The organism is Streptococcus sp. 23.2, from assembly GCF_016648665.1.
In the GTDB taxonomy this organism is placed as follows: Bacteria; Bacillota; Bacilli; order Lactobacillales; family Streptococcaceae; genus Streptococcus; species Streptococcus salivarius_E.
Window position 1 is genome coordinate 1 of the sequence record NZ_JACLQJ010000007.1, and the last position, 108,720, is coordinate 108,720.

Sequence of the window (108,720 nt, forward strand, 5' to 3'; positions counted from 1 at the left end):
TTTAGGAGATTATGAAAAAGAAAAGTTTTAGGATGGTTTTAGTATATAAAGCAAAGCCTAAAGTTTTCTTAAAGTGGAAGATGGAATTACTTTTTCATAATGCTTACTGCTCACTTACACTAATTGAGGAGTTTTCCATTTCCCTCAGCATCAAAATGGTAGGTCTTACCTTCGATAGTGAGGGTAGTGTTCTCAGTACGTGCACCACTGTTAGGATCATAATAATGAAGTTTATCATTTACAGTGACTAGTTCCCCTTTAGCTTGTTTGCCATCTCTATGGAAATAGACATGAGCCCCATCAATAGTTTGTTCACCGGTTAGTGCATACCAATTAGGTCCAAAGTAATACCAGTTACCATTAACCTCTTTATATTGATTTTTTATAGCAGTAGCTGTTTCCTTATCAAAGTAATAGATATGGCTACCATTAGGAATAAGTGATGGGAAATAGTCTTTAGTCAAGCCATTCGCACTAACCCTACCATCAGCATATTTATTTGTCGGAGCATCAAACATATAAAGTTCTCCGTTGATAATGTGAAGCCCTAATGGGACGTGACCAGAAGCGGTAATGTAATATCTATTACCGCTTCTGGCCTTAACGAATTGAGGCCCTTTGACTTCTTTGTTATTCAAATCGTAGAATGAAGAGTAGCCGTAAGGATATAGAAATTCTTCTCTAGCAAGGTGGGGATCTGCACCGCCCGTAAAGGTATACTCTTTACCATTGATAGTTCGAACTCCCCCTTCTCTAAGTCTTTTGCCTTTAGCATCAACATAATAAGTCTTTCCATTCAAATCGACAAATTGTTCCTTAAGGCGGGCACCACTATCTTTATCGTAAAATGAATCGTTTTCAGCAAAGTTTCCTTTAACCTGCTTACCAGTACTATCGAAGTAGACCTCGACACCATCAATGACTTGTTCACCAGTAAGGCGTTTGCCGTCATTACCAATATAATACCAATTATTGTTTATGTTTTGATAATGATTTTGTCCTAAGTCTACTCGGTCTCCTGAATTTTTACTGTAATAGTAGCCATCCGAAGCGAAGTCGCCCTTAATCTGTTTACCGTCTTGGTCAAAGAAAACATTATGACCATCAACGACATGGGCACCTTTAAGAGGAGTACCTTTAGCACCGATTCTATACCAATTGTTATTGAAGTTAACATAACGATTGGTTACTTGTACTCCTGAATTTTCATCATAGTACGCTCCATTTTCAGCAAAGTTCCCTTTAACTTGCTTGCCATCTTTATCAAAGTAAAAATTGTTGCCATTAATGACTTGTTCACCTTTTACAATTTTACCTTCGTTATTAAGATAGTACCAGTTACCGTTCACTTGAACAAACTGATTGTTGCCAAGATTAACGCGTGCTCCAGAATCTTTATCATAATAGAAACCGTCATCTGCGAAAATCCCTTTAGCTTGAACCCCATCTTTGTCAAAGAATACGGTTACGCCATTAATGACTTGCTCTCCTTTAAGAGCTTTAGAGTCTGAACCGATATAGAACCATTTATCTTTATTTTCAAGGGTATTATATGAGTTACTCTGGTCATTGATTTGAACATAACGATTAGTAACAGGTTCCCCTGTAATTGCATCATAAAAAAGTCCATTAGGTGCGAAATTTCCCTTAACTTGGATACCGTATTCACCGAAGTTGAGATGCTTACCATTAATAATTTGTTCTCCCTTAATTGTATTGCCTTCGTTATCGAGGTAATAAATAAGGGTTCCTGATGGTTGCTCTAAGGAGACAAAGCTATTTTTGACGAGTGCTCCAGTGTCTTTATCATAATAATAACCATCGTAGCCAAAGTCTCCTTTTGCTTGGTGTCCTCTATAGTTAAAGTAGACACGAACGCCGTCAATAACTTGTGGACCTGTTACCACTTTTCCGTCTGCCCCAAGATAATACCAATGGGTCTCTAGAGTTGGAGCCATAGAGCCGTTCGATTCGTAGCGTGTTAATTGAATATAACGGTTTGTCACGAGCTCGCCAGTATCCTTGTCATAGAATTGGCCGTCAGAATTAAAATCCCCTTTAATTTGATATCCGTAATAAGGGGTAAAGTAAACTTTCACACCATCAATGACTTGTTCACCTTTAAGTATCTTTCCATCTTCATCAACATAGAACCAATGGTTATCGATGAACACGTAGTGTTTTTTCCCTAGATCAACTAAATTACCATCTTGATCATAGAAACGCCCATTGTCAGCAACGCTATTACGCACCTGTGCTCCATCATACTTATCGAAATAGACAGATTTTCCATTGATGATTTGTTCACCTTTTAATTTGTCGCCATTTTTATCAACATAGAAAGGATAGATAGTGTTGTTATAGTTGTATTTAGTGCTAAAAACATAGCTATCTGTTACAAGGTTACCATCTTTATCGTAGAAGTGTTCATTGCTAGCAAATCCGTCTCGAACTTGAAGGCCGTTGTAATCATTGAAATAAACTTGTTTTCCTTGAATGGTTTGTGCGCCTTTTAATGGTTCACCATTTTTATCGACATAGTAAACACCACCAAGATGATTAATATAACAATCCGTTACAAGAGCACCAGAATCTGCATCATAGTATTGTTTATTTTTTGAAAAGTTTCCCTTGACTTGTATGCCATTTTCATCGAAATAAACGTTGATCCCATCGATTTTTTGTGCACCAGTTAGGTTCTTACCACTAGCATCCTTATAATACCAGTTACCAAGGCTATCACTATAATATTGACCACCGGTAACATTGGTTTCACTATTGGTATCTGCGGTTGCTGATGCAGCCTCACTGGCAGCCCGGTCTGTAGTTACAGCTTCGCGTGTTTGGCCTGAGACCGATTCTGCAGGTGCTTGACTTTCGCTTGTAGTTGTTGAAGCTGTTTCACTGGCAGTTTCAGAACTTGCTGTAGAAGTTGAGGCTTGTTCTGAGACATTTGTGGTGTTTTCTGTGCTAGCCACATTTTCAGTAGTAACAGGTGCTTCGACAACCTTTGTTTCGACGAGGTCTGCTGTAGTTTCTACATTCGCAGTGGTAGTAGCAGTCACATCAAGGTTTGATGCGTTATCAGCTTTAGCTTCCTCAGCGAAGGCAGGTCTTGCGATTAAAGTAAAACTTGCAAGAGCAGTTGCACATGAGAATGCAATCAGACGTTTTGTGGACTTTTGTCCAGTAAAATTAGAATGTACTTTCATAATTTTTCCTCCATTTCCTAAGTCCTATTATAGCGCTATTTTAGAGACTTTCAAGGAAATATAAGAAATTTTGATAAAAATAAGAAAACGATTACATTGTGATGCGAGTGAGAGAGGGAATGATTTTAGTTGCTACAGACTTTTCTAAAAACAAAAAAATCCAGGACCTATGCCCTGGATTTAGGAGATTATGAAAAAGAAAAGTTTTAGGATGGTTTTAGTATATAAAGCAAAGCCTAAAGTTTTCTTAAAGTGGTAGAAATATTATGTCTTTCCTTTTTAATTCACTTTCTCAGTAGCCACACCGTTTTCATCGATGATATAAGTTTTGCCGTCTTTTTCGAGAGTGGTATTCGTCCACATAGCCCCACTGTCTTTGTCAAAGTAGTAAGTTTTACCATCAATGTCTACTAGGCTACCTTTGACTTGCTTACCATTTTTATCAAAGTAGAGTTGAACACCATCAATGGTTTGACGGCCTGTTAGGAGTTTGCCCTCTTTGTCGTAGTAGTACCAGTTCCAGAAATCATCGCGAACAAATTGGTTTTTAGCCGTAAATTCAGTCACTACTCCCTCATTATCAATTGTGTAGGTCTTATCATCGACTTTCAAAGTGTCGTTAGTAAGGATAATAGTGGTGTACATACCAGCATATCTTTCTGTTCGATATGATTTTGTTAGACGATAGCGCTTGCCATCGATTTCTTTCCACGTAGGCTTGTTAATACTTTCCACCTTTGGTTGGAAGTAGTGAAGGTAACCATCGGAGCCTCGTTGGATGCCCTCTAGGAGGACGCCGTTTTTATCAGTTCCATAGATTCCAGAGAAACTAGGCCCGCCCCAAAATGTTTTTTTTGAAAAAAGGGCTCCAAAATAGTTTTTTTCTATTTTACTATCTGTGACTAGATAAAGTTTGCTGTCATAACCTATGATACCATCAAGAACTTGACCCTTTGAAGCAAAGATATATTCTTTTCCATCGATAATTTGTTTACCAGTTAAGACTTCGCCGTTAGCATTGGTACGGTAGGTAGAAGTGTTTGCATGGAACATTGAAGGAGTTTCAACAATGCCATATTTGTTCTTGACCAATTGTCCTTGGTAATCAAAAAGATAAATCTTCCCATCAATTGTGACAGTATCATTTTTAGCCAAAAGTCCGTCAGGTTTGAAATAATAACGTTTACTGTCAATGGTATGCCATCCAATAAATGCAGCACCATCTTCGCCTAAGTAATTAGTATAAGTTGTATATTGAGGTTCTGTCCTATAGCCATTGAAAATTGAAGTGTGATGCCACTGATTCGTTAATAGAGAACCATCATTCTCATCGAATCGATAGTATTTTCCACCAATCTCTCGTTCTTGTCCTTTGACTTGTTTCCCATCTTTATCAAAATAAAGGATGACACCATCAACATTTTGCCAACCAGTCAATTTTTCACCGTTGGCAGTGTAGTAATACCAATCTTTTTGGTTGTCAGATTGGAAATGACCACCAGTTACAACCTGGGTTGGTAGTTGCGTTTTTTCGGTAAGGATGCCATCAGCATCTGCTAAATAGGTTTTACCGTCTACTTCAATGCTTGTATCAGTTACTTTACGCCCATTATCTTTATCGTAGTAGTAATCCTTGCCATCAATGGTAATCTTTTCACCCTTTGCTTGGATTCCATTGTCATGGAAGTAGAGGTTAAAGTTATCGATGGTTTGTGGACCAGTCAGTTTGTGGCCGTCACTGTCTAGATAATACCAGTTGCCTTGATCATCAGAAGTGAACTTGCCACCTTGGGAAGGTGTTTCCTGTGAAGTAGTTGCGTTGTCGCTTGTCCCAGATGAGATTTCAACGCTCCTATCAGCAGTAGTTGTTTCATTAACTGGAGCTGCCCCACCCTTTTTATCAGTCTCGTTAGCAGGCTGTGTAGCAGTTGCTTCTGCAGGCTGACTAGCCACATTAGTAGATGTAGTGTCAGTAGAGACTGCTTCACTAGAAGTATTCCCGACAACAGTACTCGTTGGAGCCACTTCGGTTCTTGTAATGAGGCTAGCACTTGTCTCAAGATTGCTGTCAGAGACGACATTTTCAGGACTGTTAACGGCAGTTGTTTCAGGCTTGACTTCATCAGCTCCGACCTGTCCTAGTCCAATTAGTGAAGCCCCAATAGCCAAACTTGAGGCAGCGATTGTGATCCAATGTTTCTTAACTTTATGAAGTTTGAAACGAACTTTGTTTTCCATAATTTTCCCCCTTGTATGGTGACTTGGTAAATTCATGTTGTGACATTTAAAACAACATGAAAACCAAAATTAATTTACAGTTATATTTTAATCTTATTTTCTAATAAACTCAATAGAAAACGGATACAAAAACGCCATGATTTTATAAAAAGATTCTTATATTCGTGATAGTTGTAGCCTATAAAAGAGTTTTCCTAATTTATTTATTTTTTCGTCTATAGATATGCTTGAAAGGGTAATTGTCCCCATACAGTTTGAGAAAAAGACTCTTTTCTTCAAAAATCATCCTGTGTAAAATAGAGGGCATAAAAACATGAGAGGTGATTGCAATGACAAATCGTTACGACTTAAATAAAAATTTGGCACAGATGCTTAAGGGGGGCGTCATCATGGACGTTCAAAATCCTGAGCAGGCACGTATTGCTGAGGCGGCAGGAGCGGCTGCAGTCATGGCCTTGGAACGCATTCCGGCCGATATCCGTGCAGTGGGTGGTGTGTCACGTATGAGTGATCCTAAGATGATTAAGGAAATTCAGGACGCTGTTAGTATTCCAGTGATGGCTAAGGTGCGTATTGGTCATTTCGTGGAAGCACAGATTTTGCAGGCGATTGAGATTGATTATATCGACGAGAGTGAGGTTTTGACACCGGCCGATGACCTTATTCATGTGGACAAAACCAAATTTGATGTGCCTTTCGTCTGTGGAGCTAAGGACCTTGGTGAGGCTCTTCGCCGTATTTCAGAAGGGGCATCTATGATTCGTACCAAGGGTGAACCTGGTACTGGTGATATTGTTCAGGCTGTTCACCACTTGCGACTCATGAATCAAGAAATTCGCCGCATTCAAAATCTTAGAGATGATGAGCTTTATATTACCGCTAAAGACTTGCAGGTGCCAATTGATTTGGTTCGTTATGTCCATGAACATGGCAAGTTGCCTGTTGTCAATTTTGCGGCAGGTGGTGTAGCGACGCCAGCGGATGCTGCGCTTATGATGCAGTTGGGTGCTGAAGGTGTCTTTGTTGGTTCAGGGATTTTCAAATCAGGAGATCCGAAAAAACGTGCGGAAGCCATCGTCAAAGCAGTGACTAACTATAATCGTCCAGATATTTTGGCGCAAGTGTCAGAAGATTTGGGTGAAGCCATGGTTGGTATCAACAAGGATGAAATTGACATCCTAATGGCAGAGCGAGGAAAATAAATGACAAAAATCGGAATACTGGCTTTGCAAGGTGCTTTTGCAGAACATGAGCAGGTCTTGAAAGCACTTGGGGTTGAAACGGTTCAAATCAGAAATCGACAAGATTGGGAAGCCCACGCTGATTTGGACGGGCTCATTCTACCAGGGGGAGAGTCGACAGTCATGGGGAAACTCTTGCATGATTTAGACTTGTTTGACTTGATAAAGGCGAAAATTGATGCAGGACTACCTGTATTTGGAACTTGTGCGGGTCTGATTTTGTTGGCCAAAACCATAGTGGGGGACCAAACAAAACATTTGGCAAGTATGGACATCAATGTAGCCAGAAATGCCTATGGTCGCCAATTGGGCAGTTTTGTCACAGATGCTGAATTTAAGGGAATAGGGGAGATCCCAATGGTCTTTATTCGTGGGCCAATTATTGAAGCTGTTGGACCAGAAGTGGAGATTTTAGCTCAAGTCAATGGGGCTATCGTGGCAGCTAGAGAAAAGCAGATGTTAGTGACCTCTTTTCATCCAGAATTAACGGGTGACGAAAGGGTACATGCTTATTTCCTAGATATGATTAATCAGGCAAAATAAGAAAAGCAATTGCTAAAAACCTATGACATCGTTTGTTTCTTGACCACACAAAAAAATCCAGGACCTAGGCCCTGGATTTAGGAGATTATGAAAAAGAAAAGTTTTAGGATGGTTATAGTATATAAAGCAAATCCTAAAGTTTTCTTAAAGGGGAAGAAAAAGTTTACTTGTGATATAAAAAAGGAAGTTGACAGTTGGTCGACTTCCTTTTTAACGATTACTAAATCAAAGTAATTATGCGATATCAATAGTTGTTATTTGAATTATATTCCTATACTTCATCAGGTCCCATCAAATGTCCATTACCGTCAGCATCGAATTTGAAGGCACCAGTGTTTGTTCTAACAATGGTATTTTCAGCGCGTGCTCCATTCTTAGCATCGTAATAGTGGACAGTTCCGTCATCGTCAAATTTGAATTCGCCTCTAAGCTGTCTACCGTTTTGGTCGAAGTAAACATGGATGCCGTTTAAGGTTTGAGGTCCTGTCAGTTTATCCCCTTTAGCATTAACATAGTAGTAGAAATCTTCACGATCTAAATCTTTGCTTTCTCTTGGGTACTGTCCATCCTGATCTACGATATCATTTCCAGGAATGGTAATAGTGAAGTGGAAGATGCGATCACCATCGAGATTTCGGTAATTCCAGTTGTAGACATGAACAAAGCTATCAGTTACGAGAGCACCAGAGTCTTTATCATAATAGTGTCCATCAGGGGCGAAGCGTCCCTTGACTTGTGCCCCATTAGGAAGGAAGTAAAAGCGACTATTTCCAAAGGTTTGAGGTCCTGTTAATGGCTTACCATCAGCATCGACATAGTACCAGGCAGTAGTATAAACATTTTGATTGTTGATATCATCACGACCAATATAAGTCAAGATTTCTTTAAAAGCATTGGTTACGAGAGCACCAGAATCTTTGTCATAGTATTTACCATTTGGTGCAAAATGTCCCTTGACTTGTGTACCAGTGAAATCATCAAAGTAGACTTTAACACCATCGATAGTTTGTTCTCCCTTGAGTTTATCACCTTTATCATTGACGTAAACCCAGTTGCCATCTTCAGTTTCAAGATAGCGTTTTGTTACAAGTGCACCAGAGTTTTTATCGTAATAGCGACCATCCTCTGCAAAACGTCCTTTGACTTGTTTGCCATCCTTGTCAAAGTAGACTGGAATGTTGTCAACGAAGTTGAGACCGATGAGGTTTTTACCGTTTGTATCCTTGTAGTACCAGTTGCCTTCGTTATCACTATAATAGTGACCACCAAAAACTCGTGGTGCCTTGTCTAGGGAGACTGTAGGAGTAACAGGTGTATCCATTTCTTCGCCAGGTCCCATCAAATGTCCATTACCATTTGCATCGAATTTGAAAGCACCAGTATTTGTTCTAACAATGGTATTTTCAGCGCGGGCACCGTTTTTCGCATCATAGTAATGAACAGTACCATCTTCGTCAAATTCAAACTCACCTCTAAGTTGTCTACCATTTTGGTCGAAATAGACATGGACGCCGTTTAGGGTTTGAGGTCCTGTCAGTTTATCCCCCTTGTCATCTACGTAATAGTAGAAATCTTCGCGATTCAAATCATTGCTAGAAAGTGGGTAATGACTCATATCCAAAAATTGGTTTTCACCGTTAGGTCCAACGACTGAATTATTTGGAATAGTGATGACAAAGTGATTCACACGATTTCCGTCTTGATTTTGTAAATTCCAGTTGTAGACATGGACAGAGCTGTTAGTTACAAGCGCACCAGAGTCCTTATCATAGTAATGTCCGTCAGGTGCGAAACGTCCCTTAACTTGTGCTCCGTTAGGGAAGAAGTACATGTTTGTTCCACCAAGATTTTGAGGACCTTTAAGAGGTCTTCCATCGGCATCGAGGTAGTACCAATCAGTAGTATAAATGTTTTGACCGTTGATATCATCACGACCAATATAAGTTAAGAGTTCTTTAAAGGCCTTGGTTACAAGCGCACCAGAATCTTTGTCATAGTATCGGCCATCCTCTGCAAAACCACCTTTGATTTGAATACCATCTTGGCTAAAGTAAACAGGAACATTATCCACATAGTTCAGCCCAACAAGATTTTTGCCATTTGCATCCTTGTAATACCAGTTACCATTATCATCACTATAATAATGTCCACCAGAAATATGAGGTGCATTTTCAAGTGTTACAGAAGGTGAGACTGGCTTTTCATTGTCTTCGATTGGGACAGGTTGTTCACTGTTTTTTGTAGGTGTTTTTGTTTCTTCGACAGTAATAGGTTCATTGACTTTTTCTGACGAAGTCTTTGTGGCAGAGGCTTCTGAAGTTGCGGTTTTGATAGGTATAGTTTTATTGGCCTCATTATCTTGATTGCTATTACCTTGTTCAGAAGTAATTTCTACTGGTGATTCGCTTGCTAATTCAGATGATGCGACTTCACTGCTAGGAGCTTCACTAAGAACCGTACTTGTACTAGAAGGCAGCTCAGTATTAGTTGGGATAGGATTTGTAGTAGATGCTTTGACCTCAACATTAGTTACTGCAGTTTCTTGTGCAGGTGCAAGAATCTCAGTTGGTTGACCTGTAGCTTCAGGTATTTTTACTTCATCCGCAAATGTAGGGCGTGCGACTAAAGTAAAAGTAGCTAGAGCAGTTGCGCAGGAAAGTGCTACAAGGTGTTTCTTTGGGTTAGTCCTTTTCGTAATCATGATAAATTCCCCTTCATATTAAAATCTTTTCAGTTTAAAAACTGAAATAATGCAAAAATAACTTAATTACAATTGATTGATGACTTAAATCTCTGTAAGGTAGCCGTTTTCATCAATATGATAATTTTTTCCATCAATGTTGGCATTACGATTACGCCACATTTGACCATTGTTCGGATCGAAGTAAAGCTTATGTCCCTTGTAGTCTACAATTTCTCCCTGGACTCTTATTGGGAGACCAGCTGCATCACGGAAGTAGTAGTATTCACCCCAAACTTGTTGAAGTCCAGTTACTGCAATACCGTCTTTATCGAAATAGAGCCATCCAGGAATATAACCATGTGAATATTCAAAAAGCATATTCTTGTCGTTATAAATCATACGATTTTTGACAAGTTCACCAGTATAAGGTTCAAAGTAACGGATACCTTCTGGGAACCTAATAAATTGCCCCATAACATTGGTTTGGCTGTCATTGTTGTTGAATCCGATTCCTCTAGCTTGCCGTCCGTATTCAAAATAATAATATTCTTTTTCGCCTTTCTTTTGCCAGCCTGTAACGTATTGTCCGTCATCGCCGAGGTAAAATGTTCCGAAATCCATGCTCTTATAGCCACCAGGAATTCCCCCTAGAGATCGGACATAGCGGTTTCGCCAAAGTTCACCATCATGTCCAAAGTAGTATGGCTTGCTATCAATGTAAACTTTATGGAAGTCATCCCAATCTCCTTGGTACCAAGGAATGGAGACTCTATACGCAGTGTCAGGATAGAAATAGTAACGGTTTCCATTAATATCTTGCCAGCCTGTTACAGCCACACCATATTTACCAAAGTAACGGTATTCATCGTGAGGAAAATCAGCTACCTTGACAAACTGTTCAGTTATCCTATGCCCTAGATTCTGGTCGTAGAAATAATAATGGTTATTCCGTTGGACAGATTCACCTTTGGCTTGTTTACCATCTTCATGGAAATACACGTGCTGATTGTCAACAACGTGTGCACCTATAAGGTCTTTACCGTCTTTTTTGTAGTGCCAACTACCTTGTACGTCACTATACCATTGACCACCTGTAATATTTTCTTCAGGATCTTCGTCTTGAATTTCTGTGTTTTCATCGTTATTGAAGGAAGAAACATCAGTCTTAAGTCGATTTTCTGAGATGTCCTCATATCTAGCGTTTTCCATACTAGCAGTTTCACTTACTGTAGCTCCTGTTTTAGAAGTAGGTATTTCTGATTTTGTTGAAATTGTTTCAGAGATAACTGTGCTTGAAGCCTCTGAAGCGGGTTTAGCTGTTTCAGGAATAGCTGTAGTATCAGTGGTAACACTTGTAGCTTCGCTGGTGATAATGCTTGTGCCTGTTGGTGCATCTGTTATAGTTGCTGTTGGATTTTCATCAAGTGTCTTAGTCTCAACAGTAGCCACTACATTTTCTATAGCAGGTGCGACAACTTCGGTCTTAGCATTCGTATCAGATGCTTTTACTTCTTCCGCAAATGCAGGGCGAGCAACTAGGGAAAAAGCAGCTAGTGCGGTTACACAAGAAAGTGCCACAAGGTGCTTCTTGTACACGTGCCATGGATAATTCATTTCAGTATTCATGATAGACTCCTTTCATAAAATGAACACCGATGTTTTGGTGTGTAACATAAAGGAGCTGGGCCGTCAGAAAAGTGTTAAAAGTGAGCAAATCTATTAAAACGACTGAGCCCCATATCTAAATCTCTCAGGGCATGGCCATAAGACGATTTTATAGGCGAGCACGTCAAATGTGTGGCAAGGAGAATATGCTTAGGCTGTGTAGTTTATATCTAGAAACAAGTGATTTTATTTTTTTATCCTAATATTTTTATTTATCTCCTTTCGTTTAATTATTGAAACCAACCTATGGCATGTGTCTTCAAATACAAAAAACTAGAGCTCTTAGTTTGAAGCATTCTCTCTAAAGCTCTAGTTTTATATTATAGACAGATGTGTGTATGAAAAGAGCCTTAGATTATCATGCCAAAGTGCCTAAGGACCAGTTTTCATGCATAAAAAATTATTTTGACGTTAGAATTCTAAAGCCAAGTTCCTAATCCTAATCCCTCTGTAGTACACTTTCAACGTTTTAGTAAAACGCTTACATGCTCACCTACCTTTATTATAATACTTTTTTAATTACAAACAAGTTTTTTTACAAGATAATCGTAAATGTTAAAAAATGTCATAATTGGGTTCTGTTTGAATGACAGTGATTGATTATATGAAAAAGGAAGTTGACAGTTGGTCGACTTCCTTTTGTGTGAAATAATTGCAATCCATAGTCACTTGTAAATGACTATCGAAGGATATGTCCAACCCCGTCATTATCGAAGTAATAAGTAACGTGATTGATTGTCAAGGTTACATTATCAGCACGATTACCAGAGCCAGGAAGATAATAGTAAGTCTTACCACCTAAAATGATGAGTTTATCTTTAGCTTGTATACCCTTATATTGTCCGTAATCATCATCGTAGAAGTAGACATGCTTGCCATCGATAACTCTTCTACCAGTCAGAATATTTCCCTTACTATTTGCATAATACCAGTTATTCTTATGTTCGAAGTATTTTCCGGTTACAAGGGCACCAGTCTCTTTGTCATAATAATGATCACCACGGTATGGATAATTAAACTCACCTTTCACTTTTTCGCCGTATCTAAAGTAGTACTGAATTCCGTCCAAATACTTAGCACCGTGAAACTTATTTCCTTCTTTATCAACATAAAACTCTTTGCCACCATCCTCAACCAATCTATCTGTTACTAAAGCACCGTTATCTTTATCGTAATAGTGATTATCAGGAGCAAAATGACCTTTGTATTGAACACCATTGGTGCCGAAATAAACTTTGACGTTATCAATGGTATGAGCACCAAGGAGGAGGTAACCCTTGTCATTGACATAGTACCAATTACCTTCGGAATCACTGATATAGCGGTTTCGTTCAGTTGATTGACTTTTAATGGTGATGACACCAGATTGGTCTGCCACATAGGTCTTACCATCGAAATCAAAAGTTGTATCTTTGACTTTTCGACCGTTATCTTTATCAAAATAGTAAACCTTGCCCTCGATATCAACGAACTCTCCCTTAGCTTGGCGATGAGTTCCTAAATGGAAATACATGTCATAGCCATCAACAGTTTCAGAACCAATGGCAGGAAATCCATGTTCATTATAGTAACGCCAGTACCCATCTTTACCTTGGACAAAATAAGCGCTCTTAGGTCGAAGGTCCTTAAAATCATCAGAGATGTATTTACCAACCCCATCATTGTCAAATTCATAGATATTTGGAAATTCTCTCATAATATAGTGAGTCGGAATATTCAATCGTATATTTCTAGCGATGGTACCATCACTGTAGAAGTAATAGTTATTGAAAAATCTGTGCACGACCATATTTCCATCATCTTGGAAAAAGTACTTATTACCATTGATGGTTTGCCATCCTGTGACTGGTAGGCCATCGGCACCAAAATAATACCGTTCGAGTTCAGGATGTTCGTTGTTGTCATAATTGGCATAAGGAGCAGAGTCAAATCTTATTTCTTTAGCATAGTTTTCTTCAGGAATGAATCGTCCAGCTTTGAAGGTGACGAGGCGGTTCGTCACAAGGGCGCCGTTATCTGGGTCGTAAAAATAGGATTTACCATTGACCTTACGGCGTTCACCCTTGACCTGTCTACCATCTGAGTCAAAGTAATAGGTTAAGCCGTCAATAGTTTGTGGTCCAGTAACTAGCTTTCCATCTGTATTCATATAATACCAATGCCCAGCATTATCTTGTAGAAAAGCTGGATGGTTATTAGCTAATGTTACGATGCCACTAGCATCAATATTTAGTTGGAAGTCACCATTCTTGAGATGAGTGTCTTTAATTAATTGCCCCGGATTTTCTTTGCCAGCATCTCCAAAAAGATAGAGTTTGTCACCAACCACGTTCAATCCGTAGCTAAGTTGGTCGTTTCTATCAGGATTAAAGTAATAGGTTTGTCCTTTGATATCTTGTAAGCCAGAAACTCGCACACCATCGCTACCTAGATAGTAAGTTTGACCATTTTCTTCAACAAATTCATCATGGAGCATACGTGCACTATCTGTAAAGTAATAGAGTTTTCCATCAATGGTTTCGAAACCAGGATGTTCTCGCTCTTTTTTGAAATAATAGCGTTCTCCATTAATATCTTGCCATCCCATAAGCTTATTACCGTTATTATCGTAGTAATAAGTAACGTAATAAGGATGTCTTAAGGTAATAAGACTACCTACATAGTTAACTGTTTCGATGCGTTCTTCTTGTTCGGTGACAAATCCATTTCTTTTTTCAGTAAAGGCAGAACGGTCAGTTCCTCTCGTGGTATTTTCGTTTGGGATATCACCAACAGATGACACATTCTCAGCTGTAACACTCTCACTAGTCGTTGTACTTACCTCGGAATGTGCAGTTTCAGAACTAGCTCCTTCCGAACTAGCTGTGCTTGTGACTTCAGAGCTTGGTTTTTCAGAAACAGTTTCTGTTGAAGCAACTTCTGAGCTAGCTACTGTTGCCTCTGATACTGTAGCAGTTTCGCTTGAAGCGGTAGCAGGTGTGTTTTCTGTAGGTTTAGCTGTGGCTTCATTAGTTGCTGGAGCCTCGACGTCAATGGCGCCTTCTTTGATGATGGCTTCAACAGTCGCTTCATTAACAGGTGTAGGTTGTTCTTCAGCTGAAGCGTAGCTGAGTCCTGCAAAACTCAATCCCAAAGCAAGTCCTGTCACTGCAATAGTTACCCAATGTTTTTTAACTTTGTGAAGTTTAAAATGTACTTTCTTTTCCATGGTAATTCTCCTTTCATTTTAAACTTTTTACATACTGCAAAATAAGGGCTGTCATGAGAGTTTATGAAAAGTGAGCATTGGGGAGGAGTCCCTAACGATGTAAGTTAATCTTTTTGTGACAATCCTTATTTCTCCAAGCCTCCTCAATTTCTATATTACGAGACTGTTCGAGGCAAACATGAGTCCTGACGAAATGATTCTAGAAAAACGAGAGCCGTTCGGAATTTTCCTCCTTTCTAAGCATGGAAGATCTCGTTTATTTTGGGCTTCTAAGACACAAAAAACTAGAGCTTACTAGTATGAGGCGTCCCCTCTAGAGCTCTAGTTTGAAATGATGCTGTATTCTTTTTATGAGCCCTAGTTTGATGGTTCAAAGTGACTCAGGAATGGTTATCCTACTATAATCCTTATTTAGGCATTAGGTAACTAATGTCAATCTTTTAGATAATCCCCCAAGTGTCCTTTAAAGCAAAATTAAAACGCTTACATATTCACCTAGCTTCATTATAATCCTTTTTTAAGAATAAACAACAGAAACTAACGGAATTATCAAAAATGTTAAAGAACTGACATAAAAGATTCTATATTTAGTTTCGTTAGTCAAATAAGAATTCACCTGTGTAAATCATTTATATTTTTAATTTTTGTTCCTCATAGACAGACCACGATCTTAGTCAGATGAAAAAATAGAGTCTTTCTATCTAAAATTTTCTTTTCAGAATTGTCTTTTTAGGGGCTACTTCTCTCATAGTTTTGCTATCTCTTAAGGTTAATTGAAGCTTGCTTTAATCTTCAAAAGCCTTTGAAGATAAGCACTTGAAGGAGTTTGAGAAGCAAAAAAACTCTATTTAGGACCTTACATATGGTGTAAGGTCTCATTTTTACAAATCAAAGTTAATAATAGGAAGCGTCCGGCAGAGATTCATGAAAATAAGATGACTTTTTCCTATTTGTAATTTGTCTGAATATATCATAGAGTAGAGAAAACAATAGAAAAAAAGGATGATTGTTATAGATGGAAAATAAGGTACGTTTTAAACTACATAAGGTTAAGAAAAACTGGGTAACTATCGGGGTGACTACCCTCTCAATGGTTGCCTTGGCGGGTGGAAGCCTCCTAGCTCAAGGAAAAGTAGAGGCCGATGAGACGAGCGCACCTAATGGTGACGGCTTGCAGCAACTGAGTGAGGATGGTACTGCCAGTCTAGTGACGACAACAACTGTTACTGAGCAAGCTAGTGCTCAAGCAAGTGTGGCAGCAGTAGCAACAGCCAGCGTAAGTCACGAAACAAGCTCTCAGGCGACGACAAGTGCGGTCGCTCAAGAGGCAACTGCTCAAGCACAAAGCAGTCAAGTTATCGATCAAGAAGTGGCAGTTTCTTCGCAAACTCAAGCTAGTGCCCAAGAGACACTGACTACGGAACAGGCCTCACAAGGTCAGGCTACGACTCAAGTAGCTGGGCAAACAAGTGCTCAGTCTACTCCAAGTGTGACAGAACAAGCAAGACCTAGAGTCTTGACCAATGCTGCACCAGCAATCGCCACACGCGCTGCTGATAGCACTATTTGTATCAATGCCAACCGTAACACCAACATCACGATTACGGCCAGCGGTACGACACCAAATGTCACCATTATCACAGGGCCAAACACTCCTAAGCCAAACGTGACGGTGACAAGTCCAAATGGCACAAGACCAAATGTGACTATTGTAACGCAGCCAAATCAACCAAACAAACCTGTTCAACCAAGTCAACCGTCTCAACCTAACAAGCCAGTCCAACCAAGTCAGTCAAGTCTTGACTATAAACCAGTAGCTTCCAACTTGAAGACGATTGATGGCAAGCAGTATTATGTTGAAAATGGCGTTGTGAAAAAGAACACAGCGATTGAACTTGATGGTCGTCTTTATTATTTCGATGAGACTGGGGCGATGGTAGATCAAAGTAAACCTTTGTATCGTGCCGATGCCATTCCAAATAACTCTATCTATGCGGTTTATAACCAGGCCTATGATACGTCAAGCAAGAGTTTTGAACACTTGGACAATTTTTTGACGGCTGATAGCTGGTACCGTCCAAAACAGATTTTGAAGGATGGGAAAAATTGGACAGCTTCAACTGAGAAAGATTATCGTCCCCTTTTGATGACTTGGTGGCCAGACAAGGTGACACAGGTCAACTACCTCAACTATATGAGCCAACAAGGGTTTGGTAATAAGACCTATACGACAGATATGATGAGCTATGACTTGGCAGCTGCTGCCGAAACGGTTCAACGAGGAATCGAGGAACGTATTGGTCGTGAGGGCAATACCACTTGGCTTCGCCAGTTGATGTCAGACTTCATCAAAACACAGCCTGGCTGGAACTCTGAGAGTGAGGACAATCTCTTAGTTGGTAAAGACCACTTGCAAGGAGGCGCTCTGACCTTCCTAAATAATAGTGCGACAAGTCATGCCAATTCAGATTTCCGCCTCATGAACCGCACACCGACTAACCAAACGGGGACACGCAAATATCATATTGACCGTTCAAATGGTGGTTACGAGTTGCTCTTGGCTAACGATATCGACAACTCTAACCCAGCTGTTCAGGCAGAGCAACTAAACTGGCTCCACTACATCATGAACATTGGTTCTATCCTTGGCAATGATCCAAGTGCCAACTTTGACGGTGTTCGTATCGATGCGGTGGACAATGTGGATGCGGATCTCTTGCAGATTGCTTCTGATTACTTTAAGGGAAAATACCGTGTGGCTGATAATGAGGCCAACGCCATTGCTCACTTGTCAATCCTTGAAGCTTGGTCTTACAACGATCATCAATACAACAAGGATACCAAGGGTGCTCAGTTGTCTATCGACAATCCACTACGTGAAACGCTTTTGACAACTTTCTTGCGTAAGACCAATTACCGTGGCAGCTTGGAGCGCGTGATTACTAACTCTCTTAACAATCGTTCAAGTGAGCAGAAACACACGCTACGTGATGCCAATTATATTTTCGTGCGAGCCCATGATAGTGAAGTGCAAGCTGTTTTGGCTAATATCATCAGCAAGCAGATTAATCCAAAAACAGATGGTTTCACCTTCACTATGGATGAGCTCAAACAGGCTTTTGAAATCTACAATGCGGACATGCGCAAGGCTGATAAAAAGTACACCCAGTACAATATCCCAGCTGCCTATGCCACAATGTTGACCAACAAGGATAGTATCACTCGTGTTTACTACGGAGATCTCTTTACCGACGATGGCCAATACATGGCTGAAAAATCACCATACTATAATGCCATCGATGCCCTGCTTCGTGCTCGCATTAAATATGTAGCAGGTGGTCAAGACATGAAGGTCACTAAGCTTAATGGCTATGAAATCATGTCATCTGTGCGTTATGGTAAGGGGGCAGAAGAAGCCAACCAGTTTGGTACTGCCGAAACACGCAACCAAGGAATGCTCGTCCTTACAGCCAACCGTCCAGATATGAAGTTGGCAGCTAATGACCGTCTAGTGGTCAATATGGGAGCCGCCCACAAAAATCAGGCTTACCGCCCATTGCTTCTCAGCAAATCGACAGGTCTTGCGACCTACCTCAAGGATTCTGATGTGCCAGCTGGATTGGTTCGCTATACGGATAATCAAGGGAACTTGACCTTCACGGCAGACGATATTGCTGGTCATTCAACCGTTGAAGTTTCAGGTTATTTGGCAGTTTGGGTGCCAGTAGGTGCTTCTGAAAACCAAGATGCCCGCACCAAGGCTTCGACAACTAAGAAGGGTGAGCAGGTCTTTGAATCATCAGCAGCTCTTGATTCACAAGTCATTTACGAAGGTTTCTCAAACTTCCAAGATTTCGTTAAGACACCAAGTCAGTACACCAACCGTGTTATTGCTCAAAATGCCAAACGCTTCAAAGAGTGGGGAATCACTTCCTTTGAATTTGCGCCACAATATGTGTCTAGCCAAGACGGCACTTTCTTGGATTCTATCATTGAAAATGGCTATGCCTTCGAAGACCGTTACGATATTGCCATGAGTAAGAACAACAAATACGGTTCGCTCAAAGACCTCATGGATGCCCTTCGTGCCCTTCACGCAGAAGGTATCTCAGCCATTGCTGACTGGGTTCCAGACCAAATTTACAATCTTCCTGGAAAAGAAGTGGTAACAGCTTCTCGTACCAATAGCTACGGAACGCCACGTCCAAATGCTGAAATCTACAATAGCCTCTACGCAGCTAAAACACGTACCTTTGGAAATGACTTCCAAGGCAAGTACGGTGGTGCCTTCCTTGATGAATTGAAGGCAAAATATCCAGCAATCTTTGAGCGCGTGCAGATTTCAAACGGCCGTAAATTGACTACCAATGAGAAAATCACGCAATGGTCAGCCAAGTATTTCAATGGAAGCAATATCCAAGGTACTGGAGCTCGCTATGTTCTACAAGATAACGCTACAAACCAATACTTCAGCCTTAAGGCAGGTCAAACCTTCCTTCCTAAACAAATGACTGAAATCACAGCAACTGGTTTCCGTAGGGTTGGAGATAAGGTCCAATACTTCTCAACGAGTGGTTACCTTGCCAAGAACACCTTCATTCAAGTCGGTGCCAACCAGTGGTATTACTTTGATAAGAATGGCAACATGGTCACAGGTGAACAGGTCATTGATGGTAAGAAATACTTCTTCCTAGACAATGGTCTCCAGCTACGTCATGTCCTTCGCCAAGGCAGTGATGGTCACGTCTATTACTACGATCCTAAAGGAGCTCAGGCCTTTAACGGATTCTATGACTTTGCGGGTCCTCGCCAAGACGTTCGCTATTTCGATGGCAACGGTCAAATGTATCGTGGCCTCCACGACATGTATGGGACAACCTTCTATTTTGATGAAAAGACTGGTATTCAAGCCAAAGACAAGTTCATCCGTTTTGCGGACGGACGCACGCGTTACTTCATCCCAGATACAGGAAATCTCGCAGTCAACCGTTTTGCGCAAAATCCTGAGAACAAGGCTTGGTATTACCTCGATAGCAACGGTTATGCCGTGACAGGACTCCAAACCATTAACGGTAAGCAGTATTACTTTGACAATGAAGGCCGTCAGGTTAAAGGACACTTTGTCACTATCAATAACCAACGTTACTTCCTTGATGGCGATAGTGGTGAAATTGCCCGTTCACGCTTTGTGACGGAAAACAACAAGTGGTACTATGTCGATGGCAATGGTAAGTTGGTTAAAGGTGCTCAAGTCATTAATGGTAATCACTATTATTTCAACAATGATTATAGCCAAGTCAAGGGTGCCTGGGCCAACGGCCGTTACTATGATGGTGACTCGGGTCAGGCCGTAACCAACCGCTTTGTCCAAGTTGGTGCCAACAAATGGGCTTATCTCAACCAAAATGGTCAAAAGGTAGTTGGTCTCCAACATATCAATGGTAAACTTTACTACTTTGAAGGCAACGGTGTCCAAGCTAAAGGGAAACTTCTGACATACAGAGGCAAGAAATACTACTTTGATGCCAATAGTGGTGAAGCCGTAACCAATCGCTTTATCCAAGTTTCTCGTGGTGTTTGGTATTACTTTAACGCCTCAGGTCAAGCCGTAACGGGTGAGCAAGTCATCAACGGTCAACACCTCTACTTTGACGCTTCTGGCCGTCAGGTCAAAGGCCGTTACGTCTGGGTTAAAGGCCAACGCCGTTACTATGACGCCAATACTGGAGCTTGGGTCAGAAAACGATAAAGGGCAGAAGAAAATGTGATTTTGGGACTATCCTAGATGCTTTTAGATTAAAATTCAGTAGGTACCTTCCCAGTCTCACCGCTTTTAAGCACTTGAAACATTTTGTTTCAAGTGCTTTTCTTTTATTACTATCTCTTGATATGCCAAGCAGATTGTAAGCAAAAAATGAGTTTGATTAAGAGAATCGTCAATAGACTGCTTACTTTAGCTTTAAATTATGCTCAGTCATTCTAATGAAGAAGGTGGTGAAAGTGCTAAAAGTCGGAGTTTCTGTGTGAATTTAAGAAAATCTGAACGTTTTTTGGAAACGGTTTCTAACATATAAAAGCTATAGCTATATATCTTAGGCTTGTTTTTTCAAATAGATTATGGGTAGAAGGTTAGTCTTATGAGACTAGGGTTATGCATCTGTAATTGTATTCGTTTCCAAAATCCCTTAACATAGAATAGAGAAATAAAGTTATATTGAAAGGTGTATGTTATGGAAAAGAAAGTTGGATTTAAGTTGCACAAGGTCAAGAAAAACTGGGTAACCATTGGAGTTAGTACGCTGTCGATGGTTGCACTTGCGGGTGGAGCCTTTTTGTCAGACCAATCGGCACAAGCAGATGAAGTGTCACTACCTAATGGTGACGGTTTTGAACAAACAGATGCAGGTATTGAATCAAGTGCCTCAATGATTAATGAAAGCTATTCGCCAACCTTGACAGAAGATGCTGGCCATTTGTCAGCGGTGTCATCTAACTATGGCAGTCAAACAAGCTCAGGCTACGAGTCTTCATCATCTGCCTCAACAGGAGGCTCATCACAGACTGTGGTAGGTGGTGGAGCTGGTCAAGTCAGTTCGTCACAATCTTCTCAAGTAGTAGGAACACAAAACTCTAATTCATCACAAACGGGTTCTGCTTACCAATCAAGTAGCAGCTCGGCATCAGTAAGTGCTAGTGCGTCAAGTTCTTCAAGCTCATCAAGTTCAGCTTGGTATTCTTACTCGTCTTCATCATCATGGTCATCATCATCGTCAGCTAGCGGTTTTGCGACAATTACGACGAGTTCGTCTGACTCAAACGGCATTCATTGGAATGGTGGTCGAAACACGACTATCACCATCACGGCTTCAGGAACTACGCCGAATGTTACTATCATTTCGAATTCTAATAAACTGTTTCCAAACATATCAGTAGGGCATTCGAATGGTTCAAATGCTAATGTCACTATCATTTCACAAGGTAACCAGCAAAATAACTCAGGTTACCAAATCATCACAGGTGAGACTAAACCAAGTGTTGATTCAAACAATACCAAGTCTTCATTTGTCCGTGTAGGCGAAAATCAATGGTATTATTACGATCAATATGGTCAAAAGGTCAAAGGCGAAAAGGTTATCGACGGTAAGGCTTATTACTTCCTTGAAAATGGTCTTCAAGCTCGTGACTCACTTGTTAAAGGTAGCGATGGTTACACCTATTACTACGATAAAAATGGTGTGAAAGCTATCAACGGCTTCTACGATTTTGCAGGTTATCGTAAGGATGTACGCTATTTCGATTGTTATGGTCACATGGCTACTGGTCTCCTTGAAATGGGTAGCACAACCTTCTACTTTGATACACAAACAGGTATCCAAGCTAAAGACAAATTTATTCGCTTCTCAGATGGCCGTATCCGTTACTTCATCCCTGATACTGGTAATATGGCTGTAAATACCTTTGTTCAAAATAAAGAAAACCAAGCTTGGTACTACCTTGATGAACATGGTTACGCTGTGACAGGAAAACGTATCATCAATGGTAAAGAATATTGCTTTGACTCAGAAGGCCGTCAAATCAAAGGTCAGATGATGCAACAAGGCAACAAGCAATACTACATTTCTGCCCAAACAGGTGAAATGGCTGTGTCACGCTTTATCTTTGAAAACAACAACTGGTATTATGCGGATGCTTTTGGTTGCCTCGTTCAAGGTGCCAAAGTGATTGATGGTAAACTCTATTACTTCAACAAAGACCATAGCCAGCTAAAAGGTGGCTGGGCTGAAGGACGTTACTATGATGCCGTCACTGGTCAAGCAGTCATCAACCAATTCATTCAAATGGCGGCTAACCAATGGGCTTACCTTAACCAAGATGGTCACAAAGTGACAGGTCTTCAAAATATTAACAATAAAGTTTACTACTTTGGTAGCAATGGTGCTCAAGTCAAAGGTAAATTGCTTACTGTCCAAGGTAAGAAATGTTACTTTGATGCCCACACTGGTGAGCAAGTGGTAAACCGCTTTGTCGAAGCTGGACGTGGCTGCTGGTATTACTTCAACGCAGCAGGTCAAGCAGTGACTGGACAACAAGTCATCAATGGCAAACAGCTTTACTTTGACGGTTCAGGTCGTCAAGTGAAAGGACGTTATGTTTATGTTGGTGGCAAACGCCTCTTCTGCGATGCTAAAACTGGTGAATTGAGACAGCGTCGCTAATTACTATGTACTTTAAAAATCTAGAGCTAATTTTTCCTTTTCCTATCTAAATTATTATTATTTTCCTATCATAACTCTAGGTGATTAAATAGATGAAAAAACCAGCGTTTGCTGGTTTTTTTTGAGTTGTTTTAGAGAAACTGTCAGTGTACACCCAGATGCTTTTTCACACTTAAATCCTAATAATTTTGTCCCTCTCATATTCGCAAGGAGGAGCTATAGCCGTGTTATAATGGGTATTATATTTGCATGTAGGAAAAAAGAGTTAGAGGTAGTTATGGGGAACCATCTTCGTTAAGCTCTAGGTGTAACTAACTTCTTAAAGGAGAGAAATTATGGTTATTTTGGCTTGGATTATCATTGTCATATTATTTATCTTCATTTCGAATTACTACTTTTATAAAACAGACTTCAGAAAACGAAAATACCCATTACTCTATGCGATTATTGAAACCATAGCTGATTTGTTCACTAGGTAATATCTCTAACCCGAACCTTCTCTTTCATCTTAGAAAAAGAAGGTTTTTTTATTTAAAAATAAATTAATATTGTAGGATGATTCTATCGTCTAAAAAAGTCTAAATCCTAAGGATTTTAGCTGGTTTTATGTTATCCTTAGTGCATTTGTTCACAAGGGGCATTTATTAGGCAGATTATTAAAGGACGTTTTCTGAGAAAACGAAGGTAGATACATTAAGCTGACATTATAGTTGTGTAATTGTATTCCCTTGTCAAATAGCTTATGATAGAAGTAATATAAGGGAAAAAGGTAAATATTATGGAACAAAAAGTACGCTTTAAAATGCATAAAGTGAAGAAGAATTGGGTGACTATTGGGGTGACAGCACTCTCAATGGTTACTGTTGCTGGTGGAACTTTGTTGGCGGATCAACAGGTTCAGGCCGATGAGCAAAATCCTGCGAATCAGTCGGGTGATAGCAGTCAGAATCTGCTTCAAGAAACGCCAGCTACAACTAATGATGCAGCAACTACAGTAGCACCAACTATCTCAGCAGATGCTAATACTGCGAGCGTGGCTATTCCTGTCGCAGATGCGACTAGCACGACAACCGATGTTACAGATAGGGCAGCGGCACCTGCTGCAAACGCAGCGACAGTGGAAACTAACTCAGGTCAAGCATCACCAAGTACAAATGTGCAAGCAGCTGCAGCTGATACGAGTGCCACAACAACTGATACAAATACAAATACTAACGCTGCAGTAACTGGAACGGATCGTGCAACAGCTACTACAGACCGTGCAGCAACAACTGATACGGCAAATACAGAAGCTCGTACACGTAGCCGTCGTGCCTTGGCAGAAACTCGTGAAGCCAATACCAATACAGCGACTGGTATCCAATGGATTAACGGCAAACAATACTATGTCAATAGTGACGGTAGTGTGCGTAAGAACTTCGTCTTTGAGCAAGATGGTAAGTCATATTATTTTGATGCTGAAACAGGGGCTCTTGCGACTAAGTCACAGGATGAATTTTCAACTAAACCTATCAAGGCAACTGTGGATTTTTCATCTGGAAATCAGCTCTACAAAAACGATAACAAATCTTTGGACCAACTCGACACCTTCATCACAGCAGATGCTTGGTACCGTCCAAAGAGTATTCTTAAGGATGGTAAGACTTGGACAGCTTCAACTGAAGCGGACAAACGTCCACTCTTGATGGTTTGGTGGCCTGACAAATCAACTCAGGTTAACTACCTAAACTACATGCAAAATCAAGGTCTTGGTGCGGGATCATTTTCAACCAACTCTAGCCAGGAAAGTCTAAATCTAGCTGCTAAAGCTGTTCAGACTAAGATTGAAGAACGTATTGCGCGTGAAGGCAATACCAACTGGTTGCGTACAAGTATCGACCAGTTCATCAAGACTCAGCCAGGTTGGAATAGTAGCACTGAAAATAGTTCATACGACCACTTGCAAGGTGGACAGTTGCTCTTTAACAACAGTAAGGGTGATACTGGTAACCGTACTAGCTACGCCAACTCTGATTATCGTCTACTTAACCGCACACCGACTAATCAGACGGGTACACGTAAGTACTTCAAGGACAATTCTATCGGTGGTCTTGAGTTCTTGCTTGCCAACGATATTGATAACTCAAACCCAGCTGTTCAGGCGGAGCAACTTAACTGGCTCCACTTTATGATGAATATCGGAAGTATCATGGCCAATGACCCAACTGCTAACTTTGACGGTTTGCGTGTCGATGCTTTGGACAATGTGGATGCTGACCTTCTCCAAATCGCTTCAGATTACTTCAAAGCAGCCTATGGTGTTGACAAGTCCGAAGCTAATGCGATCAAACACTTGTCATACTTGGAAGCGTGGTCTGCTAACGACCCATATTACAACAAGGATACTAAAGGGGCACAACTGCCGATTGATAATGCCCTTCGTAATGCTCTTACCAACCTTTTGATGCGTGATAAAAATACACGTATGCAGCTTGGGGACATGACTGCTTTTATGAATAGTAGTTTGAATCCACGTGGTGCTAACGATAAAAACGGTGAGCGTATGGCCAACTATATTTTCACCCGTGCCCACGATACTGAAGCGCAAACCATTATCCAACGTATCATCCGTGATCGTATCAATCCAAATCTGTTTGGTTACAATTTCACCCGTGATGAAATCAAGAAGGCCTTCGAGATTTACAATGCGGATATCAATACAGCTCACAAGACTTATGCGTCTTACAACTTGCCATCTGTCTATGCCCTCATGTTGACCAACAAGGACTCTGTAACACGTGTTTATTATGGAGACCTCTACCGTGAGGATGGTCACTACATGGCCAAGAAGACGCCTTACTTTGATGCCATCGATACCCTTTTGCGTGCCCGTATCAAGTATGTAGCTGGTGGTCAAGACATGGAAGTGAAGAAAGTCGGAAATGACGGCCTCTTGACATCAGTTCGTTATGGTAAAGGTGCCAATAACAGAACTGATTGGGGAACTGCTGAAACCCGTACGCAAGGGATGGGTGTCATCATGACCAACAACTATGATTTCCGATTGGGTAGCAATGAAACTGTAACGATGAATATGGGTAGAGCCCACCGTAATCAGCTTTACCGTCCATTGCTTTTGACGACTAAGGATGGTCTAGCAACCTACCTCAACGATTCTGATGTACCTTCAAACCTTCTTAAACGTACCGACTGGAATGGGAACTTGACCTTCAATGCCAATGATATTTTTGGTGTGGAAAATGTGCAAGTATCAGGTTACCTCGGTGTCTGGGTACCAGTCGGGGCTAAGGCTAACCAAGACGCACGTACACAGCCAAGTAACCGTGCCAATAGCGATGGTCAAGTTTACAAGTCTTCAGCAGCCCTTGATTCGCAAGTCATGTATGAAGCCTTCTCAAACTTCCAAGCTTTTGCGGACGATCAGCCAGAACTTTACATGAACCGTGTCTTGGCTAAGAACACTAATTTGCTCAAAGCTTGGGGTGTTACGTCTGTTGGACTTCCACCACAGTACGTTTCAAGTAAGGATGGTACCTTCCTTGATTCAACAATTGACAATGGTTATGCCTTTGACGACCGTTATGATATGGCCTTGAGTCAAAATAACAAGTACGGCTCACTTGAGGACCTCCTTAATGTCCTTCGTGCCCTCCATAAAGACGGTATTCAAGCCATTGCTGACTGGGTGCCAGACCAAATCTATAACCTCCCAGGAAAAGAAGTGGTAAATGCGACACGTGTTAATGGTTATGGTAACCACCAAGTAGGCTACCAAATCATTGACCAAGCCTATGTGGCTAATACTCGTACAGATGGTACAGACTATCAAGGTAAATACGGTGGTGCCTTCCTTGATGAGCTTAAAGCTAAGTACCCATCTATTTTCAACCGTGTGCAAATCTCAAATGGAAAACAGTTGCCTACGAATGAAAAGATTACTAAATGGTCTGCTAAGTACTTCAACGGAACTAATATCCTTGGACGAGGTATCAACTTTGTCCTTCGTGATGACAAGACTAACCAGTACTTTAATACTTCAGCCAACAGCCAACTCTTGCCAACACCACTTCGCGATACAGTTGCCATCACAAGCACTCAAGTCTTCCAACGTCGTGGACAAGATGTTTATTTCCTACGTGATAACCAAGCTGTTAAGAATGAATTTGTTCAAGATGGTAGTGGTAACTGGTATTACTTCGGTGGTGACGGTAAGATGACCAAGGGTGCTCGAAACATCAATAACAAGGATTACTATTTCTTTGACAATGGTATCCAATTGCGTAACGCCCTTCGTCGTGCTAGCAACGGCTATACCTACTATTACGGTCTAGACGGTGCCATGGTTAAGAATGCCTTCGTTGATTTTGATGACAAGCATAAGCAGGTCCGTGCCTTTACGACTCAAGGAACAATGGTAGTGGGTAACCTTCATTGGAGTGGCCACCATTTCTACTTTGACCGTGAAACGGGTATCCAGGCTAAGGATCGCGTTGTTCGTACAGATGATGGCAAATTGCATTACTATGTTGCTGAAACTGGTGACATGGGACGTAACGTCTTTGCGACAGACAGCAGCACAGGTAAACGTTATTACTTTGACGCTGATGGTAACACTGTGACTGGCTCACGTGTCATTGACGGTAAGACTTATTACTTTAACCAAGATGGTAGTGTCGGTACGGCCTACAGCAATCGTGCAGATTCTATTATCTTTGAAAATGGTAAGGCTCGCTACATCACACCAGCAGGCGAAATCGGACGTAGCATCTTTGTCTACAACCCAGCAACTAAGGCATGGAACTACTTTGATAAAGAAGGTAACCGTGTCACAGGACGCCAATACATTGATGGTCACCTCTATTACTTCAAGGAAGATGGTAGCCAAGCTAAGGGTGAAATTATCGAGGAAAACGGCATTAAGTATTACTATGAGCCAGAATCAGGTATTCTTGCTAGCGGACGCTACCTCCAAGTTGGTGATGACCAGTGGATGTACTTCAAACAAGACGGTTCACTGGCTATCGGCCAAGTTCGTGCTGATCATGGATACCTTAAGTACTTTGATAAAAATGGTATCCAAGTCAAGGGTAAAACCATTGTTGAAGATGGTAAGACTTATTACTATGATGCCCACAGTGGAGCTCTTGTCACAAGCAGCTTTGCTGAGATTGCACCAAACCAATGGTCTTACTTCAATACTGATGGCCAAGCCCTTAAAGGCAAGTGGACTATCAATGGCAAGGAATACTACTTTGACCAAAATGGTATCCAATACAAGGGCAAAGCCGTTAAGGTCGGTAGTCGTTACAAGTACTATGACGAAAACGATGGTCAACCTGTAACCAACCGCTTTGCTCAAATCGAGCCAAACGTTTGGGCTTATTTCGGAGCTGATGGCTATGCCGTAACAGGCGAACAAGTCATCAATGGCCAACACCTTTACTTTGACCAATCAGGTCGCCAAGTTAAAGGAGCCTACGTCACAGTCAATGGCCAACGCCGTTACTACGATGCCAACACTGGCGAATATGTCCCAGGAAGATAAGCAGTAGTAGCTCATGTGACTGACCAGAGAACACACAGCCGAGAATGAGGGAAAATTCTCAAGAAGAAAGATCGTGAAAACGGTCTTTTTTTGTATCCCTATTTCGATTTTTTTCGAAATAACCTTGACAGTGCTTTCAGAAAAGCGTAGAATCTATTTCGAAAAGTATAGAAATAGGTATTCTGACTCAAGTCGTATTGATGCTCCGTTTCAATGAAAGGATAAATCAAATGGAAACATTCCTTTTTATGGCAATTCTTACCATGTTGGTTATCGCCGTCATTAGTTTTATCGTTCTGAAGAAAAGATGGCAATTTTCAATCAAGCTCTTTTTAGTCGGTCTGATTGGTTTTGCCTTACCTGTCATGATGATTGAAGGACCTATCAATGCCCTAGTTCTTTCAAGCTTTAGTCACTCTTCTAAATGGTTCACCATTATTTATGGAGGATTTATGGCTGGCCTTGTTGAAGAAACCACTCGCTATTTGGTTTTTAAGGTACTTGCAAAGAAAAGAAGTTTGATGACGTCTGATATTGTAGCCTACGGTTTTGGACATGGTCTTAGTGAATTTATCTTCCTTGGAGTGATGGGCTTACTCACTAACATCATTGTTTTACAGGCCATCCATTCAGGACAGGCCGGTGAGTTACCTTCAACTCTTGTAAGTCAGGTCAACCATTTAACGGGCTTTGCTGTGCTTATGTCTCTCTTTGAAAGACTAGTTGCCTTGGTGTTACAAGTCTTGCTTACAGCTTGGGATTTTCTAGCAGTCACTAAGCATAGGCTTTCATTCTATTTCTGGGCGATTATACTCCATGCTGCCATTGATTTTTTGGCAGGTGCTTATCAGCTAGGGATAGTCAGCAATCTCTTACTAATCGAACTTATTTTAGCTATTTATGTGTTAGGTATTGGACTTCTGACACGTCGGATTTGGAGAAAGGAGGAAACTCATGGGCTTATCTGAAACCTTAAAAGCCATCTCTGCCCCTGTGAGGAGAGAAATTTTAGACTATCTAAAGTCTGGACCAAAGTCCGCTGGTGAAATCAGCCAGCAGTTTGACTTAGCTCCCGCAACAGTTTCTCATCATTTGTCTACCTTGAAAAAAGCAGGACTTATTGAAGAAGAAAAACAGAAGAATTTTATCTACTACAGTTTGAACTTGACCGTTTTTGAAGAAATTTTAACCTGGATTCAATCACTTGGAGGAAAAGAAGATGAAAAATAATATGCAAAGAGTCATTGGTAATATAGTGATACTTACACCGGTTATTGTCGGACTAGTCTTTTACAAACAACTACCAAATCAGATTGCAATCCACTTTAATGTGGAAGAGCAAGCCAATGGTTTTATGAATCGCAATTTAGCAATTGTTGCTCTACCTTTTCTTGCGTTAATCATATATAATCTCTGTTTTTCATTCTTTAAACAAATAACGATCCCATTCTTAAAAGAGTTTATGCTATGGTTAGTCCCAATTTCTGCTGTGCTTATCCAAGGTCTTATATTGACTGTTGCCTTAGGAGGCCATGTTCAAGTTCGCTTGACTGTGATTTGGTTAGTAGCACTCATTTTTCTAGTGATTGGAAATTATCTTCCTAAAAGTATTGGTCTGGCTACAAAAAATCATAACCAGAGCAGTAAATCAGTAGTGAGAAAGTTGGGATACCTAATGATTGGAATAAGTCTTGCCTTGCTAATAAGTCTCTGCTTTAATCCCTATACTACAATTATGGTTTTGGGCATTTTTATAGTTCTTATCTTGAGTATCTTGTTACCCAATTTTCGCTGTTTAAGAAAATAAAGAGAAGTAATCGTCTGATTACTTCAATCTGAGCTGAGAAATTCATCTCAGCTTTCTTTGTTATAGTCAAAGCGAATGACTTGCTCCGTTGCATCTACATGGGCGTGGACTCCGAAGGGGACAATTGCTCTTGGAGTTGCATGTCCGACATTCAGATTATAGACAATCGGGATATTGCTATCAATGATTTCCAATAGTGCTTCTTTATAGTCGTTATAGAAAGTTTCATCCATAGGTTTTCCGACTAATAGTCCGCTGATGACCTCGAATATACCAGTGTCCTTTAAAGTTCGCAACATCTTTTTGAAGTCTTCAGGATTAGGCTTTTCTTCACTTGTTTCTAGCAATAGAATCTTTCCTTCCCAGTCGGATAAGTCAGGGAAAAGTTTGTATTTTTGGCAGAGGTCTGTGCTATCTGCGTGTAGAGAGTTGTCAAAAATATCATAGAGAGACTCAAGACAACCACCGAGGATTTCTCCCTCAAACTGAGCATTGCCTTGTAACAAGTCAAAACCTGTATTTGCATGGCTGACACGAGGTGTTCCCAAGGCTTTGGGACTAAAATCAGTCCGTTCCTCATACCAAACGTTACTAGGGCGAATTTCTGAGATTTTTCCAGTCTCAATCAATTCTTTAAAGTAGTGGCGGCTATATGGCAACATTTCTTTGTCTAACTCACAAATGTCTGCTAGAAATGATTGGCCGTAAAAAGTCCTGATTCCTAGTTTATGCAACATGAGATGGTTCATGGTCGTATCCGAGAAGCCAAGAAAAATCTTTTGTTTGATAACCTTTTGTAGTTGGTCATTTTCAAAAAGATGGGGCAATAAACGATAGGTATCGTCTCCACCGATGGCGCATAAAATCATGTCGATGCTATCATCAGAAAATGCCTGAATCAAATCCTCCGCACGAGCTTCGGGATGTTCTTTGATAAAGTCTAAGCCTTTTAGCGAATGAGGTAAAAAGATAGGATTGAGTCCGAGGTCTTTGAGTCGTTGGACACCCAAGTCCACTTCGTGTTTGACAAAGTCTTCTCCGATAATGCCACTAGACAAACTAACAATACCAATAGTAGAAGCCATATATTATCCTCCTAGAAATAAATTGATGCTATTGTATCATAAAGAATGATAGAAAAATATAAGGAATAGCGTTAGACATATGATTTTATGTCAATAAAGCAATAGAAAAATAACCGATTGATGTGATTACTTCAGAATATAGTCAAGCCCTTTTAGAAGTTGGTTACCACGTCGTTAAATCACTTAGGAATATTGATGTAATGGAATTTATAAGAGTTTTTCACTTTATATTCTAAAAGAAACAGATTGAAGAAAGTTGCCTAAAATGGACTTTTTCTTCAATCTGAAAGAAGTAATCGTTTGATTACTTCTTTTTATCTGTTTGTGCTAAATTTGGACCATTTGTGGCAGAAGGATATTTTTAGTCTTGAATTTGATATGCTAGATGTGTATAATGATGTCACAGCGAACTATTAAAAGAGGTCGTTGCTCATGACAACACAAACAATTAACCAATTTAATTCACTTGCTCGACCTAATCTTGCTACAGGTTATAGGAGGTAATCTAGATGACAAAAAGTAACAACACGCAAATTACGGATATCTTAAACAATATCTATAATCTGATTGTAAATCCAGAGACAACTGAAAATGAGAGAGAGTTGCTCGTAACGTTTAAAAATGAAATCGAAGTTGGAAAGAAGGATAATGATGAACTTCTTGCAGAATTATGCAGAGCTATTCAAGTTCTAGCAGTCCGCAATCTTTCTAAAGGCAAATCACTGAGTTCTGGAGTAAGTGACTTGAGTAAGACGCTCACAGAATTCCAAGAAAAATCAGAGCGTAACTTTAATCTAGCAAGAGGATTAACATCACTCGGTAGTTTGTCTTTTAGATGATCTTTTATGGTTCTTATCTTTGGTGTCGTAATACCTAATTTTCGCTATTTAAGAAAATAAAAAGAAGTAATCGTCTGATTACTTCTTTTTGTCTCCCAAAAACAGCTTGCTAAAATAAGTGTTCTAATGATATAATACAAATATATTAATTTAATTTTATGAGGAGTATTTATGAAAAAGCGTAAGAAAATTATTCTTGGCTCCATAACGGGAGCTTTGGCCTTAGCTCTTGCTGGAGGCGGTTTTTGGGCTTATAAAACCTTTGTTCCGCAAGAAACGCCAATTGATAAGAATGCTACGGTAGCTTCTAATTTTTATCAAGCTGTTAACAAGGACTGGCTCCTAAAAGCCAAAATTCCTGCTGATTCTCCAAGCATTGATAATTTTTATACTCTAGATGAAGATATCAAAGGCAAGCTAAAGAAGGATATCAAAAATTTAGGGGAGGGCAAGGAAACGTCAGATATTACGGGAATGTCTGAGTTTATCACCTTCTACAAGGCTGCTAGTAATTACAAGCAACGTGAGAAAGATGGACTTGAACCTCTCAAACCTTATCTAAAAGAAATTGAGGATATCAAGGATGTAAATGATTTGGCCAGTAAATCTGCTAGCTTGACTGATAAAGGGATTCCTCTTCCATTTGGTTATGACGTAGGAACTAACGCAGAGAATACCAGCCAAAAACAAATCCAATTGAGTCCCCCAAGTATCTTATTGCCAGATGTGTCTATTTATAAAGACGAGGCCAGCAAGAAACAATATTTAACTCCAATGGAAACAGCCACGCAAAAAGCTTTGGAAATGCTTGGATATAGTGAAAAAAATAGTAAACGCATTGTCAAAGAAGCACTGGAGTTCGACGAAAAAATTGCTAAGTACAGTCTCAGTAATGAAGAGATGTCTGAGAGTAAGAATTTGGTTCACCCTAAAACAGCAGAAGAGATTAATGCCTACTCTGGTTCTTTCAAATTATATGATGTCATCAAAGGCATTATGGGACGTGATTTAGAAACCATCAATGTCCCTAATACCAAGTATTTTGAGAATTATAGTAAGGTCGTTAATCAGGACAATTTTTCTAAAATAAAATCATGGATGTTGGTGCAAGAAGCTATGGCAGCGTCAAATTCTCTAACAGAAGATTACCGCTTGAATTTTGAATCGATTAGCATGGCTATTATGGGCACACAGAAGCCAATTTCTAAGGAAGATACGGTTTACGAGATGAGTGTCAATCTGTTTAGCGATGTCATGAGTGTCTATTATGGACGTAAATACTTCGGTGAGGAAGCCAAGACTGATGTGACAGGCATGATTGATAAAATCAAAAATGTCTATCGTGGCCGTCTTCAACAGAATAATTGGTTGACGGAAGGCACACGCAACAAGGCCATCGAAAAGTTGGATAAAATGAAGGTTTTTGTAGGTTATCAGGAAGATGTCGATCCTGGTACTAAGGAACTACATCTTGACCCTAACAAGTCCTTCTTTGAACTGTCAGAAGACATTGCCCAGTTCGGAAAACGTTATACCATTGACCATTTTGATGAGCCTATTGATAAGAATAAATGGTCTGGTTCTGCTTTTGATATCAATGCCTATTACAACCCAGAAAGCAATAGCATCAACTTCCCAGCTGGCATTTTGCAAGCTCCATTTTATGACAAGAACCAAAGTACTGAAAAGAACTATGGTGGTATCGGTGTCGTGATTGGACATGAAATTACCCATGCCTTTGACTCCAATGGTGCCGACTATGATGAGAACGGCGACATGCATAACTGGTGGACAAAAGCAGATAGTAAAGCATTTGACAAGAGAATCAAAGCCTTTGAAGACCAGTGGAATGGTTTGGAAATTTACGGGACTAAGGTAAATGGAAAACTCACAGTCACTGAGAATGTCGCAGATGCTGGCGGTCTTTCATCCACACTCCAAGTGCTCAAAACAGATATGACAAAACCTAACCTCAAGGATTACTTTGAGAACTACGCAAATATTTGGAAACAAAAGGCTAGCCTACAGTACAATAAATATACCATGGTACAAGACGTCCACGCACCAAATGAGTTGCGTGTTAACCAACAACTTAAAAACCTTCCTGAGTTTTATGAGGCCTACCCTCAGATTAAGGAAGGAGACGCCATGTATCTAGCACCAAGCAAACGCATTAGTTTGTGGTAAGATGTGTTGATATTTTGTAAATCAACAAGAAGAGAATTTGGAATGGAAACATCCCAGGTTCTCTTTTTATGTTGTCACTTTGGAGAATCATTTTCTAGTGTTATAATGTTGCTATTAAGGAAAGGATTCAAGAATGATGCATAAAAGGAATCTGATAGAAGATAATAAAAGAGGTGAGAATCAGAGCTTTCTCTACTTCCTACACGAGGAGAAAAAATTTGACGTAAAAGCACTTGATGATTTGTGTCACTACATCATAGAACTGGATACAATCAGTCTCGAGGAGCTGAGAGATATCCATTATATTGAAAATCAAATACTACGCCATCTCGTGTATCATTTTGATGATAATGATCTAAGTAAGATTTCAAATCTCCCTTTTGAGTATTGGGAGTATATAGAGCCCTTTGAACGTTTGGTGGCATGTTTGTATGAGGGTGATGGTGAGGAAGAATAGTTGTTCTTATATTAGTTTTAACTTAGTAGACCATCAGTAAAGGAGTATAGATGAAACATCGTATTGCAATTTTGTCAGATATTCATGGGAATACAACAGCTCTTGAAGCAGTTATTAAGGATGCACAAGAGTTGGGTGCAACAGAATATTGGTTAATGGGGGATATTATATTACCTGGACCAGGAAGAAATGAACTCTTTGAGCTTCTGTCTTCTATCCCGATAACAGCTACCGTTCGAGGAAATTGGGATGATTGTGTTTTGGAGGCTTTAGATGGGGAATATGGTCTGGAGAATCCACAAGAAGTTCAGCTCTTGCGACTTACCCAGTACTTGATGGAAGAATTGGATACTGAATATGTTGATTGGATACGTTCTCTGCCTCTGGTTTTGAAGAAGGAAATCAATGGGATTCGTTTTTCTTTGACGCATCACTTACCGGAGAAGAACTACGGAGGTGAGTTACGTCCAGCTAATGATACCAGTCATTTTGATCAGTTATTAGATGATCAAACAGATATGGCGATTTACGGTCATGTGCATAAGCAATTGCTTCGTTATGGTAGTAAGGGGCAACAGATTCTTAATCCTGGTACGATTGGGATGCCCTATTTTGATTGGTCACCCCTGCAAAATCATAGGGCTCAGTATGCCATAATCGATGTCGAAGAAGATGGTGTTACTAATCTCCAATTTCGAAAGATTGCCTATGCTTATGAAGCAGAGTTGCAGTTAGCCAAAGACAAACAGTTGCCTTATATCGAGCTTTATCAAGAATTACGAAGAAATGACAATTATCCAGGCCATAATAAAAACTTGCTCGAGCGTTTAAATCAACAGTATGGCTATGCTAAAGATGTCAAGAAATATTTTGACTTGAAGTAGATTGATGATAGAGATTTTGCCGGTAGCCTTACTAGGTTTTAGACAAAAAGAAAACACCAGAAAAAATGATTTCTGGTGTTTTTGAATACATTTTGGCAAAAATGAGGTATTTTTAAATGCTTACAGTTGTTAGTTTGATATTAATCCTTTTTCTCTGTAGCTACGCCATTTTCGTCAATAATATAGGTTTTTCCATCTTTTTCAAGCGTAGTGTTAGTGGTAATTGGAGAACCTTTTGAGTATGGACTAACTGATATCGGCATTTCAAAATGATAAAGTTTACCATCAAACTCTGCCCATTCGCCACTAAAAGGAGTAGTCATATAAATTTCAGGGTTGAAATAATAAAGCCTATTATCTTCTAACCGAATGACACCTGTTTTTACAACTCCATTTTCATCAGAGATACAGAAACCATTCCAAGAGGTCGAGGTGTCTGTAGCTGTATTCCTTAGAAGTCGTCCTTTAGGGCCCAAAAGATAGGTCTTTTCATTGATAGTTTTTAGATATGTTCGGTCTTCAGCTCCCCATGGTGGGCTAATATAGTAGGTTTCATTATTGTGATTAACCCACCCGAACTGTAGATGACCGTCCTTATCAGCATAATAGTATTTGTAGTTGCCGTCAATATCATTAGCAAGCATACTACCGTCTTTTTTGAAGAAATAATCGAAACCACCTATCTTGTATGTATCATTTCGAACTTGGTAGCCATCTTCTTTAAAATAAACACGTTTACCGTCAATAGTTGCCCAACCAAATATCTGGCTTCCATCCTCGCCAAAATAAGTATATTTTTTAGAAAAGTAATCGCCTGTTTCATGGAATTTATTTACGAACATAGCACCAGTATCGTTATCGAAGAAATAGTACTTTCCATCAAGCAGAAGTCGTTTTCCTTTGGCTTGTTTTCCAGTTGGATCAAAGTAGTATTTTTGATGATTAATAATTTGAAGTCCAGTGGCTAACTGTCCATTTTCTTTAATATAAGCCCAATCACCATCTTTATCTTGAATAAATTGTCCAGGTTTGTTCATCGTTACATAACCATTTTGGTCAATGACATAACGAATACCATTAAGTTCAAGTGTTCGGTTAGTCCACATAGCTCCGCTGTCTCTATCGAAATAATGTGTTTGACCGTCAATTTCGACAAGTCGTCCCTTAGCTTGTTTGCCCTCTTTATCAAAGTATAGAGTGACATTATCTATTGAATGGAGTCCGGTGACAGCTTTTCCCTCGTTATCAAAGTAGTACCAATTCCATGCATCATCGTGTTCGAAACGATTTGTTAGTTTAGTTTCGGTCGCTACTCCTTTATCATCAATGAGGTAGGCTTTTTTATTGTAAACTAAGGTCTTGGAAACTGTAAGAGGGGAAGTTTCGGAAAGCGAACTTGTTCTATTGAAAGCATAGAATTTATTGTCACTTTGAATTACAGTTTCTTCAATCTTGGTTAAATCTGTGTTTTCTGGAAGTAGATGTCCGATGTAAAAATCATTGTTTTCATCAAGATAGTATAGATTACCAAAATCATCATCAATAATACGTTTAATCTTATCGGTCTTTGTTCGTACTCCGTGGTTAATAATGTCTACTTCTTCTCTGACGGTATAGGTTCGGCTTCTTCCAGATTTGTAAGTTCTGTTTATGCTAGGTTCTAAGTGGTATAGCTTACCATCAATCGTTTTCCATGTAGGTGTTGTAACTGTAACCATTTGGGGGATATATCTTTCATGGTAAATATCTCCTTTATTTTCAAAATAATAGAGTTTACCATTATTTGCAGTGCTAACACCAGTAAGTACCCTCCCATCCTTATCTGTACCTACGATGCCATGGTAGTAAGTATAATCATCCATATACTGACGTACGAGTAAAGGTCCGAGATAGTTTTTCAGAAGTTTACCTTCAAAATAATAATAATCCTTGCCACCTTTTGTGACAATAGCAGTGACTGCTGAACCAGAATTTGAAAAATAGTAGTCATCACCATTAATATGATGTTCTCCGGTTAGTACTTGACCAAATTTATTGGAGCGATAACTAGTATTTAAAGTTCCAGCAAAGACACGTAATGACTGAATATAAAAGGCATCTTTTACCAATTTTCCATGATTATCAAAGAGGTATTTTTGTCCTTTGAAGGTAGTAAGAGCATTTTCAACTCGACCAGTATGATCAAAATAATAAAGTTGATCGCCAACTCGATGCCATCCATAGTAACGTCGACCATCAGAACCATAATAGACGTTATACGTTTTTTCAAATGGTTCCCATCTTCTGATTTCAACAGTCCATGTATCCCAATAGTTGGTTTTTACAGCACCTGAATAGTGACTAAAATAGTAATGGAAGCCGTCTATGATTCTTTCGCCATTTTTCGCTTGACGACCTTCTTCATCAAAGTAAAGAGTTACTCCATCTACATTTTGCCATCCTCTTAGTTTTTCTCCTGTTGCGGTGTAATAATACCAGTTGCCTGAGGAATCCTCTTCGAAATGGCCACCAGAAACAAGTGGACGTTGAGGAAGTTTCTGTTCAGTTTCAATCAAAAGTCCATTAGCTTCTGCGTGGTAAGTTTTTCCATTAATAGTGATGTCGGTATTTATGACTTTATGACCACTATCCTTATCAAAGTAATAGGGTTCGATACCTATTGTAACGATTTCACCCTTGGCCTGAACACCGTCTGGGTAGAAATACATGTCGAAGCCATCTATAGTCTGTTCGCCTGTTAGAAGTTTCCCTTCTTTATCACTATAGTACCAGTTGCCGTCGTCATCCGACCAAAAACGGTCACGAACCAATTGGCCAGTATCTTTTTGAAAATAATAGGAATTTCCATCTAGGATGACAAAGGCATCTTTAGCTTGAACACCATTAGGGTAAAAGTAGAGTGGAATATTGTCAATAACTTGGCTACCAGTAAGTGCTTTCCCGTCGTGGCCTAAATAGTACCAATTTCCATTCTTATCAGATGCAAAAGCATTACGGGTAAGTTGTCCACTATCTTTCTCAAAGTGATATGTTGATCCATTAACGTGACGGGTGTCTCCTTTGACTTGCTTACCATCGGCATCGAAGTAGACATTCACATTATCAATATTTTGCATACCAGTAAGTGCTTTCCCATCCTTAATATAGTACCAGTTGCCCTGATCATCGCTAGTGTAATGACCGCCGGATATTACAGGACTTTCTTCTACTTCATGGGCTGTATTTGTTTCAGAATGTGATGTTTCAGAGCTTACGACTTCACTGCTAGTAACAGTAGAGACTTCCGAACGAAAAGCTTGTTGAGAGTTAATTTCAGAAGTACTTGTTTCTGGAACAGTTGCTTCAGTGGTACTTAGGTCAGATTCAGTAGAAGTAGTTTCAGTGATGTTTTCTCTTGTATTGGGGGCGTCGAAAGATTTGTTTTCTTCTGGTTTAGTAATAACTTCATTAGTTGACGAGCTTACGACATCAATTGCGTTTTCTTGGATGCTGTTTTCAACAGTTGGTTCTGAGGTGGGGTGAGTCTGTTCAGCTGCGGACACATAGCCCAAGCTTGCAAAACTAAGTCCTAGAGCTAGACCAGTTACTGCAATGGTTACCCATTGCTTTTTTACTTTGTGAAGTTTAAAGTATACTTTCTTTTCCATGATAATGCTCCTTTCATTAAACTGAACAATGTTAGCAAGGATATGGTTAACTCATGAGTAAAATTAAGTTAGTATTATAGTTCTATTGCTTACATATCAAGTTTATCATCACATTTTAATAAAATCAAAGAATTATGTAAGCGTTTTTGCTTTTTGTATAAACTCTTTCCAACTCTACTCAAAACAAAACTGATAGTATATGAATGATGAATTTTCATTAAAGAGAGTTAATGATGTATTTGCTTTAAGTTAGCAGCGGATAGATCCTTGAGTAGGGTATTTTTGATATTCTTAATATGCTATTCACTGATTTTAGAACGTCATCAAAAAAGCCACTGGCATACAAAACCAATGGCTTTCAACAATTTATTTTTTCTTCCCTAGTACAAAATAGCGGCTAGGGATTTGTTGTGTCAAACTGACTGCGATGGCGATGGTAAATGAGGCCAGGAAACAAGCTCGTAGGAAGCTGAGGCCGAGGTCTGCATTTCCGATTAAGAGGAAGTAGACCGCACGGTAGAAGCTCATCCCTGGGATGAGTGGGAACATGCTTGAGGCTAGGAAGACTGTAGCTGGACATCTACGGTAGTGGGCCAAAAAGCGTGAGGTGATAGTGACTAATAGGGCTGGGAAGAGGATGGCGAGGACCTCGTGATGGGTATTGTTCCAAATCAAGAGGTAGAGGAGCCATGAGCCGGCACCTAGGGTCCCAAGGTCTAAGAAGTATTTCTTAGGCACTCGGTAAAGCACGGAGAAGGCTGCTGTCCCAAGTCCTGCCATGAAGGTCTGAATCAAGACCCCCAGCCATGAGGTTGACGGTGTTGAGAATATGCCTGATAACTGTTCCGCAAAGGGGAGGATGGAAATCATGGCAAGAACACCGACAGAGATAGATAGACAAGTGGAGACCCCTGACAACATCAGGGCCAGACCGCTATAGTAGTTGTTCTGGGTGAATTCTCGAATGGCATTTACAAAGTAAGCCCCAGGAATCAAAATCATCAAGGTGCCCAGAATAATCACGCTACGATGTTGCCCGATACCCAAATAATAGAGAATGTTAGCTGATAAAGCGGCAATGGCACTAGAAAGGATAATCTGCAAGAAACTGGTATGAATAAAACGGGAAAAGAGTTGCATGCCAATCCCTACAAAAACTCCCGATATAGCCGCAGCAGTTCCATCAATCCAGCTACTTCCAAGGGCTAGCGAGAAGCTCCCTGCACCAATGACACAGGCTATAATATCCTCTAAAGGACGATAGAAAGTCTTCTGCTCAATGGTTTTCAGCTTTTGGAAAATGCTAGATACAGGCTGATTTGGCTGTTCTGCCAGTTCTCGAGACAGGCGGTTTACTTCCTCTAGTTTACCTAGATGGATAGACGGGACTGAGGTAGCTAGGACACGAGACTCTTTAAGACCTGAGCGGTTGAGTCCAGAAATCATGACTCCTCGATTGACCACATAAGTGGAGAAGTCTCTGATACCAAGAGACTTGGCCATGTGTCCCATGGTGTCTTCGATACGGTAAATCTCGGCACCGCTCTCCATAAGGACACGGCCTGCCTGAAGGACGGCATCCATTTCATTTTTGGTTTCTATTTCTGTCTCTCTTGGAAAATCGATGGTCATTTGAACCTCCTTATCACTTAATTCGTCATTCCATTATAAGGCTTGAATGGTGGTTTTTCAATAGCTTTGACGACTAAAATAGGACTTTCTATGAGATTTTTCTTCTACTTAATGATAGGGGGCAGGAAAATGGAGGGCTTGCCTTTTGCCTTGCTATTGGTAGAGGCAAATGCTACAATTAAATTATAAAATGTATGCGTTTACATATTTTTACGCTACCTTTCTTAAAAAGCGTTTAAGTCCTTTATTTATAGGGGTCTTAGCAATTAAAGAAGGGAACAAATGTAAGTGCAAATAGATGATACCTTTGAAAAGGAGACAATTCCATGAAAAAAATTATCAATAAACCTGAAAATGTTGTGACAGAGATGCTAGATGGTTTGGCTTATGTTCACAGTGATTTGGTGCATCGTGTTGAGGGGGTTGACATCATTGTAAGAAATGAGCAGGCTGCTGGTCAAGTTGGTCTCATTTCTGGTGGTGGAAGTGGTCATGAGCCAGCCCACGCTGGTTTTGTGGGTGATGGTATGCTTTCAGCAGCCATCGCAGGTGCAGTGTTCACATCACCAACACCTGATCAAATTTTGGAAGCTATCAAGGAAGCAGATCAAGGGGCTGGTGTCTTCATGGTTGTTAAAAATTATTCTGGGGACATCATGAATTTTGAGATGGCTCAAGAATTGGCTGAAATGGAAGGTATCGAGGTTGCCAGTGTCGTTGTGGACGACGATATTGCTGTGGAAAATAGCCTCTATACTCAAGGTCGTCGTGGGGTTGCAGGTACCATTTTCGTGCATAAGATCCTAGGTCATGCGGCTCGCGAAGGTAAGTCTCTGGCTGAAATCAAAGACTTGGCTGACAAGATTGTTCCTAATATCCACACCATTGGTTTGGCCCTTAGTGGTGCGACGGTTCCTGAGGTTGGTAAACCTGGTTTTGTCCTAGCAGAGGATGAAATAGAGTACGGTATTGGTATCCATGGTGAACCAGGCTATCGCAAGGAGTCTATGCAACCTTCTCGACAGTTAGCTGAAGAATTGACAGGGAAACTCCTTGAAGCCTTTGAGGCTAAGGCAGGTGAACGCTATGCCCTTCTCATCAATGGTATGGGTGCGACACCTCTCATGGAGCAGTATGTCTTTGCTAATGATGTGGCAAGTATTCTTGGAGATGCCGGACTAGATGTGGCATATAAAAAATTAGGTAATTACATGACATCTATTGATATGGCAGGCCTCTCATTGACTCTGATGAAGATTGAAGATGAGGCTTGGCTTGAGGCTTTGGAGAGTCCAGTTAAGACTATTGCTTGGTAGTCTGACGTGAGAACTAGAAATTAGGTATATTATGGATAAAACAGTTGCAGTAAAATGGATGCAAGACTTTGACCAAAAAGTTGAAGCAGAAAAAGACCACTTGTCTGAATTAGACGGTCCTATTGGAGATGGTGATCATGGTGCTAACTTGGCGCGTGGTATGGCGGCAGCCATTGAGGCTATTAACACTACTGAACCAAAAAGTGCAGCAGAAGTTTTTAAGGCGGTGTCAATGGCCTTGATTAGTAAGGTTGGTGGTGCCTCAGGTCCGCTTTATGGGTCTGCCTTTATGGGCATGATGAAGGCTGAACAAGCTGGTCAGGATTTGGCAGGTGTGCTTGAGGCAGGTCTCGAGATGATTAAAAAACGTGGCCATGCAGAAGCCGGTGAAAAGACCATGGTGGATGTTTGGCATCCAGTTGTTGAAGCTGTCAAACAAGGCCAACTCACCATTGATGTCATTGATCAAGCTGTTCTTTCAACCAAGGAAGTTGCGGCTACAAAGGGGCGTGCCTCTTATGTCGGTGAGCGATCAATTGGTCACATTGACCCAGGTTCCTATTCGTCTGGCTTACTCTTCAAAGCCTTACTAGAAGCGGAGGAATAGGACATGCCAGAACTTGGAATTGTGATTGTATCCCACTCTGCTGATATCGCTAAAGGTTTGGTGAGTCTGATTCGTGAAGTTGCACCAGATATTCCTTTAACGGCTACAGGCGGTCTTGAAGATGGTGGACTGGGATCTAGTTTTGACCATGTTCAAGTAGCAGTGGATAGTCAGCCTGCTAACCGTCTCTTGGCCTTTTATGATCTGGGCAGTGCTCGCATGAATTTGGAGATGGTTGAAGAATTTTCAGACAAGGAAATCCTTATTCAGCAGGTACCTCTCATTGAGGGGGCCTATGCGGCATCAGCCTTGCTTCAGGCAGGAGCGAGTGAAGTTGAAATCTTATCACAGATAAATGAATTAACCATTCAAAAATAGAATAAAGGAAAACTATGACAAATCAAATTAAGTATAAATGGGCTAGTCTTGGGACGGGTGTTATTGCCAATGAATTAGCGCAAGCACTTGCAGCACTTGGCGGTAAACTCTATTCCGTTGCAAATCGTACCTATGATAAGGGAGTGGCCTTTGCTGAGACATATGGTATTGAAAAGGTTTATAAAGAGATTGATGAAGTGTTTAAAGATCCTGAAGTGGATATTATCTACATTTCAACGCCTCACAATACGCATATCAATTTTCTTCGCAAGGCACTTGCAGCAGGTAAACACGTCCTCTGTGAAAAATCTATCACCTTAAATAGTGAGGAATTGGCAGAAGCTATCCAACTCGCCGAAGAAAATCATGTCAAACTGGCAGAAGCCATGACCATTTTCCATATGCCTATCTATCGAAAACTATCTGAAATCGTGGAAAGTGGTAAGCTAGGTCCCCTTAAGGTTATTCAGATGAACTTCGGTTCTTATAAAGAATATGACATGACCAACCGCTTTTTCAATCGTAATCTAGCTGGTGGTGCCCTACTTGATATCGGTGTCTATGCCCTATCCTTCGTGCGTTGGTTTATGACATCACAACCGACAGAGATGGTTTCACAGGTTAAATTAGCTCCAACTGGTGTTGATGAACAAGCGGGTATTCTCCTTACCAATGCAGAAGGGGAAATGGCGACGGTGACGCTAAGTCTTCATGCTAAACAACCTAAACGTGGCACCATCGCTTATGACAAGGGCTATATCGAACTTTACGAGTACCCACGTGGGCAAAAGGCGGTCATTACCTATACGGAAGATGGCTCACAAGAAGTCATCGAGTCAGGAGAAACTGCCAAAGCCCTCCAGTATGAGGTCCTAGACATGGAAGCAGCTGTTGCAGGCGAGGATGATCATACCTACCTCAATTACAGCCGAGATGTCATGGAGCTCATGACTCAACTCCGCAAAGATTGGGGCTTGGTCTACCCAGAAGAAGAGTAGCGATTAGATGATAAACAAGACCAGTATAATGTACTGACTACAAAAGATAGACAGTCTCTTAAAAGGATTTAGCCCTGCATAAGATAGGAATAGGTCCATTTAACCGATTCTATATAAATACATTTATGTCAAAGGAGAAAGACATGAGAAATTTTGCAAGTCCGTCACGTTACATTCAAGGTGAAAATGCCTTATTTGAAAATGCAAAAGCCATTTCAGAATTGGGAACTCATCTTGTTTTACTATGTGACTCAGTCGTTTATGATATTGTAGGTAAACGTTTCGAAGGATACCTTGTTCAAAATGGACTCACAGTTGTACCAGTCTTCTTTAATGGAGAAGCATCGGATAATGAAATTAATCGTGTGGTCAGCCTAGCCAAAGAAGAAGACTGTGATTTAGTTATTGGACTCGGTGGTGGTAAGACTATCGATAGTGCAAAAGCTATTGCAGACCTTCTACAATCGTCAGTTGTTATTGCCCCAACTATCGCATCTACAGATGCTCCAGTTTCAGCTTTGTCTGTTATCTATACTGACGAGGGTGCCTTTGAGCGCTATATCTTCTATTCTAAGAACCCAGAGTTGGTTTTGGTGGATAGTAAAGTGATCTCTCAAGCACCAAAACGTTTGTTAGCATCTGGTATTGCAGATGGCTTAGCAACTTGGGTAGAAGCTCGAGCAGTTATGCAAGCCAACGGAAAAACTATGCTAGGTAAACACCAAACTCTAGCAGGGGTTGCCATTGCTGAACGCTGTGAAGAGATTCTTTTTGCAGATGGTCTACAAGCCATGGCTGCTTGTGAAGCTAAAGTGGTAACGCCTGCCCTGGAAAATATTATTGAAGCTAATACCCTTCTTAGTGGTATTGGATTTGAAAGTGGTGGTTTGGCTGCTGCTCATGCCATCCATAATGGTTTCACAGCTCTCACTGGCGATATTCACCATTTGACTCATGGTGAAAAAGTAGCCTACGGAACTCTTGTGCAATTGTTCTTAGAAAATCGTCCAAAAGAAGTTTTGGATAAATACATTCGCTTCTATCAACAAATTGGCATGCCAACTACTCTTAAAGAAATGCATCTTGAAAATGCAAGCTACGAAGATCTTCTCAAGGTTGGTCAACAAGCGACTATTGAAGGAGAAACTATCCATCAAATGCCATTTGAAGTGAAAGCCTCTGATATTGCCCAAGCAATCGTAGCAGTAGATGCTTATGTTAATGGATTGGACTAAGTAAATGAGGTCTTTTGTAAGGAAAGTGCCTCTATTCCCGTATAGGAATACTATCCCCCTCAGGCACTTATCCCAACAGGATAGACAAATTGTTATAGGAAAGGGTTCAGTTCTGTATTAGATAGGACTGAGCCCTTTTTACTATTTAAAAACCAATATTTCCAAAGTCCCTCAAAGCGGTTTAAGAACTTTTGAAAACATAAAACATTTTCAAGAAATCTTGATTTAACAGTCATTTCCCTTGTGTAAGCGTTTCAAAAGGTGTATACTATAAATGAAAAGATAGGAAAAGGAGATGACTAGTGGCTAGTATTACAATTGAAGCGAGCAAGGTAGCTAGAAAGAGTCCTATTCGCGTAGACACTAGTCTTGTGGGGACAGTTTCTGGAGTGGAAGACGTGAGCGTTTCCCTACCATCGTCAAAAGCTCGTTTGAGTGTCGGAAAATTGGGTTACAAGTCTAACACTATTACGGTGGAGGACGGGCAAATTGTCCGTGTTACTAGCAATTTTCTAAATCGCTTTATAGCGATAGCGCCATTGTTACTTTATCTTGTTGGAGGTCGTTATCTTCCACTTGTTGCTGTCCTATCTACTATAATTTTGCTTTTTAGCTTACCTTTTCTCAAGTTAGAAATCGTAGGCTGATTAGAATCGGGAGTGGCTTAGCCCTCTGTTTGATACCTTTAACTCACTTTTTCATAATAATGCTAGGCCACTCCCTTTTCATTGGGAACGGGTCGAGACGAAAGAGTGGGTTATCAAAAAGGGAACTCGATAGAGTTTCCCTTTTTTTTCTCCAGCTAAAGTGATTTCGAAAAGACCCCAGTTGGTAAAACTGAGGTCTTTCTTGTTTTAAATCATGAATTACTTACGGTACAATTTGTCGTATTGATAGTAAGGATCGAAGGTCACATTGATACCGAGCTTACGAAGAACATTTTTGTCTTCATCGGTAAGAATGATTGTTGAGTGAGCTTCAGAACCTTTGAGGTTACCAAGTTCCTTCATGGCATGCGCCGCATCCGCATTGTTGGCAGCTGTAATGGCCAAGGCGATAAGGATTTCGTTGGAGTGGAGACGAGGATTACGGCTACCCAGATGGTCAATTTTCAGACCTTGGATAGGTTTAACCACTTCAGGCTCGATAAGTTTAGTATCCTTATCAATACCTGCAGAAGTCTTGATAGCATTAATCAAAGCAGCTGCAGTTGGACCAAAGAGTTCTGAATTCTTACCAGTTACGATTTGACCATTTGGCAATTCGAGGGCAAGAGCAGAACCACCTGTTTCTTCAGCCTTAGCGCGTGCTACAACGACCACTTGGCGATCTTCAGGAGTAATACCAAGATCATTCATGAGCAACTCAATCTTCTTGACAGCAGTCTCAGGAACACGTTCATTTTTGAAATCAAGGACGGTTTGATAGTAGCGACGAATGATTTCTTGTTTGGAAGCTTCTTTGGCAGCCTCATCATCCGTAATGGCAAAACCAACCATGTTAACACCCATATCAGTAGGTGAAGCGTAAGGTGACTCACCAAGGATGCGCTCAAGCATACGTTTGAGGACTGGGAAAATCTCGATGTCACGGTTGTAGTTTACCGTAGTTTTGCCATAAGTTTCCAAGTGGAATGGGTCAATCATATTGACATCATCAAGGTCGGCAGTGGCAGCTTCATAGGCCAAGTTGACTGGGTGATGAAGTGGCAAATTCCAAACTGGGAAGGTTTCAAATTTTGCATAACCTGATTTGATGCCATTGATTTGGTCGTGGTACATGTTAGACATACATGTCGCCAATTTACCAGAACCAGGACCAGGAGCAGTAACAACGATAAGGTTTCGGCTGGTCTTGATATAGTCATTTTTTCCCATACCTTCAGGAGAAATGATATGGTTCATATCCGTTGGATAGCCCTTGATAGGGTAGTGGATGTAAGACGTGATGCCATTTTTTTCCAGTTGGTTACGGAAGGCATCAGCCGCAGGTTGACCTGAATACTGCGTAATAACAACAGAACCCACATAGATATTGAGCTCGTTGAATTTATCAATCAGACGAAGGACCTCTTGATCGTAAGAAATTCCAAGGTCACCACGAGCCTTAGAGTGCTCGATATTGCTAGCATTGATGGCGATAACCACTTCAACCTGATCTTTAAGCTCTTGAAGGAGCTTGATTTTATTGTCAGGCTCATAACCAGGAAGGACACGAGCAGCGTGGAAATCCTCCAACATTTTACCACCAAACTCCAAGTAGAGTTTGCCGTCAAACTGGTTAATGCGCTCCAAAATATGGTCGCGTTGCAGATTCAAATACTGTTCGGAACTAAAAGCTTGTTTCTTCATAAATAAAAATACCTCTGAGAAAAATTATATCAAATGCCTGAGGTAAATGCTATTAGCGAAAGTCGATTTGTTGGAGAAAAAGAGTTTAAAGTCAATCATGATTAGAATATTTAATTTCATAAAGGTTTCACATTTGTCGTCTATAATTAGAATAAGAAATTAAAGCATCCTCACTTATCTTTGGTATAGCTGAGGGCTAATGTCTTAAATGGAGGTGGAAGATGGTTCTCTTACAACAGGCAACTGCTTATATTTTTCGCAAAAAAACGCGGAATTTTATACTTTTTCTCATTTTATTTTTGATATTATCTTGCTTGTATTTTTGTTTCTCTCTTATGCAAGTTGGTGGAGGAATGAAAGCACAAATCAGGAAGTCAAGTGGGGCAAGTTTTGCTCTGGTAAGTAAAGAAAGAGGCAGTGCATTTTCCTGGAAAGAGGGGGAAAAGATTAGTCATCTATCTGATGTGATGACAACGATACCTGAATATATAAGCCCAGTGCGACTTATCGATAAGAAGGTCGTTACAGGAAAACAAACGGTGGAACGTGATGATCTTGATAATGAGGCTAATCAAGCCTTGGGAGCCACTTTTACTAAGGAAACAGGACAAAGTGTTGATTTTAGGAGTGGTGCTTTTCAACTCCTTAAGGGGAAGCACATATCTGCTAAAGGGCAAATTATGATTCATGAATCGCTTGCTAGGAAAAATAAGCTAAGCGTCGGAGACAAGCTGACCTTGTCCAATTTTCAGGTGACTGAAAATAGAGCTAAGAAAATGAGCTTTGATATCGTTGGTATTTTTTCTGGCAAGAAGGAGGAGACATTTACTGGAATGTCCTCAGATTTAAGTGAAAATCAAGTCTTCCTCCATTATGAGGACTCTAGCCAGCTGCTTAATTTGACTGATAAGTTAGTGACAAAATTATCCTTTGGTATTAAGAATCCAGATAGAATCGACCAAGTCATTAAACAAGTCGAACAATTAGATATCGATTGGTATCGTCTACGTTTGGACGAGGACCGAAAGGCTTTTGACTCCTTGAAGGAATCGTCTCAAGCGCTACAAGAAATAGTCAGAACGATGATGATTAGTTTAATTGTTACAGGAGCAGGTATCCTCTCGTTTTTAATGGCACTATGGACGCGTGAGAGAAATCATGAGATAGGTATTCTTTTAGCAATTGGGAAGAGCAAGGGACGCATTTTTGCTCAATTTCTTATGGAGATATTGTTGGTGTCCCTTATGTCTTTGCTACCAGCCCTTGCTATTGGACGACTACTAAGTCGACTGTTTTTGCAAGAATTTATAGGACAGCAAGGACAGCAGCAGGCTCTTCAGTTATTAGATCACATTCCTCAGGGACTACCTTTAGGTCTATCTTATCTATGTCTTCTAGTCTTGGTAATATTATCGCTCGGTGTGACAACAGGTCTCATTTGGCGCAAAACTCCAAAAGAAATCTTATCTAATATGAGTTAAGGAGAAAGGAACACTATGTTAGAACTCAAAGATGTTACGTATAGTTATCAAAATAAAAGTGAAGCTATCTTCTCGAAGGTGAATTATCGTTTCGAGAAAGGTAAATTTTATAGTATTATTGGGCAATCTGGAGCGGGAAAAACGACCTTACTTTCCCTTTTGGCAGGTCTTGATTATCCCAAGAAGGGGCAGGTCTTGTTTAACGGAGAAAATATCAAGAAAAAAAGCTCTAGTTATCATCGTAGACACCATGTTGCGCTTGTTTTTCAAAATTACAATCTCATTGATTATCTTACACCTTTAGAAAATGTACGACTTGTTAATAAAAATGCTGATAAGAAGATACTTTCTGAATTGGGATTAGATGAAAAACAAATTAATCGAAATGTCCTGCAACTTTCAGGTGGGCAACAACAACGCGTAGCTATTGCACGGGCTTTGGTTTCAGAGGCTCCGATTATCTTAGCAGATGAACCGACAGGAAATCTAGACGACGAAACTGCCAAGGATATTATTGCTATCCTTAAAAGAATGGCCTTAGATCGCCAAAAATGTGTTATAGTTGTCACGCACAGTAAGGAAGTTGCTCAGGCATCTGATGTGGTTTTAGAGTTGAAGAAGAAACAACTCATAGAAAAGAAAAAATAAAGAAAGGACTCTTATGTTTCGAAACGCTTTTGCATATATTACACGAAAATGGTCAAAGTCACTATTACTGTTAACTATTATTCTTTTGATGAGTACTCTTAGTTTGTTAGGACTTGCTATGCGAAGTGCAACCCAAGAAGCTGCATCAAAGAGTCTAGGGGCAATTACCAATAGTTTTTCAATGCAGATTAATCGTAACACGAATCCTGGAACTCCTCGAGGGGCTGGAAATCTTAAGGGAGAAGATATTAAAAAGATTAGTGAGACTAAAGGAATTGTTTCAACTATTAAACGGATAAATGGTATTGGTGATTTACTAGATTATGAGATTATTGAAACAGAGCAAACGCTACAAAATCAATCGCCAGAACGTGCTAAAAATTTTAAGTCTACCTTGATGTTGACAGGAGTCAATGACTCATCAAAAGAAGATAAATTTGTTTCAGGTGCTTATAAACTAGTTGAAGGAGAACATCTAACCGATAAGGACCATAATCAAATCTTGATGCACGAAGGTTTAGCTAAAAAGAATGGTCTTAATGTAGGAGATAAAGTAAAGCTTAAATCTAATCTCTATGATGCTGATAACGAAAAAAGGGCTGATGAAACAGTAGAAGTGACTATCAAAGGTTTATTTTCTGGTCAAAATCAAGCTGCCGTTACCTATGCTCAGGAGTTGTATGAAAACACCCTCATCTCTGATCTAGACACAGCTGCAAAACTCTATGGTAATACCGTAGAAACTGCCACTTATGAGGATGCCACTTTCTTTGCTAAAGGTGATCAAAATATTGATTCCTTGATAGCAAAGATTCAAAAGTTGGACATTAACTGGACCCTCTACGATCTTGTTAAGAGTTCATCAAACTACCCTGCTTTACAGGAATCTATTCTTGGGATGTATCGTGTAGCAAATCGTATGTTTATTGGAAGTCTCATTTTTACAAGTTTATTGCTAACCCTTCTGTTAATTTTATGGTTAAATGCTCGTCGTAGAGAAGTTGGTATCTTTTTGGCCTTGGGACTTAAAAAGACACAGGTTGCGGGTCAGTTTTTAATAGAATTGCTGATGATTGCCTTACCAGCCTTTCTTTTGTCATATGGTTTAGCTAGTTTCTTTGCCGAAAAAGTTGGTAATACAGTCCTTTCCAATGTAACAGAAGGTATCAATAAGCAAATGACCAAAGAATCTCTAGCTGCAAATCTTGGTGGAGGGGCTGAGGCAGAAAGCTTCAGTAAGACTCTAACTCAGATTCACATGACAGTCCAACCTAAGCAACTTTTGGTAGTCATTCTAGTCGGTGGATTTATTTTAAGCTTGGTATCCTTGATTTCCTCTCGCTGGCTTCTTCACAAGAAACCCAAGGACCTCTTAGTTGATGTTGAATGATAAGTTTGCTGCATCTATAAAAAACGGTATAATGGAAGAAAGAGACCATATATAGATTAAAAGGATAATGTATGAAGATACTAATCGTAGAAGATGAAGTTCTGATTCGAGAAGGGATGAGCGACTATCTCATGGAATGTGGCCATGATGTCTTTGAAGCAGGTGATGGGCAGGAGGCCCTGGACCTCTTTCACAGAGAAGCGCCAGATCTGGTCTTGCTAGATATCCAGCTTCCTATCCTCAATGGCTTGGAAGTGCTCAAGACTATCCGGAAGACTAGCTCGGTCCCTGTCCTCATGCTGACGGCCTTTCATGACGAGGACTATAAGTTGACAGCCTTTGGAGAGTTGGCGGACGGCTACCTGGAAAAACCCTTCTCTTTGTCCCTCTTGAAGGTCCGTATCGAAGCTATTTTTAAAAAGTTCCAACCTTCCCGGGTTTTCACATATGGAGATGTGCGGGTGGATTTTGAGAGTTATACCGCCAGTCTAGCTGGGCAGGCTATTTCCATGAACGCCAAGGAGTTGGAAATCTTGGAATACCTGCTCCAGCATGAAGGCAAGGCCCGGACCCGATCTCAGATCCTTGATGCCGTCTGGAAGGAGACAGAGGAGATTCCCTTTGACCGGGTGATCGATGTCTATATCAAGGAACTACGAAAAAAACTAGAGCTGGACTGTATCGTCACGGTACGCAATGTCGGCTATAAATTGGAGAGACCATGACCAAACGGAGTATCTTTGCAAAGATCTTTCTGATCACATTTGCCCTTTTTAGTGGCTTAGTCATCCTTCTACACGCTTCGGTTTACTTTATTTTCCCGTCGACCTATATCGAGTCTCAGCGCCAGACGATTTTGAAGAAATCGCAAGCCCTAGCCAAGAGTTTCCAAGGTCAGGAAGAAGGAACCATTGAGTCTGTCATCGACCTATATTCCAAGACCAACGATATCAAGGTCACAATCAAGGGCAAGGAAAAACAAAATGCCCTAGAGGTCAAGGATGACCTGCTCGTGAACCCTGACAGCCAGAATAATTCTCTGGTTATTGAAGAGCGAAAGATTCAGACCAAGGAAGGGAAAGACTTAACCTTGCAATTCTTAGCGACCGTCGATTCGCAAAAGGAAGCGCGGGACATTAGTCTGGGCTTTCTTCCCTATAGTCTCCTTGCTTCCTTTGTTCTATCGCTGATTGCCTCCTATCTCTATGCCCGCATGATTTCTGCTCCGATCCTTGAGATCAAGCAGATGACCAAGCGGATGAAGCGGCTGGATCGGACAGCCAGTCTTCCTATTCACTCGCAGGATGAGATCGGCGTCCTTAAGCAACAGATCAACGACCTCTATCATCATCTCCTAGAGGTGATCGACAATCTAGAGCAGCAGAAACAGGAAAATCTGAAGTTGGAGCAGATGAAGGTCGAATTTCTAAGAGGGGCTTCGCATGAACTCAAGACGCCTCTAGCTAGCTTGAAAATTATCCTAGAAAATATGCGAGATAATATTGGTCGCTACAAGGATCGGGACCGCTACCTATCGGTGTCCCTCGATATCGTCGATGAGATGAACCAGATCGTCCTGGAAATCCTGTCCCTATCTTCTATCCAAGAATTAGGTGGTGAAAAGGAGTGGATCCAGTTAGATGATGTGGTAAATCGCATACTCACTCAAAATCAAGTGTTGGTTGAGACTCGCTCCCTATCAATTGAAAATTATCTTCCGATAACTAGTATTTTCATGAATTTAGCTATTTTGAAATTGGTTCTCTCAAATATTATCAGTAATGCCGTCAAGCATTCTGATAAGGGTGGAGTGGTTCGAATAGGTTTAGAAAATGGAGGAACTGATTTTGTCATTGAAAATACGAGTGTATCTAAAGAAAATATTTCAACTAAAGCTCAGTCTAAGAAAGAAGGAGGATTAGGCCTTTTTGTGGTCAAATACCTTTTAGAGCATGAGGAACTTAGCTATAGATTTGAAGAAAGTTCTACGGGGAGGCGCTTTGTTATGGTCTTGCCCAAAAAGTAAAAAGCGACGGTTAAGGTATTAACTGTCATTTTTTGTATTGTTAAAATAAGCAAAGGCTAACCTTACATTTCAACTCTATTATTTTTCAATATTACCAAAAGTTTATGGAGTCCGGAGTATAGGTCATTGAAATGTTTTAAACAACAAAAGAAAACGCTTGCATAACTTCTAGAAAAACGTAAAATAGAACTATCAGACTCACGATAATAATAACTACGAGGAGTAGAATCATGCAAAAATACTGGTGGCACAAGGCTACAATTTATCAAATTTACCCCAAGTCGTTCATGGATTCCAACGGTGATGGCATCGGTGACCTCAAGGGGATTACAAGTAAACTAGATTATCTTCAAAAACTCGGAATTACAGCTCTTTGGCTTTCTCCTGTTTATGATAGCCCAATGGACGACAATGGTTATGATATTGCTAACTATGAGGCTATTGCGGATATTTTTGGGGATATGAGTGACATGGATGAGCTTTTGGCGGAAGCCAAGAAGCGTGATATTCAAATTGTTATGGACTTGGTGGTTAACCATACGTCTGATGAGCATGCATGGTTCATCGAAGCGCGTGAAAATCCAGAAAGTCTTGAACGAGATTTCTACATCTGGCGAGACAAACCTAATGAGTTAGTATCTATCTTTAGTGGCTCTGCTTGGGAATATGATGAGACCTCAGGTCAATATTATCTGCATTTCTTTAGTAAGAAACAGCCAGACCTCAATTGGGAAAATCCACAGTTGCGCCAGAAAGTTTATGACATGATGAATTTCTGGATTGATAAGGGAATCGGTGGTTTCCGCATGGATGTGATTGATATGATTGGTAAGATCCCAGATCAACTGATTGATACAAACGGTCCAAAACTTCACGATTATATCAAGGAGATGAGCCAGGCAAGCTTTGGAAAGCACGACCTTCTAACCGTTGGTGAAACCTGGGGAGCAACACCTGAAATTGCTAAACAGTATTCAAATCCTGATAATCAAGAACTTTCTATGGTTTTCCAGTTTGAACATATTGGACTTCAGCATAAGCCAGATAGTCCTAAATGGGAGTATGAGAAGGAGTTGGATGTTTCAGCACTTAAGACTATTTTTAATAAATGGCAAACCGAGTTAGAGTTGGGACAAGGGTGGAACTCACTTTTTTGGAATAATCATGATCTGCCTCGTATTCTCTCAATGTGGGGAGATACTGGTGTCTATCGTGAGAAGTCAGCTAAGGCCTTGGCTATCCTCCTTCATCTGATGAGAGGAACACCTTACATTTATCAAGGTGAAGAAATCGGCATGACCAATTATCCTTTTAGAACTTTGGAAGAATTGAATGACATTGAATCTCTCAACTATGCCAAAGAAGCTCTCGAAAAAGGGGCATCGATAGAAGTTATCATGGACCAAATCCGTCAGGTGGGTCGTGACAATGCTCGAACACCAATGCAATGGGATACGTCTAAAAATGCTGGCTTTAGCTCAGCAGAACAAACATGGCTAGCTGTTAATCCTAACTATAAAGATATCAATGTTGCCTCAGCCCTTGCTAATCCAGATTCGATTTTCTATACCTATCAGAAACTGGTTGAGCTTCGCAAAACACAGGATTGGTTGATTGATGCTGACTTTGAACTCTTGGAAACTGCCGATAAGGTCTTTGCCTATATCCGTAAGACTCAGGATAGCAGCTATCTAATTGCAGTTAATCTATCAGACCAAGAACAAGACTTTGATTATGATTTTGAAGTCGCAGAAGTCGTCATCGCAAATACCGAATTAGAGCCAATTACAGACCAAGGCAAACTCCAAGCCTGGGATGCTATTTGTGTGAAAGTGAAATAAAAAGAAAAGTGGTTGTCAACTAACTGTTGGCGACCACATTTTTCTATTAAATAGTTGTTATTTCGTACTTTCTCTCAGAGTCAGTTTAGTGCCTAACATAGTAAGTGTCGGGATTTCTCTTGGAGCCAAGACTTGTTTATTAAGGACATCCATGGCCGTTCGTCCCATTTCTTCGGTATAAACAGTAACACTAGAAAGTGGCGGATAAACTTGTTTGGCTAGACTGGTGTCATTAAAGGAGATAATCTGGATATCTTCTGGGACATTAATGCCATTTTCCTGAAGGGCTCTAAGAGCACCGATAGCCAGACTGTCACTAGCTGCAAAGTAGGCATCTGGTAGGGGTGTACCACTTGCTATTTTAGAGGCTAAAAGGTCATAGCCAGATCGAACTGTAAAATTACCTGAAAGAATCAAAAGAGGGTCATAGATGCTCTTTTCAATACAGTAGTTACGATAAGAACGTAAACGAGGCTCCGGAACGATTTCAGTTGAATCCGTTGTTTTTTCTTGCCCTGTTAAAAGACCGATGCTCTTACACCCTTGCTCAGTGAGATAACTTAGTGCCGTTTGAACAGCATTTTCAAAGTCAGTTGTCACACAAGGATGTCCCTGAAGTAGGGTATCACTATCTACAAAGACCAGTGATCTACCCAATGATTCCAATTCAGTAATCTGTTCACGACTAAACTTTCCGATACAAAGTATACCTATGACTTCTTCAGCGAGACTAAAAGGAATGTCATTGAAATAACGAAGCATCTCGTAGTCTAGCTCATGGGCTCTTGTTTCAATTCCAAGCCGAATGTTGTAGTAGTAGAGATCGTCTAACTCATCTTCCTCACTTACCCATTGGATAATTGCCACTTGATGTTTTTCTTTTTTCAAGTTTCCGATTTTCTGATGTTTGGTATATCCGATTTCATCTGCCGCAGTTAAAATACGGTGCCTGGTTTCTTCAGTAACGGAGAGGTTTTCATCTTGGTTGAGAACACGTGAAACAGTTGCGATTGATACATCAGCCAATTTTGCGATATCTTTTAATGTAGCCATATTGTTCTCCTTTCATCCAAAGTATATCATAATTTCTAATATTTTACCTATTTTTTACTAAAAAAACAGTAAAAATATTGATTTTCCTTGTGAAAGGGGTTACACTGTTAGTGTAAAAAAGAATAAGTGAGGTACATCCTATGAAGACATCACAGTTAAGAGAAAAGTTTAAAGAAGTTTTTGGTGTAGAAGCAGAACATACTTTCTTTTCTCCAGGTCGTATTAATTTGATTGGTGAGCATACGGACTACAACGGTGGTCATGTATTTCCAGCAGCCATTACCCTAGGTACTTACGGAGCGGCCCGCAAACGTGATGACAAAGTTTTGCGTTTCTTCTCAGGTAACTTTGAGGATAAAGGCATCATCGAAGTACCACTTGAAAATCTTCGTTTTGAAAAAGAACACAACTGGACAAACTATCCAAAAGGTGTTCTTCATTTCTTGCAAGAAGCTGGTCATACGATTGATTCAGGTATGGATATTTACATCTATGGTAACATTCCAAATGGATCAGGCTTGTCATCGTCATCATCTTTGGAATTGTTGATTGGTGTTATTGCTGAAAAACTTTATGACCTTAAATTGGAACGCCTTGACTTGGTTAAAATCGGTAAGCAAACTGAAAATGACTTTATCGGCGTTAACTCTGGTATCATGGACCAATTCGCTATTGGTATGGGAGCTGAACAACGTGCGATTTACTTGGATACAAATACTTTAGAGTATGACTTGGTACCACTTGACCTTAAAGACAATGTTGTTGTCATCATGAACACTAACAAACGTCGTGAATTGGCTGATTCTAAATACAATGAACGTCGTGCTGAATGTGAAACAGCAGTATCTGAACTCCAAGAAAAGCTTGATATCCAAACACTTGGTGAATTGGACCTCTGGACATTTGACGCATACAGCTACTTGATTAAAGACGAAAACCGTATCAAACGTGCCCGTCACGCAGTTCTTGAAAATCAACGTACACTTCAAGCTCGTAAAGCACTTGAATCAGGTGATTTGGAAGGCTTTGGTCGTCTTATGAATGCTTCTCACGTGTCATTGGAACATGATTACGAAGTTACAGGTCTTGAACTTGATACTTTGGCACACACAGCATGGGAACAAGAAGGTGTTCTTGGAGCTCGTATGACAGGAGCGGGATTTGGTGGATGTGCCATCGCGTTAGTAAACAAAGATAAAGTTGAAGATTTCAAAAAAGCAGTTGGTCAACGTTATGAAGAAGTCGTTGGTTATGCACCAAGCTTCTATATTGCTGAAGTAGCTGGCGGTTCACGAGTACTTGATTAATGAGAAAGAAGTAGAGATTATGGCTGAAAATTTAGTAAACACTTTTGTAACTCTGGTTATTGAAAATAGTGATTATGAGGAATTGGACCGTATCTATTTGACAAACAAAGTTTTTGCTTTGGTTGGAGAAGGAGTTGCTGATGTTGAAACAGATAGCTCTGAGTTGATTGACCTTAAAGACCAGTTGCTTCAAGCAGGTGTTAAAGCTGGTTCTGTAGGTGAACTTAATGAAGAACAAGATATCATCGGTGCTCAACTCATGGACTTGATTACACCAAGCCCTAGTGCTGTCAATCGTAACTTCTGGGATACTTATAAATCTGCCCCAGAGCAAGCAATTGCTGACTTTTATGCACAAAGTAAACGCAATGATTATGTGAAAGTCAAAGCCATTGCACAAAATATTGCTTATAAAGCACCTACTAAATACGGTGACTTGGAAATTACGATTAACCTTTCAAAACCTGAAAAAGATCCAAAAGCCATCGCTGCAGCTAAAAATGCGGTAGCTTCTGATTATCCAAAATGCCAACTTTGTATGGAAAATGAAGGTTATCTTGGTCGCATCAATCACCCAGCTCGTAGTAATCACCGTGTTATTCGTTTCCAAATGGAAGGAAATGATTGGGGCTTCCAATATTCACCATATGCTTACTTTAATGAACATTCTATCTTCTTTTATGGTAAGCACGAACCAATGCACATCAGTCCATTGACATTTGGTCGTCTCCTATCAATTGTTGAAGCATTTCCTGGTTACTTTGCAGGTTCAAATGCCGATCTTCCAATTGTAGGTGGTTCAATTCTTACACACGAACACTATCAAGGTGGTCGCCACACCTTCCCAATGGAAGTAGCAGGCATTAAAGAAAAAGTTAGCTTTGATGGATACTCTGATGTTGAGACTGGTATCGTTAATTGGCCTATGTCTGTTCTTCGTCTTAGAAGTGAAGACAAGGAAAGACTTATTGCTCTTGCAACCAAAATTTTAAATTGTTGGCGTGGTTATTCAGACGAAAAAGTTGGTGTCTTGGCTGAGTCTGATGGACAACCTCACCACACCATTACCCCAATTGCTCGTAGAAAAGACGGTAAATTTGAATTAGATTTGGTTCTTCGTGACAATCAAACTTCTGAAGAACATCCAGACGGTATCTACCACCCACATAAAGATGTTCAACATATTAAAAAAGAAAACATTGGTTTGATTGAAGTTATGGGATTGGCCATTCTTCCTCCTCGTTTGAAAACAGAACTTAAAGATGTTGAAGATTATCTATTAGGTCAAGGTAACCAAGTTGCTCCAATGCACCAAGAATGGGCGGATAAACTTAAGGCCGAAAATCCAAATGTGACAGCTGATGATGCGAAGAAAGTTGTTCGCCAATCAGTTGCTGATATTTTCGCTCGTGTGTTGGAAGATGCTGGTGTTTATAAGACTAATAGTGAAGGCTTAGATCAGTTTAAAGCATTTGTAGATTTTGTAAATTTAGCTGATTAATTGTTTTTTCTGAAGAAAGGAGATAAGAAATGGCAATTTTAGTATTAGGTGGAGCTGGTTATATCGGTTCTCACATGGTTGATCGCTTAGTTGAAAAAGGTCAAGAAAAAGTAGTAGTAGTAGATAGTTTGGTAACCGGTCACCGTGCTGCCGTACATCCAGATGCTATTTTCTACCAAGGCGATCTCTCTGATCAAGATTTTATGAGAAAGGTCTTCAAAGAAAATCCTGATGTTGATGCCGTTATTCACTTTGCGGCCTATTCATTGGTTGGTGAATCAATGGAAAAACCACTCAAATATTTTGATAACAATACAGCTGGAATGGTTAAATTGCTTGAAGTTATGAACGAATGCGGTGTTAAATACATTGTCTTCTCATCAACAGCAGCAACTTACGGTATCCCAGAAGAAATTCCAATTCTTGAAACAACACCACAAAATCCTATCAACCCATATGGTGAAAGTAAGTTGATGATGGAAACTATCATGAAGTGGTCTGATAAAGCTTATGGTATTAAATATGTGCCACTTCGTTACTTCAACGTTGCTGGTGCAAAACCTGATGGATCTATCGGTGAAGACCATGGTCCAGAAACTCACCTTCTCCCAATTATCCTTCAAGTAGCTCAAGGTGTTCGTGAAAAAATCATGATTTTTGGTGATGACTACAACACTCCTGATGGTACAAATGTTCGTGACTATGTTCACCCATTTGACTTGGCTGATGCTCACCTCCTTGCTGTTGAATATCTTCGTAAAGGTAATGAATCTACAGCCTTTAACTTAGGTTCATCAACGGGATTCTCAAACCTTCAAATTCTTGAAGCCGCTCGTAAGGTAACTGGTAAAGAAATCCCAGCTGAGAAAGCTGATCGTCGTCCTGGTGATCCTGATACATTGATTGCTTCATCTGAAAAAGCACGTACAGTTCTTGGATGGAAACCACAATTTGATAACATCGAAAAAATCATCGCAAGTGCTTGGGCATGGCATTCTAGCCATCCAAAAGGGTACGATGATCGAGGATAATTAAAATAATAAACAAAGGGTCAAAGAGTATATATAATTATTGTACTCTTTGTTTTTTGAGGAAAAAATATGAAAATAAGCTGCGAAATTATTGGAAAAGTTGATTCAGGCGATGTCAGTAAAATTTCAATGGAAAATAATAATGGTGTTGTCATTTCCACACTCACAACAGGTGCTACACTTCAGGAGTTTTTGGTTCCAACGGAAACTGGTGCTCTTAAAAATATAGTACTTGGTTTCAGTGATTACGAGGATTACTATAAGAATAACTTATGTGCCTGCCAGTCCATTGGAAGGGTTGCTGGAAGAATTGGGAAAGCTTCGTATACTCACAATATGGTTCTCTATAGTCTTCCTAAGAATGAGGGAGAAAACTGTTTACATGGCGGTCCAAAAGGAATGCAGGTTCAAAATTGGAACTATGTCACAAACCTGAATGATGAATATGTTGAGACAAAATTTATTAGAAGACTTTATTCAAGTGTAGATGGCTTTCCTGGTGATGTTACAGTCTCTATTAGTTATAGACTTAACAATAATAACCGCTTAACAATACTCTTTGAAGCCTTCGATGTTACAGAGTCAACAGTCTTTAATCCGACAAACCATGTTTACTTTAATCTTAGCGACAAACAGGATTTATCAAGTCATGAGTTACAAATCTATTCAGACTATCGTTTAGAGTTGGATTCTGAGTTAATTCCAACAGGACAAAAAATTAATGTAGATGGAACGAATTATGATTTCAGAAAGACAACTGACTTGCTACCTCGAATTGAAGCAAATAATGGTTTTGATGATGCCTTTGTAGTTGGAGGGGAAACTTGTGATCATGTGAAAGAAGTAGCTGTTCTCCATGATAAAGAGAGTGGAGATGGTATCGAAATCTTCTCAAACAGAAATGGTTTAGTTATTTATACTATGGATATTATAGAGGATAATATTTACTTTGCGAGAGATCGAGGAACAATTGCAAAAGGACGAGAAGCTATAGCTATGGAAGCTCAAACACTCCCAGATGCCGTTAATCATACAGATTTTGGAGATATCATCTTGGAGGAGGGTCATAGTGTAAGCTATGAAATCGGTTTCCAATATTTTAATTCATCAAAATAATCATGTTTTAGTAAAAGTTTAGTAAAAAATCACTAAAACTATTGACGATTTAAACTAATACTTATATAATGTAAGCGTATTCAAAAAACAACTAACAGGAGGTTTTCGTAATGGGAAAATCTAAAGGTCAAATGAAGTCTCGTCTATCCTATTCAGCTGGTGCTTTTGGTAACGACGTCTTCTATGCAACGTTGTCAACATACTTTATCATGTTTGTGACAACTCACTTGTTTAACACAGGTGATCCAAAGCAAAATAGTCACTACGTACTATTAATTACTAACATCATCGCTATTTTGCGTATCTTGGAAGTATTTATCGATCCATTGATCGGTAACATGATTGATAACACTCATACTAAGTATGGTAAATTCAAACCATGGGTAGTTGGTGGTGGTATCATCAGTTCTATCGCCTTGTTGCTTCTCTTCACCGATTTAGGTGGTTTGAATAAAACAAATCCTTTCTTGTACCTTGTACTTTTCGGAATTATCTACCTTGTAATGGATGTCTTCTACTCAATTAAAGATATCGGTTTCTGGTCAATGATTCCTGCCTTGTCTCTTGACAGTCATGAACGTGAAAAAATGGCAACTTTTGCCCGTATTGGTTCTACGATTGGTGCCAATATTGTAGGTGTTGCCATCATGCCAATCGTTTTGTTCTTCTCTATGACGAACAGTAGTGGCTCTGGAGATAAATCTGGATGGTTCTGGTTTGCATTTATCGTTGCTCTCATTGGTGTGATTACATCAATTGCTGTTGGTATTGGTACACGTGAAGTTGAGTCAAAACTTCGTGATAACAAAGAAAAAACTAGCCTTAAACAAGTCTTTAAAGTTCTTGGTAAAAACGACCAATTGATGTGGTTGTCTCTCGGATATTGGTTCTATGGTCTTGGTATTAATACACTTAATGCTCTTCAACTTTTTTACTTCACATTTATCCTTGGTGATCCAGGGAAATATTCAATCCTTTACGGATTGAATACAGTTGTTGGTTTGGTTTCAGTTTCACTCTTCCCTAGCCTAGCTGGTAAATTCAACCGTAAACGTTTGTTCTATGGATGTATTGCAGTAATGCTCGGTGGTATCGGAATCTTTAGTATTGCAGGAACATCACTTCCAATGATCTTGACTGCTGCTGAACTCTTCTTTATTCCACAACCTCTTGTGTTCCTTGTTATCCTCATGATTATCTCTGACTCAGTAGAATATGGTCAATGGAAATTGGGACACCGTGATGAATCACTTACTTTGTCAGTTCGTCCACTTGTTGATAAACTTGGTGGTGCGATGTCAAACTGGCTTGTTTCTACAATTGCCGTAGCTGCTGGTATGACAACAGGTGCCTCAGCATCAACAATTACAACACATCAACAGTCTATCTTTAAGCTTAGCATGTTTGGTTTCCCAGCAGCAGCAATGCTGATCGGAGCCTTCATTATTGCTCGTAAAATCACTTTGACTGAAGCACGTCACGCTGAAATTGTTGAAGAATTGGAACATCGCTTTAGCGTAGCAACTTCTGAAAATGAAGTTAAAGCTAACGTCGTATCTCTTGTAAACCCTACAACTGGTCATTTGGTTGACCTCTCAAGTGTTAATGATGAACACTTTGCTTCAGGTAGCATGGGTAAAGGTTTCGCCATTAAACCTACTGATGGAGCTGTCTTTGCACCAATTAGTGGTACCATTCGTCAAGTTCTTCCTACTCGCCATGCAGTTGGTATTGAAAGTGAAGATGGTGTCATTGTTCTTATCCACGTTGGTATCGGAACAGTTAAACTTAAAGGTGAAGGATTCATTAGTTACGTAGAACAAGGTGATCGTGTTGAAGTTGGACAAAAACTTCTTGAGTTCTGGTCACCAATTATTGAGAAAAATGGTCTTGATGACACAGTACTTGTCACTGTAACCAATTCAGAAAAATTCAGTGCTTTCCATCTTGAACAAGAAGTTGGAGAAAAGGTAGAAGCTTTGTCTGAAGTTATTACCTTCAAAAAAGGAGAATAATCTATGAACACGACTGAAAAAATTCAAACTTACTTAAACGATCCAAAGATTGTTAGCGTTAATACTGTTGACGCTCACTCAGATCATAAGTATTTTGAATCTCTTGCAGAATTTTCTGAAGGGGAGATGAAGTTAAGACAATCTCTTAATGGAAAATGGAAAATTCACTATGCTCAGAATACAAATCAAGTTTTAAAAGACTTTTATAAAACAGAATTTGATGAAACTGATTTGAATTTCATCAATGTACCAGGTCATTTAGAGCTTCAAGGTTTTGGTTCTCCACAATATGTGAATACCCAATATCCTTGGGATGGTAAAGAATTCCTTCGTCCACCTCAAGTTCCTCAAGAATCAAATGCTGTTGCATCATATGTTAAACATTTTACCTTAAATGATGCATTAAAAGATAAAAAAGTATTTATCTCATTCCAAGGGGTTGCCACTTCCATCTTTGTATGGGTCAATGGTAACTTCGTAGGATACAGTGAAGATTCATTTACACCTAGTGAATTTGAAATTAGTGATTACCTTGTTGGAGGTGATAACAAGTTAGCGGTAGCTGTTTATCGTTACTCTACAGCAAGCTGGTTGGAAGACCAAGACTTCTGGAGACTGTACGGTATTTTCAGAGATGTTTACTTGTACGCTATTCCAAAAGTTCACGTTCAAGATCTCTTTGTTAAGGGAGATTATGATTACCAAACAAAAGCAGGTCAATTGGATATTGATTTGAAGACTGTTGGTGATTACGAAGATAAGAAAATTAAATATGTTCTTTCAGATCATGAAGGCATCGTTACAGAAGGTGATGCATCTGTTAATGCTGACGGTGAACTATATGTAAGTCTTGAAGGTTTGCAAATCAAACCTTGGAGTGCTGAAAGTCCTAAACTTTACAATTTGACCCTTCATGTTTTGGATGATGACCAAGTTGTTGAAGTCGTTCCAGTTAAAGTTGGATTTAGACACTTTGAAATTAAAGATAAACTCATGCTTTTGAATGGTAAGAGAATTGTCTTTAAAGGGGTTAACAGACACGAATTTAACGCTAGAACAGGACGTTGTATCACTGAAGAAGATATGCTTTGGGATATCAAAGTAATGAAACAACATAACATCAATGCTGTTCGTACTTCTCACTATCCTAACCAAACACGTTGGTATGAATTGTGTGATGAATATGGACTTTATGTTATCGATGAAGCCAACCTTGAAACACACGGTACATGGCAAAAACTTGGTCTAAGCGAACCTTCATGGAATATCCCAGCTAGTGAACCAGAATGGTTGCCTGCTTGTTTGGATCGTGCCAATAACATGTTCCAACGTGATAAGAACCATGCTAGTGTTATCATTTGGTCTTGTGGTAATGAATCATATGCTGGTAAAGATATTGCTGACATGGCTGATTACTTCCGTAGTGTTGACAATACTCGTCCAGTTCACTATGAAGGTGTTACATGGTGTCGTGAATTTGATTACATTACAGACATCGAAAGTCGTATGTATGCGAAACCAGCTGATATTGAAGAATACCTCACTAACAATCCTCAAAAACCTTATATTTCATGTGAATACATGCACACAATGGGTAACTCTGGTGGTGGATTGAAACTCTACACTGACTTAGAGAAATATCCAGAATACCAAGGTGGATTTATTTGGGACTTCATTGACCAAGCTATTTACAAACCACTTCCAAATGGTAGCGAATTCCTATCATATGGTGGTGACTGGCATGATAGACCTTCTGACTACGAATTTTGTGGAAATGGTATTGTCTTCGCAGATCGTACCCTAACTCCAAAACTTCAAACAGTTAAACATCTTTACTCTAATATTAAGATTGCTGTTGATGAAAAATCAGTAACTATCAAGAATGATAATGTCTTTGAAGATCTTTCTGCTTATACTTTCCTAGCTAGAGTTTACGAAGATGGTAGAAAAGTTAGCGAAAGTGAATATCACTTTGATGTTAAACCAGGTGAAGAAGCAACATTCCCAGTAGAATTCGCTGTTGGAGCTTCAAATGCTGAACGAATTTATGAAGTTGCTTGTGTTCAGAATGAAGCAACTGAATGGGCTCCAAAAGGACATGAAATTGTTCGTGGTCAATATGTTGCTGAAAAGATTAGCACTGAAACACCAGTTAAAGCACCTTTGAATGTTGTTGAAGGCGACTTCAACATCGGAATTCAAGGACAAAACTTCTCTATCTTGCTTTCACGTGCACAAAATACGCTAGTATCTGCTAAGTATAACGGTGTTGAATTCATTGAGAAAGGTCCTAAACTTAACTTTACTCGTGCTTACACCGACAACGATCGTGGTGCTGGATATCCATTCGAAATGGCAGGCTGGAAAGTTGCTGGAAACTATAGTAAAGTTACAGATACTCAAATTCAAATCGAAGATGACTCTGTTAAAGTGACTTATGTTCATGAATTGCCAGGCTTGTCTGATGTCGAAGTTAAGGTAACTTATCAAGTTGACTACAAGGGTAGAATCTTTGTTACTGCAAACTATGATGGTAAAGCAGGTTTGCCAAACTTCCCTGAATTTGGTCTAGAATTTGCTATCGGTTCACAATTTACAAACCTTAGCTATTATGGATACGGTGCAGAAGAAAGCTACCTTGATAAACTTCCTGGTGCCTATCTTGGTCGATATGAAACTTCTGTTGAAAAGACATTTGCTCCATATCTAATGCCACAAGAATCTGGTAATCACTATGGAACTCGTGAATTTACAGTTTCTGATGATAACCATAATGGTCTTAAATTCACCGCACTTAATAAGGCATTCGAATTCAGTGCTTTGCGTAACAGTACTGAACAAATTGAAAATGCTCGTCATCAATATGAGTTGCAACAATCTGATGCTACATGGATTAAAGTTCTTGCTGCTCAAATGGGTGTCGGTGGTGACGACTCATGGGGTGCTCCAGTTCATGACGAATTCTTGGTTAGCTCAGCAGATAGCTATCAATTGAGTTTCGTGATTGAACCACTCAACTAAAGTATTATTGGACTTTGCCTCCAACGATATATATGATAAAGGAAACTCGAAAGGGTTTCCTTTTGTCATGGTTTGAAGTAAGAAAAAAGGAAACAGATCTCTGTTTCCTTTTAAAATTTAACTCAGTTTTCAATTCCTTTAAAAATGGGAGTGGTCAAGTAAAATTATGAAAAAGTGAGTTAAAGTTATTGATATAGAAAAGGAACTAAACCACTCCCAAGACGTTAATGATTTTTTGTAGCTTTAAATGAAACTTGAAGATTATGCCTTGATGTTAATCGTCCAATGGCACTCTATCTAATATGAGTGTACAACTTTGAGTCTAGATGTCCAAAAATAAGACTCTATGGATTCTTATCTGTATTGTGATTGGCGACTATTTTTGTCAATAAAAATTTAAGAGGTTGTTGATTTCACTTAGAATATAGTAATGTTCTATGAAAACGTATACAATAGTAGTTAGAGAAATAAACATAGATTGGAGAAGATTGATGACATCATCTTTTGAAGACTTCACAAAAAAAGCAGAAGCATTCTTAGAAGAACATATTACAGAGTATCTCAGTGTGGACATGGCTCTTGAAGATTTTGCAAGACAATACAACCAAGGGCTTTTTGATGAGATTACTTCCCCTGATTCAAAGCAGGAGAGAGCTTGGAAACTCATTGAAGAGGCTTATCATTATCACGAGGAAGATCCTTCGAGAAGTCAGGAATTTTTGACAGAAGCTTTAAAACTAGATCCTGAAAATCTTGATGCTAAGCAGATGCTCTTAACTTTTCAAAGTCCACTTGAACATCTAAAAGGCCTAATTGCTTTAGAAAAAGAGCAAAGGTCCAAGTGGGATCAAGGTCCAAAAATGGGCTGGGCTAATCTTGACGAGCGTCCTTATTTGTCTTTGAAGTATAATCTTGCTAAATTTTATTTAAGCAACAGTATGAAGCGGTTTGCTATTAAGGAATTTGAAGAGATTCTAGAGATAGATGTTCAAGATCACATGGGAGTCTGTTACGAATTGATGGCTACCTATTGTAATCTGGAGGAGTTTGATAAGGCTAAAAGCTTTTTCGAATGTGAGCAAATGGAATATCACGAAGAAGATTTGATGATAGTACCAATGATGACGGTCTCTCTAATGACGGGACATAGTGAGGATGCGGATTTCTATTTTGATCTTCTCTATGCAAAAAATCCAGAGTTCGAAAATTATTTAAAAATGATTGAACAAGGTGATGAAGAGCGTCTAGTTGCCGAAACGCTTAAAGTCAACCCTATCTTATTTGAAGCCAATAGTATGCAAAGTCTTTTAATGGTTTTTAATCAAGTCGTTGATCTGTCCCAGTCAGAATATTATTTTACTTGGTTAATCGAAAAATATCGTGCAAAACGTCCACAAAGACATGTTGCGAAAAAGAAAAATCCAGAATTGCACAAACTAATTAGAGAATTGGAAAAAAGTATAGAACCAAGCAAAGCCCTCCAAGGACTTTCAATAAGTGTGGAGCGTATACTTCGTCAACATAGCTTAATAGAATTTAAAGATTTTAAAAAGAAAACGGAAGAGGAAGTAGCAGCGATTAGAGGAGTTGGAAAGGTGAGCATGGAAATCCTTAAAGAAAATGGTGTTGTCTTTAAAAAGAAGCGGAAAAAGAAGTAAGGAACTATTCATCAAACAAGCCATAGCAAATCTTTGCAATTTTATCTTATATCCTTTAAGATAATTCTGTTACAACTTGAAAAGGAGAACAGGATGGAAACATATACACTTTCAAATGGCGTTACGATTCCTAAAATTGGTTTTGGGACTTGGCAGATTCCAGAAGGGGAAGAAGCTTATAACAGCGTTAGTTTCGCACTTAAGGCGGGTTACACACATATTGATACGGCGCAAATCTACGGTAACGAGGTTTCTGTAGGTAAGGCGATTGCAGATAGTGATGTGGCGCGTGAGGATATTTTCCTAACGACTAAACTCTGGAATGACAAGCACGATTACGATTTGGCTAAGGCCTCTATCGACGAGTCTCTTGAAAGACTAGGTGTGGATTATTTGGATCTTTTGCTCATCCACTGGCCTAATCCAAAGTCTCTTCGTGAGAATGATGCTTGGAAGGTTGGCAATGCAGGTGCTTGGAAGGCAATGGAAGAAGCCTACAAAGATGGTAAGGTGCGTGCTATCGGTGTGTCTAACTTTATGCAGCATCATCTTGATGCTCTCCTTGAAACGGCTGAAATTGTGCCACATGTCAATCAAATTCTTTTGGCTCCAGGTTGTGCCCAAGAAGATTTGGTTGCCTATTGCCAAGAGCGTGACATTCTTCTTGAAGCCTACAGTCCACTAGGTACTGGTAGCATTTTTGGAAATGAAGACGTAGAAGCAGTGGCTGAACGTAACGGAAAATCTGTTGCTCAAGTTGCCTTACGTTGGAGCCTTCAAAAAGGTTTCTTGCCACTACCTAAGTCAGTGACAGCAAAAAATATCGAAGCCAACTTGGATATCTTTGACTTTGATTTGTCAGAGGAAGATATGGCAGTATTGGATAAGATTCAAGGCATTAAAACTCAGGATGATCCTGATACAGTTAATTTTTAATAGGACTGCAAGCAACTCGTGAGGGTTGTTTTTTTCTATTGTTTTACGAATAAAAGTATGAACCTATTATCAAAATTGACAAAAAGGAGGAGTGGTAATACAATGGTGTTACAAAAGAGAACGAGGTTAAGGGTATGACAACAATTACATTGAAGGTTTCAGAAGCAGATAAGAAGTTCATGCAGGCAATTGCGAAATTCGAAGGCGTATCCTTGTCAGAATTAATTCGTACCAAGACTTTAGACGCTATTGAGGATGAATACGACGCTAGAGTAGCCGATTTGGCTTTGGCAGAATATGAAGACTATCTTGAAAACGGTGGGGAGGTGCTAAATTGGGATGACCTATAAGATAGTACCCATCCCTAAATTTGCCAAAAATTTTAAAAAGTTGGAGCCTTTCGTCAGAAAACAAATTAAGTCTTATCTCAATCGTGTCACAGATAATCCAAGAGCCAAGGGTAAGGCCTTGGTTGCCAATCGCACTGGACAATGGCGCTATCGTATTGGTGCCTATCGTGTTATTGTCAATATTCAGGACAATGAACTAATCATACTTGCCCTCGAAGTCGGTCATAGACGTGATATCTATTAGTATCAAGACTTATAATATCCCAGATTCCGTTAATTTTTAATAGGACTACAAGCAACTCGTTAGGGTTGCTTTTTTCTTGTCTCTTTTAATTTGCTATAATGAAACTGTTATTTTTTATTTATAGATGGGAGTTACGTAATGGAGTCTCGAAATCTTTTGCCTCAGAATACACGTATGATGGCAAATTTACTTAGTTTTTCAGGGGGAGCTTTGGATGTCTTTTGTCATATGTACTATCATAGTTTGGTTGCTACACAGACTGGGAATATCCTTCTCTTGGTCGCTGACTGGCGGAACAGTAGTATGTACTATAACTTGTTGCGTTGCTTTTCAATCTTATTCTTTTCTTTAGGCTTTCTTTTTGGCATGTGGTTTAAAGACCAGCGTAAGAATGCCTATTGGCGAGTTTATGGTCTGCTTCCACTTTGTGTGATGACAGCTATCCTGCCTTTTCTACCTTCAAATGCCTTGATTGAGCTCCCGATTATCGCTTTTTCTGCAGGTATCATGATGAAGACTTTTACTGGCAGTCAGATTGAGAATCATCCCTTCGTGATATTTATGACCTCAGGAAATTATCGAAGGATGTTAACGGCCATCTATTATGCCATTCAGGGAAGTGGTGATCAGAGAGAATATCGTCGTCAGGCTGTCAATTATAGCTTTATCGTAGGGAGCTTTGTCGTTGGCGCTATCGTCTCAGCCGTTCTGATGCATTTTGTGCATCTTAAGTCAATCTGGCTAATCACACTCAGTCTTATTATCATCATGGTTTACTATTCATCTGAAGTGAAACGGCTAGGGCTCAAGGAAACTAATCTTTAGTCGTCTGTAGCAAATATTTTTGATAACAATTGTCTTGTGTTATAATTTTGATTATATTATTTTCATTTAATCAAAAAAAGGAGACATAAGATGCCTGTAGTAAGCAATGATTTTTCAGATATCGTTTATAACCGTCGTTCCATTCGTAACTTTGATCCATCTATTAAGATTCCGCGAGAAGAACTGTTGGAAATCCTAGATAAAACTGTCACAGCACCATCATCAGTCAACATGCAACCTTGGCGTTTTGTTGTCGTTGATAGTGAGGAAGGCAAGGAAAAATTGACACCTTTCGTCAGCTACAATGGTGTGCAAAATGAAACATCATCAGCCATGGTCCTTATTTTTGCCGATTTGAAGAGCCAAGAAAGAGCTGAAGATATCTACGGTAAGGCTGTTGCTCAAGGAAAAATGCCTGAAGAAGTCAAAGAAAAACAACTGTCAAGCATTGTGCCAATGTATGAAAATGCTCCTCGAGAAATGATGAATGAAATTGTCCACATTGATGCTAGCCTTGCTGCTATGCAGTTGATGTTGGTTGCTCGTTCTTATGGTTATGATACCAACGCCATCGGTGGTTATAAAAAAGATGGGCTTGCCAAAGCCTTTGGACTTGATGAAGACCGTCATGTACCAGTTTTGCTCATTGCTCTTGGGAAAGCCAATGAAGAAGGCTTTGAGTCTGTTCGTTTGAATGCTTCTGATGTGACGACTTTTGCTTAATAAATAATTGACCGTAAGTCTCGGAAGTGGAGGCTTGCGGTTTTTATTTTTCCTTTTATGCTATCAATAACTCATAATGCACCTTGTCATTAATTTGGCTTTTTGTTAAGATGAAAGAAAAAGTGAGCGTATACAATCGGTAGTATCATTGGAGGATTAAGACATGGCACGTATTTTACAGATTGAAGACAATGAGGATATCCAGAATATTCTTTTTAACTTGTTTTCTGAAGAACATGATATTATCCAAGCCTACTCTGGAACCGAAGGAGAGCTTTTGTTTCAAAGTCAAGAGATTGATTTGGTTCTCCTAGATATCATGTTACCGGGTAAGGGTGGCGAAGAAGTGCTTAAGTTTATCAGGCAAAGAAGCTCTGTTCCTGTCATTATGCTGACAGCCTTGGGTGACAAGCACTTGATTAGTCAGTACTTACTTGATGGTGCAAATGATTATATCGTTAAGCCCTTTGATTTTGAAGAAGTTTATGCGCGTGTCTCGGTTCAACTACGTGAACACAGCAAGGGAAGTAGTAAGCCTGATAACATCTATCAAGTCAAAAATATCACGATAAACCCAGACAGTTTTGAAGTCTCCTGTCAGGGAAAAGTCATTCGTTTAGGTAAGAAAGAGTTTCAAATTTTCCACACACTCCTTCAAAATCCAAAGAAAATTTTTACTAAAGAGGACCTTTATGAGACGGTTTGGGAAGCCCCTTATCTATCAGGTGATAATACATTGAATGCACAGTTGAGTAATCTACGTAAGAAACTAGCCCAAGTGGATGCGGGTACGGAGTATATCGAAACGATTTGGGGCTTAGGTGTGCGACTTAAAGGAGAAGACTGATGGAAGGACTGCTTATTGTATTGATAGGACTTCTTCTGGGAGCGACTACCTGTCTAGTTCGTTACTATTTGGCTGTAAAATCTCTCTCAAAGCAGATTGAAGAAAAGCTAGTTGAAGAAAGCCATCGACGAATTACTCTGAAAAACCAGCCAAAATCATTGGTTATCCTAACGAATCGGATTGAGTCTCTCTTTACCCAAATTGAAAAGACTAAGCTTGTCGCTCTCCAAGAAAAGAAAACCATGGACATGGCTATCAGTAATATTGCCCATGATATACGAACACCACTGACAGTAGCGAGCGGCTATGCTCAGCAAAGTCTTCGAAGTAGTAGTGAAGATGACATGGCTATGGAGAAGATTTCTAAAAATCTACTGACTGTTTCAAAGCGTTTGGAAGCCTTGTTGGAATATCGACGATTAACAGAGGGGGCCATCCAACCACAATTTCAAGATGTGGACTTTTCTCAACTTGTGGTTAAGTCTATCCTGCCTTACTATGACATGTTTCAGGAGACAGGGATTACACTAGATATTCAAGTAACCCCTGATATCCAATGCGAAATGGATGCTGATATTTTTGAACGTCTATTTCAGAATATTATCAGTAATGTTCTAAAACATGGTAAGACTCAAGCTCAACTGACATTGCAGAAAAAGGACGATGGCATTTATTTGTCAGTTAGTAATATGGTCCAACAGCCGATACAGCATCTGGACCAACTAACGACCCGCTTTTATTCTGAAAATCTGTCAGATACCGAGGATTCCTCTGGACTTGGACTTTATATCACCGAACACTTAGTCCAAGTCTTAGCGGGTGAGTTACATTTGGCCTATGAGAATGAATGGTTTTATTTAACAGTGAGGTTAAAATAATTTCGGAAAACAACTCAACCACCGATTTGATTTAGCAAAAAATCTTTGATTCTAGAATTTTTTTTAATATAGAAAGTAACATTATTCATACTGTTTTCTTGATTCTATTTACTATCAGTGATAGAATGAAGATGTTGAGAGGATATCGTAGGACGACTGGTAACAGAGCGTTCAAAGGTACCAGTTTCTGGTACGGGTGCGGTGCTACCTTCAGCTTCGGGCTGTAAAGAACCCTTACTGACATTGGTCCTCTTTTTTAGTTGTCGTCAACTTTTGTTGGTGACTTTTTTTATATTTTAGATTTTGAAAGAATCCATAAATTTATACAAACTCTCGTAAATAAAATAGATATCTTCAAAGTAAACAAACACTTCTACATCAAAAATATGAATTGTTTCGCACCTCCGGAGAGAAACGGATTTGAAGTTACAGAATAAAAATAACATCGCGCGCGTGCACGATGTTATTTTTGTTCTCATAAATCTTGTTTTTCAAAGGTAATCATGCCCAAAGCTGTGAATGCTAGGATAAATGCTAATGCTACTATCGCAGTATTTTGAATGATAGTTTTATCTGCAGTCATGGCGTAATTAAAGTTAAGTGACAAGTATTTCAAAATTTCTACTTTAGGGAAGATTGCTGTTGGTACGGTTAAAGCTACCAAACCAAGGGTGTAGGTCACAAAGGTTGTCACGATAGAATGTGTGAGGTAGAGGGCAACCGTGGTCAGACTTACCCAAGCTAGATTACACAAGAGTTGGAGAAGGAAAGTTAAGGCAAAGTTTCTAACAAAGTGATCAGGTACAGTTCCAAGACCGTGGCAAAGAGTACCTAGAACAAAGGCAAGGCCGTAAGACAGGAAGAGTTGTCCTAAAGTAATCGCTACAATGACGGTTGCCTTGGCGAAGAAGAACCCGCTTCGTGAAATACCAGAGGTGAGATTATTCTTGTACAATTTTTGTGCTAAATCAACACCCAAAATGATAGAGACCACAATTAAAGTGAAGAGGACTGTTATGGAGATACTACTAGAGTAATTAATCAGTGATCCGACACCAGTCCACGAAGAGGCGCTTTTAACGGCTTGTTTTGCCCCAGTTTCTACGCCTACATGCCCTGTGCCTCCCAATAGGACACCAGAAATAATGTTTAGGGCTAGGATAATTTCAGAAATCCAAAATCCTTTAGAACGGAAGAGTCGATAGAAATCGGCGTGAATAGTGTGTAACATGGCTCTACCTCCTTTCTGAATCTACTAGTTGTGTGAAGTAGTTTTCTAAGTCTTGACGTTTGTAGTAAATTTCATCGATGTCAACTTCTTGTTTAACCAGCTCTTTGACAATTGCCTTTATAACATGGGATTTGTCAAAAATATGAATTTCATTGTCGCTGTTAACCACTTTGAAGTGTTGATAGAGTTGGTCTTGGAGAATGCGACTAGCCAGGGCTAATTGGTTAGTTTTAAGAACGATATAGTCTTCGCTGAGATGTTCGAATTCGTCCTTAGTGATTTCACGGATGATGTGACCGTGATCAATAATGCCAAAGCGGGTTGAAAATTGATAGAGTTCAGACAAGATATGGCTAGAGATGAGAACTGTCATACCTTGCTCCTCGCTCAATTTTTTAATCATTTGGCGGAATTCTTTGATAGCAACTGGGTCGAGACCATTAATCGGTTCATCTAAAATAAGTAGGTCTGGTTTTGCAATCAGTGCAATAGCGATACCTAGACGTTGCTTCATACCCAGTGAGAAACTCCGAAATTTTTTCTTGCCAGTGTGTCCAAGTCCAACTGTATCAAGGATTTCATCAATGACCTTGTCAGGATTTGGAACGTGATGAATCTTGCAGTAGTAACGTAGGTTTTGACGTGCATTGAGATGATTCAGGGCAACTGGTGTTTCAATCACAGAACCAACACGTTTCAGTGCGTGAGTCCACTCTGATTTGGAGTTAGAGTGGAAGAGGGAAACACTGCCTTGGCTAGGGCGGATGAGTTTAGTGATGACTTTAATCAGTGTTGTCTTACCTGCTCCGTTTCTTCCGATAAGGCCATAGACCTCACCCTTTTCTAAGGTCAGGTTTACATTGTCGAGTGCTAGGTGTTGGCCGTAACGTTTAGTCAGATGTCTGACCTCAAGTACCTTTTTCATGATAAGCCTCCTTTCGCTTATTTGATACCGCTTTCTTTTCATCTTTATTGTAGTATAAAGTCATTAAATAAACATCAAGAAATTCTCAAATATTTCTTAAATTTTTCAAGAAATCATGAAAATGGTGGTGACTAAATTCTGATAGTGTGTGCTTTAACCCACGATTAAGGTAAGGCCTCTCTCTTTGTGTTATAATGAAAAAAAACGTTGAATGTAAAGTTTATTTTGCCTTTTACTAGGAGTCTTTTATGACAAACTATTTGGTCCAGAGGTTTCTCTGGTTTCGTGAGCGAGGCTTCGTCCAAATTACGCAGAAAACCTTGGTTTCGCTCTTTCCCTTTTTCCTATTTTCAGGAATTATTCGGGTGATTTCACTATCTGTCTTTTCGGAGCTTGGTTATATTAACCAATTGTTTTCAGTTTCTGACTGGTTACCGGCCTTTAAGATAACTGGGCAGGTGCTCATTAATCTTTCTAACTTTCTTGGTGGCTTAGCAGGGCCCTTATCAACCTACTTTGCAGGAAAATACACAGCTGGTCACTATGGTAGAAGTACTGGTACAGCTGGTGTGACATCCCTTTTGGTTAGCTTAATTATAGGATCGCAGGAGCTGTTGCTGTCACCGCTAAACGATGGTGTTTTGACTCGTATCAATTTACCGGCTTCAATCAACATTATGTTGGCTATCTTTGTGGGCTATCTGGTTGGCCAGATTTTTCGCTTTTCAAGAGCTAGTGATGATCAGATTGTGGACAAGGACTATATTTATCAACCAAAGACCGTCCGTCCCATTTTTTTGTCACTCATTTTAGCTATTGGACTTAACATTCTCTTTGTGATTGGAGAGCAAGATAATGTTTTTCTGATGATTAGACAGGTTACCTCTACCTTTACTGTAACTGATAATCAGCTGTTCTCAACCTTTATGATGGGACTTTTGAACACTTTTTCTGCTTGGATTGGAAATAGTCAGGCTTTTGCCCTAAATTCAATTGCTGATGATAGTTTTGCCTTGGAAAATTTGACCTATGCTGTTTCCCATCATACGACGACTGGGCTTCCCCACCTTTACACACTAACAAATCTTTATCATAGTTATGGCTTGGTTGCAGGCATTGGCTCAGGGCTAGCCCTCTTGGTGGCTCTGCTTTTAGCATCAACCAGTTATAAGGATAAGAAGGTGAGTCTTCTAAGTGTCTTTCCTAGTCTCTTTAACAATGGGGCTCCATTTATGGTGGGGATACCAGTCTTGCTTAATTTAGTTTATCTGGTTCCTTTCCTACTGGCACCTATAATCAATATGGGCATTGCTGCGGTGGCCTTGGCTATTCATCTTATGCCAGCTGCGGTTTATCCAGTTCCAGATGGTACACCAAGTCTTCTTTTCGCCTTTATCGGAACTGGGGGTAGTTTACGAGCTCTTGCTGTTAGTCTGCTCTGTTTTGCAGTCGACATTGTTATCTTTATTCCATTTGTGCGTCTGTCTAATAAAGTACAACACGGTCTAAAAGAGGAAGGAGAGAGCATTGAAACTAAATAAAAAAACTAAGTTGGTCTTTATCCTTGTTGCTTTCTTTCTCATTGGGCTAGCCGTCCCATCCTATAGTTGGACTAGGAAAAATGTCAAGGAAATAGAGACTTTCTATAATTCAAAATTGTCTCCCATTATCATGATTCCAGGGAGCTCCGCTACGGAAAATAGATTCGATGGCCTAGTACGTAAGCTCAATCAAGACCGTCCTGGTGTCAAGCATAGCCTCCTCAAGGTTAAGGTTTGGAACAATGGACGGATTACCTTTGAGGGTAAAATCAAGGATAAGGATAACGAGCCAGTCATTGTTATTGGATTTGAGAATAACAAAGATGGCTATAACAATATCAAGAAACAAACCAAGATGATGAATCAGGCATTTGAAGCCTTGCAGAATAAATACAATTTCAATAATTTTAAAGGGTTGGGGCATTCAAATGGTGGCTTGATTTATACGGCTTTTATTGAAAATTATCTTAGCGACTACGATGTCAAGATAAATTCTTTGATGACTATCGGAACGCCCTATAATTTCACTGAAACCAATATTAAAAATAAATCGGTCATGCTAGCAGACTTTATAGCTGCTAAGGAGAATATTCCGGCTACCCTACATGTCTATTCGGTAGCGGGAACCATCACCTATGATTCGGACGAATTGGTTCCCGATGCTAGTGTGTCCGCTGGGAAATATATCTATCAGAATCAGGCAAAAAGTTATACTGAAATCACTGTTACAGGTGAAGATGCCCAACACTCGGATTTACCAACCAATGATGAAGTAGTGGAACTAATCAAACAACATATCGAGGGACAAGGTGTTCGTAAGAAGCAAAAGACCAATCTAGAACCTCAATAGGCTAGAATACTATGTATTATTAGTCTAGTTAGTTATTGTCAAATACAAAAGAATAGAGTCTACGATGGCTCTATTTTTTTAGTGTAAGACTAACTCTATAAGTTGTTGTAACTCCTTGTTTTACAACGTTGGTTTTGTTATAATTGATTGAAAAGAAAAAGATGAATGAGAGGTTCTGATATGCAAATACCAAGTCGCTTTACCATTGCTGTTCATATTTTGACCCTTATAGCACAAAATAAGGGAAATGAAACTAAGCTAACCAGTGATTTAATGGCAGGTAGTGTGGGGGTTAATCCAGTTATTATCCGCAAAACCTTGTCGCAACTGAAGAAAGCAGACTTGATTTCAGTTCAAAGGGGAAGTGGAGGAGCCACATTAACCAAGGCAGCAGAGGAGATTAACCTTTTGCAGGTTTATCGTGCGGTGGATAGCATCGGTGCAAGTGGCAAACTCTTTAGTTTTCATGACAATCCTAATCCAGCGTGTCCCGTAGGACGTAATATCCATGGGATTTTGGATCAGAGCCTAGAAGACGTTCAAATGGCAATGGAAAAAGAACTCGAAAAGAAAACTTTGGCTGGTATTTTAAAGGATGCTAAGGCCAACTGGAAAGAAGCTGGAGCTTGATTTTTAGATTTTAAACTATAAGAAATCGAAAGTTTTTCGGTTTCTTTTTAACTTTGAGTTGTAATAATTGACATTACAATAAAACTAAGTATAATGATGTCATAGGAATGATTACAACACAGGAGAAAATCATATGACATACGACTACAATAGTAAGATTTACCTTGCGGAGACGGTACTCAATGTGAAGGACTTGGCACGTCAGACAGCCTTTTATACACAGGTTATAGGACTTGAAATCCTATCTCAAACTGCAACAGAAATTGTTTTGGGTGCTGGAAACAAGCCACTAGTTCACTTGATTGAAACCAATCGTGAGGAAGCGGTCAAGTCCAGTTATGGTCTCTACCATATGGCAATTTTGTTGCCATCTCGCGAGGATCTGGCAGATGTTTTCAAACATATTGCTGAGCTAGATTATCCATTTGTCGGTGCAGCTGACCACGGTTATAGTGAAGCCCTTTATTTGGAAGACCTTGAAGGCAATGGTATTGAGCTCTATAGAGACAAGCCTGTTGCTGAATGGGATATTCGTGAGGATGGTCGCATTGTTGGTGTAACAGAAGAACTATCAGCTCAAGAAATTTACGAGATGGGACGCAAGGTTGAGCCTTTTGTGATAGCTAAGGATACTCGCATGGGGCATATTCATTTATCGGTCAAAGATAGTCAGCTAGCAACGGCTTTCTATAAGGATGTTTTGGAGCTGGCAGATAAGTATACCATTCCAAGTGCTAGTTGGATTGCTTCAGGTGATTACCATCACCACTTGGCTGTCAATGAATGGGGTGGCAAAAACTTAGCCAAACGTGAAAAAGGGATGATTGGTCTTGCCTACTACGTCCTTGAAGTAGAAGACAAAGAAGATTTGATTACCATAGCAGAACGTGCTAAGAATCGTGGAGCAGAGGTCAAATGGTTATCTTCTAATGCGTTAACATTCGAGGATAGTGATGGTATTTTGACAGGAGTAAGAAAAAATCAATAATTAGTGATTTTTTGAGTCGTAACTGTTGACATTACATTTGAAAGGTCTATAATGGTTATTGTAATCAAAGTTATTACAAATAAAACTTAACAATTTTAACAATTAACATTCATCACAAAGAAAGAGGGAATAACTATGACCTACTTTACAGACTTACAAACAAAACGTCGTTCAATTTATGCTTTGGGAAAAGACCTTGAGCTCTCTAACCAAGAATTGATTGAAACCATTCAAGGAGCTGTTCTTAACACACCGACAGCCTTTAACTCACAAACATCACGTGTGGTGATCTTGCTGGATGAAGAGTCAGATGTTTTCTGGAATGAGATTGCTTACTCTGAGCTTGAAAAAGTAACGCCAGCAGAAGTTTTTGAGGCAACAAAAGAACGTTTGGCAGGTTTTGCTCAAGCTAAGGGAACAATCCTCTTCTACGAAGATCAAGATGTAGTGAAAGGCCTTCAAGAGCAATTCCCACTTTACGCTGAAAACTTCCCAATTTGGTCAGAGCAAGGTCATGGAATCGCCCTTTATGCGACGTGGTTGGCTTTGGCTGAGAAGAATATCGGTATGAACGTACAACACTACAACCCACTTGTTGATGCTCAATTAGCTGAAAAATACGACATTCCAGCTAACTGGAAACTCCGTGCTCAAGCGCCATTTGGTCAAATCGTTGCACCAGCAGGAGATAAAGACATCCAAACAGAAGGTCGTTTCAAAGTTTTTGGCGACAAATAATCACTTTAATTTAGTCAGTCAGCTTGGTAGTAGGCTAGATACTGACTGAACAAAATCATAATGATAAGACAAAAAATTAGCAAGATTGAGAAATCTTGTTATTTTTCGATTTTAAGACCAGTTCGTAGATAAATTGTAAATGAAAGCTAAAATTTGCGATTTGAAATCCTTTTCACTACAATAGAGATACAGAAAAGGAGACAGAGATGAAGTATATTGATTTTGCTGAAAATGAGCGTTTATCAACCATTGTCCTTGGGATGATGCGGATTAGTCAGATGAGTGAAGATGAGGTGGAGGCCTTGGTGGAGGCAGCCTTGTCGATTGGGATCAACACCTTTGATCTGGCAGATATCTATGGTGATGGCCAGTGTGAGGTCTTGCTTGGGAAGGTTCTCAAGCGCCGTCCGGATCTTCGGAATCAGATGTGGATCCAGTCTAAGTGTGGGATTCGCAAAGACGGTTTTACTTATTTTGATTTTTCTAAGGACTATATTTTGGATTCCGTCGATGGGATCCTCAAGCGCCTCCAGATCGAGCGCTTAGATAGTCTCCTCCTTCACCGACCAGACGCCCTCATGGAGCCTGAAGATGTGGCTGAAGCTTTTGATCACTTGGAGCTAACGGGCAAGGTCCGTCATTTTGGGGTGTCCAATCAAAATCCTATGATGATGGAATTGCTCAAAACAGCTGTCAAACAACCACTCAAGGTCAACCAGTTGCAGTTGAGTGCCGCCTTTACACCGAGCTTTGAAGCCGGTTTTCATGTCAATATGGAAGGTCCAAAAGCAGCCGTGCGAGATGGCAGTGTCTTTGAGTATTGTCGCTTAACCGATACGGTGATTCAAGCCTGGTCTGTCCTTCAGCATGGCTATTTCAAAGGGAACTTTGTCGGCAAGGAAGAGTTTGCAGCCCTCAATCAGGTCCTCAATGACTTGGCGAAGAAATACCAAGTCACTCCGACAGCCATCGCCCTTGCTTGGGTCCTTCGTTATCCAGGTAAGATGCAGGCCGTCATCGGAACGACCAACCCCCAGCATGTCCTTGAAGCGGGGAAAGCAGTAACCGTTACCCTAACGCGCAAGGAATGGTACCAAATCTACCTTGCTGCAGGTAATGATTTGCCTTAGAATAGTTGTTAGTAGACCAGACTTCACTTGTATCAGTGGGCTGGTTTTTTTGTTTTATGCTTTACAGATCTTTTTTGACAAGTATTTCTTTATTATGGTACTATTTTAGGAAACAACTGTTGCGCAACAACCGTTGCGTGAAAGGAGTCTTATGCCACCCAAGGTTAAATTTAGTAAAGAGGCTATCATTGGGACAGCTTTACAATTGGTGAGAGAAGAGGGAATGGCTAGTTTAACTGCTCGAGCATTAGCGGAGCAACTGGGAGCCACACCGAGAGTCATTTTTGGGCAATTTGCCAATATGGCTGAGTTACAAGCAGAGGTTATTGGTGCTGCGGAAATGGTCGTGGTGGAGTATGTTCGTAAAGCCTTAGAAGATGAGAAGCCTTTTCGATCCGTCGGGGTTGCTTATATCCTTTTCGCCTCAAAAGAGCCCCAACTCTTTCAATTGCTTTTCCAAAATCCTAGCAAAGATTCGATTCGTCGCTTTCAAGATTTTCTTCCCATGAAGGATCATAGCTACCAATTGGTTCTGGAATCGATTGTCGCAGACTATCCGTTGACGTTAGAGGAGGCTAGTCGCTTGTACCAGCATTTATTTATCTACTCACACGGGATGGCCTCGATGGTTGCTTCTGGTATTTATCTGTTCAGCATGGAAGAAGTGATTGGTTTATTGACAGAAGTTTGTCAATCTCTCATCAAAGAAATGGTAGGAAAGAAATGATTCAACTAGAAAATGTTCACAAAAGTTATGGCCAAACAAAGGTTTTAAAAGGGATTGATTTGCAGATTCAAGACCAGGATGATGTGGTTATCCTAGGCCCTTCTGGATCAGGAAAGTCCACTCTCTTAAACGTATTATCAGGATTAGAAAAGGTAGACGAGGGGCATATCCTCATTCAAGGGCAGGATTTGTCTCAACTCACGGATGCTCAATTGACAGCTTTCAGACGTGAGAAGATTGCCTTTATTTTTCAGCAGTATTATTTATTACCGAATCTCACGGTCAGACAGAATGTTAAGATGGGAGCTGATCTGGCAAGCAATCATGATTTTTTGAAGATCATCGAGGATTTGGGTCTTGGCGATAAGCTGGACAAGTATCCAAGTGAATTGTCTGGTGGAGAACAGCAGAGAGTCTCCATTGCTCGGGCCTTAGCCAAAAAGCCAGAGATTCTTTTCTTAGATGAGCCGACTGGGGCCCTGGATGAAGAAACAGGGCGCAAGATTCTCGACTATATCTGGAAATTAAAGGAAAAGTTGGGCTTTACCTTAATCATGGTGACGCACAACCAAAATATTGCGGATATGGCCAGAACCATCATTCGTGTCAATAGTGGCAAGATTACCCAAGTTGTGACCAATGATCAGCCTCAGACTGCCTATGAGATTGGATGGTAAGCCATGTTTTCAGTAAAAGATATTCGAAAATTAGTTGTCGTCAGTATCATTGGGGCTTGTGCGGTCTTTGTGGCTAATCTTTTCTTGAATTTTTATCTTGATATCGAGCAGTTGGAGATTTCTAAAACCAATCCCATGATTACGACCTACTATGATGCCCAGGTTTCGCTTTCCTGGATGGTGGCCATGGTCAGTGGGGTTGTCTTGTCCTTGACGTCGATCCTTCTCATGTGTTTTTATATCAAACAATTTGTCGATGACCACAAGGAACAATTAGGAATTTTAAAGGCTTTGGGTTATAGCAATGGCCAGTTGGCGAAACGATTTTGGGCTTTTGGACTCAGTTTTGGAGTTGGGGCTCTTCTTGGTTATTTCGCTTCTTTTCTCATGATGGGACATTTTTATGACTTTCGAAATGAAAAGGGAATTCTGCCAGAGATTACCATTCATTTTCACTGGCAGCTCTTGGTCGCTTTGGTGATGCTGCCAACGACCTTCTTTATGGTCCTTGCGATTGGCTATGCTAGAAGACAACTACAAACGCCGGCCCTTCGCTTATTGAAAAAATCTCCAACACCAATCAAGGTCCAAAGGAGAAAGAGGGCTCCCAAGAAAGACAAATCCTTCCTAAAAGAGCTATCCTCGTCACTGATTTGGGGGAGAAAATCTATCTTGTTTTTTGTAGTCTTTGGCTCTATGTGTTTTGCGGCCATGGTTCAATTGTCCTTTGGCTTAAGAGATTACACAGATGACATCATCCAAACCATGATGATTATGATTGGCCTAATTCTTTCTTTCTCGATTCTCTTTTTGTCATTGGGGATTGTCGTCTCAGAAAGTCGCGAAACCTTAGCCTTGATGAAGGCTTTTGGCTACACCAATCGTGAATGCCAAAATCATATTCTCGCTCCCTATCGTTTTTGGGCTTATCTAGGATTTGTTCTTGGGACAGCTTATCAATATGGCATCATGGAAATCTTGATCGGTGTGATCAAAGACACGGTTCCTGAAAAGATTGAGCATAACTTTGATGGGAATGTGTGCTTCTGGACCTTGCTCGGTTTTGCTGTAGTTTATGAAAGCCTCTTTTATCTATCCAACAGAAAACTCCAAAAACAAACCATCAAAGAAGTGCTCTTAGCTGAATGATTTATGACAGTAATCCTTAATATCAGTGCTTTTTGATGAGAAAAAATAGTAGATTCATTGACTTTAGACCTCTTAAAGAGGTCTTTTTCTCTGATGAAAACGCTACATAAGAGACTAAATGCACTATCACAATCTTGTGATAGTTTACATCTTCTTAACATTGTCCCGAAATTCTTGCATTCTCTATTGTTAAAGCGTAAGATAGACACTGTTTTAATTTTGTGCATTAAAACATGTCTTGAAATATTTCTAGGTGTACAAGGCAAATAGAATTTTATGAAAGAGGAGTCTCGAATGTCAGATAAACAAATGAAAACCCTTGGTTGGGTGGCAACCTTCATGTCAGTTATGATGTATGTATCATACGTACCACAAATCATGGACAATTTGTCTGGTCATAAAGGAAACTTTATCCAACCATTGGTAGCTGCAGTCAACTGTAGCCTTTGGGTTTACTATGGTCTCTTTAAAAAAGAACGTGACCTTCCCCTTGCTGCGGCCAATGCACCAGGTATTATCTTTGGTTTAATTACAGCATTGACAGCTTTGTTCTAAAATAAAGCGAAATTTCTTTCTATACTATTTTTCTTAACGCAGAAAACGAGAGCAGAACTAGCGACAGTTAAAGATTGTCGTTCTAGTTTCACTCTCGTTTTTTGTTTTTAGTTACTAAGAAGAGCCTTGATAGCATCTTCCATTTTTAGTGGTTCAGTTTTGGAAGAAAAGCGTTCGACGACTTGACCTTCACGGTTAATCAAAAACTTAGCAAAGTTCCATTCGATTCTAGCCCCAAGAGGTCCAGATTTTTCTTGTTTTAGCCAATCAAAAAGTGGTTCTGCTTCCTTTCCATTGACCTTGATTTTGGCAAACCGAGGGAAGGTAGTATGGTAATTTAGGGTGCAGAAGGTATTGATTTCTTCAGCACTACCAGGTGCCTGCCCCATAAATTGATTACAAGGAAAATCAAGAATCTCGAAACCCTGGTTTTTGTATTTGTCATAAAGTTCTTGCAAGCCCTGATACTGTGGCGTCAAACCACAGCCTGTTGCTGTATTGACGATTAAGACGACCTTGCCCTTATAGTCCTGGAGAGACACAAGCTGGTTGGATTGATTTGAAACTGTAAAATCGTATAAGGTTGTCATAGGAAACCTCCTTTGGTTTAGTTGAGACTATTATAGCAAAAATAAAGACATAAGAATTGTACTTTTACAGTATAGCTTTTAGCATTCCCCACAAAAAAACCAAGACTTTCGTCTCGGTTTCATCTCATCTTATGACACGACATGTCCTTCTTTGTCGAAGGTATAGAGTTTACCGTCGATGAGGACAGAGCGGTTAGTGTATTTTTCTCCTGTTTTAGGGTCCAAATAGTAGGTGTAGTTATCAACTGTGACAAAGCGTCCTTTGACTTGTTTGCCTTCAGCGTCGAAGTAGAGGACCTTGCCATCAACTTCTTGGAAGCCGGTCACTTTTTCACCTTTGTCATTGTAATAGTAGTTGTCACCTTTATCGTAGACAATGCGATTGCGATAAGCAGGCTCACCCTTGCGGTCAGCAACTACACCATTGTCATCAGCATTATAGGCTCTGTCTCCGATGACAAAACGTCCTGTTTCGAGGTTTCCACTAGCTCGGAAGTAGTAGTCTTTGCCATCGATGGTTTGCCAACCAGTAAGAGCAGCTCCATCGTTACCATAGTAGCGTGTTGGGTAGTATGGGAAGCGTGGAGAACCTTCGTAGTTGTATGATTTTGAAAAGGCGTTGCGTGTCATGATACCAGTCAATTGGTCAAATTGGTAAGTCTTACCGTTGATTGTAACCTCTGTGCCTTTGGCTTGACGGCCATCTTCATAGAAATAGTAAGTGACGCCATCAAATGTCTTCAAGCCAGTGACTTTTTGACCATTTTCATAGAGATAACTTGTACCGCTACGATCCGTCTGCAATTGGTCAAAGTGGATGGCTTTTTCTTTTGCCGCATCAATACCCTTGGCATCAAAATTAAAGGTTACGCCACGATAAGTAAGGGCCTTGTTAGTTGTTGCAATGGCAACGTTTGTGGTCACTTTTTGGCCATTTGGTGCTGTGAAGGTCATAGGTGTTGAGTCGAAATGGTAGAGGTGTCCATTAAGAATATCCCATTCGTCAAAAGTTGACCATTGTGATTGGCGGACGTTACTATATTTAGATCCAAGAATCTTACCATCATATTGATAAGGACCTTCTTTGATATTACCGTCGGCATCTGTAACATAGACACCTTCAAGTTCATACGAATTCTCACCAGTACGCTTGAACTCAGGATAGAGACCGTTTGTCAAGAGTTTTCCATCTGGGCTAAAGAGTTGAGAGTTGATAACTCCTGTGTAGAGGTTTCCTTTAGGTGTGTCGTCATCAGAATAGTCGCTACCATAATAACGGTTGCCATCAACTTCAAACCAGCCTGTCTTGAAGGCACCATCATTGCCAGCGTAGTAGATGTTTTCAGAGAAGTCACCGTAACGCCCAGTAGATTTATCATGGTAGAAGGCATTACGTAGGACAGCACCGGTGTCTTTGTTGGCGAAGTAGTGGTTATCACCTAGGTTGAAAATCTTTCCTCGGACTTGTTGGCCCTTATCGTTGAAGTAGAAGAGGTCCTTGTTAATAGTTTGGAAACCAGTGACCTTTTTACCATTGGCATCGTAGTAGTACCATTCTTGATCAGTACCTTTAACAAATTGATTTCGATTTGTGGTTTGGTCAGCTTTAGTAGTCGCCACACCATTGCTATCAAAGTTATAGACCGTACCGTTTAAGGTAAGTGAGCGATGTACCCACTTGTCACCTGTATTTGGGTCGAAGTAGTAGGTTTTGCCACCAACAGTAACCAGTTGTCCCTTGGCTTGTACACCATATTCGTGGAAATAAAGGTTCTGTCCGTTAATGGTTTGGAAACCAGACACGGCTTTACCATCAGCTCCGAAGTAGTACCAAGAGTTGTCTCTATTGATAAATTGGTTAGTTACTGGATTTCCATTATCTTTATCGAAATAGTAGATATCGTTACCGTAGTAAAGGAAGTCCCCTTTGACTTGTTGACCATTGTCATTGAAGTAGTGAAGGCTACCGTCAACCGTTTGAAAACCGTGAAGCGCCTTACCATCTTTACCAAAGTAATACCAATTACCCTTGTCGTCAGAAACATAGCGATTGGTTACCATAATACCAGTCTTAGGATCAAAGTAATACTGTTGTCCGTTCAGGTTTTGAACGCTTGTCTTGTAGTGAGCTTGGCTACGGTCTAGGAATTCGGTTTGGAAACCAAATGGGTCTGAGAAGCCTTTAGTTGCCTTGAAGTCATTGATGTAATACCAGTTTCCAGCTTTATCCGAAACAAAGACAAAATTAGGTTGATTACCAGTAGCATCAAAGTAGTAAAGATTTCCATTTTCAGTGATGAAGTCATCTTTGACCATCTTGCCATCTTTGTCGAAGTAGTAAAAGCCAAAGTATTTATGGTTGACGTTGTTAAGAGCTTGGAGACCTGTTACGCGACGTCCATTGTCTTTATCGAAATAGTAGCTATCACCATTAATAGTGACGATTTCGTTTTTAGCTTGTCGACCATCTTCGTGGAAGTAGAGGTTAAAGCCATCGATGTTCTGAGCACCAGTGACGGGTTTGCCATCTTTGCCGAGGTAATACCAGTTTTGGTTGTTGTCTTCAATAAACTGGTTGCGTTTGTTCGTTTCAGGCAGAACTGCTGTCAAACGACCTTGGGCATCAGCTTTGTAGGCTTGACCATCAATGTTGATAGAGGTATTGGTTACCTTACGTCCATTGGCTTTGTCATAGTAGTAAGATTGTCCATTTTCTGTGATAATCTCACCCTTGGCTTGCTTGCCATCCTCGTGAAAATAAAGGTCGAAATGGTCAACGTTTTGGGCACCTGTCAGATTTTTCCCATCTTTGAGATAGTACCAGTTGCCCTCAGCATCGCTCTTGAATTGACCGCCAGAAACGACAGTAGTTTCAACAGACTCCGGTGCTTGACTGTTTACTTCGGTGACTGTGCTAGCTGTTTCTGAAGTTGAGGTAGCGGTTCTCGTTTCGCCACTAGACAAATTGTAAGTGCTACTTGCTTGGTCTTCCTTAAGGACTGGCTGCTTATCAGTTGTGACAGTAGCAGTTGTATCAGTTGCCTTATTGGTTGCGCCTTGATTAGCTTTTGTCGTAGCTACAGTTGTTTCTGTGACAACAAGCTCAGGATCCTGACTGACGCTTTCAGGCGTGCTAGCTGAGGTAACTTGATTGGCAGCTTGCTCGTCGGCAGAGACACCAACTCCAATCAATGAGGCACCAAGTGCCAAACCAGACACGGCAATGGTAACCCATTGTTTTTTCACTTTATGAAGTTTAAAATGAACTTTATTTTCCATAAAAGTTCCCCTTTTCCTTTTTAATGACCCCATTCTAACATCTTTTATTAGAAGAATCAAACGCATTCATAAGATTTTCATGTTTTTTCTAAAAATTGAAAATTCTTTCCAGATAAGGATTTGAGAAACGAAATAGAATGATATAGGACCACTTTAGCAAGCTCCTTTTAATCGAGATGTATGTAAAATTAAAAAGCAACCACTGGGAGTCCCCATTTTTGGCATAGCATTCAACAATAAAAGTATAAAAATACAGAAATGGGCCCTTTTAGGCCAAGAAATATGGTATAATAGTCCGGTATTTCGCAAAAAATGGAGTATAAAAATGAGTATTTTTCGTAAAAAGGACGTCGGTCTCGCTCAGACTGAGATGAAACGACATCTGACCCTTAGGGATGTAGTCCTTCTGGGAATCGGTGCCATGGTTGGGACAGGAATCTTTACGATTACTGGTACCGCGGCATCGACTCTAGCTGGTCCTGCCCTGATTATTTCGGTCTTGATTTCAGCCGTGTGTGTTGGGATGTCAGCTATTTTCTTTGCCGAGTTTGCCTCACGTTACCCATCGGCTGGTGGTGTTTATGGTTATCTCTATGCTGTCTGGGGGGAGTATCCTGCTTGGATGGGTGGCTGGTTGACCATGATTGTCTTTATGAATGCTGTATCCAGTGTGGCCTCTGGTTGGGGTGCCTACCTCAAGGGGCTACTGGCTAGTTTTGGTCTTAAGTTGCCTCAAGCCATCAGTGGACCTTTCAATCCCAGTCAAGGCACTTACATTGACCTCTTGCCAGTCTTGGTCTTGGTCTTGGTGACGGCTCTTCTTCTCATGAATTCTAAACAGGCTTTACGTTTGAACTCCCTCTTGGTAGTGCTCAAGTTTTCAGCCTTGGCGGTCTTTATCTTAGTGGGCCTCTTCCATTTGAATCCTAGCAACTGGGCAGATTTTGCACCATTTGGGTTTGGTCAGATTTATGGAGGAAAAACTGGGATTATGGCTGGTGCCTCTCTCATGTTCTTTGGATTCCTTGGTTTCGAGTCTATCTCTATGACCGTAGACGAGATTAAAGAGCCGCAAAAGAACGTTCCTCGAGGTATCGTTCTTGCCTTGATTATTGTGGCTTCACTTTATGCAGTGGTTTCTCTCGTCTTGACAGGAGTGGTTCACTATACCAAGTTGAATGTCGACGATGCCGTGGCTTATGCCCTTCGCTATATCGGTATTTCTTGGGCAGCCAACTACGTCTCTGTCGTTGCTATTATGACCTTGATTACGGTATGTATTTCAATGGCCTATGCCCTTAGCCGTATGGTTTATAGCCTGGCGCGTGATGGTTTCCTTCCCCAAACCTTCCAAAAGGTTTCAAAGACTAATAAGGTTCCACATCATGCGACGCTTTTGACAGGCGTTTTGTCGGCTATCTCAGCAGGTATCTTCTCTTTGGCCAATATGGCGTCCTTGGTTAACATTGCGACCTTGGCTTACTTGGTCCTCTTGGCTATTGCCCTCATTATTCTTCGTAAGGACAAGGGTTTGCCACAGAAGGATGAGTTTAAGGTTCCATTTGTTCCTGTCTTGCCCATTATTTCAATTATCGTCTGCCTCTCCTTTATGAGTCAGTACAGTTGGCAGACATGGTTAGCCTTTGGTTTGGCAGTGCTAATTGGGTCAGCTATCTATGCCTTTTACGGTTACAAACATTCTAAGTATTAAGATGAAAACGTTAGGTCTGATGATCTAGCGTTTTTTGATATAATGGAAGGAAAGTAAAAGCAGGAGTAGATTGATGAAATCAGACCAGATGTGGCAAGCCTATAAGATTTTAAATCAGACAATCGGAGATAAGATTGATGCCTGGGCCTTTGGCGTGGAAGCAGATTATTTGGCAGAACTCGTATTGATGGGGCAAAAGACAGCAACCAGTTCAGCTTTTGACTTGTATGCAGTGGGGAATGAACCATTGCCCAAGGAAAATGAACTAAGCGTCATTCTTGATAGTAAGGAGAATGCTATTTGTATTATTGAAACGACGAAAGTTGAGGTCATCCCATTTAAAGAGGTTTCTGAAGACCATGCCTACAAGGAAGGTGAAGGAGACTGTGGGCTAACCTATTGGCAAGAGCTTCATGAGAATCTCTTTAGCAATTGGTTGCATGAGGTTGGATTACATTTTAGTCAGGACAGTCTAGTTGTGTTGGAAGAATTTAGAGTGGTTTATCCTATAGATTAAAAGTTCCCAATATCTTGGGGACTTTTTACTTTAAGGAAAGATTAACCTTTCTTTAAGTCTTGTCTTAGGTTTCTTGTGTTTAATAAAGGCATCTCAAAAGTAAGAAAGAGGTCTAAGATATGACATACAAACATAGCAAACAAACACAAGAACGTTACGCCATTAAAAAATCATCAAAATGGAAAACTGCAGGCTCAGTCCTAGTAGCGAGCTTAATTTTTGGTAGCTCGGTCGTCTTAAATGAAAATAAGGCTTCAGCCGATGAGACTAACACCGAATCAACACTCTCAACGGTTACGACGGGTGAAACCACTGCCGATTTGATTGAAGAAAGTGTTCAGACAGAAGATTCGTCAAATAGTACTGAAACAAGTACAGACACTGATACAAGTACTACAACTACGACTTCCGACACGGCTTCGTCAGCAACAAGTACAACATCCGACACAACAGATACATCGACAAGTAGTGAAACATCTAATCAGTCAAGCACATCTTCAACTTCAGAAGCCAGTTCTTCTGAAACTGCTGCAACAACAACTAATGAAACTTCAGAAACGGCAACAACTACTACAGATGAAAACAGTAGCACTAATACAAGCACAAGCTCCACTGAAGCGACCGCTTCAGAGACAGCTTCAGTTCTAACCAATAATTCTGCAGATACAACTTCAGAAACCACAACGGATTCTAGCAGCACTGATTCAGAAAGTACAACGACTACGATTACCTTTAATGGGACAACGGTGGTAACGAGTGATAGTAGCACAGTGACGGTTGATGGTACTACCGTTACCATTAATCAATCAGGTTCATATACACTAACAGGTAATGGCTCAAGTTATACTATTATTGTGGCTGGTAGCGTGACGGATCCAGTTACAATTTACTTGGATGGAGTGACCTTAACAGATTCCTCAATCACTTCTAATTCCTCAGCAGAATTGACAGTGAATGTCCTTTCAGACAGTTCTATTTCTTCGACGTCTGCTAATGCGATTGAAGCAGCGGGAGACTTGACCATTACCAGTGGTACTGGAAGCACCCTTACCCTTTCAAGTACTGAAAAGCACGCCATCAAGGCTGATAGTGTGACTGTTGATTCAGTAACGCTTGATTTGACGTCAGAGGCTAAAGATGGTATCAATGCGACGACAGCTGTAACTATTAAAAATGCCACAGTCAACATCACAGCAACTGATGACGGTATTCAGGTCGAAGACGAAACAGATGTGAACAGTGGTGATTTGACGATTACCGACTCAACGGTAACCATTAATGCGACTGATAAAGGTATCACGGTTACAGATGAATTGACTGTCGAAGGCAATTCTAAAGTAACAGTTGTAGCAGGTGACGAAGGCCTTGAAGGGCGTTATATCAATTTGACAGGTGGAACCGTTGATATCACTGCTGGTGATGATGGTATTAACGCCACTGAGTGGACGACCAAGGACAGCGCTGATACTTCAAGCTTAACCAATTCGACTTCTGACTTGGAAAATGAAGTGGGCATCAATATTGACGGTGCAACGGTAACTATCTTGGCAGATGGTGATGGTATCGACAGTAACGGCAATGTGACAGTGAAAAGTGGTTCTCTCTACGTCGCTCAGACAAGTGCAGATAATGCTGCTATCGACTACGATGGAACAGGTATTATTTCTGGCGGTACCGTTTGGGCCATAGGTAACCAAGGAATGGCTCAGGCCTTTACAACGGGTTCAAGCCAGTCTTATATCATGGCCAACATCTCTGGTAGTGCTGGAGATACCATCACAGTTACAGATAGTTCTGGAAATGTTGTAGCGACCACAACAGCAACAACTTCATTTGGAAATGTGGTCTTTAGTACTGAGAGCCTAACTTCGGGTGAAACTTATACCATCACGACCTCAAGTGGTTCAAGTGCCACTGCAACAGCTACTGAAGAAGGCACAAACAATGGTCCTGGTGCTGGTGGCATGGGCGGCTTCCCAGGCGGTGGCTTTGGCAATAGCTCAATGTCTGATAACTTCGGAGGCTACGGTGGACCGACTAGCTATGGCGGAAGCTCTACCAATACTGGTACCATTAATACACTGTGGGGCCAACCTGCTTCGACAAGTTCTGAGAATACAACTAGCACAAGTAGTACAAGTTCAACAAGCCAGACGGCTAATACTGGACGTCCAACCCCACCAAACTTTGCTAGTCAAACAAGTAGCTCAAACTCTATAAATATGAGCCCTACGACAAGTAACAGTGGTAATCAACCAGCTACCAATGATCCAGCAATGACAGCGACAAACACAGCTTTATCAAATCAAAATACGCCAACATCAAATTCTTCAAGCTCTGAAGGAGCGTCTCTTAAATCAAATACCTCTCTTGCTAACCAGCCTACAAAAGAGCAACCGACACAAACAATGACCAATGCGACAAACAGTGCCCAACAACAAGCTCATGAGACTGCTGAGAAGTTGAATAAGATTTTCACTCAAAATCAAAGTTCCCAAGCGGAATCAAAAGGTCAGCTAAGAGAAGTTTCCAACCAAAAGGAAGCTACAAAAACAAATGTTCAGACTGATTTTGCTCAAAAACAAAATAGTCAGACAAGTTCTAAGGCTAATCAGTCATCTAAAAGTTCACAAAGCAATCAAACAAGTAAATCAAGTCTACCAAATACTGGTGATGTGAGCAGCTTGGGACTAGGTGCATTAGGGGCTGTACTTATGACAACATCATTTGCATTTAAGGGCAGCAAGCACTCTCGTAAGTAATTCTAGTTAAGAACATAAAGAAAAACAGAAGCCCTCTTCAAAAAAGGAAAAGAGCTTCTGTTTATTATTATTTTTTAGAAAAAGCATTTTTAAGGCCTTCAACAGCTCCTTCAACGCCTTCTTTAACATCTTCGATACCGTCTTTTGCTTTTGCTACCACTTTTTCAACAGCACCTTCGACTTCAGTCTTTTTGTCGCCAGTCAGTTTACCAGCACCCTCTTTAAGAGCGCCTTTAGCTTGATTCAATTTATCTTCGATTCCCATAGTAGAACCTCCTTTTTATGATGAGACCATTGTAGACAATATTAAACGGTAATGCAAGTATTTTGTTTAATAAGTGACAACATTAATCTTTCCTTTATCGTATTCAGCAATAAAGATATCCGAAACGTTTTCATATCCTAATTTTTGAAGCTCTTCATTTAACCAATCTTCCGTTTTACCAATAGTATCAAGAATTTCTGTTTGAATGACCCCATCAGTAATGATTGGATATTTTGGATTTTCATCGCCAGAACGGACCACAATCAATTGGCCGTTCTGTTCAATAACTGCACGTTTAACCTCTTTGAGTTGAAAAATTCCTTGAGAACGTAATTTTAAAGCGACATCAGAAGCTGAAAGTCCTATAGAGCGACAAGCTTCAGGATCTAGTTGACCCTGTTTGATGATGAGAGTTGGTTTACCGTCAATCAAATGTTTGATGAAGCGAATATTGGTGATGAGCCATTTAAGAAGTAAGATCAAAATAGTCCAAATAATCAGGATAACAAAGTACTGAAGGATGGAAACGGTACTATTATAAATTGTACCACCGATGATTCCACCAAGAACAAAGTTCTGTACTTGGTCAGCAGCTGAGCTAGGTGCTAGGTTTCCTTTACCTGTTAAATTGATAACAAAGACGAGTGAAATAAGCCCCAAAGCTAGTTTAATTGCAACAGCAAGATAAAAAGATGTCATTTTTTAACCTCCACGAGTTCAACATCAGACTTGTAAAGTTTTATTTGTTCTAGCAAGTAGCTGTCAGGTTCTGAACCTGAGATGGCACGATAGTATTTGTTTCCAACTTTGAGGATAGCATCATCTGTAGTAGTAGAAGTATTGACATAAACTTTACTCTTATCAACGTCGAGATTTTTAGACACAATCTCGATAAAGTGAAGAGATGCTCTAAATTGGTCATTGTTTGATTGATTGCTTTGGAAATTACTGATAGCAATTAGAACCACGGCAACTAAGGTTAAAATAGAAATAATAGAGAGTTCACGAAACTTAGTATCATGGCGTTCTTTGAAGGCCTTAAAAGCAAATACGCCGGTCACTAAAATAAGTCCTGCAGTAATGGCACCCATAACCCAGTTTTGTTGGCTAATCTGACTTAGCACATAGTCGTAGGAATAGAATTTCATTGAGAGATTTCCTTTCATAATATCTCTAGTATTATTATTATAGGTTAAAAAGTCTTTAAATTCAATCAGTCTATCCGAAAAATGAAGGAATGAGTAGGATTCTTAAAGGAAATTTGCTATTGAAATGACTTGCAGCCATTAAGCCAAAATCTTGTGATTTCTTTAAGGACTTTGTTGATATTTTCACAAATTATGCTTATAATTGAGGTAATCAACAATCAGAACTTGCCTAAATTTTTCGAGAATCAGAAGTCTGGTAACTTAAAGAGATTGGTTATTTTATGTAAGACTTCACTGTTAATCTTTAAGAGAGTCAACACCTTTTCTTGAATTCCCAAAAATGTTAAGGCCTCTCGTTCCTAGAAAAAGGAGTAATTATGTCTGAACCATTATTTTTACAATCTGTTATGCAAGAAAAAATCTGGGGCGGTACGCATTTGCGTGATGTCTTTGGCTACGACATTCCAAGCGACCATGTCGGAGAGTACTGGGCTATTTCTGCTCACCCAAATGGTGTTTCTACTATTAAGAATGGTCGTTATGCCGGTCAAACTTTAGATGTTCTTTATGCAGAGCACCGTGAGTTGTTTGGCAATCGTCAAGAACCTGTCTTCCCACTTTTGACTAAGATTTTGGATGCTAATGATTGGCTTAGTGTGCAGGTTCATCCAGATGATGCTTATGGACTTGAACATGAAGGTGAACTTGGTAAAACAGAGTGTTGGTATATCATTGCTGCTGAACCAGGTGCTGAAATTATTTATGGCCACAATGCCAAATCAAAAGAAGAACTGCGTCAGCAAATTGAAAGTAAGGATTGGGAAAATCTTATGACTAAGGTTCCAGTTAAAGCAGGTGATTTCTTCTATGTGCCAAGTGGTACCATGCATGCTATTGGTGCAGGTATCATGGTTCTTGAAACGCAACAATCTAGTGATACGACCTACCGTGTTTATGATTTTGATCGTAAAGATGATCAAGGTAACCTGCGTGAACTCCATCTTGAAAAATCTATCGATGTGCTTAGTATCGGTGAACCTGCCAACAGTCGTCCAGTCACAACAAAAGTAGATGACCTCAAATCAACGCTCTTAGTAGCAAGTGATTTCTTCGCCGTTTATAAATGGGAAATCTCAGGTAAGGCTGATTTTGAAAAGACTGCTGATTACAGTTTGTTTAGTGTACTTGACGGTCAAGGAAGCCTCTTAGTCGATGATCAAGAATACCCAATTGCAAAAGGCAGCCACTTTATTCTTCCTAGCGATGTTGAAGCATGGCAAATTGAGGGAGAGCTTGAATTGATTGTCAGTCACCCATAATCAAAATATCAAACTAGACGAGATGAGAATCTTGTCTAGTTTTTTCGTACAAGGATACAGAAAATTTGCAATTTTAAAAACCTTTGTAAATAAGTTTCAATAGCTTGAAGTTCCAAACTAATCATGTCATACTAAATAAGTTGACTAAAATTGTAATAAACAAGTTGTGTCTATTTGGGGCATAAGATCTTGTTTGTTTTAGATTGGAGAAACTTATGTTAAAAAAGGGAAGCCTTACAGCTTTATTGTTGTTTGGTATGTTCTTTGGAGCGGGAAATCTGACCTTTCCCCCTCAGTTAGGCTTTGAATCTGGAGGTCATTTTTGGCCAGCCATTGCCGGCTTTGTCCTATCAGGTGTTGGTATTGCCATCCTAACACTGGTTATCGGGACTTTAAATCCTAAGGGTTACATTCATGAGATTTCTCAAAAAATCTCGCCTAAGTTTGCCCTAGTCTATTTGGCAGTACTTTATCTGTCCATTGGTCCTTTCTTTGCCATTCCTAGAACGGCGGCCACCGCCTTTTCAATTGGCTTCTCGCCTTTGATTGGAAGTGGACATACTAGCCTTTGGCTCTTTGTCTTTACCGTAATCTACTTTGCTCTAGCACTTTGGATTGCCATGAATCCATCTAAAATTTTAGATAGTATTGGACGTATATTGACGCCTATCTTTGCCATCATGATTGTTGTCGTTATCGTGGCAGGAGCATTTAAATATGGTGGTCACAATCCTCAGGATGCAAGTCAAGCCTATCAGGCTTCTGCTTTTGGTAAAGGATTCTTGGAAGGCTACAACACCTTGGATGCCTTGGCTTCTGTGGCCTTCAGTGTAGTAGCAGTAGTCACACTCAACCAATTAAGCTTCAAGTCTAAAAAAGAGTATATCTCAACGATTTGGGTCGTTGGTTTCGTAGTGACGCTTCTCTTTGGTGCTCTGTATTTGGGATTAGCCTTTTTGGGGAATCATTTCCCACTCCAAGTGGCGGGATTACCAAAAGATGCCAATATTGGTGCAAGTGTCTTGTCACAAGCCACACAGGCCATCTTTGGACCAGCGGCTCAGATTTTCCTAGCTATCATGGTGACAGTGACTTGCTTCACAACAACCGCAGGACTTATCGTTGCGACTGGGGAATTCTTCCACAAGGCATTTCCGAAAGTATCTTACAAGGCTTACGCCATTATCTTTACCTTGATTGGGTTTGCGATTGCCAACTTGGGACTTAACAATATCATTGCTTTCTCAGTACCAGTGCTTTTGATTCTCTACCCAATTACTATCACGATTGTCATGATTGTGATTGCCAACAAGTTCGTGGCCTTGTCTAAACCTGGTATGCAAGTGACAGTTGCAGTAGTCACACTGATTGCCTTGCTTAGTGTAATTGGAAGCCAGTTTAAACTTGCGGGACTCAATGCCCTGATTAACTTCCTCCCATTGTCGAGAGCATCATTGCCATGGTTGATACCAGCCATCTTGTGTATCCTCTTGTCTCTCGTCTTACCAGATAAAATCAAGAGCGAAAGCTTCGAAATGGAATAAACATAAAATCCTATCACAATTGTGGTGGGATTTTTTGTGTGGGGTGGAAAATGAGCTAAACATTAGATAAATAAAAATAGTTAGATTTTATAGAAAGCGCATACAGAAAACCGTTTGCTGTGATATAATACACTTGTATTATTAAATAATCGGAGTAATTATGAATAAAATTAAAGTTGTAAGTAATCCTTACGAAAAGATAGTAACTTTTAGCCGTTACGACTTATCTAGTGAAAGTTGGATAACAATAAATAGTGAGAATAACTCAAATAGTAAGTTAGTTTCAGCCGTTTTTCAACGTGGCTTTTTTCCCTTTAAGGTATATGATATTTTAAAAGAAATTGAAAATGAATATTCTATTCCTGATGAAAAACTAGAATTAATTTTTGAAGGGCCTAATGATGAGAAGCAACAGTTAGAAGAGGCTTTAAAAGATGAGCGGTTTTCAAATATTATTTTGTCATCATCAACAAACTATTTAGAGAATGCACGTGATGTTCTGCCAGAAATTAATCGTATTTTTAGAAATCTTGAGCCACTGATTATAAAGAATATTGGTGAGAGCAACAAGGAAATTGAAGCACAGTTAAAACGCTTTTCGGATGCTTCGGGAGATACAGTTCCTATCTGTGTGCTCGGAACTTATAGTGCAGGAAAGTCGACCTTTATTAATGCTTTGATTGGACAGGAATTACTTCCAAGTGCTGAGACTCCCGTGACCGCTAAAATCTATAAAATCACGGCTAGTACTTATGAAGATCGTGCTAAAATCTCTTTTGTATATAAAGAAGAGAGAGTTGTTCTCAGTTTCTATGATGATCAAGTGTTTTATGATGGATTAAATATGAATGATTCATTTGGTAAGAAAGTCGATGGTATCTTGAATACTTCTTTTGATTCAATTATTTCAAAGCTATATGCAATATTAGAAACTATCAATGATTCTACTGATAAAGATATTGGAGATTTAATCGAAGTACATGTCCCATTTTCGAAAGGTATTTTAGGAGATGTAGGTTCAAAAATTACAATATTCGACACCCCGGGTTCTAATTCATCAACCAATAGTCAGCATTCAGAAGTTCTTGTAAATGCCATGGCTGGTATGTCAAATGGTTTGCCAGTCTTTGTTACTGACAGTAGTTCCTTAGACAGCACTGACAACAGTAATTTAAAAGAAAAGCTAATTTCAGTAGAAGGATTAGATGAACGGTTCACCATGATTGTGGTTAATAAGGCCGAGGCAGCGGCTTTAAGCTCGACTAATCTTAAAAGTGATTCTTTTAGAGATAGAATCATGAATCAAGCCATTCCAAGAGAGTTGTATGCTCAAGGTATTTATTATGTTTCATCAATTTTGGGACTTGGTGCGAAGTTGAAAGGGCATTTAGAGGGAGAGTTTTACTCTGAGCAATTTGATACGTATAGAGAAAAATACTCAAATCCTGAAACGAAATACTATAAGAAGTTGTATGAGTTTGATATCCTTCCAAGACAAATGTCTAGTACCGTTCGAGCAACTGCTGAAAAAAGTTCCGACCTTATTTATGCAAATAGTGGTTTATTAACCATTGAGGATTCTATTAAAACCTTTGTTGACCGCTATTCACACTATGACAAGTGTCAACAGGCAAAAGCTTTATTAGATAAACTACTATTGAGAACAAATGCAGTAATTACAGAGAAAAACGAAGATTTACGTAGTAGAGAGGCAGAATTAGAGGCTAATCTTGATGGCCAAAAATCTGTCATTGTTGAAAGATTGAAATCCACTTCATTATCCCAAAAAAATGACCTTTTGATCAAGTATCCAAAAGAAATGAAGATTTTCCAAGAGCGTCTAATGAAACAGATTGAAAAAGGGGATGTTTTAGATCGTTATAATGAAATACACAAAGAGATACTCTCATTAAATCCAACTTTAAATTTAACTGAGCATCAACAAATTGATATTAGTAATCTAAAATTAGGAAATATCAGTAATGAGTTTAGTAACTATCTCAGTGTTACACGTGAGAACAAGACAAAGAAAATCAATTTAGAGAATCTAGCTTCTGCACAAACAGTTGATTATTTTAGAAATCAATTTGTAGAAGAACTTTATTTGTCAAGGGTTGAATTTGAGCGTATTTCTAGCAGTTTTTGGTCTAATCATGCTTCTGAGATAAAATCTCATTTTGAGCGTATTATTTCAGGTGATATGGGGCTTGAACCAGAAAAACGTCAAAAGCTTTCTCACTTGATTCTATCTTATGAAGAGATAGATTTTACTCAATTGAATCTTGAAAAGTTTAGTAAAGAAGAACTCAGTTATGTCTTTAGATTGGGTGATTTTACTTTGAGATCAAGTAAAGTTAACGCGTCTGGCCTTAAGAAGACCTATAATGATTTATTTAAATCAAAGATGACAGAATTTGCAGGAAGTATTTGTTCGGAACACGAGAAAGCTTTTAAAATTTGGCTAGTAAATCTTACAAGTATAATTGTTCAAAATATTATTGAATTTAGTCCAGAATTAAGTGCTTTGAATACGAAAATTCAGAAAACAAGAAATGAAGTTGCAAGCTTAGAGGAGCAACAGCAACAAATTGAAAATTATACTAACCAGATTAAACAAATGATTACTTGGAAATAGTTTTTTTGTAGGTGAATCTTATGGGAATAAAAAACATTATTAATAAGGCAGGAGCTAAGGCCGCAGATAAAGTTGCTAAACTTTCATCTTTGAGCCCTGAGCAACTCAAACAAGTTGAGGAGCAAAGAGAGAAATATCTAGCTGATCAACCTAATATTAGTGATGAGGAATTAACGAATCGCTTATTAGCTTCATGTGGAGTAGAGATTTTCAATTCGTATTTGGAACAGATAAAAGAACTCTATGTTCCTATCGAAAATAAGGTAGAATTTGGTACAGACTTTCAGGAATCATATAATATCAGGTATTTCAATATCACAAAATGGGTCGTTGACAAAAAAGAAAATAGTTTAGAAAAACTAGTTAATGTCTATGAAGTACTTTCTAACGAAGACTGTAATATTGCTCTCGTCTTCAATCGAACTGAGACCAATACAGAAGTTTTTCTGGCTGTAGTAAATACTAAGAATGATTCTGATAATGTCAATGTCGAAAATTATCGCAAGCGATTGTTAGAAGCCATTAAAGGTAATTTTCCTGGATCTACAGTTCAAAATGAGAGGGGAATTGGAAGGATTCCTTGTCTAGCAAACTCTAAGCCTTATTCGGTGGCAACGGTGTCTAATTTACCAACTGCCAAATCTGAAAAATTTATTAGTCAAACCATTGAAAAATTGATTGATGGTGTCATTCCTTCACAACCATCCGAAAACTATACCTTAATCCTCTTGGCAAGTCCTATCCAGGATATAGAAAATAGAAAGTTGCGTTTGTCTGAGCTATTTTCAGCCTTAGCTCCTTATGAAAAATGGCAAACCAACTATACTTTCACAGCTTCAGATGCAACGACCTCTATGGCTACTTTTGGAGTCAATGTTGGAGCCAGTGCTGGTATCCAACATGGTAAGAATCAGTCAGTTAACCAATCTTCTGGTGATACGCAAACAAGCGGTGAATCTCAAACGGATTCGTCTGGACAAACGGATGGTACCAATACATCTCATACAGATGGAACAAATAAAGGATCATCACATACTACTGGTGGCAGTCTTGAAGGGACGCCATTTGGAGTGGGAGCAACTGTTGACTATCATTACTCTAAAAATCATGGAACAAGTACTGCAGACTCTATTGGTCAATCGACTACAAAAACTGTTAGCCGTGCCCTCGCTAAAACCGCTAGTCGTGCCTTATCTCAAACGGTTGGACAAACCTTGGGCTCTTCAAGTGGTGTTAACTTAGGTTCTAATATCGGTGCTAATTTTGCGCGTGCCTCAAATGTGACTGCTACTCTTGGTAAGAACGAGGGCATTACCCAGTCCTTTACCAATCATAATATTTCCCACGCCCTTAAGGTCCTTGAAGAACAGATGAAACGTTTTGAAAAAGGAACAGCTATGGGTATGTGGGAGTTCGCTGCCTATGTACTCAGTGAAGACCAGAATATTGCGAATAATGTTGCTCATACATACTTAGCCTTGACCCAAGGAGAAGAGTCATTTATGAGTCAGTCTTCAGTTAATTTATGGAGAGGAGATTTGGGTGAGAGCAGTGGTGATGCAGAAGAAATAGTTGCTTATCTAAGAGAATTACGCCATCCCTTATTTGGACTGAATCCTAATCTGCTATTAGCTGATTCAACCTTTAATGTCTATCCATCTATTGTGACTCCAACAGTACCTCTTACTGGTCAAGAATTGGCCTTTTCATTGAACTTCCCTAGAAAATCTATTCCAGGACTACCGATTTTAGAGTGTGCAGAGTTCGGACGAAATATTGCTAAATTTGATGAAGAAGATGTTACTAATAAGATGCTTCATTTAGGAGATATTTTCCATATGTATCATAAGGAAGATGTACCTGTTAACCTTAGACAAAACTCTTTGGCTTCGCATGTTTTTGTAACAGGAAGTACGGGTTCTGGTAAGAGTAATACGATTTATCAACTCCTCAATGAAGGTAGAAATAATGGCTTGAAATTCCTAGTTGTTGAACCTGCAAAAGGAGAATATAAGCATGTCTTTGGTAATCACGACGATGTTTCAGTTTATGGAACGAATCCTCAGTTAACACCTTTGTTGAGGTTGAATCCTTTTAGTTTCCCTAAAGAAATTCATATCTTAGAGCATCTAGATAGGCTAGTCGAAATTTTCAATGTGTGCTGGCCGATGTATGCGGCTATGCCAGCGGTTTTAAAAAAAGCTGTAGAACAATCCTATCAGGATTGTGGATGGAATCTCCTTGAATCAACCAACCCTTATGGTAGACTGTATCCAAATTTCAATGATATAGCAGACAATATTAAGACGATAATTGATTCCAGTGAATATGATGATGAGAATAAAGGAGCTTACAAGGGAGCTTTATTAACTCGAATCGAATCTCTGACAAATGGAATTAATGGCCTAATCTTTTCAAATGATGAACTCACCAATGAGCATCTATTTGATTCAAATGTCATCGTTGACCTCAGTAGAGTTGGTTCCACTGAGACTAAATCTTTGCTAATGGGTATTTTGGTCTTGAAACTGCAAGAGTATCGCATGGCTAACGGGGATATGAATGCCGAATTAAAACACATCACTGTGCTTGAAGAAGCTCATAACCTCCTAAAACGCACATCAACAGAACAAATGGCTGAATCAGCTAATCTCTTAGGTAAAAGTGTGGAGATGTTGGCAAATGCCATTGCTGAAATGCGAACATATGGAGAAGGATTTATTATTGCTGATCAAGCTCCAGGTTTAATGGATTTGTCAGTTATCCGAAATACCAATACTAAGATTATCATGCGATTACCTGATTTTTCAGATCGTGATTTAGTAGGGAAGTCAGCTAATCTAAATGATGACCAAATCATAGAACTTGCCAAATTACCAAAGGGAGTTGCAGCAGTCTATCAAAATGAATGGATTCAACCAGTTTTATGTAAGGTTGAGAAGGTGGAATATGATAAGACTGACTATCAATATAATGGAAATAGTTATTTTGATACCTTAAGTCCGAGCATTAATTTAAAGTTAACTGCATTGTTAACAGGAAACAATTCATTTGATGAGATTACAAAGAAAGAATTAAAGTTTGATATTTTAAATTCTACTTTAAGTAGAAAATATGTTCGTCAAATTTTAGATTATTGTGATGAGACTGTTTATGAAGTGAAAATGACTCAAATTGCTCCAATTATAGCTCAATTATATCCGGAAACAATGAAGGCTATTCGTAATGTTGGAATGAAATCACAAGATTATAAAGCATTAACTAATGCTGTAATTAGAGAACTCCATAAAGAAGTTGATGGTCCATTGACGAACCAATTGCAAATAAATATTGTTCAGGCATTAATGACTCAGTATTACTTTAACGAGTTGAACGATAGTTCAGAACTTGAAAATTGGCAAAACAGAGGAGGGATATTTTGAGTATTGAAAAAGTTAAAAGAATAGACACAGGTGTCTCAAATATAGAGGCACAAAATACCTTGTTTAATCCTGATCTGAAATTAGGTACGAGTGAAGTCGATAATTATTCTCGAATAGAAGGTAATCAAATTACAAAAACTGAATTAACAGATGATGACCGATTAAAAATAATGGAAGAAACAGGTTGGTCAAAAGACTTAATAAGTAGTTTCAGATGGAAAGAAGAAGTTGAGGTATATAAGGATCAGAACCTAAGTGAAAAACAAGTTGATGGTAGACAGGTTTTACAACGAGGTGATATTGACCCTAACATCAAGGATGAACAAGGCAGAAATAATAAAGAACGAATGGAAAATGGTAAAGCCCCCATTGTTGATGGTAAGCCTGTTGAACTGCATCACATTGGTCAAAGACAGGACTCTCCATTTGCAGAGTTAACGAGTTCAGTACATAAAGAAAACTATAGAAATCTACATGATGTTCCTCCTCAACCATCTCAGATTGATAGAAAATCATTTGCAAAAGAAAAAGCAGACTATTGGAAGAAAAGAGCGGAGGATTTCTAATGTCAAACTTTATCAATAGAATTAAATCAATTAAGCATGTAGAATTTTCGAAAGGTGCAACCAAAGAACAAATTAGAGATGCAGAAAAGACATTACAACTAAAATTTCCTAAGGATTATAGTGATTATTTGAATGTGTTTGGATGTATTAGCTTTTTTGGAACTGAATGGACGGGGTTAAATGGAGCGGATTATCTAAATGTTATTAATGCAACTGTTGCAGCCAGAGAAACTTATAGTGATTTTCCGATAAACATGTTTATTATCGAAGATCTTGGATTTGATGGCTATTTAATACTTTCGAATTCTAAAGGGGCTATTTTTGAATGGCAGTATGGAAATTGCACTAAAATCCATACTAGTTTAGCAGATTATTTGAATGAGTGTTTAGAAAGGATAGACTAGTATATCATTAATGATTTATAGAATCTCACTACTCATGTTGGTGGGATTTTTTGTGTCTTTCCAAGTCACCATAAGTGCGAAATCTTCTCAAAAGCGTTACACTTAAGGCGTGGAGATGCAAGTATCTATTGAAGGGAGTGTTAAAAATGTCAAATCTAAATAATCAGATAATCTATCTTGCTGGTGGCTGTTTCTGGGGTGTTGAGGAGTACTTCTCTCGTGTGTCAGGTGTGCTTGATGCGGTTTCAGGTTATGCTAATGGGCGTAGTGAGACGACTTGCTATGAACTTATTGGTCAGACGGGCCACGCTGAAACTGTTCAAGTGACCTACGATACGAACAAGGTGTCATTGCGAGAGATTTTGCTACATTACTTCCGTATCATCAATCCCCTTAGTAAAAACAAGCAAGGCAATGATATGGGAACTCAGTACCGTACGGGTGTTTACTATACCGATGAAAATGACTTGCCAATTATCGAGCAAGTTTTCCAAGAAATGACTGAGCAATACGGTCAGCCTTTGGCGGTTGAATTGTTGCCTCTGAAGCACTTTATTCCTGCAGAGGATTACCATCAAGATTATCTCAAGAAGAATCCTAATGGCTACTGTCATATCAATGTCCATCAGGCAGCTAGTCCGGTCATTGATGCCAGTGCTTATCACAAGCCAAATCAGGAGGAGCTTAAGGAAAGCTTGAGTCCAGAAGCCTATACTGTAACTCAGGAGAATGGAACGGAACGGGCCTTTACAAGTCCTCTTTGGAATCAATTTGAGCCTGGAATTTACGTTGACGTGGTGACTGGCGAGCCACTCTTTTCATCCAAGGATAAGTTTGATTCAGCCTGTGGCTGGCCGAGTTTCTCTCGCCCCATTAGTCCTGAGGTAGCCAATTACAAAGAAGACCATTCTCACAATATGGAACGCATTGAGGTCCGTAGTCGTGTGGGGGATTCTCATCTTGGCCATGTCTTTCCAGATGGTCCAAGTGACAAGGGTGGTTTACGCTATTGTATCAATGGCGTAGCGACACGATTTGTGCCTAAAGCCGATATGGAAAAAGAAGGTTACGCCTACTTACTTGACCAAGTAGACTGATTATTCACTAGTATTAAGAGATTTTCTAGCAGAAGCTTATCATAAAATAAGAGGTTGGCACTGCTTGTTACCAGCCTCTTTTGCCTGTAAAAGAATTTATTGAAAGCCCTTTAAAGCTAACATAACATGTAACCTAACCGTTCAGGACAAAAAAGTGACCTTTCATTACATTTTTTAACAATTTGGGCAAAATTGTTTTACGTTTCAAATAAAAAAATAGTACACTATAATAGTGAGAAATCTGACAAGTGTAAATGTGTCCTTCTCCTTGGCTTTTGCTGGTTTTGGCGTCTGTAAACATTATTGTACTTTGTGTAATAATGAGTCTTCCCAACCTCCCAATATGATTTTATATGTCTTAACTTACCAAAACAAGACTAGCAAGAGAATACTAAGATATTTCCTTAAGAAGTAATGACAGCACTTGTTAGATTTTGTGATAACATTCAGATAGTCCTAAGGACTATTTTATTGTGCTAAACCTTTTTGACGGAGATTATTATGGAATGGATAAATAAACTAATCATATTAATAGCCATTTGTGTCTTGTGGTTCTGGTCTTTTCTTTTACTTCCTAAAACAGGGGAGAAAGTAGTTTATTTTTATCATTTCCTAGCTCTCTGTGGTTTAGTCATGATTTATGGTGCCCTAGTCGATCCAGCTGGTCTCTGTGATACTTTTTTCAATATTAAACATCTATGTTTTCATTAATGAATCCAGTTTGGTAATAGGTCAGGAAAATCTGAATATAATTAATCACTCATCAAAAGAAGCTTTCTGTGTATTGATAATAGTCTATCTGTTTTCAATATGCAGGAGGTTTTTTTCTGTATTATAGAGATTTGAGTATAGAAAAAGCAGTCGGAAAAGACTGCTTCAGGTGTTTTACTGTTGTGATTCGTATCGTTTGACGATTCTATTTAAGCGCCACTGGTAACAGAGACCACTGACGATAAGACTGGCAATCAGGCCAATCCAGTAACTATAGGGACCAAGTCCAGTGACTTTTTCAAGCAGGAAGCCAACTGGGAGGGTGATTCCCCAGTAGGTTAGGACACCGAGATAAAAAGGTACCTTGGTATCTTTATAGCCACGCAGAATTCCTTGAAGTGGAGCCGCAAATACATCTGCCACTTGGAAGAAGAGGCTATAGGTCATGAAAATGGCCGTCATTCTCAAAAAGTCAGGCTCATGCCCATAAAGTTCTGCTAAATCATAGCGCAAGAAGTAGAGGAAAATCAAGGTAAAGATAGAAAAACCTAGGGCTGTCAACCGTCCCAGCTTGCTGTAGCTCTTGACGGCATCCATGCGTCTAGCCCCAAATTCGTAGGAAATAATGATAGCCATGGCACTGGAAATGCTGAGAGGAAAGGCATACATGAGATTTGAGAAATTCATGGCCGCCTGATGACTGGCAATGACTAGGGATGGATACTTGGCCATAACTAGACCAACGCCTGAGAAGATGGCGACTTCCGCAAAGACGGTCCCCCCAATTGGAAGCCCTAGTTTCAGTGCGTCAAGCAGAGCCTCTTTATCAAGAGGTTGAATCCTTTCGATGTGGTAGGGTTTAACCTTCTTATGCTTTCTGATAACTGCGATGGAAATAAGGAGAAGGGCCCAGTAAGCCAATGAAGTTCCCAGACCCGCTCCGGCTCCCCCCAACTCTGGCAGATTAGCGATGCCATAGATGAGGAGGAAATTGAAGAAACCATTTAGTGGTAGAAGCAAAAGCATGAGGTACATGGACAGGCGCGTGAGGCCAAGCGCATCAAGAAAGGAGCGCACCACGCTAAAGAGCAGAAGGGGAATAATCCCAAGGCTCAAAAAGCGTAGGTAACCAAGAGCCACCTTTCTGACCACAGGTTCCAAACCTAAGTGGCCCAGAACTAAGGGGGCCCCCAGAAAAACAAGGGCAAAGAGAATCAGTGATAGCCCTAAAGCCATATAGAGAAATTGGTAGAAATCAGGTGCCACTCGGTCCTTGCGACCTGCCCCTAGATGGTGACCGATAATCGGAACCAAGGCAGAGACAATACCTGTTAAGAAGGTGAAAAAAGGACTCCATAAACTCGTTGCCATGGCTACCCCCGCCAAGTGTAGGGTATCGTATTGACCAGTCATGGTAGTGTCCACAAAGGCTGCCGAAAAGTTGGCAAACTGATAAATCAGTATGGGCACAAAAATCTTGAAGAAAACAAGAAATCGCTCACGGAGAGAATGTGTTTCGTGCATTCTGTTTTCCTTTCTAAATTAATTTTTCAAACATTTATATTTTCATTGTACTATAGATATGACTTGCTTTCAATCAGTTTTAAACTCAAAGAAACACTTTCCTTTCAATTTCTCGACTGACATTTTATAGGCTTTCATATATAATTAATCTAAGGAAATGAGGCTTTGAAAATGAACACGAAAACAGAATTTTTGAGAATAATGGCGGAACAAACAGAAATGGCCTTGGCAACTTCTGTGAATAACGTTCCTAATGTGAGAATCGTAAATTTCTATTTTGATCCTTGTGAAAACATTCTTTATTTTTCGTCCTTTAAAGATAATGACAAAGTTAAGGAAATAGAAGAAAATCCTTCTATCGCTTTTACCACTATTCCTCACACTGGAAACCAGCATGTCAAAGCCAAAGGTCTCGCAAAAAGAAGTTCGAAAACGGTAGTTGATATGGCAGAACATTTCATTGCAAAGGTTCCAGACTATAAAAAGACGATAGATTACGCAGGAGAATCGCTGATTCTATTTGAGGTGAGATTTGATATCGCTATTGTTACCAAAGATCTTGCTACCATCAGTACGTTAAGACTATAATAAAAACTCCCCTTATGGATCAGTAAATGTACTGACCCCAAAAAGTTAGACAATTAATTTATCCAAAGGATTTAGTTCTGTATTGCACAGGGCTAAATCCTTTTAATTTTACCTTAATGCGTTTGTTGTTGTAATAATCAATATAGTCTACAATAGCTCGTTCTAATTGATTAAGTGATTTAAACGTCTTCTCGTAACCATAAAACATTTCCGATTTCAAAATGCCAAAGAAAGATTCCATCATACCATTGTCTGGACTATTTCCCTTACGTGACATGGACGGTTGGATCCCTTTATCCTCTAAAAATTGATGATAATACTGATGTTGGTATTGCCAACCTTGGTCACTATGGAGAATTGTATTTTCGTAATGCTCCTCTGTGAAGGCCTGGTCTAACATAGCTTTCACTTGTTCTAAGTTTGGTGAAGTTGAGAGATTATAGGCAATAATTTCGCTGTTAAAGCCATCTAAAACAGGCGATAAATACAATTTCTGTGTGCTATTTGGAATGGCAAACTCTGTCACATCTGTGTAGCACTTTTCCATTGGTTTGGATGCTTCAAACTGGCGTTGAATGAGATTCTCTGCTTTCTTACCAACCTCTCCTTGATATGAAGAATACTTACGTTTA

Annotated in this window: 78 protein-coding genes; 59 read left to right on the forward strand and 19 right to left on the reverse strand. The window is 39.8% G+C overall.

Going from position 1 to position 108,720, the window contains the following annotated elements; genetic code table 11:
- Nucleotides 1-119 precede the first annotated feature (119 nt).
- Both H7T98_RS05095 and H7T98_RS05100 read right to left on the reverse strand, forming a co-directional pair.
- Nucleotides 120-3,212: a hypothetical protein gene (locus tag H7T98_RS05095; protein WP_175057658.1), complete on the reverse strand. Its 3,093-nt coding sequence runs from the start codon at nt 3,210-3,212 to the stop codon at nt 120-122.
- 279 nt (nt 3,213-3,491) lie between these two features.
- Complete coding sequence (locus tag H7T98_RS05100) at nt 3,492-5,450, reverse strand: KxYKxGKxW signal peptide domain-containing protein (RefSeq protein WP_195918242.1); 1,959 nt, start codon at nt 5,448-5,450, stop codon at nt 3,492-3,494.
- Nucleotides 5,451-5,779: 329 nt separating this feature from the next.
- Here H7T98_RS05100 and pdxS point away from each other — a divergent pair, with 329 nt between their 5' ends.
- Nucleotides 5,780-6,652, forward strand: coding sequence for a pyridoxal 5'-phosphate synthase lyase subunit PdxS (gene pdxS / locus H7T98_RS05105; RefSeq protein WP_021151642.1), 873 nt, complete (start codon nt 5,780-5,782; stop codon nt 6,650-6,652).
- Complete coding sequence (gene pdxT, locus H7T98_RS05110; protein ID WP_175057656.1) at nt 6,653-7,234, forward strand: pyridoxal 5'-phosphate synthase glutaminase subunit PdxT; 582 nt, start codon at nt 6,653-6,655, stop codon at nt 7,232-7,234.
- A gap of 271 nt (nt 7,235-7,505) precedes the next feature.
- Here pdxT and H7T98_RS05115 read toward each other — a convergent pair whose 3' ends face one another.
- From H7T98_RS05115 to H7T98_RS05125, 3 genes are all read right to left on the reverse strand, one after another.
- Nucleotides 7,506-9,935 (reverse strand): glucosyl transferase, encoded by a 2,430-nt coding sequence (locus H7T98_RS05115; protein ID WP_201061396.1) that lies wholly within the window; start codon nt 9,933-9,935, stop codon nt 7,506-7,508.
- Nucleotides 9,936-10,019: 84 nt separating this feature from the next.
- Nucleotides 10,020-11,543 carry a glucosyl transferase gene (locus H7T98_RS05120; protein ID WP_073686293.1) on the reverse strand — a complete coding sequence of 508 codons (1,524 nt, stop codon included), beginning with the start codon at nt 11,541-11,543 and terminating at the stop codon, nt 10,020-10,022.
- A gap of 718 nt (nt 11,544-12,261) precedes the next feature.
- On the reverse strand, nt 12,262-14,790 hold the full coding sequence (locus tag H7T98_RS05125) for a KxYKxGKxW signal peptide domain-containing protein (RefSeq protein WP_201061398.1): 2,529 nt from the start codon (nt 14,788-14,790) through the stop codon (nt 12,262-12,264).
- A 1,015-nt stretch (nt 14,791-15,805) separates the two neighbouring features.
- Here H7T98_RS05125 and H7T98_RS05130 point away from each other — a divergent pair.
- The 6 genes from H7T98_RS05130 (at nt 15,806) to H7T98_RS05155 (ending at nt 30,358) form a co-directional block, all read left to right on the forward strand.
- Nucleotides 15,806-20,539, forward strand: coding sequence for a glycoside hydrolase family 70 protein (locus H7T98_RS05130; protein ID WP_201061400.1), 4,734 nt, complete (start codon nt 15,806-15,808; stop codon nt 20,537-20,539).
- A 481-nt stretch (nt 20,540-21,020) separates the two neighbouring features.
- A complete protein-coding gene (locus H7T98_RS05135) occupies nt 21,021-23,006 on the forward strand; it encodes a KxYKxGKxW signal peptide domain-containing protein (protein ID WP_201061403.1) in 1,986 nt (661 codons plus the stop codon).
- 778 nt (nt 23,007-23,784) lie between these two features.
- A complete protein-coding gene (locus H7T98_RS05140) occupies nt 23,785-28,551 on the forward strand; it encodes a glycoside hydrolase family 70 protein (RefSeq protein ID WP_201061405.1) in 4,767 nt (1,588 codons plus the stop codon).
- 230 nt (nt 28,552-28,781) lie between these two features.
- Nucleotides 28,782-29,519 carry a YhfC family glutamic-type intramembrane protease gene (locus H7T98_RS05145; protein ID WP_155213209.1) on the forward strand — a complete coding sequence of 246 codons (738 nt, stop codon included), beginning with the start codon at nt 28,782-28,784 and terminating at the stop codon, nt 29,517-29,519.
- Entirely contained in the window at nt 29,506-29,781 is a 276-nt protein-coding gene (locus H7T98_RS05150; protein ID WP_045768468.1) for an autorepressor SdpR family transcription factor, read from the forward strand. Before H7T98_RS05145 ends, H7T98_RS05150 begins: the two co-directional genes overlap by 14 nt.
- Complete coding sequence (locus tag H7T98_RS05155) at nt 29,771-30,358, forward strand: DUF1648 domain-containing protein (protein ID WP_037601131.1); 588 nt, start codon at nt 29,771-29,773, stop codon at nt 30,356-30,358. The genes H7T98_RS05150 and H7T98_RS05155 overlap by 11 nt, the downstream gene beginning before the upstream one ends.
- Nucleotides 30,359-30,405: 47 nt before the next feature.
- Here H7T98_RS05155 and H7T98_RS05160 read toward each other — a convergent pair whose 3' ends face one another.
- Nucleotides 30,406-31,443 carry a S66 peptidase family protein gene (locus H7T98_RS05160; protein WP_064520771.1) on the reverse strand — a complete coding sequence of 346 codons (1,038 nt, stop codon included), beginning with the start codon at nt 31,441-31,443 and terminating at the stop codon, nt 30,406-30,408.
- A gap of 509 nt (nt 31,444-31,952) precedes the next feature.
- Here H7T98_RS05160 and H7T98_RS05165 point away from each other — a divergent pair.
- The 4 genes from H7T98_RS05165 (at nt 31,953) to H7T98_RS05180 (ending at nt 35,810) form a co-directional block, all read left to right on the forward strand.
- Nucleotides 31,953-32,282 (forward strand): bacteriocin immunity protein, encoded by a 330-nt coding sequence (locus H7T98_RS05165; RefSeq protein ID WP_073949642.1) that lies wholly within the window; start codon nt 31,953-31,955, stop codon nt 32,280-32,282.
- A 171-nt stretch (nt 32,283-32,453) separates the two neighbouring features.
- Nucleotides 32,454-34,469 carry a M13 family metallopeptidase gene (locus H7T98_RS05170; protein ID WP_201061407.1) on the forward strand — a complete coding sequence of 672 codons (2,016 nt, stop codon included), beginning with the start codon at nt 32,454-32,456 and terminating at the stop codon, nt 34,467-34,469.
- A gap of 133 nt (nt 34,470-34,602) precedes the next feature.
- Nucleotides 34,603-34,926: a hypothetical protein gene (locus tag H7T98_RS05175; RefSeq protein ID WP_080978413.1), complete on the forward strand. Its 324-nt coding sequence runs from the start codon at nt 34,603-34,605 to the stop codon at nt 34,924-34,926.
- A 50-nt stretch (nt 34,927-34,976) separates the two neighbouring features.
- Nucleotides 34,977-35,810, forward strand: a complete 834-nt coding sequence (locus tag H7T98_RS05180; protein WP_070577005.1) for a metallophosphoesterase family protein — start codon at nt 34,977-34,979, stop codon at nt 35,808-35,810.
- A 140-nt stretch (nt 35,811-35,950) separates the two neighbouring features.
- On the opposite strand, the gene H7T98_RS05185 is transcribed toward H7T98_RS05180, so the two are convergent.
- Entirely contained in the window at nt 35,951-39,457 is a 3,507-nt protein-coding gene (locus H7T98_RS05185) for a KxYKxGKxW signal peptide domain-containing protein (RefSeq protein ID WP_201061409.1), read from the reverse strand.
- Nucleotides 39,458-39,823: 366 nt separating this feature from the next.
- Nucleotides 39,824-41,089 carry a threonine/serine ThrE exporter family protein gene (locus H7T98_RS05190; protein WP_002891300.1) on the reverse strand — a complete coding sequence of 422 codons (1,266 nt, stop codon included), beginning with the start codon at nt 41,087-41,089 and terminating at the stop codon, nt 39,824-39,826.
- A 326-nt stretch (nt 41,090-41,415) separates the two neighbouring features.
- Here H7T98_RS05190 and dhaK point away from each other — a divergent pair, with 326 nt between their 5' ends.
- The 6 genes from dhaK to H7T98_RS05220 all read left to right on the forward strand — a co-directional run bounded on the left by dhaK (nt 41,416) and on the right by H7T98_RS05220 (nt 46,270).
- Nucleotides 41,416-42,405 (forward strand): dihydroxyacetone kinase subunit DhaK, encoded by a 990-nt coding sequence (gene dhaK, locus H7T98_RS05195; RefSeq protein WP_201061411.1) that lies wholly within the window; start codon nt 41,416-41,418, stop codon nt 42,403-42,405.
- A gap of 31 nt (nt 42,406-42,436) precedes the next feature.
- Complete coding sequence (dhaL, locus tag H7T98_RS05200; protein ID WP_084871246.1) at nt 42,437-43,012, forward strand: dihydroxyacetone kinase subunit DhaL; 576 nt, start codon at nt 42,437-42,439, stop codon at nt 43,010-43,012.
- A 3-nt stretch (nt 43,013-43,015) separates the two neighbouring features.
- Nucleotides 43,016-43,390, forward strand: coding sequence for a dihydroxyacetone kinase phosphoryl donor subunit DhaM (gene dhaM / locus H7T98_RS05205; protein WP_013990335.1), 375 nt, complete (start codon nt 43,016-43,018; stop codon nt 43,388-43,390).
- A gap of 14 nt (nt 43,391-43,404) precedes the next feature.
- A complete protein-coding gene (locus H7T98_RS05210) occupies nt 43,405-44,388 on the forward strand; it encodes a Gfo/Idh/MocA family protein (protein ID WP_084871247.1) in 984 nt (327 codons plus the stop codon).
- A 143-nt stretch (nt 44,389-44,531) separates the two neighbouring features.
- Nucleotides 44,532-45,623, forward strand: coding sequence for a glycerol dehydrogenase (locus tag H7T98_RS05215; protein ID WP_201061413.1), 1,092 nt, complete (start codon nt 44,532-44,534; stop codon nt 45,621-45,623).
- A gap of 302 nt (nt 45,624-45,925) precedes the next feature.
- The gene (locus H7T98_RS05220) at nt 45,926-46,270 is read left to right on the forward strand and encodes a hypothetical protein (protein WP_022496780.1); all 345 of its coding nucleotides are present in this window, start codon (nt 45,926-45,928) and stop codon (nt 46,268-46,270) included.
- Between the two features lie 219 nt (nt 46,271-46,489).
- On the opposite strand, the gene H7T98_RS05225 is transcribed toward H7T98_RS05220, so the two are convergent.
- The gene (locus tag H7T98_RS05225; RefSeq protein WP_201061415.1) at nt 46,490-47,974 is read right to left on the reverse strand and encodes a DUF1846 domain-containing protein; all 1,485 of its coding nucleotides are present in this window, start codon (nt 47,972-47,974) and stop codon (nt 46,490-46,492) included.
- Nucleotides 47,975-48,195: 221 nt separating this feature from the next.
- On the opposite strand from H7T98_RS05225, the gene H7T98_RS05230 reads away from it, so the two are divergent.
- From H7T98_RS05230 to dexB, 6 genes are all read left to right on the forward strand, one after another.
- The gene (locus H7T98_RS05230) at nt 48,196-49,455 is read left to right on the forward strand and encodes an ABC transporter permease (RefSeq protein WP_201061416.1); all 1,260 of its coding nucleotides are present in this window, start codon (nt 48,196-48,198) and stop codon (nt 49,453-49,455) included.
- Between the two features lie 15 nt (nt 49,456-49,470).
- The gene (locus H7T98_RS05235) at nt 49,471-50,103 is read left to right on the forward strand and encodes an ABC transporter ATP-binding protein (protein WP_014632914.1); all 633 of its coding nucleotides are present in this window, start codon (nt 49,471-49,473) and stop codon (nt 50,101-50,103) included.
- Between the two features lie 13 nt (nt 50,104-50,116).
- Nucleotides 50,117-51,493, forward strand: a complete 1,377-nt coding sequence (locus H7T98_RS05240; RefSeq protein WP_201061418.1) for an ABC transporter permease — start codon at nt 50,117-50,119, stop codon at nt 51,491-51,493.
- Nucleotides 51,494-51,564: 71 nt separating this feature from the next.
- Nucleotides 51,565-52,218, forward strand: coding sequence for a response regulator transcription factor (locus H7T98_RS05245; RefSeq protein ID WP_138261626.1), 654 nt, complete (start codon nt 51,565-51,567; stop codon nt 52,216-52,218).
- The gene (locus H7T98_RS05250; RefSeq protein WP_201061420.1) at nt 52,215-53,519 is read left to right on the forward strand and encodes a sensor histidine kinase; all 1,305 of its coding nucleotides are present in this window, start codon (nt 52,215-52,217) and stop codon (nt 53,517-53,519) included. Before H7T98_RS05245 ends, H7T98_RS05250 begins: the two co-directional genes overlap by 4 nt.
- Before the next feature lie 230 nt (nt 53,520-53,749).
- Nucleotides 53,750-55,360, forward strand: a complete 1,611-nt coding sequence (dexB, locus tag H7T98_RS05255) for a glucan 1,6-alpha-glucosidase DexB (protein WP_201061422.1) — start codon at nt 53,750-53,752, stop codon at nt 55,358-55,360.
- Nucleotides 55,361-55,417: 57 nt separating this feature from the next.
- Here dexB and H7T98_RS05260 read toward each other — a convergent pair whose 3' ends face one another.
- Complete coding sequence (locus H7T98_RS05260; protein WP_201061424.1) at nt 55,418-56,413, reverse strand: LacI family DNA-binding transcriptional regulator; 996 nt, start codon at nt 56,411-56,413, stop codon at nt 55,418-55,420.
- Between the two features lie 140 nt (nt 56,414-56,553).
- Between H7T98_RS05260 and H7T98_RS05265 the strand changes: the two genes are divergently transcribed.
- The 14 genes from H7T98_RS05265 (at nt 56,554) to H7T98_RS05330 (ending at nt 72,865) form a co-directional block, all read left to right on the forward strand.
- Nucleotides 56,554-57,720 (forward strand): galactokinase, encoded by a 1,167-nt coding sequence (locus H7T98_RS05265; protein ID WP_013990347.1) that lies wholly within the window; start codon nt 56,554-56,556, stop codon nt 57,718-57,720.
- Between the two features lie 19 nt (nt 57,721-57,739).
- Nucleotides 57,740-59,221: a UDP-glucose--hexose-1-phosphate uridylyltransferase gene (gene galT, locus H7T98_RS05270; RefSeq protein WP_201061426.1), complete on the forward strand. Its 1,482-nt coding sequence runs from the start codon at nt 57,740-57,742 to the stop codon at nt 59,219-59,221.
- Nucleotides 59,222-59,250: 29 nt separating this feature from the next.
- Complete coding sequence (gene galE / locus H7T98_RS05275) at nt 59,251-60,252, forward strand: UDP-glucose 4-epimerase GalE (protein ID WP_002888050.1); 1,002 nt, start codon at nt 59,251-59,253, stop codon at nt 60,250-60,252.
- A gap of 69 nt (nt 60,253-60,321) precedes the next feature.
- On the forward strand, nt 60,322-61,368 hold the full coding sequence (locus H7T98_RS05280) for a galactose-1-epimerase (RefSeq protein WP_195401230.1): 1,047 nt from the start codon (nt 60,322-60,324) through the stop codon (nt 61,366-61,368).
- Between the two features lie 110 nt (nt 61,369-61,478).
- On the forward strand, nt 61,479-63,383 hold the full coding sequence (locus H7T98_RS05285; RefSeq protein ID WP_014632923.1) for a PTS sugar transporter subunit IIA: 1,905 nt from the start codon (nt 61,479-61,481) through the stop codon (nt 63,381-63,383).
- A 3-nt stretch (nt 63,384-63,386) separates the two neighbouring features.
- On the forward strand, nt 63,387-66,404 hold the full coding sequence (locus tag H7T98_RS05290; RefSeq protein WP_155222651.1) for a glycoside hydrolase family 2 TIM barrel-domain containing protein: 3,018 nt from the start codon (nt 63,387-63,389) through the stop codon (nt 66,402-66,404).
- A gap of 437 nt (nt 66,405-66,841) precedes the next feature.
- The gene (locus H7T98_RS05295; RefSeq protein WP_247915509.1) at nt 66,842-68,062 is read left to right on the forward strand and encodes a hypothetical protein; all 1,221 of its coding nucleotides are present in this window, start codon (nt 66,842-66,844) and stop codon (nt 68,060-68,062) included.
- A gap of 93 nt (nt 68,063-68,155) precedes the next feature.
- The gene (locus H7T98_RS05300; protein ID WP_155222650.1) at nt 68,156-68,998 is read left to right on the forward strand and encodes an aldo/keto reductase; all 843 of its coding nucleotides are present in this window, start codon (nt 68,156-68,158) and stop codon (nt 68,996-68,998) included.
- A gap of 134 nt (nt 68,999-69,132) precedes the next feature.
- Nucleotides 69,133-69,348, forward strand: a complete 216-nt coding sequence (gene relB, locus H7T98_RS05305; RefSeq protein WP_013990356.1) for a type II toxin-antitoxin system RelB family antitoxin — start codon at nt 69,133-69,135, stop codon at nt 69,346-69,348.
- Nucleotides 69,338-69,592 carry a type II toxin-antitoxin system RelE family toxin gene (locus tag H7T98_RS05310; protein ID WP_201061428.1) on the forward strand — a complete coding sequence of 85 codons (255 nt, stop codon included), beginning with the start codon at nt 69,338-69,340 and terminating at the stop codon, nt 69,590-69,592. The genes relB and H7T98_RS05310 overlap by 11 nt, the downstream gene beginning before the upstream one ends.
- Before the next feature lie 138 nt (nt 69,593-69,730).
- Entirely contained in the window at nt 69,731-70,417 is a 687-nt protein-coding gene (locus tag H7T98_RS05315; RefSeq protein ID WP_201061430.1) for a YoaK family protein, read from the forward strand.
- Nucleotides 70,418-70,507: 90 nt separating this feature from the next.
- A complete protein-coding gene (locus H7T98_RS05320) occupies nt 70,508-71,140 on the forward strand; it encodes a nitroreductase family protein (RefSeq protein ID WP_195413950.1) in 633 nt (210 codons plus the stop codon).
- A gap of 163 nt (nt 71,141-71,303) precedes the next feature.
- Complete coding sequence (locus H7T98_RS05325; protein ID WP_201061431.1) at nt 71,304-71,987, forward strand: response regulator transcription factor; 684 nt, start codon at nt 71,304-71,306, stop codon at nt 71,985-71,987.
- Entirely contained in the window at nt 71,987-72,865 is an 879-nt protein-coding gene (locus H7T98_RS05330; RefSeq protein ID WP_201061433.1) for a sensor histidine kinase, read from the forward strand. The genes H7T98_RS05325 and H7T98_RS05330 overlap by 1 nt, the downstream gene beginning before the upstream one ends.
- 475 nt (nt 72,866-73,340) lie before the next feature.
- Here H7T98_RS05330 and H7T98_RS05335 read toward each other — a convergent pair whose 3' ends face one another.
- The gene (locus tag H7T98_RS05335; protein WP_201061435.1) at nt 73,341-74,096 is read right to left on the reverse strand and encodes a hypothetical protein; all 756 of its coding nucleotides are present in this window, start codon (nt 74,094-74,096) and stop codon (nt 73,341-73,343) included.
- A 4-nt stretch (nt 74,097-74,100) separates the two neighbouring features.
- Complete coding sequence (locus tag H7T98_RS05340; protein ID WP_201061437.1) at nt 74,101-75,021, reverse strand: ABC transporter ATP-binding protein; 921 nt, start codon at nt 75,019-75,021, stop codon at nt 74,101-74,103.
- 248 nt (nt 75,022-75,269) lie between these two features.
- Here H7T98_RS05340 and H7T98_RS05345 point away from each other — a divergent pair, with 248 nt between their 5' ends.
- The 10 genes from H7T98_RS05345 (at nt 75,270) to H7T98_RS05390 (ending at nt 84,006) form a co-directional block, all read left to right on the forward strand.
- A complete protein-coding gene (locus H7T98_RS05345) occupies nt 75,270-76,562 on the forward strand; it encodes a PTS sugar transporter subunit IIC (protein ID WP_201061438.1) in 1,293 nt (430 codons plus the stop codon).
- Entirely contained in the window at nt 76,549-77,412 is an 864-nt protein-coding gene (locus tag H7T98_RS05350) for an alpha/beta hydrolase (RefSeq protein WP_060971972.1), read from the forward strand. Before H7T98_RS05345 ends, H7T98_RS05350 begins: the two co-directional genes overlap by 14 nt.
- 180 nt (nt 77,413-77,592) lie before the next feature.
- A complete protein-coding gene (locus H7T98_RS05355; RefSeq protein ID WP_201042820.1) occupies nt 77,593-78,042 on the forward strand; it encodes an Rrf2 family transcriptional regulator in 450 nt (149 codons plus the stop codon).
- 133 nt (nt 78,043-78,175) lie between these two features.
- Nucleotides 78,176-79,030, forward strand: a complete 855-nt coding sequence (locus H7T98_RS05360; RefSeq protein ID WP_175057636.1) for a VOC family protein — start codon at nt 78,176-78,178, stop codon at nt 79,028-79,030.
- Between the two features lie 135 nt (nt 79,031-79,165).
- Nucleotides 79,166-79,768 carry a nitroreductase family protein gene (locus H7T98_RS05365; protein ID WP_175057635.1) on the forward strand — a complete coding sequence of 201 codons (603 nt, stop codon included), beginning with the start codon at nt 79,166-79,168 and terminating at the stop codon, nt 79,766-79,768.
- Nucleotides 79,769-79,974: 206 nt separating this feature from the next.
- A complete protein-coding gene (locus H7T98_RS05370) occupies nt 79,975-80,898 on the forward strand; it encodes an aldo/keto reductase (RefSeq protein WP_201042814.1) in 924 nt (307 codons plus the stop codon).
- A 151-nt stretch (nt 80,899-81,049) separates the two neighbouring features.
- Nucleotides 81,050-81,625 carry a TetR/AcrR family transcriptional regulator gene (locus tag H7T98_RS05375; protein ID WP_037602203.1) on the forward strand — a complete coding sequence of 192 codons (576 nt, stop codon included), beginning with the start codon at nt 81,050-81,052 and terminating at the stop codon, nt 81,623-81,625.
- Nucleotides 81,622-82,302 carry an ABC transporter ATP-binding protein gene (locus tag H7T98_RS05380; RefSeq protein ID WP_037597976.1) on the forward strand — a complete coding sequence of 227 codons (681 nt, stop codon included), beginning with the start codon at nt 81,622-81,624 and terminating at the stop codon, nt 82,300-82,302. The genes H7T98_RS05375 and H7T98_RS05380 overlap by 4 nt, the downstream gene beginning before the upstream one ends.
- 3 nt (nt 82,303-82,305) lie before the next feature.
- A complete protein-coding gene (locus tag H7T98_RS05385) occupies nt 82,306-83,451 on the forward strand; it encodes an FtsX-like permease family protein (protein WP_201061440.1) in 1,146 nt (381 codons plus the stop codon).
- 294 nt (nt 83,452-83,745) lie between these two features.
- A complete protein-coding gene (locus tag H7T98_RS05390; protein WP_002885327.1) occupies nt 83,746-84,006 on the forward strand; it encodes a SemiSWEET family transporter in 261 nt (86 codons plus the stop codon).
- A gap of 107 nt (nt 84,007-84,113) precedes the next feature.
- Here H7T98_RS05390 and H7T98_RS05395 read toward each other — a convergent pair whose 3' ends face one another.
- Together H7T98_RS05395 and H7T98_RS05400 are read right to left on the reverse strand one after the other, a co-directional pair.
- Entirely contained in the window at nt 84,114-84,596 is a 483-nt protein-coding gene (locus tag H7T98_RS05395; RefSeq protein WP_037602199.1) for a glutathione peroxidase, read from the reverse strand.
- 129 nt (nt 84,597-84,725) lie between these two features.
- Nucleotides 84,726-87,875, reverse strand: a complete 3,150-nt coding sequence (locus H7T98_RS05400) for a KxYKxGKxW signal peptide domain-containing protein (protein WP_037602197.1) — start codon at nt 87,873-87,875, stop codon at nt 84,726-84,728.
- Between the two features lie 325 nt (nt 87,876-88,200).
- On the opposite strand from H7T98_RS05400, the gene H7T98_RS05405 reads away from it, so the two are divergent.
- The 3 genes from H7T98_RS05405 (at nt 88,201) to H7T98_RS05415 (ending at nt 92,865) form a co-directional block, all read left to right on the forward strand.
- The gene (locus tag H7T98_RS05405; RefSeq protein WP_037602195.1) at nt 88,201-89,586 is read left to right on the forward strand and encodes an amino acid permease; all 1,386 of its coding nucleotides are present in this window, start codon (nt 88,201-88,203) and stop codon (nt 89,584-89,586) included.
- 73 nt (nt 89,587-89,659) lie between these two features.
- Nucleotides 89,660-90,103, forward strand: coding sequence for an ASCH domain-containing protein (locus H7T98_RS05410; protein ID WP_037602193.1), 444 nt, complete (start codon nt 89,660-89,662; stop codon nt 90,101-90,103).
- Between the two features lie 119 nt (nt 90,104-90,222).
- Nucleotides 90,223-92,865, forward strand: a complete 2,643-nt coding sequence (locus H7T98_RS05415; protein ID WP_201061442.1) for a carbohydrate-binding domain-containing protein — start codon at nt 90,223-90,225, stop codon at nt 92,863-92,865.
- A gap of 67 nt (nt 92,866-92,932) precedes the next feature.
- Here H7T98_RS05415 and H7T98_RS05420 read toward each other — a convergent pair whose 3' ends face one another.
- The 3 genes from H7T98_RS05420 to H7T98_RS05430 form a co-directional block, all read right to left on the reverse strand.
- Nucleotides 92,933-93,130 (reverse strand): CsbD family protein, encoded by a 198-nt coding sequence (locus H7T98_RS05420; protein ID WP_008534959.1) that lies wholly within the window; start codon nt 93,128-93,130, stop codon nt 92,933-92,935.
- 66 nt (nt 93,131-93,196) lie between these two features.
- Nucleotides 93,197-93,829 carry a DUF421 domain-containing protein gene (locus H7T98_RS05425; protein ID WP_201061444.1) on the reverse strand — a complete coding sequence of 211 codons (633 nt, stop codon included), beginning with the start codon at nt 93,827-93,829 and terminating at the stop codon, nt 93,197-93,199.
- A complete protein-coding gene (locus tag H7T98_RS05430; protein ID WP_201061446.1) occupies nt 93,826-94,278 on the reverse strand; it encodes a DUF3290 family protein in 453 nt (150 codons plus the stop codon). Before H7T98_RS05430 ends, H7T98_RS05425 begins: the two co-directional genes overlap by 4 nt.
- A gap of 377 nt (nt 94,279-94,655) precedes the next feature.
- Here H7T98_RS05430 and manA point away from each other — a divergent pair, with 377 nt between their 5' ends.
- The 7 genes from manA (at nt 94,656) to msrB (ending at nt 105,265) form a co-directional block, all read left to right on the forward strand.
- Nucleotides 94,656-95,597 (forward strand): mannose-6-phosphate isomerase, class I, encoded by a 942-nt coding sequence (gene manA / locus H7T98_RS05435; protein WP_021143948.1) that lies wholly within the window; start codon nt 94,656-94,658, stop codon nt 95,595-95,597.
- 215 nt (nt 95,598-95,812) lie between these two features.
- Complete coding sequence (brnQ, locus tag H7T98_RS05440) at nt 95,813-97,141, forward strand: branched-chain amino acid transport system II carrier protein (protein ID WP_201061448.1); 1,329 nt, start codon at nt 95,813-95,815, stop codon at nt 97,139-97,141.
- 160 nt (nt 97,142-97,301) lie between these two features.
- Nucleotides 97,302-99,776, forward strand: a complete 2,475-nt coding sequence (locus tag H7T98_RS05445; RefSeq protein ID WP_155197949.1) for a dynamin family protein — start codon at nt 97,302-97,304, stop codon at nt 99,774-99,776.
- Between the two features lie 20 nt (nt 99,777-99,796).
- The gene (locus H7T98_RS05450; protein ID WP_201042800.1) at nt 99,797-103,198 is read left to right on the forward strand and encodes a helicase HerA domain-containing protein; all 3,402 of its coding nucleotides are present in this window, start codon (nt 99,797-99,799) and stop codon (nt 103,196-103,198) included.
- A complete protein-coding gene (locus tag H7T98_RS05455; RefSeq protein ID WP_073686880.1) occupies nt 103,195-103,764 on the forward strand; it encodes an HNH/ENDO VII family nuclease in 570 nt (189 codons plus the stop codon). Before H7T98_RS05450 ends, H7T98_RS05455 begins: the two co-directional genes overlap by 4 nt.
- On the forward strand, nt 103,764-104,168 hold the full coding sequence (locus H7T98_RS05460) for an SMI1/KNR4 family protein (RefSeq protein WP_073686879.1): 405 nt from the start codon (nt 103,764-103,766) through the stop codon (nt 104,166-104,168). Before H7T98_RS05455 ends, H7T98_RS05460 begins: the two co-directional genes overlap by 1 nt.
- Nucleotides 104,169-104,314: 146 nt before the next feature.
- Entirely contained in the window at nt 104,315-105,265 is a 951-nt protein-coding gene (msrB, locus tag H7T98_RS05465) for a peptide-methionine (R)-S-oxide reductase MsrB (protein ID WP_110981485.1), read from the forward strand.
- 885 nt (nt 105,266-106,150) lie between these two features.
- Here the strand turns inward: msrB and H7T98_RS05470 are convergent.
- Entirely contained in the window at nt 106,151-107,500 is a 1,350-nt protein-coding gene (locus H7T98_RS05470) for an MATE family efflux transporter (protein ID WP_201061450.1), read from the reverse strand.
- Between the two features lie 171 nt (nt 107,501-107,671).
- On the opposite strand from H7T98_RS05470, the gene H7T98_RS05475 reads away from it, so the two are divergent.
- Nucleotides 107,672-108,088 (forward strand): pyridoxamine 5'-phosphate oxidase family protein, encoded by a 417-nt coding sequence (locus H7T98_RS05475; RefSeq protein WP_004182302.1) that lies wholly within the window; start codon nt 107,672-107,674, stop codon nt 108,086-108,088.
- Between the two features lie 58 nt (nt 108,089-108,146).
- Here H7T98_RS05475 and H7T98_RS05480 read toward each other — a convergent pair.
- The coding region (locus H7T98_RS05480) for an IS3 family transposase (protein WP_201061452.1) at nt 108,147-108,720 on the reverse strand (574 nt) is incomplete at its 5' end.

Bases quoted from the DNA above. Each gene is read 5' to 3' on its own strand.
- H7T98_RS05150 (WP_045768468.1), top strand. From the start codon at position 29,506: ATGGGCTTATCTGAAACCTTAAAAGCCATCTCTGCCCCTGTGAGGAGA.
- msrB (WP_110981485.1), top strand. From the start codon at position 104,315: ATGTCAAATCTAAATAATCAGATAATCTATCTTGCTGGTGGCTGTTTC.
- H7T98_RS05400 (WP_037602197.1), bottom strand. From the start codon at position 87,875: ATGGAAAATAAAGTTCATTTTAAACTTCATAAAGTGAAAAAACAATGG.
- H7T98_RS05320 (WP_195413950.1), top strand. From the start codon at position 70,508: ATGCCTGTAGTAAGCAATGATTTTTCAGATATCGTTTATAACCGTCGT.
- H7T98_RS05430 (WP_201061446.1), bottom strand. From the start codon at position 94,278: ATGAAATTCTATTCCTACGACTATGTGCTAAGTCAGATTAGCCAACAA.
- H7T98_RS05170 (WP_201061407.1), top strand. From the start codon at position 32,454: ATGAAAAAGCGTAAGAAAATTATTCTTGGCTCCATAACGGGAGCTTTG.
- H7T98_RS05190 (WP_002891300.1), bottom strand. From the start codon at position 41,089: ATGACCATCGATTTTCCAAGAGAGACAGAAATAGAAACCAAAAATGAA.
- H7T98_RS05240 (WP_201061418.1), top strand. From the start codon at position 50,117: ATGTTTCGAAACGCTTTTGCATATATTACACGAAAATGGTCAAAGTCA.
- H7T98_RS05335 (WP_201061435.1), bottom strand. From the start codon at position 74,096: ATGTTACACACTATTCACGCCGATTTCTATCGACTCTTCCGTTCTAAA.
- H7T98_RS05135 (WP_201061403.1), top strand. From the start codon at position 21,021: ATGGAAAAGAAAGTTGGATTTAAGTTGCACAAGGTCAAGAAAAACTGG.
- H7T98_RS05340 (WP_201061437.1), bottom strand. From the start codon at position 75,021: ATGAAAAAGGTACTTGAGGTCAGACATCTGACTAAACGTTACGGCCAA.
- brnQ (WP_201061448.1), top strand. From the start codon at position 95,813: ATGTTAAAAAAGGGAAGCCTTACAGCTTTATTGTTGTTTGGTATGTTC.
- H7T98_RS05330 (WP_201061433.1), top strand. From the start codon at position 71,987: ATGGAAGGACTGCTTATTGTATTGATAGGACTTCTTCTGGGAGCGACT.
- H7T98_RS05300 (WP_155222650.1), top strand. From the start codon at position 68,156: ATGGAAACATATACACTTTCAAATGGCGTTACGATTCCTAAAATTGGT.
- H7T98_RS05230 (WP_201061416.1), top strand. From the start codon at position 48,196: ATGGTTCTCTTACAACAGGCAACTGCTTATATTTTTCGCAAAAAAACG.
- H7T98_RS05390 (WP_002885327.1), top strand. From the start codon at position 83,746: ATGTCAGATAAACAAATGAAAACCCTTGGTTGGGTGGCAACCTTCATG.
- H7T98_RS05095 (WP_175057658.1), bottom strand. From the start codon at position 3,212: ATGAAAGTACATTCTAATTTTACTGGACAAAAGTCCACAAAACGTCTG.
- H7T98_RS05180 (WP_070577005.1), top strand. From the start codon at position 34,977: ATGAAACATCGTATTGCAATTTTGTCAGATATTCATGGGAATACAACA.
- H7T98_RS05120 (WP_073686293.1), bottom strand. From the start codon at position 11,543: ATGAATACTGAAATGAATTATCCATGGCACGTGTACAAGAAGCACCTT.
- H7T98_RS05460 (WP_073686879.1), top strand. From the start codon at position 103,764: ATGTCAAACTTTATCAATAGAATTAAATCAATTAAGCATGTAGAATTT.
- H7T98_RS05385 (WP_201061440.1), top strand. From the start codon at position 82,306: ATGTTTTCAGTAAAAGATATTCGAAAATTAGTTGTCGTCAGTATCATT.
- H7T98_RS05100 (WP_195918242.1), bottom strand. From the start codon at position 5,450: ATGGAAAACAAAGTTCGTTTCAAACTTCATAAAGTTAAGAAACATTGG.
- H7T98_RS05420 (WP_008534959.1), bottom strand. From the start codon at position 93,130: ATGGGAATCGAAGATAAATTGAATCAAGCTAAAGGCGCTCTTAAAGAG.
- H7T98_RS05450 (WP_201042800.1), top strand. From the start codon at position 99,797: ATGGGAATAAAAAACATTATTAATAAGGCAGGAGCTAAGGCCGCAGAT.
- galE (WP_002888050.1), top strand. From the start codon at position 59,251: ATGGCAATTTTAGTATTAGGTGGAGCTGGTTATATCGGTTCTCACATG.
- H7T98_RS05185 (WP_201061409.1), bottom strand. From the start codon at position 39,457: ATGGAAAAGAAAGTATACTTTAAACTTCACAAAGTAAAAAAGCAATGG.
- H7T98_RS05295 (WP_247915509.1), top strand. From the start codon at position 66,842: ATGAAAACGTATACAATAGTAGTTAGAGAAATAAACATAGATTGGAGA.
- H7T98_RS05125 (WP_201061398.1), bottom strand. From the start codon at position 14,790: ATGGAAAAGAAAGTACATTTTAAACTTCACAAAGTTAAAAAACATTGG.
- relB (WP_013990356.1), top strand. From the start codon at position 69,133: ATGACAACAATTACATTGAAGGTTTCAGAAGCAGATAAGAAGTTCATG.
- H7T98_RS05115 (WP_201061396.1), bottom strand. From the start codon at position 9,935: ATGATTACGAAAAGGACTAACCCAAAGAAACACCTTGTAGCACTTTCC.
- H7T98_RS05395 (WP_037602199.1), bottom strand. From the start codon at position 84,596: ATGACAACCTTATACGATTTTACAGTTTCAAATCAATCCAACCAGCTT.
- H7T98_RS05380 (WP_037597976.1), top strand. From the start codon at position 81,622: ATGATTCAACTAGAAAATGTTCACAAAAGTTATGGCCAAACAAAGGTT.
- dhaL (WP_084871246.1), top strand. From the start codon at position 42,437: ATGGATAAAACAGTTGCAGTAAAATGGATGCAAGACTTTGACCAAAAA.
- dexB (WP_201061422.1), top strand. From the start codon at position 53,750: ATGCAAAAATACTGGTGGCACAAGGCTACAATTTATCAAATTTACCCC.
- H7T98_RS05355 (WP_201042820.1), top strand. From the start codon at position 77,593: ATGCAAATACCAAGTCGCTTTACCATTGCTGTTCATATTTTGACCCTT.
- H7T98_RS05405 (WP_037602195.1), top strand. From the start codon at position 88,201: ATGAGTATTTTTCGTAAAAAGGACGTCGGTCTCGCTCAGACTGAGATG.
- H7T98_RS05445 (WP_155197949.1), top strand. From the start codon at position 97,302: ATGAATAAAATTAAAGTTGTAAGTAATCCTTACGAAAAGATAGTAACT.
- H7T98_RS05265 (WP_013990347.1), top strand. From the start codon at position 56,554: ATGAAGACATCACAGTTAAGAGAAAAGTTTAAAGAAGTTTTTGGTGTA.
- galT (WP_201061426.1), top strand. From the start codon at position 57,740: ATGGCTGAAAATTTAGTAAACACTTTTGTAACTCTGGTTATTGAAAAT.
- H7T98_RS05290 (WP_155222651.1), top strand. From the start codon at position 63,387: ATGAACACGACTGAAAAAATTCAAACTTACTTAAACGATCCAAAGATT.
- H7T98_RS05410 (WP_037602193.1), top strand. From the start codon at position 89,660: ATGAAATCAGACCAGATGTGGCAAGCCTATAAGATTTTAAATCAGACA.
- H7T98_RS05285 (WP_014632923.1), top strand. From the start codon at position 61,479: ATGGGAAAATCTAAAGGTCAAATGAAGTCTCGTCTATCCTATTCAGCT.
- H7T98_RS05415 (WP_201061442.1), top strand. From the start codon at position 90,223: ATGACATACAAACATAGCAAACAAACACAAGAACGTTACGCCATTAAA.
- H7T98_RS05280 (WP_195401230.1), top strand. From the start codon at position 60,322: ATGAAAATAAGCTGCGAAATTATTGGAAAAGTTGATTCAGGCGATGTC.
- H7T98_RS05370 (WP_201042814.1), top strand. From the start codon at position 79,975: ATGAAGTATATTGATTTTGCTGAAAATGAGCGTTTATCAACCATTGTC.
- dhaM (WP_013990335.1), top strand. From the start codon at position 43,016: ATGCCAGAACTTGGAATTGTGATTGTATCCCACTCTGCTGATATCGCT.
- pdxT (WP_175057656.1), top strand. From the start codon at position 6,653: ATGACAAAAATCGGAATACTGGCTTTGCAAGGTGCTTTTGCAGAACAT.
- H7T98_RS05260 (WP_201061424.1), bottom strand. From the start codon at position 56,413: ATGGCTACATTAAAAGATATCGCAAAATTGGCTGATGTATCAATCGCA.
- H7T98_RS05210 (WP_084871247.1), top strand. From the start codon at position 43,405: ATGACAAATCAAATTAAGTATAAATGGGCTAGTCTTGGGACGGGTGTT.
- H7T98_RS05375 (WP_037602203.1), top strand. From the start codon at position 81,050: ATGCCACCCAAGGTTAAATTTAGTAAAGAGGCTATCATTGGGACAGCT.
- H7T98_RS05470 (WP_201061450.1), bottom strand. From the start codon at position 107,500: ATGCACGAAACACATTCTCTCCGTGAGCGATTTCTTGTTTTCTTCAAG.
- H7T98_RS05365 (WP_175057635.1), top strand. From the start codon at position 79,166: ATGACCTACTTTACAGACTTACAAACAAAACGTCGTTCAATTTATGCT.
- H7T98_RS05130 (WP_201061400.1), top strand. From the start codon at position 15,806: ATGGAAAATAAGGTACGTTTTAAACTACATAAGGTTAAGAAAAACTGG.
- H7T98_RS05215 (WP_201061413.1), top strand. From the start codon at position 44,532: ATGAGAAATTTTGCAAGTCCGTCACGTTACATTCAAGGTGAAAATGCC.
- H7T98_RS05155 (WP_037601131.1), top strand. From the start codon at position 29,771: ATGAAAAATAATATGCAAAGAGTCATTGGTAATATAGTGATACTTACA.
- H7T98_RS05235 (WP_014632914.1), top strand. From the start codon at position 49,471: ATGTTAGAACTCAAAGATGTTACGTATAGTTATCAAAATAAAAGTGAA.
- pdxS (WP_021151642.1), top strand. From the start codon at position 5,780: ATGACAAATCGTTACGACTTAAATAAAAATTTGGCACAGATGCTTAAG.
- dhaK (WP_201061411.1), top strand. From the start codon at position 41,416: ATGAAAAAAATTATCAATAAACCTGAAAATGTTGTGACAGAGATGCTA.
- H7T98_RS05310 (WP_201061428.1), top strand. From the start codon at position 69,338: ATGACCTATAAGATAGTACCCATCCCTAAATTTGCCAAAAATTTTAAA.
- H7T98_RS05475 (WP_004182302.1), top strand. From the start codon at position 107,672: ATGAACACGAAAACAGAATTTTTGAGAATAATGGCGGAACAAACAGAA.
- H7T98_RS05175 (WP_080978413.1), top strand. From the start codon at position 34,603: ATGATGCATAAAAGGAATCTGATAGAAGATAATAAAAGAGGTGAGAAT.
- H7T98_RS05245 (WP_138261626.1), top strand. From the start codon at position 51,565: ATGAAGATACTAATCGTAGAAGATGAAGTTCTGATTCGAGAAGGGATG.
- H7T98_RS05250 (WP_201061420.1), top strand. From the start codon at position 52,215: ATGACCAAACGGAGTATCTTTGCAAAGATCTTTCTGATCACATTTGCC.
- H7T98_RS05165 (WP_073949642.1), top strand. From the start codon at position 31,953: ATGACAAAAAGTAACAACACGCAAATTACGGATATCTTAAACAATATC.
- manA (WP_021143948.1), top strand. From the start codon at position 94,656: ATGTCTGAACCATTATTTTTACAATCTGTTATGCAAGAAAAAATCTGG.
- H7T98_RS05315 (WP_201061430.1), top strand. From the start codon at position 69,731: ATGGAGTCTCGAAATCTTTTGCCTCAGAATACACGTATGATGGCAAAT.
- H7T98_RS05325 (WP_201061431.1), top strand. From the start codon at position 71,304: ATGGCACGTATTTTACAGATTGAAGACAATGAGGATATCCAGAATATT.
- H7T98_RS05345 (WP_201061438.1), top strand. From the start codon at position 75,270: ATGACAAACTATTTGGTCCAGAGGTTTCTCTGGTTTCGTGAGCGAGGC.
- H7T98_RS05360 (WP_175057636.1), top strand. From the start codon at position 78,176: ATGACATACGACTACAATAGTAAGATTTACCTTGCGGAGACGGTACTC.
- H7T98_RS05225 (WP_201061415.1), bottom strand. From the start codon at position 47,974: ATGAAGAAACAAGCTTTTAGTTCCGAACAGTATTTGAATCTGCAACGC.
- H7T98_RS05425 (WP_201061444.1), bottom strand. From the start codon at position 93,829: ATGACATCTTTTTATCTTGCTGTTGCAATTAAACTAGCTTTGGGGCTT.
- H7T98_RS05160 (WP_064520771.1), bottom strand. From the start codon at position 31,443: ATGGCTTCTACTATTGGTATTGTTAGTTTGTCTAGTGGCATTATCGGA.
- H7T98_RS05140 (WP_201061405.1), top strand. From the start codon at position 23,785: ATGGAACAAAAAGTACGCTTTAAAATGCATAAAGTGAAGAAGAATTGG.
- H7T98_RS05145 (WP_155213209.1), top strand. From the start codon at position 28,782: ATGGAAACATTCCTTTTTATGGCAATTCTTACCATGTTGGTTATCGCC.